At 41.2% G+C, this 115343-nt stretch carries 101 protein-coding genes, 1 pseudogene, 1 riboswitch and 2 other annotated features (1 of these 105 running past the window's edge); of the genes and pseudogenes, 21 read left to right on the plus strand and 81 right to left on the minus strand.

Annotated elements, in window-relative coordinates:
- The 13 genes and pseudogenes from JQM81_RS01290 to JQM81_RS01350 form a co-directional block, all read right to left on the minus strand.
- On the minus strand, window positions 1-615 hold a 615-nt coding region (locus JQM81_RS01290), incomplete at its 3' end, for a PDDEXK nuclease domain-containing protein (RefSeq protein ID WP_268826414.1).
- Window positions 616-823: 208 nt separating this feature from the next.
- On the minus strand, window positions 824-1825 hold the full coding sequence (locus JQM81_RS01295) for a virulence RhuM family protein (protein ID WP_235231682.1): 1002 nt from the start codon (window positions 1823-1825) through the stop codon (window positions 824-826).
- Between the two features lie 364 nt (window positions 1826-2189).
- Window positions 2190-2459, minus strand: a pseudogene (locus JQM81_RS01300) (DEAD/DEAH box helicase family protein); the annotation flags it as partial.
- Between the two features lie 213 nt (window positions 2460-2672).
- Complete coding sequence (locus JQM81_RS01305; RefSeq protein WP_235231684.1) at window positions 2673-3728, minus strand: acyltransferase family protein; 1056 nt, start codon at window positions 3726-3728, stop codon at window positions 2673-2675.
- A 4-nt stretch (window positions 3729-3732) separates the two neighbouring features.
- On the minus strand, window positions 3733-5274 hold the full coding sequence (locus tag JQM81_RS01310) for a nitrite/sulfite reductase (protein WP_235231686.1): 1542 nt from the start codon (window positions 5272-5274) through the stop codon (window positions 3733-3735).
- Between the two features lie 38 nt (window positions 5275-5312).
- A complete protein-coding gene (gene ytvI / locus JQM81_RS01315; RefSeq protein ID WP_235231688.1) occupies window positions 5313-6455 on the minus strand; it encodes a sporulation integral membrane protein YtvI in 1143 nt (380 codons plus the stop codon).
- Complete coding sequence (gene yihA / locus JQM81_RS01320; RefSeq protein ID WP_235231690.1) at window positions 6445-7062, minus strand: ribosome biogenesis GTP-binding protein YihA/YsxC; 618 nt, start codon at window positions 7060-7062, stop codon at window positions 6445-6447. Before yihA ends, ytvI begins: the two co-directional genes overlap by 11 nt.
- Before the next feature lie 11 nt (window positions 7063-7073).
- Window positions 7074-9440, minus strand: coding sequence for an endopeptidase La (lon, locus tag JQM81_RS01325; protein ID WP_235231692.1), 2367 nt, complete (start codon window positions 9438-9440; stop codon window positions 7074-7076).
- 79 nt (window positions 9441-9519) lie between these two features.
- On the minus strand, window positions 9520-10779 hold the full coding sequence (gene clpX / locus JQM81_RS01330; protein WP_235231693.1) for an ATP-dependent Clp protease ATP-binding subunit ClpX: 1260 nt from the start codon (window positions 10777-10779) through the stop codon (window positions 9520-9522).
- Between the two features lie 33 nt (window positions 10780-10812).
- Window positions 10813-11394, minus strand: a complete 582-nt coding sequence (gene clpP / locus JQM81_RS01335; RefSeq protein ID WP_235231695.1) for an ATP-dependent Clp endopeptidase proteolytic subunit ClpP — start codon at window positions 11392-11394, stop codon at window positions 10813-10815.
- A gap of 28 nt (window positions 11395-11422) precedes the next feature.
- Window positions 11423-12709, minus strand: coding sequence for a trigger factor (gene tig / locus JQM81_RS01340; protein WP_235231696.1), 1287 nt, complete (start codon window positions 12707-12709; stop codon window positions 11423-11425).
- 121 nt (window positions 12710-12830) lie between these two features.
- Window positions 12831-13520 carry a hypothetical protein gene (locus JQM81_RS01345; protein WP_235231697.1) on the minus strand — a complete coding sequence of 230 codons (690 nt, stop codon included), beginning with the start codon at window positions 13518-13520 and terminating at the stop codon, window positions 12831-12833.
- An 11-nt stretch (window positions 13521-13531) separates the two neighbouring features.
- The gene (locus JQM81_RS01350; protein ID WP_235231698.1) at window positions 13532-14080 is read right to left on the minus strand and encodes a DJ-1 family glyoxalase III; all 549 of its coding nucleotides are present in this window, start codon (window positions 14078-14080) and stop codon (window positions 13532-13534) included.
- Between the two features lie 109 nt (window positions 14081-14189).
- On the opposite strand from JQM81_RS01350, the gene JQM81_RS01355 reads away from it, so the two are divergent.
- Both JQM81_RS01355 and JQM81_RS01360 read left to right on the plus strand, forming a co-directional pair.
- On the plus strand, window positions 14190-14633 hold the full coding sequence (locus JQM81_RS01355; RefSeq protein WP_235231700.1) for a CYTH domain-containing protein: 444 nt from the start codon (window positions 14190-14192) through the stop codon (window positions 14631-14633).
- Window positions 14634-14743: 110 nt separating this feature from the next.
- Window positions 14744-15148 (plus strand): helix-turn-helix domain-containing protein, encoded by a 405-nt coding sequence (locus JQM81_RS01360; RefSeq protein WP_235231701.1) that lies wholly within the window; start codon window positions 14744-14746, stop codon window positions 15146-15148.
- Here JQM81_RS01360 and JQM81_RS01365 read toward each other — a convergent pair.
- The 11 genes from JQM81_RS01365 to JQM81_RS01415 form a co-directional block, all read right to left on the minus strand.
- Window positions 15145-16353: an aspartate kinase gene (locus tag JQM81_RS01365; RefSeq protein WP_235231703.1), complete on the minus strand. Its 1209-nt coding sequence runs from the start codon at window positions 16351-16353 to the stop codon at window positions 15145-15147. The two genes, JQM81_RS01360 and JQM81_RS01365, sit on opposite strands and share 4 nt — an antisense overlap.
- A complete protein-coding gene (locus JQM81_RS01370; protein ID WP_235231704.1) occupies window positions 16347-17558 on the minus strand; it encodes a cofactor-independent phosphoglycerate mutase in 1212 nt (403 codons plus the stop codon). The genes JQM81_RS01365 and JQM81_RS01370 overlap by 7 nt, the downstream gene beginning before the upstream one ends.
- A 22-nt stretch (window positions 17559-17580) precedes the next feature.
- Window positions 17581-18804 (minus strand): homoserine dehydrogenase, encoded by a 1224-nt coding sequence (locus JQM81_RS01375; protein WP_235231705.1) that lies wholly within the window; start codon window positions 18802-18804, stop codon window positions 17581-17583.
- A 15-nt stretch (window positions 18805-18819) separates the two neighbouring features.
- A protein-coding gene (gene prfB / locus JQM81_RS01380; protein WP_420370566.1) for a peptide chain release factor 2 occupies window positions 18820-19924 on the minus strand; the annotation gives its coding sequence in 2 pieces (ribosomal slippage) (window positions 18820-19860 and window positions 19862-19924; 1104 coding nt in all).
- Window positions 19925-19938: 14 nt separating this feature from the next.
- The gene (gene secA, locus JQM81_RS01385) at window positions 19939-22506 is read right to left on the minus strand and encodes a preprotein translocase subunit SecA (protein ID WP_235231707.1); all 2568 of its coding nucleotides are present in this window, start codon (window positions 22504-22506) and stop codon (window positions 19939-19941) included.
- Between the two features lie 101 nt (window positions 22507-22607).
- On the minus strand, window positions 22608-23420 hold the full coding sequence (gene hisA, locus JQM81_RS01390) for a phosphoribosylformimino-5-aminoimidazole carboxamide ribotide isomerase (protein ID WP_235231709.1): 813 nt from the start codon (window positions 23418-23420) through the stop codon (window positions 22608-22610).
- A 138-nt stretch (window positions 23421-23558) separates the two neighbouring features.
- On the minus strand, window positions 23559-23897 hold the full coding sequence (locus JQM81_RS01395; RefSeq protein WP_235231710.1) for a hypothetical protein: 339 nt from the start codon (window positions 23895-23897) through the stop codon (window positions 23559-23561).
- A 111-nt stretch (window positions 23898-24008) separates the two neighbouring features.
- Window positions 24009-25961 (minus strand): fructose-1,6-bisphosphatase, encoded by a 1953-nt coding sequence (locus JQM81_RS01400; protein ID WP_235231711.1) that lies wholly within the window; start codon window positions 25959-25961, stop codon window positions 24009-24011.
- A gap of 92 nt (window positions 25962-26053) precedes the next feature.
- A complete protein-coding gene (gene dapB / locus JQM81_RS01405; protein ID WP_235231712.1) occupies window positions 26054-26812 on the minus strand; it encodes a 4-hydroxy-tetrahydrodipicolinate reductase in 759 nt (252 codons plus the stop codon).
- 16 nt (window positions 26813-26828) lie between these two features.
- Complete coding sequence (gene dapA / locus JQM81_RS01410; RefSeq protein ID WP_235231713.1) at window positions 26829-27719, minus strand: 4-hydroxy-tetrahydrodipicolinate synthase; 891 nt, start codon at window positions 27717-27719, stop codon at window positions 26829-26831.
- An 84-nt stretch (window positions 27720-27803) separates the two neighbouring features.
- Window positions 27804-28433 carry a single-stranded DNA-binding protein gene (locus JQM81_RS01415; RefSeq protein ID WP_235231715.1) on the minus strand — a complete coding sequence of 210 codons (630 nt, stop codon included), beginning with the start codon at window positions 28431-28433 and terminating at the stop codon, window positions 27804-27806.
- Between the two features lie 197 nt (window positions 28434-28630).
- Between JQM81_RS01415 and typA the strand changes: the two genes are divergently transcribed.
- The 4 genes from typA to hpf all read left to right on the plus strand — a co-directional run bounded on the left by typA (window position 28631) and on the right by hpf (window position 32593).
- Entirely contained in the window at window positions 28631-30454 is a 1824-nt protein-coding gene (gene typA / locus JQM81_RS01420) for a translational GTPase TypA (protein ID WP_235231716.1), read from the plus strand.
- Window positions 30454-31359, plus strand: a complete 906-nt coding sequence (locus JQM81_RS01425; RefSeq protein WP_235231717.1) for a phosphatase PAP2 family protein — start codon at window positions 30454-30456, stop codon at window positions 31357-31359. The genes typA and JQM81_RS01425 overlap by 1 nt, the downstream gene beginning before the upstream one ends.
- Complete coding sequence (locus JQM81_RS01430; RefSeq protein WP_235231719.1) at window positions 31344-31955, plus strand: transporter; 612 nt, start codon at window positions 31344-31346, stop codon at window positions 31953-31955. The genes JQM81_RS01425 and JQM81_RS01430 overlap by 16 nt, the downstream gene beginning before the upstream one ends.
- 101 nt (window positions 31956-32056) lie before the next feature.
- Window positions 32057-32593, plus strand: coding sequence for a ribosome hibernation-promoting factor, HPF/YfiA family (gene hpf, locus JQM81_RS01435; protein ID WP_235231721.1), 537 nt, complete (start codon window positions 32057-32059; stop codon window positions 32591-32593).
- A gap of 210 nt (window positions 32594-32803) precedes the next feature.
- Here the strand turns inward: hpf and JQM81_RS01440 are convergent, their stop codons facing one another.
- Complete coding sequence (locus JQM81_RS01440) at window positions 32804-33469, minus strand: YigZ family protein (protein WP_235231723.1); 666 nt, start codon at window positions 33467-33469, stop codon at window positions 32804-32806.
- Between the two features lie 153 nt (window positions 33470-33622).
- On the opposite strand from JQM81_RS01440, the gene JQM81_RS01445 reads away from it, so the two are divergent.
- The gene (locus tag JQM81_RS01445; protein WP_235231724.1) at window positions 33623-36142 is read left to right on the plus strand and encodes a transglycosylase domain-containing protein; all 2520 of its coding nucleotides are present in this window, start codon (window positions 33623-33625) and stop codon (window positions 36140-36142) included.
- Window positions 36143-36231: 89 nt separating this feature from the next.
- Here JQM81_RS01445 and JQM81_RS01450 read toward each other — a convergent pair whose 3' ends face one another.
- The 4 genes from JQM81_RS01450 to ftsH form a co-directional block, all read right to left on the minus strand.
- A complete protein-coding gene (locus tag JQM81_RS01450) occupies window positions 36232-37164 on the minus strand; it encodes an ROK family glucokinase (protein WP_235231725.1) in 933 nt (310 codons plus the stop codon).
- A gap of 13 nt (window positions 37165-37177) precedes the next feature.
- The gene (gene hprK, locus JQM81_RS01455; protein ID WP_235231726.1) at window positions 37178-38104 is read right to left on the minus strand and encodes an HPr(Ser) kinase/phosphatase; all 927 of its coding nucleotides are present in this window, start codon (window positions 38102-38104) and stop codon (window positions 37178-37180) included.
- A 21-nt stretch (window positions 38105-38125) separates the two neighbouring features.
- On the minus strand, window positions 38126-39985 hold the full coding sequence (gene uvrC, locus JQM81_RS01460; RefSeq protein WP_235231728.1) for an excinuclease ABC subunit UvrC: 1860 nt from the start codon (window positions 39983-39985) through the stop codon (window positions 38126-38128).
- 112 nt (window positions 39986-40097) lie between these two features.
- On the minus strand, window positions 40098-42053 hold the full coding sequence (gene ftsH, locus JQM81_RS01465; RefSeq protein ID WP_235231729.1) for an ATP-dependent zinc metalloprotease FtsH: 1956 nt from the start codon (window positions 42051-42053) through the stop codon (window positions 40098-40100).
- A 200-nt stretch (window positions 42054-42253) separates the two neighbouring features.
- Between ftsH and JQM81_RS01470 the strand changes: the two genes are divergently transcribed.
- Both JQM81_RS01470 and JQM81_RS01475 read left to right on the plus strand, forming a co-directional pair.
- Window positions 42254-43747, plus strand: coding sequence for a DUF1846 domain-containing protein (locus tag JQM81_RS01470; RefSeq protein ID WP_235231731.1), 1494 nt, complete (start codon window positions 42254-42256; stop codon window positions 43745-43747).
- A gap of 65 nt (window positions 43748-43812) precedes the next feature.
- Window positions 43813-45420 carry a CTP synthase gene (locus JQM81_RS01475; protein WP_235231732.1) on the plus strand — a complete coding sequence of 536 codons (1608 nt, stop codon included), beginning with the start codon at window positions 43813-43815 and terminating at the stop codon, window positions 45418-45420.
- A gap of 102 nt (window positions 45421-45522) precedes the next feature.
- Here JQM81_RS01475 and glf read toward each other — a convergent pair whose 3' ends face one another.
- From glf to JQM81_RS01490, 3 genes are read right to left on the minus strand one after another with little or no spacing between them, the layout of a single operon-like run.
- The gene (glf, locus tag JQM81_RS01480; RefSeq protein WP_235231733.1) at window positions 45523-46656 is read right to left on the minus strand and encodes a UDP-galactopyranose mutase; all 1134 of its coding nucleotides are present in this window, start codon (window positions 46654-46656) and stop codon (window positions 45523-45525) included.
- Between the two features lie 55 nt (window positions 46657-46711).
- Window positions 46712-49897 (minus strand): AAA family ATPase, encoded by a 3186-nt coding sequence (locus JQM81_RS01485; RefSeq protein ID WP_235231734.1) that lies wholly within the window; start codon window positions 49895-49897, stop codon window positions 46712-46714.
- Window positions 49894-51054: an exonuclease SbcCD subunit D gene (locus JQM81_RS01490; RefSeq protein WP_235231736.1), complete on the minus strand. Its 1161-nt coding sequence runs from the start codon at window positions 51052-51054 to the stop codon at window positions 49894-49896. Before JQM81_RS01490 ends, JQM81_RS01485 begins: the two co-directional genes overlap by 4 nt.
- A gap of 90 nt (window positions 51055-51144) precedes the next feature.
- On the opposite strand from JQM81_RS01490, the gene JQM81_RS01495 reads away from it, so the two are divergent.
- Window positions 51145-51816 (plus strand): YkgJ family cysteine cluster protein, encoded by a 672-nt coding sequence (locus JQM81_RS01495; RefSeq protein WP_235231737.1) that lies wholly within the window; start codon window positions 51145-51147, stop codon window positions 51814-51816.
- A gap of 48 nt (window positions 51817-51864) precedes the next feature.
- Here JQM81_RS01495 and JQM81_RS01500 read toward each other — a convergent pair whose 3' ends face one another.
- The 7 genes from JQM81_RS01500 to leuS all read right to left on the minus strand — a co-directional run bounded on the left by JQM81_RS01500 (window position 51865) and on the right by leuS (window position 58644).
- Window positions 51865-52755 (minus strand): hypothetical protein, encoded by an 891-nt coding sequence (locus JQM81_RS01500; protein WP_235231739.1) that lies wholly within the window; start codon window positions 52753-52755, stop codon window positions 51865-51867.
- A gap of 268 nt (window positions 52756-53023) precedes the next feature.
- Complete coding sequence (locus tag JQM81_RS01505) at window positions 53024-54004, minus strand: pyridoxal-phosphate dependent enzyme (protein WP_235231740.1); 981 nt, start codon at window positions 54002-54004, stop codon at window positions 53024-53026.
- Window positions 54005-54232: 228 nt separating this feature from the next.
- The gene (locus JQM81_RS01510; protein WP_235231742.1) at window positions 54233-54541 is read right to left on the minus strand and encodes a hypothetical protein; all 309 of its coding nucleotides are present in this window, start codon (window positions 54539-54541) and stop codon (window positions 54233-54235) included.
- 69 nt (window positions 54542-54610) lie between these two features.
- A complete protein-coding gene (locus tag JQM81_RS01515) occupies window positions 54611-55111 on the minus strand; it encodes a hypothetical protein (protein ID WP_235231743.1) in 501 nt (166 codons plus the stop codon).
- 51 nt (window positions 55112-55162) lie between these two features.
- Window positions 55163-55747: a TipAS antibiotic-recognition domain-containing protein gene (locus JQM81_RS01520; protein ID WP_235231745.1), complete on the minus strand. Its 585-nt coding sequence runs from the start codon at window positions 55745-55747 to the stop codon at window positions 55163-55165.
- A gap of 54 nt (window positions 55748-55801) precedes the next feature.
- The gene (locus tag JQM81_RS01525) at window positions 55802-56008 is read right to left on the minus strand and encodes a MerR family transcriptional regulator (protein ID WP_235231746.1); all 207 of its coding nucleotides are present in this window, start codon (window positions 56006-56008) and stop codon (window positions 55802-55804) included.
- Window positions 56009-56214: 206 nt separating this feature from the next.
- Complete coding sequence (gene leuS, locus JQM81_RS01530) at window positions 56215-58644, minus strand: leucine--tRNA ligase (protein ID WP_235231747.1); 2430 nt, start codon at window positions 58642-58644, stop codon at window positions 56215-56217.
- Between the two features lie 266 nt (window positions 58645-58910).
- Window positions 58911-59160 (minus strand) — a binding site (T-box leader).
- A 219-nt stretch (window positions 59161-59379) separates the two neighbouring features.
- On the opposite strand from leuS, the gene JQM81_RS01535 reads away from it, so the two are divergent.
- The 4 genes from JQM81_RS01535 (at window position 59380) to ilvB (ending at window position 63512) form a co-directional block, all read left to right on the plus strand.
- Window positions 59380-59802, plus strand: a complete 423-nt coding sequence (locus tag JQM81_RS01535) for a hypothetical protein (RefSeq protein WP_235231748.1) — start codon at window positions 59380-59382, stop codon at window positions 59800-59802.
- Between the two features lie 59 nt (window positions 59803-59861).
- The gene (locus JQM81_RS01540; RefSeq protein ID WP_235231749.1) at window positions 59862-61016 is read left to right on the plus strand and encodes a CapA family protein; all 1155 of its coding nucleotides are present in this window, start codon (window positions 59862-59864) and stop codon (window positions 61014-61016) included.
- Window positions 61017-61100: 84 nt separating this feature from the next.
- Window positions 61101-61679: a TetR/AcrR family transcriptional regulator gene (locus JQM81_RS01545; protein ID WP_235231750.1), complete on the plus strand. Its 579-nt coding sequence runs from the start codon at window positions 61101-61103 to the stop codon at window positions 61677-61679.
- Window positions 61680-61772: 93 nt separating this feature from the next.
- Window positions 61773-63512 carry a biosynthetic-type acetolactate synthase large subunit gene (ilvB, locus tag JQM81_RS01550; protein ID WP_235231751.1) on the plus strand — a complete coding sequence of 580 codons (1740 nt, stop codon included), beginning with the start codon at window positions 61773-61775 and terminating at the stop codon, window positions 63510-63512.
- A 57-nt stretch (window positions 63513-63569) separates the two neighbouring features.
- Here the strand turns inward: ilvB and JQM81_RS01555 are convergent, their stop codons facing one another.
- The 5 genes from JQM81_RS01555 to JQM81_RS01575 form a co-directional block, all read right to left on the minus strand.
- Window positions 63570-64508 (minus strand): AEC family transporter, encoded by a 939-nt coding sequence (locus JQM81_RS01555; RefSeq protein ID WP_235231752.1) that lies wholly within the window; start codon window positions 64506-64508, stop codon window positions 63570-63572.
- Window positions 64508-66118, minus strand: a complete 1611-nt coding sequence (locus JQM81_RS01560; protein ID WP_235231754.1) for a CvpA family protein — start codon at window positions 66116-66118, stop codon at window positions 64508-64510. The genes JQM81_RS01555 and JQM81_RS01560 overlap by 1 nt, the downstream gene beginning before the upstream one ends.
- Before the next feature lie 20 nt (window positions 66119-66138).
- Entirely contained in the window at window positions 66139-67584 is a 1446-nt protein-coding gene (locus tag JQM81_RS01565) for a TrkH family potassium uptake protein (RefSeq protein WP_235231755.1), read from the minus strand.
- A gap of 17 nt (window positions 67585-67601) precedes the next feature.
- Window positions 67602-68960: a Trk system potassium transporter TrkA gene (trkA, locus tag JQM81_RS01570; protein ID WP_235231756.1), complete on the minus strand. Its 1359-nt coding sequence runs from the start codon at window positions 68958-68960 to the stop codon at window positions 67602-67604.
- Between the two features lie 108 nt (window positions 68961-69068).
- Window positions 69069-71144 (minus strand): elongation factor G, encoded by a 2076-nt coding sequence (locus tag JQM81_RS01575; protein WP_235231757.1) that lies wholly within the window; start codon window positions 71142-71144, stop codon window positions 69069-69071.
- Between the two features lie 235 nt (window positions 71145-71379).
- On the opposite strand from JQM81_RS01575, the gene JQM81_RS01580 reads away from it, so the two are divergent.
- On the plus strand, window positions 71380-72474 hold the full coding sequence (locus tag JQM81_RS01580) for a prephenate dehydrogenase (RefSeq protein ID WP_235231759.1): 1095 nt from the start codon (window positions 71380-71382) through the stop codon (window positions 72472-72474).
- Window positions 72464-73762, plus strand: a complete 1299-nt coding sequence (gene aroA / locus JQM81_RS01585) for a 3-phosphoshikimate 1-carboxyvinyltransferase (protein ID WP_235231760.1) — start codon at window positions 72464-72466, stop codon at window positions 73760-73762. The genes JQM81_RS01580 and aroA overlap by 11 nt, the downstream gene beginning before the upstream one ends.
- Before the next feature lie 779 nt (window positions 73763-74541).
- Here the strand turns inward: aroA and JQM81_RS01590 are convergent.
- The 8 genes from JQM81_RS01590 to JQM81_RS01625 form a co-directional block, all read right to left on the minus strand.
- Window positions 74542-75714: a SpoIIE family protein phosphatase gene (locus tag JQM81_RS01590; RefSeq protein ID WP_235231761.1), complete on the minus strand. Its 1173-nt coding sequence runs from the start codon at window positions 75712-75714 to the stop codon at window positions 74542-74544.
- Between the two features lies 1 nt (window position 75715).
- Complete coding sequence (locus JQM81_RS01595; protein ID WP_235231762.1) at window positions 75716-77428, minus strand: [Fe-Fe] hydrogenase large subunit C-terminal domain-containing protein; 1713 nt, start codon at window positions 77426-77428, stop codon at window positions 75716-75718.
- A complete protein-coding gene (locus tag JQM81_RS01600; RefSeq protein WP_235231763.1) occupies window positions 77419-77670 on the minus strand; it encodes a (2Fe-2S) ferredoxin domain-containing protein in 252 nt (83 codons plus the stop codon). Before JQM81_RS01600 ends, JQM81_RS01595 begins: the two co-directional genes overlap by 10 nt.
- Before the next feature lie 240 nt (window positions 77671-77910).
- On the minus strand, window positions 77911-79653 hold the full coding sequence (locus JQM81_RS01605) for an NADH-dependent [FeFe] hydrogenase, group A6 (protein WP_235231764.1): 1743 nt from the start codon (window positions 79651-79653) through the stop codon (window positions 77911-77913).
- 15 nt (window positions 79654-79668) lie between these two features.
- The gene (nuoF, locus tag JQM81_RS01610) at window positions 79669-81459 is read right to left on the minus strand and encodes an NADH-quinone oxidoreductase subunit NuoF (protein ID WP_235231765.1); all 1791 of its coding nucleotides are present in this window, start codon (window positions 81457-81459) and stop codon (window positions 79669-79671) included.
- A 19-nt stretch (window positions 81460-81478) separates the two neighbouring features.
- A complete protein-coding gene (locus tag JQM81_RS01615) occupies window positions 81479-81853 on the minus strand; it encodes a (2Fe-2S) ferredoxin domain-containing protein (protein ID WP_235231766.1) in 375 nt (124 codons plus the stop codon).
- Window positions 81854-81871: 18 nt separating this feature from the next.
- Window positions 81872-82429, minus strand: coding sequence for an ATP-binding protein (locus tag JQM81_RS01620; protein WP_235231768.1), 558 nt, complete (start codon window positions 82427-82429; stop codon window positions 81872-81874).
- Window positions 82430-82431: 2 nt separating this feature from the next.
- Window positions 82432-82926, minus strand: a complete 495-nt coding sequence (locus JQM81_RS01625) for a complex I 24 kDa subunit family protein (protein WP_235231769.1) — start codon at window positions 82924-82926, stop codon at window positions 82432-82434.
- Window positions 82927-83204: 278 nt separating this feature from the next.
- On the opposite strand from JQM81_RS01625, the gene JQM81_RS01630 reads away from it, so the two are divergent.
- From JQM81_RS01630 to JQM81_RS01650, 5 genes are read left to right on the plus strand one after another with little or no spacing between them, the layout of a single operon-like run.
- Entirely contained in the window at window positions 83205-83549 is a 345-nt protein-coding gene (locus tag JQM81_RS01630; protein WP_235231771.1) for a DRTGG domain-containing protein, read from the plus strand.
- A gap of 4 nt (window positions 83550-83553) precedes the next feature.
- Window positions 83554-83976, plus strand: a complete 423-nt coding sequence (locus JQM81_RS01635) for an ATP-binding protein (RefSeq protein ID WP_235231772.1) — start codon at window positions 83554-83556, stop codon at window positions 83974-83976.
- Window positions 83977-83995: 19 nt separating this feature from the next.
- Complete coding sequence (locus JQM81_RS01640; RefSeq protein WP_235231773.1) at window positions 83996-85369, plus strand: [Fe-Fe] hydrogenase large subunit C-terminal domain-containing protein; 1374 nt, start codon at window positions 83996-83998, stop codon at window positions 85367-85369.
- Window positions 85370-85371: 2 nt separating this feature from the next.
- Window positions 85372-85704, plus strand: coding sequence for a DRTGG domain-containing protein (locus JQM81_RS01645; protein ID WP_235231774.1), 333 nt, complete (start codon window positions 85372-85374; stop codon window positions 85702-85704).
- On the plus strand, window positions 85701-86423 hold the full coding sequence (locus JQM81_RS01650; protein ID WP_235231775.1) for a PHP domain-containing protein: 723 nt from the start codon (window positions 85701-85703) through the stop codon (window positions 86421-86423). Before JQM81_RS01645 ends, JQM81_RS01650 begins: the two co-directional genes overlap by 4 nt.
- On the opposite strand, the gene JQM81_RS01655 is transcribed toward JQM81_RS01650, so the two are convergent.
- The 29 genes from JQM81_RS01655 to JQM81_RS01795 form a co-directional block, all read right to left on the minus strand.
- The gene (locus tag JQM81_RS01655; protein WP_235231776.1) at window positions 86404-87165 is read right to left on the minus strand and encodes a Type 1 glutamine amidotransferase-like domain-containing protein; all 762 of its coding nucleotides are present in this window, start codon (window positions 87163-87165) and stop codon (window positions 86404-86406) included. The genes JQM81_RS01650 and JQM81_RS01655 overlap by 20 nt on opposite strands.
- Before the next feature lie 18 nt (window positions 87166-87183).
- Window positions 87184-87921 carry a peroxide stress protein YaaA gene (gene yaaA / locus JQM81_RS01660; protein ID WP_235231777.1) on the minus strand — a complete coding sequence of 246 codons (738 nt, stop codon included), beginning with the start codon at window positions 87919-87921 and terminating at the stop codon, window positions 87184-87186.
- A gap of 68 nt (window positions 87922-87989) precedes the next feature.
- Entirely contained in the window at window positions 87990-88883 is an 894-nt protein-coding gene (locus JQM81_RS01665) for a DUF6179 domain-containing protein (RefSeq protein ID WP_235231778.1), read from the minus strand.
- 33 nt (window positions 88884-88916) lie between these two features.
- A complete protein-coding gene (locus tag JQM81_RS01670; protein WP_235231780.1) occupies window positions 88917-89447 on the minus strand; it encodes a DUF6323 family protein in 531 nt (176 codons plus the stop codon).
- A 149-nt stretch (window positions 89448-89596) separates the two neighbouring features.
- Window positions 89597-90232, minus strand: a complete 636-nt coding sequence (locus JQM81_RS01675) for a precorrin-8X methylmutase (RefSeq protein WP_235231781.1) — start codon at window positions 90230-90232, stop codon at window positions 89597-89599.
- Window positions 90232-91740, minus strand: coding sequence for a cobyric acid synthase (locus JQM81_RS01680; RefSeq protein ID WP_235231782.1), 1509 nt, complete (start codon window positions 91738-91740; stop codon window positions 90232-90234). The genes JQM81_RS01675 and JQM81_RS01680 overlap by 1 nt, the downstream gene beginning before the upstream one ends.
- Window positions 91722-92759, minus strand: coding sequence for a pyridoxal phosphate-dependent aminotransferase (locus tag JQM81_RS01685; protein ID WP_235231783.1), 1038 nt, complete (start codon window positions 92757-92759; stop codon window positions 91722-91724). The genes JQM81_RS01680 and JQM81_RS01685 overlap by 19 nt, the downstream gene beginning before the upstream one ends.
- 24 nt (window positions 92760-92783) lie before the next feature.
- Window positions 92784-93716 (minus strand): adenosylcobinamide-phosphate synthase CbiB, encoded by a 933-nt coding sequence (gene cbiB / locus JQM81_RS01690; protein WP_235231812.1) that lies wholly within the window; start codon window positions 93714-93716, stop codon window positions 92784-92786.
- Window positions 93604-94278 carry a histidine phosphatase family protein gene (locus JQM81_RS01695; RefSeq protein ID WP_235231784.1) on the minus strand — a complete coding sequence of 225 codons (675 nt, stop codon included), beginning with the start codon at window positions 94276-94278 and terminating at the stop codon, window positions 93604-93606. Before JQM81_RS01695 ends, cbiB begins: the two co-directional genes overlap by 113 nt.
- Complete coding sequence (locus JQM81_RS01700; RefSeq protein WP_235231786.1) at window positions 94275-94652, minus strand: bifunctional adenosylcobinamide kinase/adenosylcobinamide-phosphate guanylyltransferase; 378 nt, start codon at window positions 94650-94652, stop codon at window positions 94275-94277. The genes JQM81_RS01695 and JQM81_RS01700 overlap by 4 nt, the downstream gene beginning before the upstream one ends.
- Window positions 94649-95443, minus strand: a complete 795-nt coding sequence (locus JQM81_RS01705; protein WP_268826415.1) for an adenosylcobinamide-GDP ribazoletransferase — start codon at window positions 95441-95443, stop codon at window positions 94649-94651. Before JQM81_RS01705 ends, JQM81_RS01700 begins: the two co-directional genes overlap by 4 nt.
- The gene (locus JQM81_RS01710) at window positions 95424-95978 is read right to left on the minus strand and encodes a bifunctional adenosylcobinamide kinase/adenosylcobinamide-phosphate guanylyltransferase (protein WP_235231788.1); all 555 of its coding nucleotides are present in this window, start codon (window positions 95976-95978) and stop codon (window positions 95424-95426) included. The genes JQM81_RS01705 and JQM81_RS01710 overlap by 20 nt, the downstream gene beginning before the upstream one ends.
- Window positions 95978-97033 (minus strand): nicotinate-nucleotide--dimethylbenzimidazole phosphoribosyltransferase, encoded by a 1056-nt coding sequence (cobT, locus tag JQM81_RS01715; RefSeq protein WP_235231789.1) that lies wholly within the window; start codon window positions 97031-97033, stop codon window positions 95978-95980. The genes JQM81_RS01710 and cobT overlap by 1 nt, the downstream gene beginning before the upstream one ends.
- Window positions 97030-98394: a cobyrinate a,c-diamide synthase gene (locus JQM81_RS01720; protein WP_235231790.1), complete on the minus strand. Its 1365-nt coding sequence runs from the start codon at window positions 98392-98394 to the stop codon at window positions 97030-97032. The genes cobT and JQM81_RS01720 overlap by 4 nt, the downstream gene beginning before the upstream one ends.
- Window positions 98391-100382, minus strand: coding sequence for a precorrin-6A reductase (gene cobK, locus JQM81_RS01725; RefSeq protein ID WP_235231791.1), 1992 nt, complete (start codon window positions 100380-100382; stop codon window positions 98391-98393). The genes JQM81_RS01720 and cobK overlap by 4 nt, the downstream gene beginning before the upstream one ends.
- Window positions 100369-101106, minus strand: coding sequence for a precorrin-3B C(17)-methyltransferase (gene cobJ / locus JQM81_RS01730; RefSeq protein WP_235231792.1), 738 nt, complete (start codon window positions 101104-101106; stop codon window positions 100369-100371). The genes cobK and cobJ overlap by 14 nt, the downstream gene beginning before the upstream one ends.
- On the minus strand, window positions 101099-102151 hold the full coding sequence (locus tag JQM81_RS01735; RefSeq protein ID WP_235231793.1) for a cobalt-precorrin 5A hydrolase: 1053 nt from the start codon (window positions 102149-102151) through the stop codon (window positions 101099-101101). The genes cobJ and JQM81_RS01735 overlap by 8 nt, the downstream gene beginning before the upstream one ends.
- On the minus strand, window positions 102152-102910 hold the full coding sequence (cobM, locus tag JQM81_RS01740) for a precorrin-4 C(11)-methyltransferase (protein WP_235231794.1): 759 nt from the start codon (window positions 102908-102910) through the stop codon (window positions 102152-102154).
- A complete protein-coding gene (cobI, locus tag JQM81_RS01745; RefSeq protein ID WP_235231795.1) occupies window positions 102907-103599 on the minus strand; it encodes a precorrin-2 C(20)-methyltransferase in 693 nt (230 codons plus the stop codon). Before cobI ends, cobM begins: the two co-directional genes overlap by 4 nt.
- A gap of 40 nt (window positions 103600-103639) precedes the next feature.
- Entirely contained in the window at window positions 103640-104785 is a 1146-nt protein-coding gene (gene cbiD / locus JQM81_RS01750) for a cobalt-precorrin-5B (C(1))-methyltransferase CbiD (RefSeq protein ID WP_235231796.1), read from the minus strand.
- A 142-nt stretch (window positions 104786-104927) separates the two neighbouring features.
- Window positions 104928-105114, minus strand: a riboswitch (cobalamin riboswitch).
- Between the two features lie 58 nt (window positions 105115-105172).
- On the minus strand, window positions 105173-105943 hold the full coding sequence (locus tag JQM81_RS01755; RefSeq protein WP_235231797.1) for a Uma2 family endonuclease: 771 nt from the start codon (window positions 105941-105943) through the stop codon (window positions 105173-105175).
- 89 nt (window positions 105944-106032) lie between these two features.
- Window positions 106033-106512, minus strand: coding sequence for a superoxide dismutase family protein (locus JQM81_RS01760; RefSeq protein ID WP_235231798.1), 480 nt, complete (start codon window positions 106510-106512; stop codon window positions 106033-106035).
- 107 nt (window positions 106513-106619) lie between these two features.
- Entirely contained in the window at window positions 106620-107645 is a 1026-nt protein-coding gene (gene queA, locus JQM81_RS01765; protein WP_235231800.1) for a tRNA preQ1(34) S-adenosylmethionine ribosyltransferase-isomerase QueA, read from the minus strand.
- Between the two features lie 23 nt (window positions 107646-107668).
- Window positions 107669-108328 carry an RDD family protein gene (locus JQM81_RS01770; RefSeq protein ID WP_235231802.1) on the minus strand — a complete coding sequence of 220 codons (660 nt, stop codon included), beginning with the start codon at window positions 108326-108328 and terminating at the stop codon, window positions 107669-107671.
- On the minus strand, window positions 108309-109298 hold the full coding sequence (gene sppA / locus JQM81_RS01775) for a signal peptide peptidase SppA (protein ID WP_235231804.1): 990 nt from the start codon (window positions 109296-109298) through the stop codon (window positions 108309-108311). The genes JQM81_RS01770 and sppA overlap by 20 nt, the downstream gene beginning before the upstream one ends.
- Before the next feature lie 18 nt (window positions 109299-109316).
- Window positions 109317-111737 carry a phenylalanine--tRNA ligase subunit beta gene (gene pheT, locus JQM81_RS01780; RefSeq protein ID WP_235231806.1) on the minus strand — a complete coding sequence of 807 codons (2421 nt, stop codon included), beginning with the start codon at window positions 111735-111737 and terminating at the stop codon, window positions 109317-109319.
- A 95-nt stretch (window positions 111738-111832) separates the two neighbouring features.
- Entirely contained in the window at window positions 111833-112852 is a 1020-nt protein-coding gene (gene pheS / locus JQM81_RS01785) for a phenylalanine--tRNA ligase subunit alpha (protein ID WP_235231808.1), read from the minus strand.
- Window positions 112853-112908: 56 nt separating this feature from the next.
- Window positions 112909-113134, minus strand: a binding site (T-box leader).
- Window positions 113135-113182: 48 nt separating this feature from the next.
- Window positions 113183-114019 carry a YihY/virulence factor BrkB family protein gene (locus tag JQM81_RS01790; protein WP_235231809.1) on the minus strand — a complete coding sequence of 279 codons (837 nt, stop codon included), beginning with the start codon at window positions 114017-114019 and terminating at the stop codon, window positions 113183-113185.
- 89 nt (window positions 114020-114108) lie between these two features.
- Window positions 114109-115343, minus strand: the 3' portion of a protein-coding gene (locus JQM81_RS01795) for a SpoIID/LytB domain-containing protein (protein WP_235231813.1). It continues 28 nt past the right edge of the window; the window shows 1235 of its 1263 coding nt (coding positions 29-1263); the start codon falls outside the window, past its right edge; it ends in the stop codon at window positions 114109-114111.

Below are 115343 nucleotides of genomic sequence, written 5' to 3' on the forward strand. Positions count from 1 at the left end.
CTCTTCTATAGTAGGTAAAACAGTCATGTATTTAGAAGCAAAAATCTGTTGATTCTCATGTAAAACAGAATATTTAACCATCGTTTCATCTTTGTCCGTACAAAAAATAATACCAATAGTGGGATTATCATCTTCCCTACGTTTCAAATCATCAAACATACGCACATACATATCCATTTGCCCAATATCTTGGTGCGTTAACTTTGTTGTTTTTAAGTCAATAAGTACAAAACACTTCAAAATATAATTGTAAAAAACTAAATCAATATAAAAATCTGTTGTTTCCGTGCAAATTCTCATCTGTCTACCTACAAATGAAAATCCTTTTCCCATTTCTAATAAGAATTTTTGAAGATTGCTAATAATAGCCTTTTCAATATCACTTTCTAAATGTCCATCATTTTGCTTTACTCCCATAAATTCTAGCACAAACGGATCCTTAACAAATTCTAATGTTTTATTCTCCGTATCTGGCAACTGTGTAGACAGCATTCTCTTATAATATCCACTTTTAATATTACGTTCCAACACTCTTACAGTCCAATTTTCATTAGCCACTTCATCCAAATAGAAATTGCGTTCTTCTTCGTCTGAAATACGCATAATATTTCTCAAATGAGACCATATTTACTGAGATAATCCACAACTGGAATTTAGTTTTTCACTTAAGTATCTGATATTCCAACAAAAATATATTCACCATATGTATTTGCTAACGCAGAAATCTCTTTTACTTATTTAGCACCGGACACTTCATCATTTTTAAATTCAAAAAAGAACGATTCTTCTATTTCATTCAAAAAATGTAATATTAATTTTCTCTTTAACCTTTAAGATATTTTTCTACTTCCCGATCAAACTCAGAAACATACTCCCTATCCTGTTTTACCCTAAACACTTCATATTCTTTTTCAGCTTTTTCCATCGCAGTATCATGTGATACTTTTCCTTTTCCAGCCAATACCTTACGCCTGTTATTCGTTAAAAACTGATTTGTCTGGTCAACCCAATCCTGCATACTCATTAATATCTCATCTTCAGCCATTAATTCTGCATAATCAATGAACATAGTTACCAGTCTATTTAAGCGGGATAATTCTTTTTCATTTAAATAATTTTTTGCAATTCCAATATCACGTTTTAAAACCTTGCCATCAGGAGCATCTTTCCATGTAGTTAACCCCATCGCAGGTTTTCCCGAATCAGCACGTTCATATATCAGTTCTGCAGCGGTCTTGCCCGTAACCGCAAAATGCAATTTGTTCTGGACAAAAGCATAGAAATTCTTTGTAATTTCACTGTTTTTATCGTAATCATAACTGCATTGCTCAAAAATATCCGTGATTTTTTGATAAGCTCTTCGCTCACTTGCCCTGATTTCACGGATACGCTCCAATAATTCATCAAAATAATCTTTTCCAAAAGGCTTTCCATTTTTAAGCATATCATCATTCAACACAAACCCTTTGGTAATATATTCTTTTAATGTTTTAGTAGCCCACTGTCGAAACCGCGTAGCTTTCTTGGAGTTAACTCGATATCCAACCGCAATGATTGCATCCAGATTATAACATTTTACATTTCTTTTAACATTCCGTTGACCCTCATTTTGAACTACCGAGAAAAACTCGGTAGTTGACACTTCGTCTAATTCTTCTTCCTTGTAAATGTTTTTCAAATGTAAAGAAATATTATCGGTTGTACAGTCAAATAATTCTGCCATTGCTTTTTGTGTCATCCAAAAAGTATCTTCTTTGAAAAACACATTTACATATATATTGGTATCTTCAACCTGATATAGAACTATCTCATGCTCCTGATTCATTCCTATTTTCACCTCATCTCAAAACATTAAAGAATATATCCACTTTATCATTAAATTTTCAAATAAAAGCTAATGACTTTTGCATTTCGTAATCTCCCTTTATCTCTTTATAATATAATGCGACATCCTTAAACTTCTCAACAATTATATCATGGTAAGAATTGGAGAAATAAAGTTTCCCTCATTCCATCTCTTACTGCTTTCCTACCAATATTATCTCGTACATTACACAAATACATGTCACTAATCTCACCTGTTCATCCGCTGTTATTCTGTCCATATATTTCAATTCTTTCCAGAAAATATGAAATATTCAATATTAAACAGCACTATATATCACGGTTATCACCCTGCCTCCAAACTAGGACATAAAATACTCCGCTGCATTGTTTGGGAAGAATTCTTTAAATTCACCATATAATTGTGCCGCGAGAGTCTTGTTGTGGGCTATGATAAGCGTCGGTTTATTTAATTGTTGGATAACATTGGCCATCGTAAAGGTCTTTCCTGAACCAGTGACACCAAGAAGCGTCTGGCACTGGTTACCTTCCTTGAACCCTTTTACTAACTGCTCAATCGCCTGCGGCTGGTCACCGGTCGGGGCGTATTCTGATACTAATTCAAAATGATCCATGAAATCCTCCTATGAATCTATTATCTGCATTTTCTGTTGCCATTATATCAGAATATAAAACAAAAGTACAGGACAATCGAATGTTTGTTCTGTACTTTCTCAGCTTTATATTATATACTACATACTTACAACTGTTTTTCATCTTCTTCCGCACAAGTATAAAGCGGCTATTTTATTGCCGATGTCATGTTAGAACTGGAATAAACCACAGTATTAGTTCGACTTCCGGTGAAGCAGTGCACTCAACAGAATTGTAAATCCAAAATTAAACATAATATAGAACACCGTTCCTCTCATTGTATTTTCCATCTGCACAAAGGATGCATATGTCAACAATATCGGCTGATGAAGTAAGTAGCATTCCATACTAATATTGCCGGCAAATTGAAATGGCTTCATTTTAAATAGATTGGAAAAAACTCCTTTCCCGAGTCCCATAATAATTAATACAAGAATATTGGGAATCAGCCAATATACCTGCATACTGAATGAGTTGACTGGCAACGGGAAGAAGAATAATGCAACCCAAAGTACCAGAGCTCCTCCTTCTAAGAAGGAGAATAATGTAATATTTCCGATTGATTTTCTCTCATCATTTACTCGATACATCATCCTTCCCACACACATTCCCAGCAAGTATTCTGCCAGTCTGGATGGAGGAAATGCATAGATGCAATATCCAAAATCTTCCCGATTTCTGACCAACACCGCTACAAGAAAGATAAAAATGGCCAGACATACGCTAACGCCGGTAAGTATTGCCTTTTCTCTTTTATTTTTATGTAATTTATCAAGCAGATAACGCACAGGAAGGTCAAATAGATATAAAAACATAATAGCCGATATGAACCAGGTAACACCATTATAGTGAAGATATGGATTCCACCATGCCTGGATCATAAGTAAGCATTTCATCAACGTCCAGCTACTCTCCTTTAATGCGTTCATATCTCCATTATTAATTATAGAAGGCAAATCCGTCTGTAACATACAGTAAATAACAGACAAGAACAAAACCGGATATATTTTTTTTATTTTTTTCCATTGATGGAGTAACATAGCTTTTACCGTAGGCTTCTCATATCGGTCTGCAGAAGAATAACCCGAACCAAATCCTGACAATATGAAGAAAAAGCTTACCATTGCATAAGCAGAGTTGGCTGAATAGAAATATGGTTCAAGATTCGTTCCAAGAGCATGAAACAAAAAAATAAAACAAAATCCTATAAATCTTAAAAATTGTAATTGATCTAATCTCTTACCTTTCATCGCGTTAATTTAATAAATACTTCTCTGCAATTGTTTTTAATTTTTTAGGTTCTTCTGCATACCAGGTCTCGAATGTCTTATTTTCTGCCTGAATTGTTTTTCCAAGTTCAACGAAGAATGCCGGCATATCTTTCTGCAGCATCATGCCCCACTGTTCTCCGAAACGTTCCTCTCCCTGCTGATCAGAGCCATTTACATGGAAGGTAAATGCAGGTTCTACAACATCATTTACCCTTTTTGCTCCACCATGGAATCCCAATGTTCCAATCTGATGAGTTCCACAGGAAGAAGTACAGCCTGAAATATGAATTCGTGGCAATATCCCATCTGCAAAATCATATTTTCTTACTTCATGAATGATCTCAGCCAATGCTCCCTGTGAATCGCGCAGCCCAATCTGACAAATAGTCGCTCCAATACAAGAAACGGATGTCTCAAAGAGATTTTGTGCACCATCGTCCGTTACTTTCAGAACTTTCTGTGCTTCATCACCATTCAGATTAACGACATAAATAGTCTCATCTGGTGCAATGCGGATTTCTACTGCTTCCATATCTTTAATTACATCATAAAGCTCTGCAAATTTAGAAACTGCAGGTACTCCGCCAAGTGGATGATAAGCAACCGCATACAGACCCTCCTGTTTCTGGGCGATTACACGTTTTCCTGTTACTTTTGTTCCGTCAGATACTTTCTTAACTGGAGTTGCTTTCACATCAATATCTAAATTTTCATTTGCCTTTACAGATTCTAATTTTTCAAGATATGCTTTCTTGTATCCCTCAACTCCTAATGACTCCTGCATATAACGGGTTCTTGCCTTCGCCCGGTTCTCATAATTTCCATATGCCAGGAATGTCTCTACCATTGCCTTTACATAATACAACACTTGTGACGGCTGCACATCTTCTGCTACTTTTACACCCATACGAGGGTTATTTCCAAGACCGCCGGCACTATATACATCAAATGTTCCGTTGGCAGTTGCCACAAATCCCAGATCTCTGAATGTAGCATGTGTTACATTTGCCGGAGAGTTAGAAAATCCTACTTTCAGTTTTCTAGGCATTTTAACGGTTTTAATAAAACCAAGCAAATAATCCGATACAGCTTCCGCATATGGAAGTACATCAAAGTACTCTCCTTCTTCTACTCCTGACAAAGGGGACACCATAGTATTTCTTGGAAAATCTCCGCCACCGCCTCTGGTGACAATTCCTACATCCAATGCTTTTTCCATGATATCACAAGCCGCTTTTCCATCCAGATTATGGAACTGAATCGTCTGGCAAGTTGTAAAATGCGCTTTTTCCACGCCATATTCTTCAATGGAATCAACTACAAATTTTAATTTTTCCTTTGTCAGTCTTCCACCAGGCAGACGCAATCTTAACATACTTGCCTGTCCACCCTTCTGAGCATAACTTCCAAATCCGCCGGAAAATCCTTTGTACTCTTTCATATTAACTTCTTTTGCATAAAACTTGTCTGTCATCTCTCGAAATTTCGCAAGATCCTCACGAAACTCTTTTAGCAATTTTTCCATAATACTCTCTCCTTTTTTGTGTATTTTGTCAGCGTTCCCTAATTTCTTAAACTTAATATTCCCTCTGCTAATATTTTTATATCATCCAAAATGTAATCAAATGCTCCTGCCTTGTATAGATTTATCGCGATCATTCCAATCGGAACGGCAAAAATCATACCGAACACACCTCCAATCTTGTATCCGGTATATAGCAAGAACAGAGTGAGTAATGGACGTAATCCCATGCTGTCTCCTACTAATTTTGGCTGAATCAACTGTCTCATCAACTGAGTAACAGCATATAAAATAACCAATCCCACTACTAATTTGTAATTTCCCATAAAGAATTGATATATTGCCCATGGAATCAGCGCTGTTCCAGTTCCAAAAAATGGCAGAAAATCTAAAAGTGCAATTAAAAGTCCCAAAAGGAACGAAAAATGAATATTCAATATTATAAATCCGACAACCAAGATTATGTATACAACAACCATGATCTTCAACTGGGCTTTTAAATATCCTCCAACGGCAAATTTCAGATTATCGATTACCATTGTCATACGACTCACCAGTGCATCTGGTGCTACTTTTTTAGACCATCGGATAACATCTTCCCGCTCGGCAATAAAAAAGTATGCGGAGATAAAAGTAACGATTGTTGCTACCAGCACGGACGGAATACTCTTGGCGAATCTTCCGGCAGCTGACACAGTAGGTTCACTGATTCTACTCATCAGTTCTCCCATCATCTCGTCAAAATTAGCAACCATGGTATGCCATCCTTCCTGTACTCCATCCGGAAGCTTTCCAAAGACACCTTCCATACTGTTCCCTATCTGACTCAATCCAGACTCCAGATCTCGGTACATTCCAGGCATATCTTGAATCAAGAAGGATATTTCTTTCCATAATGTACTGATAATGAAATATATTATAAAACAGACTGCCGCCAGAACACCAACAATCATAATCACGGAACCTAATTTTTTTACGATTTTCACTCGTTTTTCCAGCCAATTTACTACCGGACTGGCGATATATGCTATAAACCATCCGATTACAAACGGCATAAAAAATCCAAGCAACTTGTAACCCAGATAGAGAAACAATAATGTTCCGACCAGGCTAAAGGCCAGACTTACGATGACCTTCCAGTAAGGGCGGTCATCTTTCAGCTGCTCTCTAAAATTAGTTTTCATCCGTCTGTTCCACCTCTTCTTCGATCAGGTACTCACTCTCAACCAGATCCCAGATGTCATCTCTGCCCTGCTTAGTAACGGAAGAAAATGGTATGATCTTCGTTCCCGGAACCAGATTCAGACCTGTTTTAATCGCTTTTATCTGCTTATCAATCTGACTTCTCTTAATCTTATCCAGCTTTGTTGCAATAATGATCGGATAGTATCCCTGTGCTACGATCCAGTCATACATCATCTTATCATTAGCAGATGGATCATGGCGAATGTCGATCAAAAGGAACACTGCCTGCAGCTGCTTAGAACCATGAAGATATCGTTCAATCAATTGGCCCCATTTTACTTTTTCCTGCTCCGATACTTTCGCATAACCATATCCTGGGAGGTCTACCAGATACATTTCTTCATTGATATTATAGAAATTAATCGTCTGCGTTTTTCCTGGTGTTGCCGAGATACGTGCATATGACTTACGGTTGATCAAAGCATTAATCAGCGAAGATTTCCCTACGTTAGATTTTCCCGCAAATGCAATTTCCGGCAATGTATTCTCTGGCAACATACTGGTTATTCCGCATACCGTTTCCAAATTAACATTTCTGATTATCATAATTTTTCCCCTTATTTGTTCTTAGGTTTCGCAGCCCTTCTTTGCTTTACAAAAGCAATTTTCAACACTTCCTCCATATGAGATACCGGAATGATCTCCAATCCTTTCGTAATCTCCGATGAAAGTTCTTCTACATCAATTTCATTTTCTTTTGGCACAATGACCGTCTGAATCCCGGCATTTTTAGCCGCCAGAAGTTTCTCTTTTAATCCACCGATTGGAAGGACGCGTCCTCTTAAAGTAATCTCACCCGTCATAGCGAGATCTGCTCTTACCTTTCTTCCCGTAATTGCCGACATCATAGCCGTTGCCATAGTAATTCCGGCAGAAGGACCATCCTTTGGCACAGCGCCTTCCGGAATGTGGATATGTACATCGTGAGATTTGAAGAAATCTTCTGGAATCTTATATTCTTTACTGACTGAACGGATATAGCTGATTCCTGTTCTGGCTGATTCCTTCATAACATCTCCCAGCTGACCCGTCAGTAAGATCTCTCCCTCTCCTGGCATGACATTTACTTCTATCTGAAGGGTATCTCCACCCACACTGGTCCATGCAAGTCCACGGACGATTCCCACTTCATCGGAATCGTTCTTCATCTGATAGATATAAAGCTCCTTGCCAAGATATGTATGAAGATTGCGCTCCGTTACATGAACCGCGTTCTTCTTTGTCTCCAGAATCTCTCTTGCTGCTTTCCGGCAGATATCTCCAATCTTTCTCTCCAGTTGTCTGACTCCAGCCTCTTTCGTATAATTTCGCGCAATCTTCCACAACGCTTTCTTACTGATGGTCAATTGTTCCGATGTAAGGCCATGCTTTTCCATCTGCTTGGGAATCAGGTGCTCCATGGCAATATGCATCTTTTCATTCTCCGTGTAACTGCTGACCTCAATCACTTCCATACGATCCAGAAGCGGTCTTGGAATTGTCTGTAAAGTATTCGCAGTCGTTACAAACAGTACCTCTGACAAATCTACCGGAACCTCCAGATAATGATCACGGAACTTATGGTTCTGCTCACTGTCCAATACTTCTAATAACGCAGAGAAAGTATCTCCTTTATAATCATTGCTGACCTTGTCAATCTCATCCAATAACATCAATGGATTCTTCACGCCTGCTTGTTTTAATCCATTAGCAATTCTTCCTGGCATTGCTCCTACATAAGTCTTACGATGTCCACGAATCTCAGCTTCATCACGTACACCACCAAGAGATATGCGCACATAAGGCTTCTTCAATGCCCTGGCTAATGATTTCGCTATCGATGTTTTTCCAGTTCCCGGAGGTCCCACCAGGCACAGAATTGGCGTCTCACCTTTCTTTGTAAGCGCACGAACTGCCAGAAATTCCAGCACTCGTTCTTTTACTTTCTCTAATCCGTAATGATCTTCTTCCAATACTTGCTTCGCAAAGGCAATATCCTGATGTTCTTCACACATCTTATCCCATGGCATCTCCAGAACCGTCTCAATATAAGTACGTGTAACTCCGATTTCTGCGGGATTACCCATGGAATTTTTAAATCTTTTAATTTCTTTATTAAGCTTTTCCTTCACTTCTTCCGGCGCCCGAAGTTCATCCGTTTTCTGTTGGAATTCTTCTGCATCTGACAATGTATTGTCATCTCCCAATTCTTCTCGAATCAGTTTTAACTCTTCACGAAGAATGTATTCTCTCTGATTTTTATCTACTCTTTCTTTTACCTTCGCCTGAATCTCATCTTTTACATTCAGAATCTGAATCTCATTGACTAACTTGTAAGCAAGCAATTCATATCTTCTCATCAGATTCGTTTCTTCCAACAATTGCTGGGCATCCAGATAAGAGAATGGCACATTTGCTGCAATGACATTTACTAATCTTGACAATTCATTTATATTTTCAATTTGAAGCGCCAACTCTTTCGATAATTTGGGATTCTTCAAAAGATACTCTTTGAAAATATCCTTCATTCCCCGAAGCATGGCTTCCATATTTAGCGGATGTTCTTCCGCTCCTATATCTTCTACAGAAGTATCCTCATCTGGCATTGTAGTAACATTAGCTCTAAGATAAGGTTCTTCAAATTCTATCGTATTTATACATGCTCTGGTATCCCCAGACACCAGGACTCTGTTTATTTTCTTCGGTAATTTTACAATCTGACGGATGGTTGCAACGCATCCAACCCGATATACATCTGCCATTTTCGGGTCTTCTGCCTCAATATCCTTCTGGGCTGACAAGAATATCTTCTGATTCCCTTCCATGGCTTCTTCAATAGCCTTGAGCGATTTTTCACGGCTGACATCAAAATGACGTACCATTTCCGGCAATACAGCAACTCCTCTCAAAGCTACCATTGGCAGACTCATTGTCTCTCTGTTCATAAATATTTCTCCTAATCACAGTTCTTATAGAGTAAAAATAAGCGGGCACAACTGAACTATTTGCACCCGCCTTTTGTTATTATGCACTTTCAAATCTGACGGATGTGTGAACACACTCCGGTTCTCCGATTCCTTTTACGACGTCTTCTGTAATACGGCATGACTTCAACGTCTCATCTGATGGAGCCTGATACATGATATCCATCATGATATTCTCCATGATTGCACGCAAACCTCTGGCGCCAGTTTTTCTCTTAAGCGAAGTTTCAGCAACTGCCTCAAGTGCTTCGTCATCAAAAATCAATTCAACGCCATCTAACTCAAGCATTTTCTGATATTGTTTTACAATTGCATTCTTTGGTTCTGTCAGAATCCGAATTAAAGCTTCTCTGTCTAACATTTCCAAAGATACCGTAACCGGAACACGCCCTACCAATTCTGGAATCAGACCGTATTTTACAAGATCCTGCGGCAACACCTGCTGCAGTAACCGGTCAACATCATTCTCATGCTTTTCTGCAATCTCAACATTAAATCCAATGGATTTCTGATCAATACGTTTTTCAATAATCTTATCAATTCCTTCGAACGCACCGCCACAAATAAACAGGATGTTGGTAGTATCGATCTGAATCAATTCCTGATGAGGATGTTTTCTTCCTCCCTGTGGCGGAACATTCGCAACAGTTCCTTCCACAATCTTAAGCAATGCCTGCTGAACACCTTCTCCAGAAACATCTCTTGTGATAGATGGATTTTCTGATTTACGCGTAATCTTATCAATTTCATCAATGTAAATGATACCATATTCAGCACGCTCAATATCTCCATCGGCAGCCTGGATCAGCTTCAGGAGAATATTCTCCACATCTTCCCCTACATATCCGGCTTCCGTCAGAGCAGTCGCATCCGCAATAGCAAATGGAACACCCAAAATCTTCGCAAGAGATTGTGCGAGCAATGTCTTACCACATCCGGTAGGACCAAGCATAAGAATATTACTCTTGCTCAATTCCACTCCCAGATCTTTTCCTGCCATGATTCTCTTATAATGATTGTACACAGCAACTGATAAGACTTTCTTTGCCTCATCCTGACCAATTACATACTCATCCAGAAATTCCTTGATCTCTTCCGGCTTTAACAGATTAATATCCGCAAATGGATTCCATCTTCTTCCATTGTCATATTCGAATTCTTCTTCTATAATCTCAGAGCAGACGTCCACACACTCATCACAGATATATGCCCCATTAGGACCTGCGATCAATTTTCTTACCTGATTCTGCGTCTTATTACAGAAGGAGCATCTCACCTGATCATCGTTCTTTCCTACCACACTCTCACCTCGTCTAAGGACAGATGCCTTGCACTAGCGTCTCGTGATTACCTCATCGATCAAGCCATATGCTTTTGCTTCTTCCGCAGACATGAAGTTATCACGCTCTGTATCAGCGCTGATCACATCTAACGGCTGTCCTGTATTTTCTGCTAATATCTGATTTAATTTCTGACGAATCTTCAAAATATGTTCTGCCGCAATCTTAATCTCAGTTGCCTGCCCCTGTGCACCGCCTGATGGCTGGTGAATCATAATCTCTGCATTTGGAAGAGCCAGTCTCTTGCCCTTCGTTCCCCCTGCCAGCAAGAAAGATCCCATACTTGCAGCCATACCGATACAGATAGTCTCTATGTCACATTTGATATACTGCATGGTATCATAGATCGCCATACCGGCTGTCACAGAACCTCCCGGGCTGTTAATATACAGATGGATATCCTTCTCAGGATCCTCTGCTTCCAGGAATAACAGCTGAGCTACAATCACACTCGCAGATGCATCTGTCACTTCTTCTCCCAGGAAAATAATTCTATCTTTCAATAATCTTGAATAGATGTCGTAGGAGCGTTCCCCGCGGCTTGTCTGTTCAATGACATAAGGTACTAAACTCATGTATATGCCTCCTCCTGACTACATATTCTTATTTTTCAACAGCATTCTCTACCAAGAAGGTAACAGCCTCCTGAACTGCCATATCTTCTTTCATCTGTTTCTTTTCATTGTCGCTCATGAACTCTTTGAGCTTATCAACTTCCATCTTATAAGCTTCTGCCATCTTAGCCAGCTCTTCATCTAACTTTTCATCACTGATCTCAATGTTCTCAGCTTTTGCAATTGCCTCTAATACAAGACGTGTCTCGATACGTTTGATTGCCTGAGGTCTCATCTCTTCTAACATCTTGTCAGCAGTCATTCCTGTAAACTGGAAGTACTGTTCCATAGTAAGTCCCTGAGACTGGATTCTCTGACCGAAGTCTTCTACCATCTGTAAAGCCTGAGTCTCGATCATAGCCTTTGGAATCTCATACTCTGCATTCTTAACAGCCTGTTCAACAACCTGATCTTCCTGCTTTGTCTTGCCTTCAGAAGCTTTCTGTTCTTTAATCTTTGCCTTAATATCAGCTTTGTATTCTTCTAATGTGTCAAATTCTGAAACTTCTGCTGCGAATTCATCATCAATCTCCGGAAGTTCTTTTGCCTTGATCTCATGGATTGTACATTTGAATACAGCTGCTTTTCCTTTCAGATCTTCTGCATGATAATCTTCTGGGAATGTTACATTGACTTCTACTTCTTTTTCAGCTTCAGCGCCAACCAATTGCTCTTCGAAGCCCGGGATAAATGATCCGGAACCAATTGTCAGCGGATAGTTCTCTCCTTTACCGCCTTCGAAAGCAACGCCATCAACAAATCCTTCAAAATCAAGGATTACTTCATCTCCATCCTGTACCGGACGGTCCTCTACTGTAATTGTTCTTGCGTTCTTCTCAGCTTCTTCCTGAACCTTTGCATCTACTTCCTTCTGTGTGACACGTGTAGAGATCTTATCTACTTCAAGTCCTTTGTACTCACCAAGAGTAACCTCTGGCTTTGTTGCAACTTCTGCTGTAAAGATAAATGGCTTTCCTTTTTCGATCTGAACAACATCGATCTCTGGTCTGGATACGATCTCAAGTTCACATTCATCATATGCATCTGCGTATGCCTTTGGAATCAGAGCATTTGCTGCATCATCGTAAAAGATCTCTGCGCCGTACATTTTTTCAATCATCTGACGTGGTACTTTTCCTTTACGGAATCCTGGAAGAGAGATTTTGTTTTTCTGCTTCATATAGGCACTCTGAAGCGCTTTCTCTAAATCATCGGCAGAAACTTCAATGGTAAGTTTTGCCATGTTTTTTTCTAATTTTTCTACCTGTAAACTCATTTACTATTTCCTCCTGTTTCTATACTCTTTCGGGTTGCCTATCTTTCGGTAGTCGGGAAGATGGGCAGACTATACTACATTACATTCACCAAAGAAGTATAACACAAAGCTTCTGAAATATCTAGCCTTGAATTTCATCTAACCGAAGTATTTTTCGGATTAATTGGTCCATATCATCCTCATCAATGTAATATTCCTTGTCTTTATCCTGTTTTACATGAAGAACTACACTTTTCTTTTCCCCATATTGGCTGTCCATATAAGCGACTTCCAAAAGTTCATAGGCATGATTCACGATATCATTTAATATCTGTTGAGTAGTCTCTTCCTCCGATGCGCCTTCATACTCTCCATTTTTTATCTTCTGAGCGACTTTTAACGAATCTTCCGTCAAAAGCTGCTGAAAATCTACGAATACATCAGACGGATGAATCTCAACCGTTACTTCATATTCTCCTTTACCTGTCTTCTTGGCTTCTTTCACGTTATAACGCATAGTCGTGAATATCTTAGATACCAGTTCTGCAAACTGCGATGTCTTCGTGTCGCTCATCTCAATCTCATTCGTAATGTTACTGGAAACAAACTGATCAATCGAATCACGGTACATCTGCATCAAGGATTCTTCCGTTGCATCTTTTGAATACTTCTTCGCCTGTGTAATGTCTCCCTGAAAGGTCAGATCAAGAACTGCCTGTACATATCCGGCTGCATCAAACTTTTTTCCACATCCTGTCGCTGTTAACATTAACACCGCGATCAACACGCACAGTTTTCCCCACTTTTTTCGCTTATTCATCACCATTTTCATAGCCGCTTTTCTTAATAATATACGATTGCATCCGCAATCTCTGCCGCCTTCTCTGTTCCTGACAGGACTTCAATTAATTTCAGTGCAAAGTCTATCGCCGTTCCAACTCCCCGACTGGTAATGATATTGCCATCCACTGTTACATTCGCTCCAGTCATAACCGCACCCTGAATCTCCTTTTCCACAGATGGATAACAGCTGACACGCTTTCCTTTCAGTAATCCCAGATTGCCAAGTACCGTTGGTGCTGCACAGATTGCTCCAACATATTTTCCCTCGTTATAAAAATCTTTTACAACTCTACGGACACCTTCATGCTCATTCAAATTCGTGGTCCCCGGCATTCCTCCCGGCAGAACAATCATATCAGATTCCACAAAATTAACCTCTTCAAACAGATCCTCTGTCTGGACATTGATTCCATGTGCTCCATGAACCGTATATTCTTCTGTAGTGGAAACAGTATCCACATAAATTTTTGCTCTTCTAAGTAAATCAACCACTGTCAGTGCTTCAACTTCTTCAAATCCATCAGCTAAAATTACACTTACTTTTTTCATCACTATCATCCTCCTTAACATTTGATTCTAACACCGTTTACTTTTGGTGTAAACTATATTATGATACCTATAATACTTTTTTTGATTTATAGACAGGAGGTCCGAAACATTGGAAATAGAACGTAAATATCTCGTACAGCAACTGCCTGAATCTCTGAGCGGCTATCCATGCCGAATTATTGAACAAGGCTATCTCAATACCGATCCCGTTGTACGCATCCGACGTGACAATGAAAAATATGAGCTTACTTATAAATCCAAGGGATTTATGACACGAATGGAATACAATCTTCCATTGACACAGGAAGCTTATGAACATCTTCTCACTAAGATTGATGGGCGTCTGATTCAAAAGAAACGTTATATGATTCCCTTGAACAATGATCTTACTGCAGAACTGGATATTTTTGAAGGCGATCTCGCGCCTCTTATTCTTGTCGAAGTAGAATTTCCCTCGGAAGAAGCCGCACTTGCCTTTGTCCCACCATCCTGGTTCGGGGATGATGTTACTTTTTCTGGTAAATATCACAACAGTACTCTCAGCAAATTGTAAAGCAACATTTTGTTGCTTTATTGTATTTTGAAACGATTCGATGCATAGATATCTATTTATTGGCCAAATTGCTATACTAACAAGAGAAATGCCTTGTAGGAGTTGACATTATGCCTAATATACAGTTAGCCAATAACTTAAAATATCTACGAAAAAAGCACAATCTGACTCAGACTACTCTGAGTCAGATTCTGAATATATCCAGACAGGCGTACTCAAACTATGAGACCAGTAAGCGCACACCTGACTTGGATTCTCTTCTGCAGCTTACGACTTTCTATCAGGTTAACCTGAACGATCTCGTTCTCGGCAACCTTCAAGACACGACGATCTATTCTGACAAAGTATCAGAAACTGTAGTTCCTTATACTTTTGTCAAAGACAAAAAAACCGGCAATACCATCTATCTCACAGATGAAGAACTGGATCTTATCACCCAGTTCCGCACACTTTCTAAAGAGAATAAACAGATCATTACCGGTTTTCTTCACTCTAATTCCAAAAATTCTGTTTAATCAGACAGTGCAAATCCATCATGTACTGCATTCATTGCTTTATCAATATCTTTCTTTGGAACCAGCACTGTAATGCGAATTTCAGAGGTAGATATCATATTAATATTTACTCTGGAATTATAGAGAGATTCGAACATCTTTGCCGCAACTCCTGGATTACTCATCATTCCAGCTCCTACGACTGACAATTTTGCGACATCTTCATTCCATGTGATGTCCTGAATTGTAAGTCTTTCTTTATTCTCTCCTAACACCTTAATTGCTTCTTCCAAGTCGTCGGATGCTACCGTAAAGGAGATATCCTTGGTACCTTCTCTTCCGACAGACTGAAGGATGATATCTACATTAATGTTATTTCCTGCAAGCGTGTCAAAGATAGCAAATGCGATTCCCGGCTTATCCTGTACTCCAATCACAGAGATTCTGGCTGTATTCTTATCGGCTGCCACACCTGTTACTAACAATTTTTCCATACCTTTTCCCTCCTTGACCACGGTTCCTTCCGAGCGATTCAAACTAGATCGTACTACTAACTCAACATTGTATTTTTTCGCCATTTCTACCGAACGGTTGTGAAGTACCTTTGCACCGAGACTTGCCAGTTCCAACATCTCATCATATGTAATCTCGTCAATCTTTCTGGCATTCTTCACCACCCTTGGATCAGCAGTATAGACACCATCCACATCCGTATATATCTCGCATTTATCCGCATGAAGAGCTGCCGCCAACGCCACTGCTGTTGTGTCTGACCCACCTCTTCCCAAGGTTGTAATATCATCATATTTATTCACACCCTGAAAACCAGTGACAATAACAATCTTTCTGGAATCAAGTTCATGAAGAATCCGCTCGGTCTCTACACGTTTAAAACGTGCATTGCCATAACGAGAAGTAGAATGCATTCTTACTTGAAAAGCATTCAATGAAACTGCTGGTACATCCAGTGACTGCATTGCCATAGCCATCAATGATACCGACACCTGCTCACCTGTCGTAAGGAGCATATCCAGTTCTCTTTTCTTCGCCTTTGGATTAATCGTATTTGCCAATTCCAGCAATTCATCTGTTGTATCCCCCATAGCAGAAAGTACAACCACTATATCGTTTCCATCTTTATAATCTTCAATGCAACGTTTTGCAACATTGAAGATACGTTCCTTGTTGGCCACAGAACTGCCGCCAAATTTCTTTACAATTAGCATAATTCCTCCTGTAACAAGTGTCCAATTAACTGGTAGCCGTCTTCCCAGTTTCTCCCCGTTGAAACTGCAGTCTTCTCATTATATGTCGGAAGTCCTGCCTGTGAACTGGTACTATCATACAATAGATATGGGATTGGCTCTCCCGTATGTGTACGAACTTCAATTGGGGTTGGATGATCCGGCAAAAGCAGAATTCTAAAATCTTCCTGTGCCTGTTTTAATCCATCCACCACAATATTCAATACCTTTTTATCGACATTCTCAATTGCTGTTATTTTATCCGGAATACTTCCCTGATGTCCCATCTCATCTGGAGCTTCTACATGAATATAAGCGAAATCATACCCATCTTTTGTCAATGCTTTCACAGCTGCCTGTGCCTTTCCTTCATAATTAGTATGAAGTCCGCCATTGGCACCTTCTACAATGATACGGTCCATGCCGGCTCCTACCGCAATCCCTTTCAGAAGATCGACAGCAGAGATCATAACACCTTTCTTGCCTGTGCGCTCCTCAAATGACGTCAATGCCGGTTTCTTTCCAGCGCCCCAGAACCATGCAGAATTGGCCGGATGCAATCCATTCTTTCTGCGCTCTATGTTCAACGGATGATTTTCCAGAATATCATAGCTTTTCTTCATCATATCCCGAAGGACTTCATCTTCCGGCAGATAGTCTCCAATTCGTTTCGTCAGAATATCATGAGGAGGTGTAAGTTCAACCACTTTACCATTCTTCCAGATCAGAAGATGACGGTAACTGGTTCCTACATAGAATTCATATCCTTCCTTTTTCAGACCTTCTTTCAGTGCTTCAACAAGAATCGCTGCATCTTCTGTACTGATCTCATCCGAACTGTGATCGATAATCGTACGGTCCTCATAAGCGCAATCCTCTTCTGACAGAGTCACTATATTGCAGCGGAATGATACATCTGTATCTTCCATGTCCACGCCAATACTAAGTGCTTCCAACGGAGAACGCCCCGTATAATAAATCTTCGGATCATATCCCATAACTGCCAGATTAGCGGTATCACTTCCCGGTGCCATTCCTTCCGGAACCATAGATGCCATCCCTAGTTCAGAAACTGGTGACAAGGCATCCATTGTCGGTGTATTGGCAGCCTCTAATGTCGTCCTGCCATCCAACTCCTCCAATGGTCTCCCGGCCATCCCATCACTAAGTACTACCACGTATTTCATAATTATCTCTCTCCCATTCCTTCTAGTCTTCAATACGTATCATATGTAATATCTGATCTTTGTAGATATTTGCTCTGGTGTCGTAATCTCCTTCCATCATCACCGGCGTCGTGAAGCCAAATTCGCCTTCCAGCCCTTCTGCTTTAACGATCTCCACATCACCAAACGAATCCTGAAGCTTGGGCAACATCTCATCAGCATTTCCTTTCATACGGATAAAGAAACGACGTTTTGCATCAGCCTTATCTTCCAAATGCAGTTTTTCCTGCTTCCACATCGTCATGATGTTGCGATTCAGATGCTTTGCTGCATCCACAACGTCTGCCACTACCGCACTTGCTGTCGGAAGCTTTCCTGCGCCACTTCCATAGAACATTGCATCACCAAGGACGTTGCCATGCACAAAGATTGAATTAAAGACTCCATTTACATTGTAAAGTGGGTGCTCTGGATATAACATGCAAGGTGCAACAATCGCATGAAGACGGTTTCCAGCATAGCGCTTGCTGGATGCAAGCAGTTTGATGGTTGTTCCCATCGCTTTTGCATATTTCATATCTTCCACAGTAATTTCTGTAATTCCCTCACAATAGATATCTTCAAAATCCACCTGCTGTCCAGAGATCAAAGAAGATAAGATTGCAATCTTACGACACGCATCATATCCTTCCACATCAGCCTCAGGATTGCGTTCTGCATATCCATTTGCCTGTGCTTCTTTTAACACTGTATCGTAATCAGCCCCCTCATAGAACATCTTCGTCAACATATAATTTGTTGTTCCATTCAGAATTCCAGTAATCTCTTCAATCTCATCAGCTGTCAGAGACGAATTCAATGGACGGATGATTGGAATTCCACCTCCGACACTTGCCTCAAACAAGAAATTAATGTTATGTTCTTTCGCAATTGACAACAGCTCCGCACCATGCTTCGCTACCAGTGCTTTATTGGAAGTCGCCACACTCTTTCCTGCCTGCAGACATCTTTTCACAAAAGTATAGGCTGGTTCAATTCCTCCCATAACTTCTACAACAATCTTAATCTCATCATCATTCACGATAGTCTCAAAATCATGAATAATCTTATCCTGAACAGGATCTCCCGGGAAATCTCTCAAGTCAAGTACATATTTAATATTTAATTCATCACCTATTCTCTGGTTGATACGTGCTCCATTGGTATTGACAACCTCTACCACTCCTGAACCAACCGTTCCATAACCCATAACCGCTATATTTACCATATGTTCCTCCCTCAATTATCTTACAGTTTCTTTCAGATATGCATTTATGAATATATCAATATTGCCATCTAATACCGCATTCACATTGCTGCTCTCCACATTCGTTCTGTGATCTTTCACCAATGTGTATGGCTGCATAACATAAGAACGAATCTGATTGCCAAATCCAATTTCTTTTACTTCACCTCGGATATCTGATACTTTTTCTGCCTGTTCCTGCTCTTTCATGAGCTGAAGTTTTACCTTCAGCATCTGCATTGCTTTTTCTTTATTAAAATGCTGAGAACGTTCATTCTGGCATTGTACCACAATCCCTGTGGGAAGATGCGTGATTCGAATCGCAGAAGACGTCTTGTTGACATGCTGCCCACCCGCTCCGCTGGCACGATAGGTATCTATCTTCAGATCATCATCAGCAATTTCAATATCTATCTCATCTTCAATGTCTGGCACTACATCACAGGATGCAAAGGATGTCTGTCTTTTTCCAGCCGCATTGAATGGCGATATTCTCACAAGTCTGTGAACGCCTTTTTCCGACTTTAGATACCCGTAAGCATTTTCACCATTCACCTCGAATGTAACCGTCTTAATTCCTGTAATATCTCCATCCAGATAATCCAACACCTGAATCGTAAATCCTTTTCGTTCTGCCCAGCGGCTGTACATTCGATAGAGCATGCTGGCCCAGTCACAGGATTCCGTTCCTCCGGCACCAGCATGAATCGTAAAAATTGCATTACAGGAATCATACTCACCAGACAACAATGTCTGAATCCGTAACGATTCGAACGCTTCTTCAAACTCCTGAATCTCTTTTTCAATCTCTTTTGGCATCGAAGGATCGTTTTCTTCATATGCCATCTCAATCAACAGATTGATATCATCATAAGAAGCATATAATTCGTGAATAATCTTTACCATATCCTGAAGACTTTTCAGTTCTTTCATAAATCGCTGAGACTCTTCCGGATTATCCCAGAACCCAGGTTCTTCTATCTTTCGTTCCAGTTCTTCTATCCGTCTTTCCTTGCCTTCCAGGTCAAAGTGAATCCCTCATCTCGGCAAGAGGCTCTTCATAGGCATTCATAACAACTTTAAACTGATCTAATTCAACCACTTTTTCACCTCTTTCTATTTTTTACGTCCACAACACTGCTTGTACTTCTTTCCACTTCCGCATGGACATGGATCATTCGGATATACTTTCTTCTCTGCACGCTTCTTAGGAGCACGAACAGCACTTTCATCCTTATTGGTTCCAGTTACCTTCGCTACCTGTTCTCTCTCTACCTTCTGTTCAATTTTCACATGGAACAGCGCGCGAATCGTATCTTCCGTGATACTCTTTGTCATATGATCGAACATGTCGTACCCAATCATCTTATATTCTACTTTTGGATCTCTCTGTCCATAGGCCTGAAGGCCGATTCCTTGACGCAGCTGATCCATATCGTCAATATGATCCATCCATTTTGCATCTATGACTTTAAGCAGAATAACACGTTCGATTTCACGAATATGCTCTGGTTCCGGGAATTCAGATTCCTTGGCTTCATATGCCTTTGTAGCACGCTCTTTCAAAAGATGCTTCAACGCTTTCTGGCTTATGTCTTTGACATCTTCTTCTGTAACAGGCGCCATCGGGATCGTATTATGAATGGTAAGATTTAACTCTGCAAGATTCCACTCATCATAATCCTGATCAGCACTGATGACCATATCTACAATATTCTCCACATAATCATTGATCATATGGAAGATAGAATCACGCATGTTCTCACCATCCAGAACACGTCGTCTCTCTTCATAGATGATCTCTCTCTGCTCATTCATGACCTGATCATATTCTAACAGATTCTTACGAATCCCAAAGTTATTGCTTTCTATCTTCTGCTGTGCTTTTTCAATTGCACTGGACAGCATCTTATGCTCAATCTGTTCTCCTTCTTCTACTCCCAGGGTAGTAAATACACTCATCAATCTTTCAGATCCGAACAGACGCATCAGATCATCTTCCAGCGAAATATAGAAACGGGACTCTCCCGGATCTCCCTGACGTCCGGAACGTCCGCGCAGCTGATTGTCAATTCGTCTGGATTCATGACGTTCCGTACCAATAATCTTCAATCCTCCAGCTTCTCTTGCTTCTTCATCCAGTTTAATATCTGTACCACGACCTGCCATGTTAGTTGCAATCGTTACAGCATCATGGACACCTGCCTGGGCAACGATCTCAGCTTCCATCTCATGGAACTTCGCATTCAACACGTTATGTTTAATGCCACGTCTTTTTAACATGCCACTCAATAATTCAGAATTCTCAATCGTAATGGTACCTACAAGTACAGGCTGATGCCTTGCATGTGCCTCTTCAATGGCATCACATACTGCCTTAAATTTTTCTTTTTGTGTCTTATATACCGCATCTTCAAGGTCCTTTCGAATAACCGGGACATTGGTTGGAATCTCAATAACATCCATGCCATAGATCTGACGGAATTCCTGTTCTTCTGTCAGAGCAGTACCAGTCATACCTGCCTTCTTGGCGAATTTATTAAACAGATTCTGGAAAGTAATGGTCGCCAGAGTCTTGCTTTCTCTTCTTACTTTTACATGTTCTTTTGCTTCAATTGCCTGATGAAGTCCGTCGGAATAACGACGTCCCGGCATTATACGTCCGGTAAACTCATCTACGATCAGAACTTCGTCATCTTTTACTACATAATCCTTATCTCTGAACATCAGGTTATGAGCGCGAAGTGCAAGAATAATATTGTGCTGAATCTCAAGATTTTCCGGATCAGCAAGGTTATCAATATGGAAGAACTGCTCAACCTTCTTCACACCATCTTCTGTCAGGTTGATATTCTTCTCCTTTTCATTAACGATAAAATCGCCTGTTTCTTCAATATCTTCTCCCATGATGGCATTCATCTTGGTGAACTCTCCGCTTGCCTCGCCACGTTCCAGCTGACGTGCCAGAATATCACATGCATCATAGAGCCTAGTAGATTTTCCACTCTGTCCTGATATGATCAACGGAGTCCTGGCTTCATCGATCAACACAGAGTCTACTTCATCGATAATGGCATACTTCAATCCCCTCTGTACCAGTTGTTCCTTGTAAATGACCATATTATCTCTCAGATAATCAAAACCAAGCTCATTGTTCGTGACATATGTGATATCGCAATTATAAGCAGCACGGCGTTCATCATTATCCATGCCATTCAATACAACACCTACGGTAAGGCCAAGAAATTCATGTACTTTTCCCATCCATTCCGCATCACGCTTTGCCAGATAATCGTTGACAGTGACAATATTTACACCTTCGCCGGTCAACGCATTCAGATATGCCGGCAATGTCGATACCAGAGTCTTTCCTTCACCGGTCTTCATCTCCGCGATACGTCCCTGATGAAGAATAATACCTCCGATCAACTGTACACGGTAATGCTTCATACCAAGAGAACGGTAAGCAGCTTCTCTTACGACTGCAAACGCTTCCGGAAGGATATCATCCAATGTCTCTCCGCCTGCAAGCCTTTCCTTAAATTCTCTGGTCTTATCTTTTAATTCGCTGTCCGAAAGCTTCTGCATCTCTGGCTCCAGCGCCTCGATTGCATCCACGATTGGATAGATTCTCTTTAATTCATTTTCACTATGTGTTCCGAAAATTTTCTGTATTAAACCCATATTGACTTAATGCTCCTTGTCATTCATTTGGTCATAATATGACCACTCTATCCCTCATTCTAACACTATCTATATTTCAATTCAACAAATTCATAAAGTATTTACAAACTGTTAATTTTCCTGCAACTCTCTTCGGATTCCTGACAACTAAAGTGCTTCACCGTCTGATAAGGTATCTTCCCTCCAAACAGATCCAACGCACTTCCAATGGTAAAGTCCAGTTTCCCCTTGGAAATCATCTGAAAATGCTTCAGATCCTCCAGGCTTCCGATTCCACCTGCATATGTGATGGGAATCTGATCTTGGCTGCATAAGATCGCAATCAGTTCCTCTTCCACGCCGGAAGCTTTTCCTTCTACATCTACTCCATGTACCAGAAATTCATCACAATATTCTGCGATTCTATATAACACTTCCGGATCCAGTTTTACCTGTGTAAATGTCTGCCATCGGTTTGTCACTATATAATATTCCCCATCCCTTTTCCGGCAACTCAGATCAATGACAACATGCTCTTTTCCGACAGTTCTGCGTAAGCTATCCATTCGGTCCCATCGGATGATTCCATCCTGGAATACATAAGAAGTCACAATGACATGACTTGCACCTGCACCGATATATTCTTCTGCATTCTCAGAAGTAATGCCTCCGCCAATCTGAAGTCCTCCAGGATATGTCTCCAGCGCCTTCAGCGCCTGTACTTTTGTCTGTTCATAGTATTGGGAAGACGGCGGATTCAGAAGAATCACATGTCCACCTTTTAATCCATCCTTTCGGTACAAACGTGCAAAATAATCCGCATCCTGAACAGCGGAAAAATTCTCAACCGCCTGATCGTTTTCATCCGTCAGGCTACCGCCTACGATCTGTTTTACTTTTCCATTGTGTATGTCAATACATGGTCTGAATCTCATACTTATGTATCTCCTCGCAAATATCATTCTTATCGTGATATTTTATCACACTAAAGCAAAAAAAACTATATATGATCATAAAATCTCTGATTTTAGCAAATCAGCAGGGCACATTACATGTCCTGCTGATTGAATACACTATCGTTTTTCTGTTGTATTATTATTGACATTGTCGTTTGTGTTATTGACATTGTCATTCGTATTGTTTCCGTTTTCGTTGGTTCCATTTCCATTCAGCGCATCTCCCACATCATCTACACCGTCACGGATATCATCACCAATCTCATCGGCAACTCCATTATTATTGTTATCATACGTGGTACCATCTGTTGCACCGTTGGTCGTATTGTTCTGATCTGTCGCTGCGTTGTTATTTGCCGCATTATCATCTGCGTTTCCATTGCTGCCACATGCAGTTATTCCCATCATCACTCCAGTACACATAAGAATCAATACTAATTTTTTGAACTGTTTCATGTCTTAATCTCCCTTTCATGTATATTCATCTATAATCAAGTATTACTTGTTGCTAGTAATATTTGCAAATCATAGAATTCTATACTTTTTTCTGACTGGGATATTTTTACATTATAAACGTTCTGCAATTTTACCACTTCGATAAGCTTCCAACAGACACTCCAGATCTTCAATCTGTTCCTTCAGATCTTTTCCGATATCTGTATCCCCTACCAGTTTCCGTTCCAATACTCTTTTTACGACAATACTGTCTGAATGAATATCACTTTCCTTTTCAATTGCCGCCTCGGTTGACTCGAACGGCTCATGGGCCGCAAGAATCAGACCATAAGAATTATAGATCAGTGTATATCCGGCAATTCCGGTTTCTTTTTGGTATGCTCTGGAAAATCCTCCGTCAATGACCAGCACTTTACCGCCACATTTGATCGGACTCTCTCCATTCTTCGTCTTCACCGGCACATGTCCGTTAATAATATGTCTGCATTCATTCTGGAGTCCGAATTCATCCATGATCCTATCCACAACTTTTTCATTCTCTAACAGACAATAATATGGATTCTTCTTCTCTTTATGTGTCTCTTTTTCCGCAAGGAAATATCGTTCAAAGGTTGCCATCTTATCCTTGCCGAATAACGGAGAATTTTCACTCAGCCAGATATACCACATCATATCCTTACCACGTTCCTTTTCTTTGCCATCCAACGCATAGAATCCTTTGCGGACATAGCTTTCCAGAACCTCATACAAGCCTTTTCCTTTATAGGAATGCCCATAGATACGAACATTTTTCAAGCTGCCATCTTCATTCAGAGGAACACATCCATGATACAGAAGATTGTTATTATATACTTTATATAATCCACCTTTATTCAACAGGAACCTCATATGGCGCTGTAACTTTTCACAATTCAGGAAAGCCCGCTCCAGTCTTTCCATAATATCTTCTTCTTCTTTCGTCAGCGCATAAGGTTTCTTCGGATCAATCGTCGGGAAATTCTTGTCCAGAAGTTCATATGTCTTACCATCCAATTCAATCGTTCCAGCTTCATAATCAATATGATGCAAAAGATTTCTCTTTTCCATCTTAAATCCCGGATTCTTCTTGATAATCTGTCCTTCCACTTTGAACTGAATGATTGAAATTGCCTTATGCATCTTGATATTCATCAGTTTCTCGCCTGGTGTATGTCCGGAATCAGCCTTCAGCTGAAAACATTCACACGGATCATCCTTATATACATTCAGTGCAAAGGTTGCAAGCGGAAGCAGATTGATTCCATATGCATCTTCCAAAATGTCCAGATTTCCATATCTCGCACAGATACGGATCACATTGGCAATACAGCCTCTCTGTCCTGCTGCAGCTCCCATCCACAATACATCATGATTTCCCCATTGAATATCAATAGAGTGATACTCCATTAATTTATCCATGATAATATGTGGTCCTGGACCTCTGTCGAAAATATCCCCAACAATATGCAGATGATCCACCGTTAACCGCTGAATCAGTTCGCTCAAAGCAATAATAAATTCTTCTGCTCTTCCTATTCTGATAATCGTACTTACGATTGCATTGTAATAAGATTCCTTATCGCTGATATCCGCCTTTTCCGTAATCAATTCTTCAATTACATAAGCAAAATCTGCCGGCAATGCTTTTCTGACTTTTGACCGTGTATATTTACTTGCCGCACATTTGCAGATCTCAATCAACCGATACAGAGTAATCTTATACCAGTCTTCCATGTTCTCTTCTTCCTTCTTAATCCGATCCATCTTTTCTTTCGGATAATAAATAAGAGTAGCAAGGGTCTGTTTATCCTTACTACTCATAGTATTCCCGAATACATCGTCGATTTTACGGCGGACGGAACCAGAGCCATTCTTCAATACATGAGAAAATGCCTCATATTCCCCATGAATATCCGTAAGAAAATGCTCTGTGCCTTTCGGCAAATTCAGAATCGCCTGTAAGTTAATAATCTCTGTCGACGCTTTAGCGATGGTTGGATAAAGTTGAGAAAGTCTTTCTAAATAACGTACCTCTAACTCTTTCATAAAATCCTCCATTTTGCTCGCTTCGCTCGCTAGGAAATCAAAACCTCTCCATGTGGGTTATCCGTTCCCAGTAAATTTATAATACAGTTCCTCTAGAACTGAATTACATCGGACATATCGTATCTTCCAGCTGGTTTTCCAGCAAGGAATTTGGCTGCTTCAACTGCACCTTTTCCAAACACAGCTTTTGAATAAGCAGTATGCTTGAATTCGATAACTTCATCAGCCCCTGCGTAGATCACTTCATGATCCCCGACAATTGTTCCGCCACGAACAGCCGAGATCCCAATCTCTTTCTGATCACGTTTCTTGCGCACCTGACTTCTGTCATACACATAAGTATATTCATTATTCATTGATTCATTAATAGAATCAGCCAGTGCAAGTGCGGTTCCACTCGGTGCATCCAGTTTCTGGTTATGATGCTTTTCCACCAGTTCAATATCAAATCCTGCCGGTGCCAGTACTTTCGTTGCATCTTTTAAAAGTTTCATAAGCAGATTGATCCCCAACGACATATTTGCCGACTTCAAAACTGCAACCTTTTTAGACGCTTCTTCTACTTTTGCCAGCTGCTCCTCAGACAGTCCGGTTGTACATAAAACCACCGGTATCTGCTTCTTCACACAATAATCAAGAAGTCCATCTGCAGCTGCTGCATTGGAAAAATCAATGATAACATCTGCTTTTACATCACATTTTTCAATGCTGTCAAATACCGGATAATCATTAGCAAGACCGGTATATGTATCAACTCCTGCCACAAATTCTATTGCTTCATCTGCTTTGACAAGGCCTGTGATCACCTGCCCCATTCTGCCATTGCATCCATGCATAATTGCGCGTATCATCTTCTGTCCTCCTGCCTTATGCCAATCGAATTCCAAAATCCTTCATCGCCTGTGCCAAAGCCTTCTCATGCTCTGGAGTCAGTTCTGTCAACGGCATACGAAGCGGTCCGCAATCCTTGCCCATCAATGCCATTGCTTTTTTAACCGGGATCGGATTAACTTCACAGAATAACTGTTCAATCAACGGAATTGCCTTTAACTGAAGTGCTGCGCTTCCTGCCACATCCCCTTCAAAGAACTTTGCACAGATATCATGTGTCTCCTGTGGCGCAACATTAGAGAGAACAGAAATGACACCTTTTGCCCCAAGAGAAAGTAACGGTACAATCTGGTCATCATTTCCAGAATACAGATCAATGTTGCCATCTGTCAGAGACATGATCTTTGCCACCTGTGATATATTACCGGAAGCTTCTTTTACTCCTACGATATTATCAACATTTTTTACGAGTTCTGCCACTGTTGCCGGTTCAATATTACAACCAGTTCTGCTGGCAACACTATACATGATAATCGGAGTTTTTACCTCTTTTGCCACAGCCGTATAGTGAGCAATCAATCCTGCCTGAGTTGCCTTATTGTAATAAGGTGTTACAAGCAAAAGACCATCTGCTCCATGTTCTGCCGCATCCTTAGACAATTCAATTGCTGTTCTTGTGCAGTTAGAACCTGTTCCCGCAATCACCGGAATTCTTCCTTTTGCTCTTTCAATCGTGAATCTGACGCACTCTGCATGTTCCTCTTCTGTCATAGTAGCAGACTCTCCGGTCGTTCCGCAGATAACAATGCTGTCTGTTCCATTTGCACAGTGATAATCAATTAATTCATCCAGTTTATCATAATTAATACTTTCATCTTCATTAAATGGTGTGACGATTGCCACGCCGGCACCTGTAAAAATAGACATAGTAATCCTCCTGACTTTCATAATAATCTATTGAAATTCTATCATCAATCAAATATGATGTCAATGAAAGTCTCTGCCGGATTCTTAATCTTCCAGACATTCCAGCTTGCTGACAGATACTTCATATGCCGTTCTTTTCTCAGTCTCTGTCTCCGTCAGTTTCTTAATATATTCCCTACTCTGAATCCGTCCAATAATCTGAACATGCTCACCAACTTCAAAAGCCGAAGCAAATCTTGCATTTCTTCCCCAACAAATGCATGGTATGTAATCTGATTTGCCATATGGCCGGTTGACAGCCAGCAACAGGTCTGCAATCTCTCTTCCAAGTGGTGTCTTTCGATACACTGGCAATTTACAGATATAGCCATCCAGAAAAATATTATTCGTCTTTGCTCCATCCAGTTCCTCATCAATAAATTCTGCTTCTCTTACAAACACCGACAGAACCAGACGGTTCTTTTGTTCATCATGTCTGTTATAAGAGCGGAACTGTCCACTTACCATAATGAATTCTCCCGTATAATCCTGCGTCACATCAATCAGGCGTTCTGAGATCATAAGCGGAATCCGGTCTTCCGAATTACTGAGACGTTTTACATTAACATCCACCATATAAAAGCCCTCTCCGTACACCTCATGGCTGAATGTAAAAGGTGATGCAATCTCTCCCATAATCGTTACCTGGTTGTTTTCAATAATCTTATCTGACATAATTTTACAATCTCCCTTCCTCTGAATCGTATTTTGAGTTGTCAAGCATCCTGCGAAAATTCCCATAGTTTTGCAGGGTCATTACATAGTCTATGAAGGGAGTTACTATTTTAGAACTAAAATACTTGTAAATTTTTCGAAATGTGATAAACTAATGAAGTTGCATATATTAATAGGTAGAGAAAAGGAAGATTGGTATGAATACAAAACGTGAAGATGTACGTAATATAGCCATTATCGCCCATGTCGACCATGGTAAAACAACATTAGTAGATGAACTTTTAAAACAAAGCGGTGTATTCCGAGAAAACCAGGAAGTAGAAGAGCGCGTCATGGACTCTAACGATATCGAAAGAGAACGTGGAATTACGATTCTTTCCAAGAACACTGCCGTATATTATAAAAATACAAAAATCAACATCATTGACACCCCTGGGCATGCCGACTTCGGCGGCGAAGTAGAACGTGTCTTAAAAATGGTAAATGGTGTCGTTCTGGTAGTTGATGCTTTTGAAGGTGCCATGCCGCAGACCAAATTCGTACTGCGCAAGGCTCTGGAATTAGATCTGCCAGTAATCGTTTGTATCAACAAGATTGACCGTCCAGAAGCAAGACCTGATGAAGTTATTGACGAGGTCTTAGAATTATTCATGGATCTTGATGCTTCTGATGAACAACTTGACTGTCCTTTCGTCTATGCATCTGCTAAAGCAGGCGTTGCTGTATTGGATCTGACCGATGAAGAGCGTGACATGAAGCCTCTCTTCGAGACCATTTTAAGTTACATTCCTGCACCGGAAGGAGATCCTGATGCAGACACACAAGTACTGATCAGCACCATTGATTATAACGAATATGTAGGTCGTATCGGCGTCGGAAAAGTAGATAACGGTACGATCAGAGTTGGTATGGATGCCATTGTTGTAAATGAACATGATCCAGAACGTCAGGAAAAAGTCCGTATCAGCAAACTATATGAATTTGACGGTCTGAATAAAGTAGAGGTAAAGGAAGCTACGATTGGATCTATTGTTGCTATTTCTGGAATCTCCGACATTTCTATCGGAGATACGATCTGTTCTCCTGAAAATCCAAAAGCAATTCCTTTTCAGAAGATTTCAGAACCTACAATCGCAATGCAATTTATTGTAAATGACAGTCCATTTGCAGGTCTGGAAGGAAAATATGTGACTTCCCGCCACTTACGTGACCGTCTGTTCCGAGAATTAAACACAGATGTCAGCCTTCGAGTTGAAGAAATGGACAACACCGACAGTTTTAAAGTATCTGGACGTGGCGAGCTGCATCTGTCTGTATTAATCGAAAATATGCGCCGTGAAGGATACGAATTTGCAGTCAGCAAGGCTGAGGTTCTGTATAAAAAAGATGAGAACGGTAAATTACTAGAACCTATGGAGGCAGCTTACATTGATGTCCCAGATGAATTCACCGGTACTGTTATCGATAAACTCAGTCAAAGAAAAGGTGAATTGCAGAATATGGGAGCCTCCAATGGCGGTTATACCCGTCTGGAATTCCGAATTCCAGCCCGTGGATTGATTGGTTACCGCGGTGAATTTTTAACAGATACCAAAGGAAATGGTATTATGAATACGGCTTTTGATGGATATGCTCCATATAAAGGTGATATTCAGTATCGTAAACAAGGTTCTCTGATTGCTTATGAGACCGGAGAATCTGTCACTTATGGATTATTCAGTGCTCAGGAGCGTGGTGTCCTCTTTATCGGACCTGGAGAAAAAGTATATTCCGGTATGGTTATCGGAGAAAATGCAAAGACCGATGATATCGAAGTCAATGTATGTAAGACCAAACATCTTACCAACACTCGTTCTTCCAGTGCAGACGAAGCACTTCGCCTGACACCACCAAAAATCCTTAGTCTGGAAGAAGCACTTGACTTTATTGATACCGATGAATTACTGGAAGTAACTCCAAAAACCCTTAGAATCCGCAAAAAGATCTTAGATCCTAAGATGAGAAAACGAGGAAATAAATAATGACATTTTTATGGCTGTTGGAAGGAATTCGCACTCCTTTCTTAGATAAATTGATGCAACTAATCACTTATTTTGGCCAGGAACTGATTATCATAGCGGTTATCTGCGTACTTTACTGGTGCGCGGATAAGCGCTTTGCTTATCTCCTGGGATTTACGTACTTTACTGCCGGCTTGTGTGTTCAATCCCTGAAAATCACTTTCCGTATCCCAAGGCCCTGGATTCTGGATCCAGATTTTACAGCTGTAAAGAGCGCCGTCCCAGGCGCGACCGGATATTCTTTTCCAAGCGGTCACACACAAGGAGCCACCTGTCTGTTTTTTCCACTGGCTTTAAAGGCTCAAAATATTTGGTGCAAAATTCTCTGCATCCTTGCCTTTTTGTCTATCGGTTTTTCCAGAATGTATCTGGGATGCCACACTCCAAAAGATGTATTGGTATCTATGCTGATTTCTATTCTGGTATCTCTTGTTATCTGGAAATTTCAGACATTTTTACTGGATGATTCACGTTATCTGAAACAGATTGCCAGCATTCTGGCACTTTTGTCATTTACCGTGGCTGCCTATGCTCTTGTCCTGAAAAGCAATGGAACAATTGAGACAAAATACGCCACAGACTGCTGTAAAGCCGCCGGTGCAGGCCTTGGATTCGCCATTGGCTGGTACATTGAACGGACAAAAATGAATTTCGATACACATACCGGAAATATCGTCACACAGATTCTGAAGCTAATCATTGGACTGATCATTGCACTTTTGATTAAAGAGGGCTTTTCCACGATCTTTGGAAGTTCCATCTTGGCAAAAATGGCAGAATATTTTATACTGGTTTTATGGGTACTTGTTATCTATCCATTTATATTCAGTAAAATATTAAGGAGAAATGTATGCAGCAATATATAGCTAATTTTTTGAAACGAATAACTGAAATCCTGGAATTCTTTATTTCCATTATGCTGGCCATCGGAATCGTTCTTTTATGTATCCGTATGGCTGCTTCCTTAGGTAATATTCCTGATCTCAGTATCTGGCCGAACTATGACGATCTTCTTGAAACCTGCTTCAACCTTATCATCGGTGTTGAGTTGATTCGAATGATGTACTATCATACTCCCAACACTGTATTTGAAGTATTGCTTTTCGCAATTGCCCGCCAGATTATCATTGATCACTCTTCCATCTGGGGAAGCCTGATTGGTGTATGTGCAATTGCAGTATTGTTTGCCACACGAAAGTTCCTTTTCTGTGAATTTGATATATCTGAGGCCACCATTTTTCGGGCAAGCACAAAAGTATCATCTATTAATAAGCTCTTAAATATCCACATCCCTTATAAGGAACATGAGACCTTGCTTGATGTGACCATGCAGAAGCTAGAGGAGACCGAGACAGGATGTCATGTCGGCGCATGTGTCTATTTTGCAAATGTCGGTCTTCGTATTGCCAAAGTACATGATGGAAAAATTTCAAGAATTGAAGTAATACGTGCTATACATTAGTCTTCAAACGTGTTATACTACATATATCAGATAGATTACTTGTCTTGTCGTAAATTGTCAGACTAATCTTCTGAAATTATGTCGAAAAGGAGTTGGACAGCATGAAGTTTATCATTATTGGGAAAAACATCGATGTAACACCTGGTTTAAGAGAATCCGTTGAAAGCAAATTAGGTAAACTAGAGAGGTATTTTACTTCTGACACGGAGATTCACGTAACATTGAGCATCCAGAAAGAGCGTCAGAAAATCGAGGTAACCATCCCTGTAAAGGGTGACATTATCCGTTCTGAGCAGGAAAGCAATGATATGTATGTTTCTATTGATCTGGTAGAGGAGGTCATCGAACGCCAGCTTCGCAAATATAAAAACAAATTGATTGCAAGACATCAGGAAGGCGGCAATTTCAAACAGGAATTTATTGACGCAGAAGACACTGCAGAGGATGAAAACGAGATTAAGATCGTCCGTACGAAAAAGTTTGGATTCAAACCAATGTATCCTGAAGATGCATGTGTACAGATGGAACTTCTCGGACATGACTTCTACGTATTCTGCAACGCAGAGACAGATGAAGTCAACGTAGTTTACAAAAGAAAAAATGGAACCTACGGCTTAATCGAACCAGAATTTTCATAAAGCTACAAGCAATAAACAAAATACAGAAAAAGGTACCAGAGCATTTATGTTCTGGTACCTTTTTTTGTATTTTTTCATGGCGACAGCCATGACTGAGATGCAACGCAGTGGCATCTCGGTTTATTGCGTTCTCCTCACTTTGCTCTCTTTTCATGGCGACAGCCATGACTGAGATGCAACGCAGTGGCATCTCGGTTTATTGCGTTCTCCTCATTTTTCCAGGATTTCCAAAACTTGCACATTCCCATCTATATTGGCAAAATAACAAAACTCTCCCTCTTGCATCATGGCCTGTCCATTAGTTCCTTCTGTAATCTCCGCCTTCACTGCTGCAAGCTCATCTTCTGGAATCAACGCTTCTAATTCCACTTTATCTGTATATACCGAACCCAGAATCTGAAGCCCTCTCTGTCCTAAAATGTACTGAATTTTCCCTAATCCAGTATAATCTGTTGAAATACAAAGTTTAACTCCCAAAATTTTGGTTATAATCACAGATGAGGCTAAGCCTTGTTTAGTTGCAGCTGAATATGCACGGACCAGCCCTCCGGTTCCCAGTAATGTCCCTCCAAAATACCTCGTTACTACCACGGCGACATTATGAATCTCCTCTCCAAGCAGAACCTCCAACATGGGTTTCCCCGCCGTACCGCTGGGCTCTCCGTCATCACTGCACCGCTGAAGTTCATTGCGTTCTCCGATCACATAAGCAAAGCAATGATGTCTGGCATCCCAGTATTTTTTTCTGACTGATTCAATAAATGCCAATACTTCTTCTTCTGACCCGGCCGGAATTACCGTCGCAATAAACCGTGATTTTTTCTCCACGATTTCTCCCTCTCCGCCTTGATATACCGCCTTATATTCTGATAACATATCGTCTTCCTTTCACACCTAATACATAATCCTTATCTATTACTATACCTAATTTCTTAAGATTTTCCTACTGAAATATGAACTTTTCATTTTTTTCTTTATTAACGATTGGTTATTTGGTATAATAACGGGGTATGAAGGAGGCCTAAATGCATGAATTATGGTAAGAAAAAAGCTTCGCAAAAGCAAAAAAAGATAACGTCCAAATCTACCATGCAGGGGAAAAGAATAGGCGTACGGCTTTTTAAAGCATTTCTTCTCTGCCTGGTAGTCGTATCGGTCGTCGGGGTCATTGGAGTTGGCGTATTTGTCAAAAAGATCATTGATGATACCCCCAAAGTCTCCCCCGAAGATGTAAAACCGAAAGGATTCACTACCTTCGTGTATGCGGATGATGGTACAACAGAGATCGAACGTTTCGTATCTTCCGGTTCAAACCGTGTATACAAATCTATTGATGAAATACCTGTCGATCTGCAGCATGCCTTTGTTGCAATCGAAGATGAACGTTTTTATGAGCACAATGGTATTGACCTTCAAGGTATTGCCCGTGCTGCAGTAATTGGAATTACTTCCGGTGATTTTTCCCAGGGTGCAAGTACCATTACACAGCAGCTGATAAAAAATAATGTATTTACTAATTTCATGGACGAGCAGACATTCTATGACAAGCTGCAGCGTAAGATCCAGGAACAGTATCTGGCATTACAGATCGAAAAGCAGATGGACAAGGACACCATTATGGAGAGTTACCTGAATACCATTAACCTTGGTCAGAACTGTCTGGGCGTACAGGCTGCTGCAAAGCGCTATTTTAATAAAGACGTCAATGAATTGACCTTATCGGAATGTGCCGTAATTGCCGGTATCACTCAGAATCCTACTGGCTACAACCCAATTACAAACCCAGAGGATAATTCTAAGCGTAGAGATAAAGTACTGAAGAACATGTTGGAGCAAGGATATATAGATCAGGCTGCTTATGACGAGGCTAAAGCAGATGATGTCTATTCCCGAATCCAGACGGTAAATAGCGCTGCTCAGGACGAAAATCCATATAGCTATTTTGTAGACGCCCTGACAGAACAAGTGATTGACGATTTAAAAACACAGCTTGGATATACAGAAACACAGGCTTACAACGCTGTATACAGCGGAGGTCTCAGCATCTACTCTACTCAGAACAGAGAAATCCAACAGATCTGTGATGAGGAAATGAATAATGATGCAAACTATCCCGGACTAAAAGAATATGGACTGGATTATGCACTTACTGTTACCAGAGCTGATGGAAGTGTGGAAAACTACAGTTCCGGTCATATCAAACAATATGTGAAGAATACGTACGGAAAAGAACAGGGACTTCTCTATTCCAGTGAAGAAGAAGCACGTGCTATGATTGAAGAATGGAAGTCAACCATTGCTCAGGAAGGCGATACTTACGATGAAGTCGTTAATATTTCTCCTCAGCCTCAGGCTTCTGTTACTATTATTGATCAGTCTACCGGACAGATTAAAGCTATGGTCGGAGGCCGCGGTGAGAAATCAACCAGCCTGGGCTTGAATCGTGCTTACAAAGGTTCCAAACGTCAGCCTGGTTCTTGTTTTAAGATACTTGCTGCTTATGCTCCTGCTTTAGATTCTTGCGGCAAGACGTTAGCTACCGTTATCAAAGATGAGCCTTATACTTTAAAAGGCGGCCAGGTGCTTAGAAATGCCAATGGGCGTTACGGTGGAGACACAACGATCCGCAAGGCTATTACATGGTCTATCAACGTATGCGCAGTTAAGCTTAGTGATGAGATCACACAGGAACTTGGATTTGAATATTGTGAAAAATTCGGTATTTCTACTCTGGTAAAGAGCAAGGAAATCAATGGCGATATCTACAGCGACATTACACAGACACTTGCACTTGGCGGTCTTACAGAAGGTGTCTACAATTATGAAATGTGTGCCGCATATGCTACAATTGCCAATGGCGGTGTCTATCATACACCTACTTTATATACTAAGATTCTTGATCACGATGGTAACGTACTGCTGGAAGGAACCGGCGAAACTCGTACAGTAATCAAAGACAGTACCGCCGCACTTTTGACCAGTGCTATGCAGGATGTAGTTAATTCCGGTACCGGTACTGCCTGCCAGTTACCAAACATGCCAGTTGCAGGAAAAACAGGTACTACAACCTCTAACAAGGACTTATGGTTCTGTGGATTTACCCCATATTATACTTGCGCTGTATGGGGTGGTTATGACGATAATAAGGAATGTAGTTATGATACGAATTTCCGTTTCCGAATCTGGAAAAGCATTATGAGCAGAGTTCATGCAAATCTAGAGACTAAAGAATTCACAATGCCTGCTTCCGTTCAACAGAAAACCATATGTTCTATCTCCGGTCTATTAGCAGTATCTGGAAATTGTCCTGGTATCACGGAGTACTTTGCAACGGATACACTGCCAACGGAAAGCTGTCCAGGCCATGTGAAGGAAGAGCCAGAAGAAGAGACCGAAGAAGAGGACGACAATACCGAAACCGATCCTGGAACGACTCCGACAACTCCGACTGATCCAGGCGGTGGCGGCACTGAACCCCCAACAACTCCGACCGATCCAGGTGGTGGCGGCGGAGACGCTGGTGGCGGTGGTGAAGCTCCTATCCAATAGGCAATAATTCTTAAATTATAAAACAGCAGAATCAAAACCTTGATTCTGCTGTTTTAATTCATATCATAATATAATTTTATCTACTGCCCTTACAAAATTAACTTTGCTGCCCCACAGATTCCTGCATCATTTCCGAGTGTCGCAAGAACGAACTCCGTATTCTTATTAGCAAAGAATGCTTTTTCCTGGAAGTTTTTCTCTACATAGTCAAGAAGAATCTCACCAGCCTTAGAAACACCTCCACCGATAACGATTACAGATGGATCTACTACTGCTGCAAGATTAGCCATTGCATGTCCAAGGTATACGCCAAACTCTTCTACGATTTCTTCAGCAACCTTATCTCCATCCTTCAGAGCATTGAACACTGTCTTTGCGCTGATCTCTTTCTTATCTCTAAGAGAAGATGCTGCATCATCAGCTGCCAGACGTTTTTTCGCAAGTCTTGCAATTCCTGTAGCAGATGCATATTGTTCCAGACAACCTGTTTTTCCACATCCACAATGTTCAGTCTCCTCATAATTCACACAAAGATGACCAATCTCTCCGCCTGCACCATGAGCACCTACCAGCGGATGACCATTGACGATGACTCCGCCGCCGACACCGGTTCCCAGTGTAACCATGATCATATTCTTCTGACCTTTTCCAGCTCCCAGCCACATCTCACCAAGAGCAGCTACGTTCGCATCGTTTCCTGCTGCAACCTTAAGACCGGTCAACTCTTCCATCTCACGGTTCACTTCTTTATAGCCCCATCCGAGATTCGCTGTATTCTGCACAACACCATTATCATCCACTGGTGCCGGTACTCCTATTCCGATACCACTCATCTGTGAAGCCTCAATTCCTTTTTCTTCCATCTTTTTCTTGAGAGATTCTGCTATGTCCGGAAGAATTGCTTCTCCTTTATTCTCTGTACGAGTCTTAATCTCCCATTTATCCACGAGTTCTCCATCTGTTTTAAAAAGTCCAATTTTTACAGTTGTACCCCCTATATCAACTCCAAAACAATATTTCATCTCCCATATCCTCCTATTTTTTTATTAAATTCTCTTGTACACGTTTATATAATTCCTGAGCCGCATTATAACCCATCTTCTTCTGTCTGTGATTGATTGCGGCCGTCTCAACAATGATAGCAAGATTACGTCCCGGACGAATTGGAATCTGATGACATAAAACCTTATTGCCAAGGAATTCTGTGTACTCTTCCTCAAGGCCAAGACGATCATATTGTTTCTCTTTATTCCAATCCTCCAGTGTAATAACAAGATCGATATTCTTAGTCTCTCTTACACTCTGTACACCAAATAAAGTCTTAACATCTACAATACCGATACCACGCAATTCAATAAAATGTCTTGTAATATCCGGTGCTGACCCGACCAAAGTCACATCGCTGACTTTGCGAAGCTCTACCACATCATCACTGACCAGACGATGCCCACGCTTAATCAACTCAAGCGCTGCTTCACTCTTGCCAATGCCACTTTCTCCCATAATCAGGACACCAACGCCATATACATCTACCAACACTCCGTGAATGGAAATACATGGAGCCAATTCCACATTCAGCCAACGAATAATCTCTGCAGTAAACTCAGAAGTCTTCTTTTCTGTTACGAATACCGGAACCTGTGATTGATTCGCCATCTCTAAAAACATGGGTTCAGGCTGCAGATTTCTCGAAAAGATGACGCATGGAAGCTGATAAGACAAAAACTGTTCATAAATCTCTTTGCGTTTTTCCTCTTCCATCTTCTCCAAAAAAGTATACTCTACATATCCAATCAATTGAACACGGTCTGAGTCAAAATGTTCAAAATATCCTGTAAGTTGCAGAGCCGGTCGATTAATATCCGGAACCTCGATCGCAATATGTTCAACATCAACGTCTGGCGTAAGATTCTTAAGGTCCATCTTCTCTACGACCTTTTTTAATTCTACTTTACTAGCCATATTATTCTCCTCCACGCATTATTATTTTTTTATTATATCATATTCGTGAAAAAAGTTATAGACATCCTGTGCTGATTTTTCATTCATAGAAGGGAGTTCTTTCAGTTGTTCTATTGTAGCATTTCTTATTGCATCAATACTCTCGAAATGTTTCATCAAGTCCTTTCTACGAGCCGGCCCTACTCCCTTAATGTCATCCAAAATCGAATGTACCTGTCCCTGACTTCTCAATTTACGATGGAAAGTAATGGCGAACCTGTGTGCCTCATCTTGAATTCTGGTAATTAATTTGAAGCTCTCAGAATTCTTATCTATAGCAATTTCTTTATTTTGATAATACAGTCCTCTTGTACGGTGATTGTCATCCTTGACCATTCCACAGACTGGAATATTCAGATGAAGTTTATCCAACACTTTTAACGCCACATTTACCTGCCCTTTTCCGCCATCCATAAGAATCAGATCAGGAAAAGATGTAAATCCACCCATATCTTTTCCTTCTTCTTTTTCTCGCATTCCATGTTCAAATCTTCTGATCAGAACTTCTTCCATACTGGCGTAGTCATCCGCTCCCTGCACGCCTTTGATCTTAAATTTACGGTAGTCATTACGTTTCGGCTTTCCTTTTTCATAGACAACCATAGAGCCAACAGATGCAAAACCACTGGTGTTGGAAATATCATATGCTTCCATCCGTACTACTCCTTTTAACCCAAGAAGATTTTCCAATTCTTTTACAGCGCCGATGGTTCGTCCTTCTTCCCGTTTCAACCGTTCTTTATCTGTGCTCAGAACAAGAGCCGCATTTTTTCTGGCCAGCTCTACCAGTTTTTCTTTCGTTCCTTTTTTCGGAACTCTCAGATGAACTTTATGTCCTCTTTTCTTTGCAAGCCACTCCTCAATAACTTCTGCGTCCTCAATCTCCTCTGGAAGCATCAGTTCCGACGGAATATATGGTGTCCCGGCATAAAACTGCTTCACAAAGCTGGACAGAATCTCTTTTTCAGTCTCTCCTTTCGCTATTTTTAAATAAAAATGATCTCTTCCGATCAAGCGTCCTCCCCGGATGAAAAATACCTGTACAACTGCATCCTCTTCTTCTACTGCCACCGCCAGAATATCTCTGTCATCTCCTGCTGTATCTGTAATCTTCTGTTTTTGAGCAATCTTCTGCACGCTAGAGAGTAATTCACGATATTCAATCGCCTTCTCAAATTCTAACGCTTCTGATGCCGCCTGCATCTTTTCTTCCAGCTCTTTTAAGATTACGTCATAATTTCCATTCAGAAAATGAATCACTTCATGGATAGATTTACGATACTCTTCCTGTGATATATAACCCTGACAGGGTGCCTTACACTGATGGATATGATAATTTAAGCAAGGACGTTCTTTCCCGATATCCTTAGGCAACTTCCGGTTACAACTTCGTATGTGATAAAGCTTACGAATCAGTTCAATTGTATCCTTCACAGCACCGGCACTGGTGTAAGGTCCAAAATATTTTGCCTTATCCTTCACCATGCGTCTTGCCATCATCACCCTGGGATAAGGCTCGTCTACGGTTACTTTAATAAATGGATATGTTTTGTCATCCATCAACATTGTATTATATTTTGGTCGATGCTCCTTAATCAGATTGCATTCCAGTACTAATGCTTCCAGTTCAGAATCCGTCACAATATATTCAAATCGAGTGATATGGGTCACCATCTGCTCAATCTTGGCGCCCTTGTTCCGGCTGCTCTGAAAATACTGCCTCACACGATTCTTGAGACTGATTGCTTTTCCAACGTATATGATGTCATCTTTCTCATCATGCATAATATAAACGCCTGGTTTCCCAGGCAGCTTTTTTAATTCTTCCTGAATATCAAACATAGGCTCTCCCCCTATTTCTTCCACTTCATTATTACATAAGAAAAAGTTCTTTGCAATCAAGTCTGAGAATTGATCACAAAGAACTTTTATCTGTACGCGTCTTTATTTCTACCTATTCTTCTGTGCTGTCTGTAACTTCAACAGCTTCTGTCTGGATATCTTCTCTTTCCACCGGATTCATACCGATTCTCTGTTCTTCTTTCTTAGGAGCATTCGGATCGATTCCTTCTACTTCATGGAATATTTCCATAAACTCTTTTCCGGTAATCGTCTCCTTCTCAATCAGGAATGCTGCAATCTTATCCAGGGAATTCCTATGCTCACTCAACAGTCTCTTAGCCTCTTCGTAAGCTTCCTTTAACATCTTCATGACTTCCTGATCAATCTCTGAAGCTGTCTCCTGTCCGCAATTGCTTACCGGACGGCCGTCCAGATAACGATTCTGAATAGATTCCAGCCCGATCAAGCCGAATTTTTCGCTCATACCATACTGCGTAATCATGGCTCTTGCGATACTGGTCGCTTTCTCAATATCATTGGCAGCACCAGTCGTAACGGTATCGAACACGACCTCTTCCGCCGCACGTCCTGCCAACATTCCGACTAACATTGCCTGTAATTCCTTCTTCGTATTCAGAAACTTCTCTTCCTCCGGTGTCTGCATGACATAACCGAGGGCACCCATTGTACGGGGAACGATCGTGATCTTCTGCACCGGTTCGGAATCTTTCTGGAGTGCACTGACCAGTGCGTGTCCTACTTCATGATAAGATACGATTCTTCTTTCTTCCTGACTCATGATACGGTCTTTCTTCTCTTTTCCGACCAGTACCACTTCCACAGCTTCGAACAGATCTGACTGAGATACTGCATTTCGTCCATTCTTAACGGCGTTAATTGCTGCTTCATTGATCATATTGGCAAGATCTGAGCCAACAGCACCGGATGTTGCCAGCGCAATTGCTTCCAGATCTACCGTTTCATCCATCCGCACATCCTTCGAATGTACCTTCAGAACATCAACTCTTCCTTTTAAATCAGGCTTTTCCACAATGATACGACGGTCAAAACGTCCCGGTCTCAAAAGTGCCGGATCCAGAATCTCCGGGCGGTTTGTTGCTGCAAGAAGCACCAATCCCTTGTTACTCTCAAATCCATCCATCTCTGCCAAAAGCTGATTTAACGTCTGTTCACGCTCATCATTGCTTCCAAGCTGATTGTCACGGCTCTTACCAATGGCATCGATCTCATCGATAAAGATTATACATGGAGCCATCTGCTGTGCCTGCTTGAACAGGTCACGCACACGGGATGCTCCTACACCTACATACATCTCGACAAACGCAGACCCACTCAATGAGAAGAATGGTACTTTCGCTTCTCCTGCAACTGCCTTGGCAAGAAGTGTCTTACCAGTTCCCGGAGGGCCTACAAGGAGTGCTCCTTTTGGAAGCTTGGCACCAACGCTTGTATATTTACCCGGATTATGCAGAAAATCAACGACTTCCTGCAAAGACTCCTTTGCTTCATCCTGACCGGCAACATCTTTGAAAGTAACACCTGTAGACTTCTCCACATACATCTTGGCATTACTCTTGCCAATACCCATCATTCCGCCGCCTTTTGACATCTTTCGAGTCATCCATACGATCAGACCGACAAAAATGATAATTGGTAAGAACGTCGCCAGAGTCTGCGCCACTACCATAGATGTCGTATCGGGTATCTCCTGACTGAACTTTACATCTGCTTCTGTCAGCTTATCTGCAAGCTTATCATCATTAACAATACCGGTATAATATTCTTTTGCAACTTTCTGTCCATCTTCTTTTTTCTCTTTAATCACGATCCGGTCGCTCTGAATCTGTACTTCATCGACTTTCCCGTCATCTACCATCTTGATGAATTCATCATAAGTGATCTCATTTCCTTCTCCTGTTCCCTGAAACTGGAACAGTGCCATAACTAGAATCATTGTTATTAATGTAACTAATATAATAAAAGAAAAACCCTGCTTATTATCTTTATTATTATGGTTATTTTTGTTTTTATTATTCTGGTTGTCCATATTTCTCCTCCTGTGCTTCTCTTTCATTATAAGGACAGCCTCCTTAGAAATCAACAAAAACATTATGAAAAGATTGTAAACTCTCCACATGGTGTAGTATACTTTTATTAATAATGCTTATGCGTAACTGGCAGTTTTTTCCAGATACACGGCAATCGAAAGTATAATTCTATATAGAAAGACTAAGGGGAATGAACACAATGAAAATTGGATTTGACAATGAAAAATATCTTCAAATGCAGTCTGCCCATATCCGGGAGCGAATTAATCAATTTGACAATAAACTTTATCTTGAATTCGGTGGCAAATTATTCGATGATTACCATGCTTCCCGTGTGCTACCTGGTTTTCAGCCGGACAGTAAGCTGCGCATGTTAAAGCAGCTTTCTGACCAGGCAGAGATCGTAATCGTAATCAGTGCAGAGGATATCGAAAAAAATAAGATTCGCGGCGATCTCGGCATCACTTATGATTCTGATGTACTTCGCCTGATGGCTGTCTATCAGGAACATGGCCTCTATGTCGGCAGCGTTGTAATCACCAAGTTCAGCGGTCAGGAAAGTGCTACTTTATTTAAGAACCGTCTGGAAAAACTTGGCATAAAAGTATACCGCCACTATATCATTCCTGGCTATCCGTCCAATGTACCTTATATTGTAAGTGATAACGGATATGGCAAAAATGACTATATCAAGACTTCCCGTCCACTGGTCGTTGTTACAGCACCAGGTCCCGGAAGTGGAAAAATGGCAGTATGCCTTTCTCAGCTATACCATGAACATCAGCGCGGCATCTCTGCCGGTTATGCCAAATATGAGACATTTCCGATCTGGAATATTCCATTAAAACATCCGGTCAATCTGGCCTATGAGGCTGCGACTGCTGATCTGAACGATATTAACATGATTGACCCGTTCCATTTGGAAGCATATGGAAAGACTACTGTAAATTATAACCGGGATGTTGAGATCTTCCCGGTATTAAACGCCATGTTCCAACGCATTTACGGGGAAAGCCCTTATAAATCTCCTACTGATATGGGAGTAAATATGGCTGGAAACTGTATCTGTGATGATGAGGTCTGCCGGGAGGCTTCCCGCCAGGAAATCATCCGCAGATACTATGCATCTCTGCAGCGTCTTCTCATGGGATCCTGTTCAGAAGAAGAAGTCTGCAAGATCGAGATGCTCATGAACCAGGCCGGAATAACGGTTCACGATCGTCTAGTCGTTGATGCTGCCCTGGAGCTTGCTCAGGCAACGGACGCGCCTGCTGCCGCTCTTCAGCTCCATGATGGACGTATGGTCACCGGAAAGACTTCTAATCTACTGGGGGCTTCTGCTGCTCTTCTTCTGAACGCATTAAAAGAGCTGGCAGGAATTGATCATAAACGTCATGTGATTTCTCCTGCAGCAATTGAACCGATTCAAAAATTAAAGACTTTATATCAGGGCAGCAAAAATCCACGACTCCATACCGACGAAGTACTGATTGCCTTGTCTGTTAGCGCAGCCACCGACCCGGTTGCACAGTTGGCACTCGATCAGCTGCCGGAATTAAGAGGATGCCAGGCACATACTTCTGTCATGGTCAGTTCTGTAGATATGAAGCAATTCAAAAAATTATCCATACAGGCCACTTTTGAAGCAAAGTATGAAAAAAGCTCTGTATTTTTCAACGAAAAGGGTGTATAATCTTAAAGTATTTTTTTAATATAATGAATGAGAGACATGACAGATTGAACTTTAAGGAGGAAATTATGGCAGTAAAATACGTATTTGTTACAGGTGGTGTTGTATCAGGACTTGGTAAAGGAATTACAGCCGCATCTCTTGGCCGACTGTTAAAAGCACGTGGTTACACTGTGACCATGCAGAAATTCGATCCTTATATTAATATTGACCCGGGTACTATGAATCCGGTACAGCACGGTGAAGTGTTCGTAACCGACGATGGAGCTGAGACCGATCTTGATCTGGGCCATTATGAAAGATTCATTGACGAAAGTCTGAGCAAGAATTCAAATGTTACAACCGGAAAAATCTACTGGTCCGTTCTTCAAAAAGAACGCCGTGGAGACTTTGGAGGAGGAACCGTCCAGGTAATTCCTCATATAACAAACGAGATTAAAAATCGTTTTTACCGCAATCCTGCAGCAGAAAATACAGAAATTGCCATTATCGAAGTAGGCGGAACCGTCGGTGACATCGAAAGTCAGCCGTTCCTGGAAGCAATCCGCCAGTTCCAGCATGAAAAGGGTCATGAAAATGTTATCTTAATCCATGTTACCCTGATTCCTTACCTGCGTGCTTCCCAGGAAATGAAGACCAAGCCGACTCAGGCAAGTGTAAAGGATCTTCAGGGAATGGGAATTCAGCCGGATATTCTGGTATGCCGTTCCGAGCATCCTCTGGATGTTGGCATCAAAGATAAGATTGCCTTGTTCTGTAATGTACCATCCAATCACGTATTGCAGAATCTGGATGTAGAGTATCTGTATGAGGCTCCTCTGGCTATGGAAGAAGAGAATCTCGCAGGCGTTGTCTGTGAATGTCTGCACCTTGACTGTCCGGAACCAGACTTAAAAGACTGGGCTGAGATGGTAGAATATCTGAAGAATCCAAACACCGAAGTCACTGTAGCTTTAGTCGGTAAATATATTCAGCTTCACGATGCGTACATCAGTGTTGTAGAAGCATTAAAACACGGTGGTATCTTCAGTCGTGCTACCGTAAATATCAAATGGATAGATTCTGAAACTGTTACAGCTGATAACGTAGAAGAACTTCTGGGAGATGTCAGCGGAATTCTTGTTCCTGGCGGTTTTGGACATCGTGGAATCGACGGCAAATTAGAGGCAATCAAATATGCACGTACGCACAATGTTCCATTCCTCGGTCTTTGCCTTGGAATGCAGCTTGCCATTGTAGAATTCGCCCGGGATGTCATCGGCTACAACGATGCACACAGTGCAGAATTAAGTCCAAATACCACACATCCGGTCATCCACATCATGCCGGATCAGATTGGTATTGAAGATATCGGCGGAACATTAAGACTTGGCTCTTATCCATGTGTTCTTGATAAAAGATCTAAGGCTTACAAATTATATGGAACAGAAAATATCAGTGAACGCCACCGTCACCGTTACGAAGTAAACAATGACTACCGCGACGATCTTACATCACATGGTATGATGCTCTCTGGTCTGTCACCAGACGGAAGAATTGTAGAAATGATCGAAATTCCGGAACACCCTTGGTTTATCGCAACTCAGGCACATCCAGAATTAAAATCTCGCCCGAACAGACCACATCCTTTGTTCCGTGGATTTATCGAAGCCGCATTAGAATATCAGAAAAAATAATGATATAAATTCAAAGTCCCTGAGCTACAAGTTAAATGCATCTTGTGTCTCAGGGATTTCTTTTTGCCGGAGGAATTCTCCGTGACTTTCACTTCTCCGTCTTTAATTCAGATGAGCCTTTACGCACTTGAGAGCTTCGGATACAATCTGGTGCATATCGTAGTAGCGGTACATTCCGAGGCGGCCTCCAAAGATGACATGCGGTTCTTTATCCGCAAGTTGTCTGTATTTTTCGTATAAGGTGTTATTTTTCTCGTCGTTCATTGGATAGTATGGCTCCTGACCTTTGGACCAGGATGCCGGGTATTCTCTGGTGATGACAGTCTTTGGATTCGCCGGAATACCTGTATTGCCATAGCCCCCCTGACATCCATACTCAAAGTGTTTGTGTTCGATGATACGAGTATAAGGAATCTCATATTCTGTATAATTGACAACTGCATTGCCCTGATAATTCTCCATATCCAGTACTTCTGTCTCGAATCTCAAGCTTCGGTATTCCAATTCCCCATAACAATATTCATAATATGCATCAATCATTCCCGTAAAGACAATCTCTTCTGCCTCAGCTTCCAGTTCCTTACGATTCTGGAAGAAATCTGTCTCCAGCCGGACTTCGATTCCCTCTAGCATCTTTTCAATCATCTGCGTGTATCCGCCTACAGGAATTCCCTGATATTTATCATTGAAATAATTGTTATCATATACGAATCGAACCGGAAGGCGGCGGATGATGAAGCTTGGAAGTTCGTCGGCACGTTTACCCCACTGCTTCTCTGTATATCCTTTGACTAATTTTTCATAGATGTCCCTTCCCACAAGCGAGATTGCCTGCTCTTCCAGATTCCTGGGCTCTGTGATTCCAGCTTCTGCAATCTGACGGTCAATAATCTCTTTCGCCTCCTGCGGTGTCGTAATGCCCCACATCTTACTAAAGGTATTCATATTAAAAGGCAGATTATATAACTCATCCTTATATCTTGCCACAGGGCTATTGGTATAACGGTTAAATTCAGCAAATTGCTGGACATAATCCCACACTTCTTTATCTGAAGTGTGGAAAATATGTGCTCCATACTGATGTACCTGGATTCCTTCTACTTCTTTGGTGTAGATATTTCCGCCGACATGATTACGGCGGTCAATTACAACCACCTTTTTCCCTGCTTTTTTTGCCTCATGTGCAAAAATGGAACCGAATAGTCCGGCACCAACAATCAAATAATCATACTTCATATCGTTTATCCTGTCCTCCCTTTATCACTTTTCTCTCTGTTACGGTTCTTTCAAACTATATCGGGTCTGTCTCATCAGACCATCGGGCATGACTGCCATGTTCTGTCTTTTTAACCAATAGCTTGCAATCTATTTGTTCCTTTAATTCATTGACATGCGAGATGATACCAACCAGTCTCTTTTCATCTGCCAGATCACACAGGACCTTGATTGCCTGTTCTCTGGCAGCATCATCCAACGAACCAAATCCTTCATCCACGAACATCGTATCCAGATGGATTGCTCCTGCTGTATTCTGCACAATATCTGCAAGGCCAAGCGCCATTGCAAGAGATGCCATAAAGGATTCTCCGCCGGAAAGAGTCTTTACATCACGCACGGAATCACTGGCCATATGGTAGACATCCAAATCCAGCCCTGCCTGTCCCTGACTTCCAAGATTTTTCACTTCCCGGCACTGCAGGATGAATTCATTGGATGTCATCTGAACCAGTCGTTTATTCGCGGCATGTATGATCTGCTTAAAATATTGTCTCTGGACGTAAGTCTCAAAATCCATCTTGACGGCCCCGCTTAACGTTCCGTTAGCTGTCTTACTAAGATTGCTTACTACTTCGTATTGCTTCTGAAGACTTCCTGTTTTTTCAAAATAGCGTTTCAGATGCTCTCTAATCTCTCGATTCTTCTTATTGATACTGTATAACTGAAGATATTCTTCCTGTCTGATCTTCTGTTCCTGACTGACAGACTGAATTTGTACCTGAATCTCTTCCAGATCTTCTACTGTTTTTCCATCTATTTGTTCTTCCAGCGATGTTTTCATCCCGGAAATCTGATGCAGCTTTGTATGATACTGCTGAATCAGATTTTCTGACTCCTGGATCTCTTCCGAAGACATTTTCCCGGCATGATACTCTTCTTCATCTTTAAAACATTGCTGCTGTATCATGGTATGGTATACCTGATTCTGATATTTTTCTTCTTCCCTTTGCTGTTGAACTGCCTGCTTGAGGCTGTCTGTCTGTCCTTCCAGCTGCTGAACACTTTCCTTTGCCTGCTGTTCTCTTCGTTCTGCTAATTCTAACGCTTGTCTCACCTTTTGTAAAGAGTCCTCCAGTTTTTTCAACTGCTCTTTCGCAATCTTCTGCGATGCAGCCGGAAGTCCTTCACTTTTTGAATGAATCTCTGATTCCAGCTGACTAAGCTTTAGCGATACTTCTGCATGCCTTTCTTTTTCCTTCTCCTGGATGAGCTTTTGTTCTTCCACCTTCTTTAGAATCTGTTGTTCTTCTCGCTGGGCCTGTTCCAACTGCTCACTTTCCTTTTGTGCCAAAATCAGCGCATCTTGAAGCTTACAGATCTCTTCTGCGCATTGGAAAGCCTCATCCCGAATCTGCGCACCTGCTCTTGTTCCCTCAGCCAGTTCTTCCAGCGTAAATTCTCTTTCCATCACTCGGAGGAATTCTCTGGAAAATGATTTCTGTTCCGCCTCATATTGGACAGCTGCTGCTTGGAAGGCCTTTGTCGACTGGTCTCTGGACTGCTCCTTCTGATTTCTTATTCGCTTCGCTTCTTCTACTTCCTGCTGGGTTGGTGCTCCTTCTGACAATTGGCAGATCTTGGGATGATCACAGGATCCACACACCGGGCAGGGATCTCCTTCTTCTAATTCCTGCGCCAGTATTCCTGCCTGTTCCGCCAAAAACGCCTGATATTTCTGTTCATAATTCATCAATTCTTTCAAGTACCGGTTGTGATCCTGTTCCGCCTGAATCTTCTTTTTCTGACATTCTCTTTTCATCTTTTCAAGACTTCTGCATAGACCATCAAGGGACTCTAATTCCTTTTGTCTGGTTTTTTGCCGCTCAATTTTCAGGCAAAGTCCTTCCATTTTTTCTTTGCTTCCGGCACATTCTTTTTGAATCTTCACTAAAGTCTCTTTGCGATTCATCAGTGCGTCTAATGTCTGCACAGATTGATGCAATTCCTTTTCCTTCTGATCTTTTTCCTTTTTCTTTTCAACAAAAGATGCCTGCAACTGCTCAATCTTTTCATATAAGGGAAGTGCATCCTGAATTCGGATGATTTCCGGCGTACAGATTACTTCCTGTTCCTTCATCTGCTGCTTTGCGTTATCTTTATCTTTCACGCAGTCTTCTAAGCGAGTTTTCGCACTCTCAAGTCTGTCTACGGTCTCCTCAAGTGTCTTTTTATTCTTCTGAATTGCCTCGGTGATCTGTATCAGCCGACTTTCCTCGATATATACCTTTTCCGCTCTTTTCGCAGTGGATAGCCTTCTTTCTCTGTCCTGATACTCTTCCTTTTGATTCAAAAGTTCTTGTTCCTGATTCTTGATCCGTTCCAGGGACTGGTAAAGCTGGCTTAGTGTCTCCCCTTCCTTCTTTTTGCCATTTAATTCATCTATTTTTCTTTGTAGTCCTTCTGTCTCTTTTTTCTTCGCTTTTTCCAGGACGCTGCCTGCCTGAATCAGATTCTTTAACACTTCCAGAGCTTCTTCTTTCACAACGACAGGCAATGCCTTACATTCTTCCCATTTCCCATTTTCTTCAAAGTCTTCGATGTATTCTACCCGATCCATCTCTTGCCTGATATCCCGAAGATGATCTTCCAGCTGGTAATAAAGCTGATTCGCCTTCCTCTTTAATTCCTCTTGAACCCGATAATACAGACGAGTCTGGAATATCTTAGAAAATATCTTTTTTCGTTCTTTTGACTCTGCATGAAGGAGTTTTAGGAAATCTCCCTGCGCAATCATTGCAATCTGTGTAAACTGATCTGCATCCAGTCCGATAATCTCCACAATCTTCTGGTCTGTCTCGCGTTTCTTTCCCCGATACACATTCCCATCCGGAAGAATCAACTCCACTTTAGGGGACTCCTTTACATAACGCGGCGATCCATCTGCATATCGCCTCTTTCCAAGCCTGGTATACTCTGGATTTCTTCGAATCGTGTAAGTCTTCTCCTGATAGAGGAATGTATATTCTACATAAGTGTCCGTCTCATCGGATGCATATTGACTTCTCATCATATTACCATCGCGCCTGCCGCCGCTGGTCTGATCATAAAGGGCGTAAGTAATTGCATCAAATATGGTCGTCTTTCCTGAGCCAGTATCCCCGGTAATCAGGAAAAGTCCATGCTGGACTTTCGAAAAGTCTATCGTCTCTTTTCCTGCATAGGAACCAAATGCTGACATCACTAACCTGATTGGCTTCACTGCTTTTCCCCCTTTGCCTCTTCCAGAATCTGCATCATAATCTCCTGTTCCTCTTCCCCCATCTCTTTTCCCTGCATTTCCTGATAAAAATCCGCAAAACTTTCCAACGGATCTTTGATGGTCAGCTCTTCATCCAGTTCCTGCAATTTATTCCGTGTTCTGGTATTATCCACACGAACCTCCAGAATATGGCTGAATACCTTTTCCAATTGTTCTTTTGGCTTATATGGTTCAACTTCATCCGTCAAGGTAATACTGATGTAATCATCCTTTTCCTTCTCTTCTGCCTGCTTCAGGATCTCTTCAAGCTGCCCCCGCTTCTTCTGTACATCTCGTAATGGATGAAGCGGCAGAAGCTCAATCTGCGGTGATGTTCCCTTTTCCTTCAGCGTCACCACAGAAAGGGATTTGTGATGACTGCTTTCGCTGACCGAATATTTTAAAAGCGTTCCGCAATAACGAATATGAGACATTCCCACATTCTGTTCTCCGTGGAGATGACCCAGCGCCACATAATCAAACTCCTTCACACATCCGATATCTATATTGTCAATTCCTCCCACGGAAAACGTCTCAGAATCACAAGTCTGCGGATTGTCTTTACCCGTATAGAACTGATGAGAAATCAATACATTTCTTCTATTACAAAAATCAATCTTCTCTCGCTCAATTAAGCATCTTACTGCTTCTGAGTAAGTTTCTGGGATGTCTTCATCGAACACTTTTCTGACATATGCAGGCTTTAAAAATGGAAGCAAATAAAAATCTATTTCCCCATATTCATCCGTAAGGGTCACTTTTTCTATATATTCTTCCTGTGTCTTCGGTGCGATTCCAGCCAGATGGATCTGGTGCTTTTTCAATATGCCGGACGCATACTGTAAACGTTCCGCCGAATCATGATTTCCACTGATGATCAACACTGTAATCGCCGGTTCAATAGCAGAAAGAGCCGTCAAAAACTCGTCAAATATACTGACCGCTTCCGCTGAAGGAACCGATTTGTCATAGATATCTCCGGCAATAATAATCGAATCCGGATGTATCAGCTCTGCATAATCTATGACTTCGCCCAGAATCTTTTCCTGGTCTTCTCTTAAGTTATAATGATGAAGCTGCCTGCCAATATGCAAGTCAGACAAATGAAAAAACTTCATAAAAACGAATCCTTTCTATTTACATCTGAAACCATCTTACACTATAATCTTCTTATCTAGCAAGAAAAGATTATATCAGGAGAAATAACCATGTTAAGAAACATTGATCTAAATGAAATATCTGATGGAAAGCTCTATGGAATCAACGACATGGTCAAGGCTGACTGCGGCGGCTGTCATGGATGTTCCGCCTGCTGTCATGACATGGGAACTTCCATTATCCTTGATCCATTGGATGTCTTCCGCATAACCACAGGTCTTCAAAAATCATTTGAAGAATTACTAGATGGCTTTCTAGAGTTGAATGTTGTAGACGGAATTATCCTTCCCAATCTTAGGATGAGCGGAAATGATAAAGCATGCGCATTTCTTGACCAGAATCAACGATGCAGCATCCACGCCATCCGCCCGGGTATCTGTCGGATCTTTCCTCTGGGACGATTTTACCAGAATCATTCTTTCCAATACATTCTTCAGGTTCACGAATGTCCGAAACCAAACAAAAGCAAGGTAAAAGTCCGTAAATGGATCGACACAGAAGACAGCCGCCGTTACGAGAAGTATATCAACGACTGGCATTATTATCTCAAAGACCTGCAGGAATACATTCAAACTGCCAAAAACGATTCTGAGCAAAAAACAATCAGTATGTATCTGTTAAAACAATTCTTCCTGCTGCCATTTCAAACATCGCAGGATTTTTATGAACAATTTTACTCCAGACTGGAAGAAGCCATGGCATATACAGATCAATTTCTGTAGTCCATGGCTTCACGCCTATCCCTTCTTTAACTTATCATTCATTTTCATCTACAATTCAAACTCTTCCAACAACTTCTTTTGATATTCCTCATTGCCTGCTGCTTTTACAATATCTTCCGTACGATTTTGCTCTGCAAGCAACTGGTTCAGTCGGTTAAGACGCTGTGTTGCTAATACCTTACCTTTTGCCATTCCAGCGGCCTCGCCCTCTTCGTATCCCTCGGCACGTGTCTGACGCATATGTCTCTCTTCATCATATTCGTAGATACTCATTCGTTTCGCCTCCGCTCTGTTCTTCGACAGGAATTCTGACAGAATTCCTTCTTTGATACATTCTGTTATCGCTTGCTCCACAGCATCCTCCAGTGACATTCTATCTGCATATTCCCGTACTCTTGCCGTATACAGGGAATAATCCTTTAATGTTTTGCATGCATTCAACAATTCCGGATTATAATCCGGATTGATATTTAACATAAGCGCCGTTAACTCTAGAGAAATTTCATCTTCCTTAACGCTGTACATGTCTGACAACTTCAGAATCATTCGATCTGGAAATGGGTCTCTTCCGTTATAAAAGATTAAAAATCGAGGCGGTGGTATATTGATAACCTTTCGCCCATACAGATTCTCGTTCTTTGTAATATTCGCATAGATGTCTGATACATACAGTAAATACCGAAGTGGCAGATTCGGACTGTAAGTTGACTGGTGTTCATACAATGACAGTCTGGAATCAATGATAAAAGATACATCGTTCTTCATGGACATATAAATAGCATTTTGCAAAGTGTTGATTTCCAACAATTCAGGGATATCATAATCTGTTTTGTTGACTGCATTATACAAGGCAAGCAATTCTTTTTTGTCACTGAATATCATCTCAAAGATACGGGCTTTGTAGATGCGGTTTGAAGTAACTGTTCCTGTCTGTTCCATAAAAAGGCCTCCTTTTTCTATTCTTGCAGAGGCTTTTCCAATGCATCCTGTTCCATCCTGGAAATCCTCTGCTGTTATGTGGGTGATCAAGCATTGAGATTTCTAAGATTTTCTGATGATTGAGATGAATTTCAGACGCGTTTCGCTTAGACTGATAGAAATAAAATGCTCTGTGTGTATTCTAGCATAATGAATTTTGAAATACAACAACTCATACTATTTTATTTTCGACAGTAAAAATTACATCTATACACTACTCTTTAGTGTATCAATTTTTAAAACCATACGAAGTAGCGATCAGCAAAGCCTTTGAGTTTTCTGTTATTTTTTTCTCCTTTACAAGTTTTTTTACCCCCGCAACAGACAATGCAGAAGATGTTTCTAAATACAATCCGTTTCTCGCCAACTCAGACACCGATATTCCTACATAAGACGCTGGAACAGAGATTGCATATCCATTACTATTTTTTAATGCCAAATATGATTGTACTGTTACCGTATTGCCTCCAATTGATGGTGTATTTTGGCTATTACCTTCGAATTGTTTAATGCATTCATCCAAACTCCTAACTTTTTCTAAACGAGGAAATGGTTCTACCGCAACTAACCGTGGCATTTCTTTTATCTTTTCTGCATCAATCAAATCTTGAAATCCCTCATATATTCCCCACAACAAATCTCCGCGCGATGTAGGTATCAAAATATACTCTGGAATATCATCCTTCATTTCCTCAAATATCTCATAAGATATCGTTTTATATCCTTGCACACCAAAACAGCAACTGCCTACTGGAGGAACATTTACATTAGTTGCACTAAACCAATTTTCAGTCTCCATCTCTTCTCTGATTAATTTCCACCGACTCATTGAATCTTTCGCAATAATTAGTTCCGCACCAGTCGTTTCTATCGCTTTTTTCCAGTGTGAAGCAATGGCATCCGTTACAACAATACTACATGATATTTCATTTGCCGCAGCATAACATGCAAGAGAGATTCCTTCGTTACCACTTGAAGCTGCCACAATTTTAGAATACCCCATTTCTTTTGCTCTCGTTACAATCAAGGGATTCATTCTATCCTTATGAGAACCTGTCGGATTCTGAAACTCACATTTCACATAAAGATTTCTAATTCCTATTTCCTCTGCAAGACGTGGTATCTCCACAACTGGAGTTGCACCTTCCCCCAGAGAGATAAAATCATCAACCGGAAGCATAGAAATGTACCTTTTCATTCCTTTTTTCATCGGAAGTATTTTCAGATTTTCTTTATATTTGAATGTCAAACTAGACGGATGCCCTTTATTCAAACAGTCGGGACATCCTAACGGATACTCTCCAACAGGTAACTCTGCTCCACATTGAATACAGTACATATATTGAATCTTTTCATTTGTCACATCTAATTCCTCCGTAAAATATTATTCTGCTAGCATTGTAAAGAAATTATATTTACAATATGAAATTAATTAACCTTACAGATACAGTTCCGTCCTCCTGACTGAAACATATGGTTTTTCCTGTCGTATCATCGCAGATTCTTTCAAATCAATATCTGCATATAGTATCTTCTCGGTATCATCTGCCTTTACTATCGTCTTGCCTTCTGCAGATACCTGAAAGCCTGTATCAGATGCCGCATAATAATCCTGTTCATAGAACCTTTCTGCCTGAGCAATATGAACCATTTTCTGGATTCCAAGAATGGTACCTTCCTGATCAATCAATATACTTGCATCATAAGACTCACCATTTTCTGTAAGGTAGATATTGGGAACTGCCATGATGTGATAATCTCTGCAGGTATCACAAAAAGCTTTTACAATACATTCTTAAATTATTTTCACTTTTTCTCATATATCTCTCGCATTCTTGAAAGTAATATAAATGTGACTTATTCCAAATATCACACCACTTATGAGTAAAAGGAAATGCCTCAATGCGATGCCGCTTAGCAGAAATATTCCGATGGGAATAATCGCCAGCGCCATACTCTTCCACAATTTCGGCTCGATAAAATACAGCATCCAGGCAACCCAGTATGCAATTAGTAAAAGTACATTTCCTACTCCATACATCAAAAAAGCATTCACAGAACAAAATCCGAATTCCGCAATTCCGATATGAAACACCATAAGAAACATGGATGCATATCTTCCAATCTGTTCCATCAGATTCATTCCCTTATTAACTACTTTATTTTCCTGTCCCCGAAAATAAAATGCATAGATAAGATTCGGAAGTAACATTAATATGATAATGATAAATCCAAAGATATTTATCCAGTTTTCTCCCGTCTGTCCTGCTATAAATACAGATGTCGGTCCATCTGCTCCGCCTATAGAATAACTCATTTTAAATCACCTCTGATCAAGACTCATTATATCATCTAATTCTGTTTTACACTAATCCTTTATGCCATAATACTGATAAATTGCTGAACCGATATACTTTGTAATTCCTTTTCCATATTGCTTGTCTGTGGCTTCTTCCATTTGAGAATTGTTTCGGTAATCGTTTGCAACTTCCAACAATAAGGCTCTCGCATTATCTACTTTAAAAAGACTTTTATAATTTTCTGCCAATCTTTTTACCGCTTCCATTGCCATATCGTTATCTGAATTTTCCATTGCATGGGCAAATTGTCTGTAAGTCATATCTATTTCATTTTGCTTCTCAGTAAATTCCTCTTTATCTCCTGTTGACTGCAGACTCGCCTCTATCGCTTTTTCTTTACTTCCATATATTTTAATCAACTGCTCACAGACCTTTTCGTCTTTGAAGTTTTCTGTTACAGTCTGTACGAACTGATCAATATCTCCATACTTCTCTACTATCGTCTTTTTATCTTCTTCACTCATAACCTCTAATGAATGATGAACTATTTTTTGAATATCGTCATGGTTAAATGCTTCAAAGCTCATCTTCTCCTCTCCTTTCAATACGTCAGAAATTAATTCAATTATTCCGTTCAGACGGTTACGCTTCATTTCTAACATCCATTTTTGCATTTCGAGAATTTTTCGCTTATCAGCATCAGGATTTCACATAATTGCTTTTATCTCTGATAATGGAACTTCTAATTCTCTGAAAAACATAATCTGTCGTAATTCCTTCAGCGATTTCTCGTCATACAAACGATATCCTGCTTCTGTTAATTTTGCAGGCTTAAGTAAATTAATTTCATCATAATACCGTAATGTTCTTATACTGATTCCTGTCAGCTCCGACACCTCTTTTACTGTTTTCATACTTCCTCCTTTCCTATTCATCGTAAACCGTTACGTTACTGGAGAGTCAAGATGTTTTCTGTTTTTATCTTATCATATTCCTAATAATCCTACACCCATTTTCGTGCATAGAAAAATGGCGCAGATAATATCTCTATTACCTACGCCATTTCTTATTACACTTTTCAATTCAAGTACTCTATTTGTCGGAAATATTTTCCTTCAATTTATTTCTGTACAATATTGATGATCTTCTTCGGAACATAGATCTCTTTTACAATGGTTCCTGTCAGCTTATCTGCCACTGCTGCTTTTCCGGCTTCAATTGCATCTTCTTTGGAAACATCTGCTGCCACAGAGATGACTGCTCTGGTCTTACCGTTAATCTGTACCGGAACTTCTATCTCATCATCTTTCATAGCTTCTTCATCGTAAGTTGGCCATCCGGCACTGAATACACTGCCTTCGTGTCCTAACTGCTCCCAGATCTCTTCTGCAATATGAGGTGCAAATGGGGACAGAAGAACTGCCATGATAGACAATGTCTCCTTGTCAATTCCGCCTTCTTTCTTGGCAATCTCAATCAGCTTATTGTTATGCTCCATGAAACCAGAGATTGCTGTATTCAGGCTGAAGCTTTCCAGACGAGTAGTAATATCATATACCAGTCTGTGACGTTCCTTGATCATCTCTTTGGTAGCTTTTACATCTGCTTCTTTACTGTCCATTACCAGATTCCACAGACGTTTTAAGAAACGGTTTACACCGTCAATTCCACGGTCATCCCACTCTGCATCTAACTCCGGTGGTCCTACGAACAGCTCGTACATTCTCAGAGAATCACATCCGTAATCTCTCACAAGATCATCCGGAGATACCACATTTCCTTTTGATTTGCTCATCTTAATACCATTCTTGCCAGTGATCATACCCTGATTGAACAGTTTCTGGAATGGCTCATCAAAATCAATCACACCGATATCGTATAAGAACTTGGTATAGAAACGGGAATACAATAAGTGTAATACCGCATGTTCTACACCGCCGATATACATATCTACCGGAAGCATCTCATCTGCTTTTTCTCTGGATACCAGTTCTTTATCATTATGATTATCAACATAACGTAAGAAATACCAGGAAGATCCAGCCCACTGAGGCATGGTGTTGGTCTCACGTTTTGCAGGCTTGCCACACTGAGGACAGGTGCAATTCACCCACTCATCAATACCTGCAAGTGGTGACTCACCGGTTCCTGTCGGCTCATAGGATTCTACATCTGGCAGACGAAGTGGCAATTCTTCTTCCGGCACTGGTACACAGCCACAATCTGGACAATGTACGATCGGAATTGGCTCACCCCAGTAACGCTGACGAGAGAATACCCAGTCACGGAGCTTGTAATTTACAGTTGCACGTCCAATACCGCGCTCCTCAATGATATGTGGTGCTTCTTTCTTCAGCACTGCAGATTCCATACCATTCCACTCACCGGAATTGATCATTGTTCCGTTCGCTTCGGTATAAGCTTCCGTCATATTTTCAATTTCTTTTCCATCTTTCGCAATAACCTGAATAATCGGAATGCCAAATTTCGTTGCGAATTCAAAGTCACGGTCATCGTGTGCAGGTACACACATGATTGCACCGGTACCATAATCGGCCAGTACATAATCAGACAGCCAGATTGGTGTCTTCTCACCGTTTAACGGATTGATTGCATAACTACCTGTGAATACACCTGTCTTCTCTTTATCCTGCATACGATCTACATTAGACTTCATAGATGCATCGTAGATGTATTTCTCAACAGCCTCTCTGGTCTCATCCGTAGCCAGGCTCTTAGCCAGTTCATGCTCCGGAGCAAGAACCATAAAGGTTGCACCATACAAGGTATCTGGTCTTGTTGTATATACCGTAATCTTTTCTTCTCTTCCTTCAACAGGGAAGTCTACTTCTGCACCGTAAGACTTGCCAATCCAGTCAGCCTGCATCTTCTTAACCTTCTCCGGCCAGTCAAGCTTGTCCAGATCATTTAACAGTCTGTCTGCATATTTAGTAATACGGAGCATCCACTGACGAAGATTCTTCTTCGTAACCTCAGTTCCACAGCGCTCACATTTTCCATTTACTACTTCCTCATTGGCAAGACCGGTCTTACAAGACGGGCACCAGTTGATTGGAAATTCCTTCTCATAAGCAAGCCCTTCTTTGAACATCTTTACAAAGATCCACTGCGTCCACTTATAAAAGTCAGGATCTGTTGTATTCACTTCACGATCCCAGTCATACAGTGCCGCAATCTCATTGATCTGACGCTTGATATTCTTAATATTCTCAGCAGTAGAAATTGCCGGATGTACTCCCATCTTAATGGCATAATTCTCAGCAGGCAGTCCGAACGCGTCCCATCCCATCGGATGAATGATATAGTATCCCTGCTGCAATTTATATCTGCTCCATACATCAGAGATTACATATCCTCTCCAATGTCCGACATGAAGTCCATTTCCTGACGGATATGGGAACATATCCAGACAGTAATACTTCTCACGTTTTGTTCCATCTGCATTTTCTTTGACGTTAACAGGATCTTTTTCCCATCTTTCACGCCACTTCTTCTCAATTGCCTTATGATTATAAGGTACGTTTGACATCTTTCCATTCCTCCTATATTGATTACTTGGTGAGGTTCTACACGAACCTAGTAAGCAATATACAACCTGCTGGCTTAGCGAGGTCCTTTCGAGCTTAGCAGCATGGTTGTCTCCTTACTTACTTGGTGAGGTTCTTCACGAACCTAGTAAGCAATATACAACCTGCTGGCTTAGCGAGGTCCTTTCGAGCTTAGCAGCATGGTTGTCTCCTTACTTACTTGGTGAGATTCTTTACAAACCTGACAATAAAAAAGCCTTCACATCTCTCAAGAGACGAAAAGGCTTAGCTTCCGTGGTACCACTCTTCTTCATATGGATGTAAAACTCCATATGCACTCATTCTTTTCTGTAACGGGAAATCCCGCTCCTGCCTATACTATTATGGCTGCTTCAAACCGCCATATCATTCAGCAGAAGAACTCCGAGGCGAGTTGGGAGATTACGCTTACTGTCTTGCACCACCCGACAGCTCTCTGTAAACGATAGGCTCTTAATACTCCTCATCAACGTTTCTATCATATATAAACTATTTGCCTAATTATTATATGAAGAATGTTAAAATAAGTCAACCCCCTTGTTTTACTTTCCATTACACAACAAACAAAACATTGATCATCTTTCCATGAAAATGTATAATTTTAAGGTTGTTCCCTCTACACCTTTAGTGTATAATAGACATAAGTAAATCGTACTGAGGTGTTCAGTATAATATGATACATAAAGGAGAGATTTCCCATGGTAAATTTATTAACAGGTCCGAAAGGCAGCGGAAAAACACAACAAATGATCGAACAGGCTAACGCAAAAGCAAAAGAATGTAACGGCAATGTAGTATTTATCAAGAAAACTCACAGAGATACAGCAAGTGTTGCATTTGATATCCGTACAATTTGTATGGATGATTTCCCGACAATTACCAATACAGACGAATACATTGGATTCTTATATGGCATGTATAGTTCTAACCACGATATCGAATGTATCTTTATCGATGGTATTCTGAAGCATGCTGATATTTCTTTAGACAGCATGCCCGATTTTATTGAAAGACTGAAAAAGATCTCAAAGGAATGTGGTATTGATTTCTATGTCAGCATTAGTGCCGATAAAGCTGATTTATCAGGTGTTAATGCCGAGGGATGCACATTTTTGAACTAATATAACTATTTCAAAAGGAAAGGGCAGTCCAATCGGGCTGCCCTTTATGGTACAAAAAGATGAGTGGTATCAAAGATGCAAAAAAGAAAAGAGCCAGACGCCAGAAGATGAAAAGACTTCGCATAATGTTGTGCATTCTTCTTTTTCTCTTTCTATGTATTCTACTGTTTTTGACAGTGCGTTCTTTTCATTCTAAAGATAAAGAAAAGAAGGTAGAAACACCTCCGCCTTCTGAAAATATTGGTACATCCAAAGTCGATGTACAGGAACTAGTGATTAACAGTACAGAACCTTCCGACTCTGAAGCACCGGTTTCTATTACCGTAAGTTCTATGGGTGACTGTACACTGGGAACAGATGTCAACTTTGCGCAATCGACCAGTCTTCCGGCATATTACGATATCAACGGTCCCGATTACTTTTTCCAAAATGTTCGATCCATACTGGAAGCAGATGATCTGTCAATTGTAAATATGGAAGGAACCCTTACCACCTCCGACCAGCGCGCAGACAAAACTTATGCGTTTAAAGCCTCCCAGGATTACGTCAAGATTCTTTCCGACAGTTCTATAGAAGCTGCTAACTTGGCTAACAACCACAGCATGGATTATGGGGAGCAAAGTTATACTGATACAATCAATGCTTTAGATGATGCAGGCATCGCAAGTTTTGGCTTTGAACATGTGAAAATTCTGGACATCAAAGGGATCAAGGTAGGTGTTACCGGTATCTACGAACTTGCAGAACATCTGGAAAAGAAGCAGCAGGTAAAAGAGAATATAGCTGCATTAAAAAAAGCAGGCGCACAATTAATCATTATTAATTTTCACTGGGGAATGGAGCGAGAATACCAGCCAAACGATACACAGAAGCAATTGGCACATCTGGCAATCGACGAAGGTGCCGATCTGGTAATCGGTCATCACCCTCATGTATTACAGGGTATCGAAAAGTATAAAGACAAATATATTGCTTACAGCCTGGGAAATTTCTGTTTCGGAGGGAACTCCAATCCAACAGACAAAGATACCATGATCTTTCAGCAGACATTTACCATTACAGAAAATGGGGTTGAAAAAGACGACAACATCAATATCATTCCATGTTCGCTTTCTTCCGCCAGCAGCTACAATGATTATCGTCCTACACCGCTAGACGAAGACGAAAAGCAACGAGTACTGAACAAAATCAAAGAATATAGTTCGAATCTGTGATGAACAAACTGACCAATAATCCATTCTTGAATTTCAACAACAAAAGTGTTAAGATGAAAGTACGCACTTGCATGGAGGTATGCTATGGATGAGACAAGTCAGAAAATCATTGACGCCACGATGTCTTTAATACGGGACAAAGGATATGTAGCTACAACTACCAAGGATATCGCAAAAACTGCAGGTGTCAATGAATGCACTCTGTTCCGTAAATTTAAAAGCAAAAAAGATATCGTTTTACATGGCGTGGCCCAGGAGAAATGGCGCGGAAATATTACTCCAGAGATCTTCCAGAATGTCACATGGGACTTGCAGCATGATCTGGAAATGTTCATGAATGCATATATGGAGAGGATGACACCCGATTTTGTGAATCTTTCCATTGGATTACGGGCACCACAGCTTTATGATGATACAGCCTCATTAATTATGAAAGTTCCACAGGCGTTCTTATCTTCTCTCGTAGATTATTTTAAAAAAATGGAAGAAAAAGGGAAATTACCACATCTGGATTTTGAATGCCTGGCGCTCACTATCTTTTCATCCACTTTTGGATATACTTTTTTACGCGCATCCTTTGATGATAAGTTGACGTCTATAGAGAAAAAAGCCTTTATTAAGCAAAGCGTCGAAGTGTTTTGCCGGGGAATTCCGCAAATATAATGAATCAGGTACTATCGGATATTTATTTATCTGGCAGTACCTTAAATATTAATTTTATGCAAGCAAGTACATGCATACAAAGGAGGTCGAAATATGAAAATATCTGGTGCTGAATTATTTGTAAAAGCTTTAAAGGAAGAAAAGGTTGACGTACTGTTTGCCTATCCCGGAGGGCAGGCCATTAATCTGTTTCATGCCCTTTATGGCGAAACAGATATCAAAGTCATCCTGCCGCGGCATGAACAGGGATTAGTTCATGCTGCTGATGGTTATGCCCGTTCTACCGGAAAAGTTGGTGTCTGTCTTGTAACAAGCGGACCAGGTGCCGCCAATCTGGTAACCGGCATTGCGACTGCCAATTATGACAGTGTTCCAATGGTATGTTTTACAGGACAGGTGCCGACAAAACTAATCGGTAATGACTCTTTTCAGGAAGTAAATATTGTTGATATTACCAAAAGCATCAGCAAATACGCAGTTACTGTTAAAAGGAGAGAAAATCTGGCTGAAATTATAAAAAAAGCATTCTATATCGCCAAGACCGGGAAGCCAGGAGTCGTGGTAGTTGACATTCCAAAAGATATTCAACAGGAATTGGGAAGCGATGATTACCCTTGCACAGTAGATACTCAGGACTGCAAGCCCAAAAACACCACTCCTTCCCTTCAGATTATCAAAGCCTTAGACATACTAGATCACTCCAAAAGGCCTGTTTTCTTAATCGGTGGTGGTGTAAATATAGCTCATGCAGGTAAAGAAATGACAAAACTAATCCAACTGACCGGCATCCCTGCTGTCACGACGATCATGGGAAAAGGTGCCATACCATCCGACCATGAACTATACATTGGAAACATAGGCATTCACGGCAGTTATGCTGCAAATTCTGCAATCAGTCAGTGCGATGTACTATTTTCTATCGGGGCAAGATTTAACGACCGCATTACAGGAAAAACGGACGAATTCGCGCCAAATGCAAAAATCATCCGCGTTGACATAGATCCAATCTGCATTTCCAGAAATATTGAAGCAGATCTTTCTATCGTTGCTGACGCAAAAGATGTAATCTGCTCATTACTTGAGAAAGCCGGCCCTTTAAATATCAGAAGTTGGACAGAACAAATCAACACATGGAAAAAAGCACACCCTATCCATATATCCGGCGACGGTATGACACCTGAGTCGATTATCGGTCAGATCAACCAGATATTCAAAAATGCTATCATCGCAACAGATGTCGGACAACATCAATTATGGACGACTCAGTTTCTTGATCTCAATGAGCACAAACAACTTCTGACTTCTGGCGGTCTCGGAACTATGGGGTATGGTTTCCCGGCAGCACTTGGAGCCAAAATTGGAAACCCTGAAAAAGATGTGATCGTAATATCCGGGGATGGAAGTATACAGATGAATATTCAGGAATTAGCTACTGCTGTTGTAAATGAACTGTCGATTATTATCTGTATCTTCAACAACAGCTATCTGGGAAATGTAAGGCAATGGCAGGAGATGTTCTACCAAAAACACTATTCGCAGACCTGCCTTCGCCGCCGCAAAAGCTGTGCCGCTATCTGTAATACACCAACCCAAAACTGTCCGGAATATACTCCTGATTTTATACGTCTGGCAGAAAGCTATGGTGCAAAAGGAATCCGTGTCACAGAAGAATCGGAAATAGCAGATGCACTCACCGAAGCAAAGCAAAACCAGAAAGCACCAACAATCATTGAATTTATCATTGAACAAGAATTGAATGTACTGCCGATCGTCCCGCCAGGCAGACCGTTACAGCATATGATTTTAGAAGATCTGCAAGTGAATGCTTATTAAAAAAGTGGAGGATCTCATCTTTCCTCCACTTATCGTTCCGCCAATCAGCTCAGTTCATTATATGTAAAACAGGAATTCATACAATAACGTAATCAAAGGCATGGTAATGATACAGAAAATAACAGACATTACATTAATTACGCTGGCATATTGCGCATCTTTATTATATATCTGGGCAAGCTGAGTTACCATAGCTGCCGAAGGTGCCGCTGTAGCAAGTAATACAACCATAAAGATATATTCTGCATCATTATGTAAGCCCAGATGACCCAGGAATGCAAAGGACACTGTTGCAATCAACGGAAATACAATCAACCGCAGCAGACAGATCAGATAAGGACGTTTTTGTCTGAACACCCACAGAAGATTCACATCTCCAATGACCATACCAATGACCAGCATGCTGGCGGTACTCACCATATCGCCAAACCCACTGACACTACTGCCTATTACAACTGGAAGCCTGATTCCAGTGGCAAAAAATACGAATCCAAGGAATATGGCAATCAGATTCGGATTCAACAGAATCTTCTTATAATCTCTCTGCTGTTCCTGATTCACAACGCTTACTCCATGTGTCCAGACCAAAACAGCCTGAACCATGATAAATGCAGATGTATAGAATACCCATTCACTTCCCAGTACCGCCGATACCAGCGGAATGATCAGATAGCCTGAATTCGTATAGATAATAGAAGCCTTTTCAATACTGTTAATATTTAAAGGCTTCTCAATGAGCTTTGTCACAGCAATCATCACAACATGCACAATAACTGAAAGAACCGTTGCCAGAAGCAGCCCATATACTTTGTCCTTTGTTAATTCAATTTGAAAGGAATTAAAGATTGCACATGGTGAACAGATATATACAACGATATTAGATATAATCTTACTGTCTTTCGTTTTAAATAGTCCTATCTTTACAATAATATATCCTACGACCATCGTTAAAAACATGGCCATAATCTGCTCTGCCAAAAGTATACTCAATTCCATTATTTCTCTTCCTTAATCTCCAGAGACATGACTGTGTTTGCTTTGTCCCCCTCTTTGTATTCCATGGTAATCTCCTGCCCGGTTTCACATCTGACAACATCAATATAATCAACAACTGATACGTCAAAGATATCATCAGAACCTTCCACCATGATATAATAGTGCGATGTTCCCTCTAGCACTGCCTGTGCAATCTTTGTAATCTTACCTTGGATGGTTTTTACCTCTCTGGTATCTTCTTCAACCTGTTTCACTCCATTGCTCAGCAATAATTCCAGATAATTTTCTTCACACTGGCTTACACTGTCGCCAATGGCAACAATCTGATATTTCTGAACATTTACCATAGCATACTTTTTCACAAGCCCCGCATCATCTTTTAGAGCAATAAAATATGTCGGTTCATCCGAAATATTCAACAACAGAGGAAATGTCGCAAGATATCCCAGATTCTGTACCTGTCCTTCTGCGGAAGACATGGCAGATGCTTCTGTCGCACCTTCTACTTTATAATATTTTGTCTCCATAGTACGCTGGTTCGAAAGCACAAAACCAACATTAGACTGATCTCCGTTTACAGATGTCACTCCTGTATACATCCACACGTCATCATCCAGAGCCAGGTAATTATATCCGTCTGTCGTTTCCAGACAGTCTTTCTGACTTAAAACGCTGTTCAGAAAACCATGTTTCAATGTTCCGTAATAATCAAACAACTGCACCAGAAGATCTGCAGAATATGCACGGTCTACCCACTGTGGTACATCTTCAATATCATAAGTCTTGGTTTCTCCGGTAATGGCATTACACAATACTACTTTCCCAACCGTTTCACCGCCAAAAAGTCCAATATTAAACTTCTTTACCGGTGCGATCCAATAAGGTACACCTTTGTCATCAATTTCAAAACTTAAGTCTCCATAGATATAGGTCGGATGTGCAAACCGCAGATGCCTGTAAATATTCCGATTCAGATGTTCACTGGTCGTATACTTCATTCCCTCGTCAAGTTTTACAAGTTCCGTAGTCTGTGTTGCCATATTAATACGGATATAAGCCGGAATTCCATTCGAACGATTAGTAAACCATTTGATCAAATTCGCATATTTCAGCGGAGACACACGAACCGGATTATCCTGATAATTAATCTGGCTATAGATATCATCCACCTCAAACTGTGAGACCATATCTACCATACTTCCCATCTTACGGTCTCCCAGAATCTCTGCCGTATCTTTATCCAGAAGCGGAATCTTATCAAACGAAAGTTCTTCTACATCTTCCGTAAACTCTCCTTCTTCAACAGTCAACAATTTCTGATACTTTTTGGCATTTACAATCGGAGACGATAATAGAGAGCCGATCAGATAGATGATTCCGAGTCCAAGTATAATAATTCCAAAACCTTTCATCACTTTACTCTGCCGGAATTCACCTCTTCCGAGTCTTTTACGCATTGCATAACAGACCGCCAGCACAATAAATATCACAATTACAAAAAACCATGTGTCTGAAGAGTGGATATTGATTGCCGGCAATGAAATATAATAATATAAACCTGCCAGCAATACTACAATAATTGCAATTAAAAACTTCTTTTTTCCTTTCATACTACCTCCTGTTCTATACTCTAGAACTTTCTTTTCCATGCTGAAGCTGTAAATAACATTAAAAATGGAAAGATTTCCAAACGCCCTGCAAGCATATCAATGCAAAAAACCAGCTTGGATAATGGTGAAAATGCTGCAAAATTTCCTGCCGGCCCTACCTTTGAAATTCCAGGTCCGATATTATTCATTGTCGCTAACACAGAGCTGAATGTAGTCGCAAAATCCATATTATCAATAGAAATAAGCAGAACAGACCCTATCAAAAGAGCAGCATATGACATCAAATAGACATTGACGCTTCGAAGAACTTCATGATCCACTTTTTTCCCGTTGACTCTGATAATATTTACAGACTTAGGATGTGCCAGTTTCATAATCTCCTGTTTAATATTTTTCAACACCATCAGAAAACGCGATACTTTCATTCCGCCGCCGGTAGATGATGCACACGCTCCAACGATCATCAAAAACAAAAGTATACATTGAGAAAACATCGGCCACTCATTATAATCTGCCGTTGCATATCCTGTCGTTGTAATAATGGATGCCACCTGAAATACTGCGTAGCGGAATGCTTTTAATGGATTGGGATACTGACCGCTGATATTCAGTGTGATCGCCGCTGTCGAAAGAGATATAATCAGCAAATACGCCTTTAATTCTTCATTTTTGAAAACCATTTTGTATTCTCCGATCAACAGCAGAAAATACAAGTTAAAATTAATACCAAATAATATCATAAATGTAGTAATGACACCATCGATATATGCACTGTTAAAATATCCGACACTGGCTCCGTAATTGGCAAATCCTCCGGTACCTGCTGTTCCGAATGAAAAGATCAGGCTGTCAAAAAGTCCCATTCCACCAAAGATCAAAAGTATGATTTCTATAGATGTCAGTCCAAAGTACATTCCATAAAGAATTCTCGCTGTAGAAGTCATCTTGGGAACCAGTTTATCTTTCTCTGGCCCCGGAACCTCTGCACGCATCAGGTGCATGGTATTCTTCTTGTCCAGAGAAGTAAGCACCATAACGAATACCAGCACTCCCATACCGCCTACCCAATGAGTAAAGCTTCTCCAGAAAAGCATACATTTGGGTAACGCTTCTATGTCTTCAAGAATACTGGAACCTGTTGTCGTGAAACCGGATACCGTCTCAAAAAAAGCATCAACAAAATCAGGGATACAACCTGACAGACAGAACGGTAACGCCCCAAATAAAGACCATAAAATCCACGCACTGGCGACAATAACCATTCCTTCTTTTCCATAGATTGTCCGATTCGCCGGGCTCTTTCTTCCAAACAGGAAATAAGCAACGAATAATATTACTGTGGGTATCAGAAAATACACTCCACAGAACTCCTGATAAATAAGGGATACAAAAGCCGGGAGCAGCAAAAGTACGCCTTCGACTCCCATCATCTTTCCCAATATGTATCGTATCATCTTTGTATTCATAATCTTTTCTCGTCTCCCTACGCCAAAATATCTTTCAAATCATTGATGATATGATCTTTCGTAATTACAATTACACTGTCGCCAACTTCCAGATGATCCTCTCCGTTTGGAATAATGATCCTTCTGTTTCGTCCAATACACGCAATCAGATTATTTGGCTTTGTCGGAAGATTTTTAAGCGGAACATTGGTCAGGCTACTTTCCTTTTTTATAATAAATTCCATTGCCTCTAAGCTGCCATTTAATAACCGATATATAGTCTCAACATTGGCACTGCTATAAGAATTATTTCTTGCTCTTACATAACCGACAATTGCATCTGCTGCCGCACTTTTCGCAGAAATAATACTGTCAATTCCAAGACCTTCTACCATCTGCGCTCTGGAATCTTCATTCACTTTGGCAATAATCTTGCTGACTCCCTGCGTTTTAGCGAAAAGTGACATAATGATATTCTCTTCATCCATTCCTGTCAACGCAACAACTGCATCCGCATTTCCGATTCCTTCCTCCAGAAGCAGATCATGGTCTGCCGCATCTCCATGAATCACTGTAACACCTGGCAATGCCTCGCATAGATATTCACAAGTCTTTTCATTACGCTCCACAATCTTTACCTGCATACCTACCTGGAGAAGCTGTCTGGTAAGATAAAAGCAGACATTACCGCCGCCACAGATCAAAACCTTCTTTATCTTTGCATTTCTTCGTCCTAATGCCTTAAAAAAAGCTTTCAAATCCTGATGTGCCGCTGCGATATGGAGTCTGTCACCTTGCTGCAATACAAAATCTCCATCAGGAATATAAATCTCACTCCCACGCTTCACCGCGCACACCAATATTTTGATCTGGAACTTTCGATATATTTCAGCCAGTGACAATCCTGCTAACAGACTTTCTTCTCTCATAACATGCTCGATCAGTTCCACTCTTCCCTTCATAAAGGTCTCTACTTTACATGCCTCAGGGAGTAATAATACACGAGAAATCTCATTTGCTGCCGCGAGTTCCGGATTGACTGCCATACTCAGATGCAAATCTTCTTTTAAAATATCTATCTGGCGATAATACATTGGATTACGGACTCTTGCGATCGTATGTTTTGCCCCTAGCCTTCTTGCAAGCAGACAGCTTAACATATTCATCTCATCCGTAGATGCACATGCAATAACCAGATCGGCATGTGGTACATCTGCTTCTTTCTGTATCTCAACATCAGCGCCATTCCCTGTAATACAGAAAACATCCATTTGATTCAACGATTCCCTTAACTTTCCGGCATTCTGATCAATCAAAACAATATCATAATCTTCTTCTGACAACTGTGCTGCTACTTTATGCCCGACTTTGCCATCACCAATTACTACTATCTTCATTTTCTATGATCCTCTATCTACTATTATTTTTCATATAACAAGGAGATTATAGCACTTTTAATCTAAGAAAAAAAGCCCTTACGGGCTTTTCTTCTATGTGAAAAATCTCTATTCTTCTGCTGCTCTTTTTGCGATCTCAGCTTCCTGAACGTCAGATGGAGCCTGCTCATAACGTGCAAATTCATAAGAATATGTTCCTCTTCCTCCAGTCATAGAACGTAATACTGTACAATAACCAAATAATCCTGTCATAGGAATATCTGCAACGATCTCCTGGTAACCACCTGCAATTGGATTCATGCCAAGCACTCTTCCGCGGCGCTTATTCAGATCTCCCATAACATCTCCTGTATAATCATCCGGAACGATAACTTTAATAGAGGCAATTGGTTCCAACAGAACCGGTCCTGCTTCCATGAAACCTTTCTTGAATGCTTGAATCGTTGCAGTCTTAAATGCCATTTCAGAAGAGTCTACCGGATGATAAGATCCATCATACAATACTGCCTTCACGCCAACTACAGGATAGCCAGCCAAAGGTCCCTTAAGAACAGATTCCTGCAGACCCTTTTCAACAGCCGGGAAGTAATTCTTAGGAACGGCACCACCAACAACTTCTTCTTCGAAGATATATGGTGTTTCAAGATCACCGGATGGCTCGAATCTCATCTTAACATGACCATACTGTCCATGTCCACCTGATTGTTTCTTATATTTGGTATCAACATCCGATTTCTTTTTCAGTGTCTCACGGAAAGCAACCTTTGGAGTCTCCAGAGTAACTTCACATTTGTATCTCTCTGCCAGCTTGCTTACTGCTATTTCAAGATGCTGGTCGCCCATACCATAGAGCAATGTCTGACGGTTCTCACTGTCATTAACTACTTTCAAGGTTACATCTTCTGCCATCATCTTCTGCAATGCCTGAGATACTTTATCTTCATCTCCTTTATTCTTGGTTACATATTTCATATATGTATATGGCTTTGAATAATCTGTCTTACCATACAGAACCGGAGTTGTCTTAGTAGAAAGAGTGTCTCCTGTCTTTGTAGCCGTAAGTTTTGCAATTGCTCCGATATCACCGGCAAATAATTCACTTACTTCTACTGGCTTATTTCCAATCATTGTATATATCTTTCCTAATTTCTCATCCGTCTCTGAATCAGAATTGTAAAGTGTATCATCGCCTTTTAATACACCAGAGCAAACTTTAATGAATGAATATTTTCCAATGAATGGATCTACCATTGTCTTAAATACATATGCAGATTTTGCTTTTGCGAAATCATAATTTGCTTCATATATCTCATTTGTCTTGCGATTGATACCTGCACATTCTCTCCAATCAGGACTTGGGAAGAATCTGACAATATCAGATAAGAGATTTGCAACGCCCTGTGCCTGAATATTTGATCCCATTGCAACAGGAACGATACTGCCTTCCATAACCTCTGTACGCATCGCAGCACGAATCTCTTCTACAGAGAACTCATCTCCTGCAAAATAACGCTCCATATATTCATCACTGATTTCTGCAACTGCCTCTAACAATTTCTCACGATAAATTTCAAGGTTCGGTTTACAATAATCCGGAATCTCACATTCCTCTCGCTGCCCAATACCTGTATAACGTCTTCCTGCATTCTTAATAACATTGACATAACCAACTAATTTCTCATTCTCACGGATTGGCTGGAAATGAGGTGCGATTACTTTTCCGTATCTGTCAGTCAGATCCTGAACAACCTGACGGAAACTAGCATCGTCTACATCCATCTCCGTTACATATATCATACGTGGCAGGTTATACTTATCACACAATTCCCATGCTTTCTCCGTTCCTACTTCCACACCTGCCTTACCGGACACAACAATTACAGCTGCATCTGCCGCACTGACTGCTTCTTCAACTTCTCCCACAAAATCAAAGTATCCCGGTGTATCCAGTACATTAATCTTTGCTTTTTCCCACTCGATTGGTACTAAAGTTGTACTAATTGAAAATTCACGTCTCTGTTCTTCTTTATCAAAATCACTAATCGTATTACCATCTGTAACTTTTCCCATACGATTGGTAGCTCCTGATACATAAGCCATAGCCTCTACAAGGCTTGTCTTTCCGCATCCCCCATGTCCTAACAGGACAACGTTTCTAATCTCATCCGTTCTGTAAACCTTCATAATTAGCTGCCTCCTTATATTGGTAAAATCTCATGTATATATTGTACTAAAAAAAAGCTTCTATTACAACTCTTTTATACACAATTTACAACAAAGTGTGCTTCTATGCTTTAAAGCGTTATAGTATTGACAAGTAATTGGGGACAGGGTAAAATGAATCGGGGACAGGGTAATTTTAATCTGGGACGGAGGAAATCTCATTTTCCCCCGTCCCCTACCCCAAAGGAGGACTAACATGAAACATAAAATTGGTTTTATCGGTCTGGGACTTATCGGTGGTTCTATCGCAAAAGCAATCCGGCAGTACTATCCTGAATACGAAATTGTCGCTTTTGATAAAAATAAGGAAACTTTGGCGCTGGCAACCCAGGAATCTATTATTGATGTGGCTGCAACTACTATTGATGATAACTTCAATCACTGTAATTACATCTTTTTATGTACACCAGTATCGTTTAATACAGCCTATCTGAAGCAGTTAACCAATTATCTGCATGAAGATTGTATTCTTACGGATGTTGGCAGTGTAAAGTCGAGTATCCATAAGGAAGTAGAGGCTCTTGGCATTGAAGAATATTTTATCGGCGGCCACCCTATGGCTGGTTCTGAAAAAAGTGGTTTTATCAATTCTAAAGCTATGCTGATTGAAAATGCATATTATGTGCTGACTCCAACCAGGAAGGTATCGCAGGAAAAGACAGATGCCTATGTCAAGTTTGTTGAAAGTCTGCGTTCTATCCCGATTATACTGGATTATCAGGAACATGATTATGCGACCGGAACAATCAGTCATCTGCCGCATATCATTGCTTCTACACTGGTCAATTTTGTCCGGGATACGGATACAAAAAATGAATTAATGAAGAATCTTGCTGCCGGAGGATTTAAAGATATTACTCGTATTGCTTCTTCTTCACCGACTATGTGGCAGCATATCTGTTTAAAAAACAAAGAGAATATTTCTCATATCCTTGGAGAATATATACATTCGCTTGAAAAAGCAAAAATGCTGATCGACCAGGAAGATGAACATGCACTGTACAATATGTTTGATTCATCCAGAAATTACCGTAACTCTATCCCAGATGTGTCTGCCGGTCCGATCAAGAAAACATTTGCTGTCTATTGTGATATTATTGATGAAGCAGGCGGAATCGCTGCCATTGCTACAATTCTTGCATCCAACAATCTGAACATCAAGAATATTGGAATCGTAAATAACAGAGAATTTGAAGAAGGGGTTCTGCGTATAGAATTCTACGACGAAGGTTCTTCCAAAAAAGCCGCAGAATTATTGCAGAAATTCAGGTATATTGTTTATGAGCGTTAAAAAAATTAATCCAACTACCAATTTAAAAGGGAAAATTCATATACCGGGAGATAAGTCTATCTCTCATCGTTCCGTTATGTTTGGTTCTATCGCCCTTGGCACTACGGAAATCACCCATTTTCTAAATGGCGCAGATTGTCTATCTACCATTGACTGTTTTCGAAAACTTGGCGTCGATATCGAACAACGCCCAGATTGTATTCTGGTTCACGGAAAAGGACTGCATGGTCTGTCAGCCCCCGCTGATATATTAAATGTAGGGAACAGCGGAACAACCACTCGTTTAATGTCCGGTATTCTGGCCGGGCAAGAATTTACTTCTGTGATGTCCGGCGACGATTCTCTGAATTCTCGTCCCATGGGCAGAATCATGAAACCATTGAACAGTATGGGAGCTCACATTACCAGTATTCACGGAAATAATTGTGCTCCTTTAAAAATAGAGCCGGGCAATCTGCATGGTATTGATTATCAATCACCCGTTGCATCTGCACAGGTTAAATCTGCCGTCCTTCTGGCAGGACTTTACGCAGACGGTACCACTTCTGTTACCGAACCTGCTTTGTCTCGTAATCATACAGAACTCATGTTAAAGAGCTTTGGCGCTGACATTTCCTCTGTTCAACATACTGATGGAACTGCCACTGCACATATTGCTCCATGCAAAGAATTATATGCACAAAAAATACAGGTCCCTGGAGACATCTCTTCTGCAGCATATTTTATTGCAGCCGCACTTTTAGTCCCAGGCTCAGAGTTGTTGATTCAAAATGTAGGAATCAACCCGACTCGCGCCGGTATCTTAAAAGTATGTCAGGACATGGGCGCTGACATTACTTATCTGAATCAGAAAAATGCCGGTGGTGAACCAACTGCTGACCTTTTAGTCAAATACAGTCATCTCCACGGAACCACTATTAAAGGTAGCATGATTCCCACACTAATTGATGAAATTCCAATGATTGCCGTAATGGCTGCACATGCCGAAGGTACTACAGTGATTAAGGATGCTGCTGAATTGAAAGTAAAAGAAACCAATCGGATTGATACCGTCACAGAAGGACTAAAAGCCATGGGCGCTGAGATAATTCCAACCGATGACGGCATGATCATTGAAGGCGGAACATCTCTTACCGGTGCCCACATCCAAAGCTATCTCGATCATCGAATCGCCATGGCATTTGCAATTGCAGGCCTTACCGCACAAGGAGAGACAATCATTGAAAACAGCCAGTGTGTAGATGTATCATATCCCGAATTCTTTACAACACTGGAATCTCTCCAATAGGAATTTAGATGAGTTTGTTGGTGATTGGGATGTGTACGGCGCAAGAGAGCTGGATAGGCTGGTCCGTATCCGACATCCTTCGCCAAGAATCCATAACAGAAAAAAGAGTTGCAATTTCGTGACCGGACTGATTCACCGAGAAATTTGAATAATTTCTCGATTCAGCAGTCCTTTCGAATTTGGCTGGATGCCAAATTCTCACACGGAATTGCAACTCTTTTTCTGTAACGGATTCTATCGCTTGGCTAAACGGATACGGACCAGCCTATCCAACTCCCTTGCGCCTGACATTCCCAATTACTGAACGAACTCATCTGCGGGAAATCCCTGGCGAGAAGCGTAATGGGGAGCGGTGTTTTTATACTATTCATCATTATTTCAATGGAAGAATCAGTTAGTTATTCTGCCAGTTTTTTGACAATATCTTTACTATGCCCATCTGCATGACGCGCAGGAATCCACCCTGATGAGGAAGTTGCGGACTTGGGGGATGTCAGGCGAGAAGATGGATGGGATGGTTTCCATTCGTTGGACAAGCGATAGAATCCGTTACAGGAAAAGAAGCAGGTATTTCGCGCGAAGATCTGGCATCAAGCCAGATCTGAGAAGGCTGCTGAGCCTCGAAATCATCAAGATTTTGGGGCGAATCAGCCTGGTCACAAAATATCTGCTTCTTTTCCTGTTATGGATTCTAAGCGAAGGACTCCGCAATGGAAACCATCCCATCCATCCTCTCGCCGTACACTCCTCAATCACAAACTAACTCATCTAAATTCCCATCAATAATATTGCACATGTACATTTTTCCCTAGATGTTCTACGCATTCTTTTAACTGTTCCACCAGGTTCATCCTGACGCTCAGATTGAATGGCAGATTGGAGTTCTGATGTGCCACATTCATGGCTTTTCCTACGAACAGATTCAATTCTGTACATTCTTCGATAATATATTTTGCCAGTTTTGCCGCTCCATTATCTGCATCGAGTTCTTCGAAGAATAATTCGTCAAATGCATCCTGTTCGTATCGTTTTAATAATCCCAGGGCTTTCCCTATTGTAAGCACACCTTCCGTTACAAGGTCAAGACCTTCTATCGTTGCTGTTGGCGGAACTGTTGGATCTGCATAATTTAACGAGGTTATGATCTCTTTTTTCAGTACTCTGGCTATGATATTCGCACTGGTACCTCCGCAGACAATCTTTTTACCTTCCTGTGCCATAAAATCACGTACCACACGCTCATCGTCTTCTTTATGTGTAGGTGGTCCGGTAAAAATATTAATAATCCGACGTTCGATGACCCTTGCAACTGCAACGGTTGTATCGTCCCCTGGTTTCTGCCCATACAGATCATCACATGCCTGACTTAGCATAGCGGCAAGGCGTGAAGCTGACAATGTCTGCTTTGTACATTTCAGCGTATATTCGGCCATATTTTCCCAGGTCCATCCAAAATTCAGTAATTCCCCGACTCCTGCATAGATAACACCATCACTCATGAGTACAAAACAGTCTTTTAGCTGCACTTGAAAACGATACTCTCGAATGGTCTTTCCTTCTATCACTCTTTCTTTATAAGGATAATTTACAATCTTTCCATCTCTTACAAATACACACAGCGGGTTATCATATTCTACCAGATATGCTTCTCCATTGCAGAAAATCTGCAAAATACTAAAGGTTGCATATGCTACTTCTCTGACTTTACAGACTGGTAAGGTCTTAGCAATGGTATCGACACATGCATCAATAGAAGCACCTTCCAAAAACATTGTCCCAAGGATCTTGGAAGTCAAAGTCGCAAGGATGTTCGCTTTTACACCGCTACCCATTCCATCTGCAAGAATCACGATTTCTGAATCTTCTGTCGACAACACTTCCACCTTGTCTCCACATAGTTCTTCGTGGTGTTTATTCAGACTTTTCCAAGATATATCTACACTTACACTCATCTTACTCTTCCTCTTCAAACAGAATTGAATCTCTCAGTTTTGACAAGGTCACTTTCGTCTCAGCTGTGGTTTCTCCCAAAAGTCCGGCAATCTCCTGTGCTACCATCATCTGTTTATCAATTACTTTCTGTGCCATTTCTACAGTTTCCATCTTCAAATTATAATGCTGTAATTTTGCTTTTTCTTCCTTTGTAATATCCTGATAAGTCACAAGCACAGATTCAATACTTTCAATATATACGATCGACTCAATGACGGTTAATTTCACAGATTCAAGATTAATCTTCTTCCGAGCGACCTGCTGCTTGTTTCTTAGAGCCTCTTCAATATCCAGCGCATCTACAAATTCAAAGATATACCGTTCCAGTGCCTCTTCCCGTGATACACCCAGCATCTCCTGCGCTTTTTTATTACACTCCCGTATCCTCAGATCTTTATCAACGATAAGAATCATATTCGGTGTCACATCCATGACAACATTAGACATGGATTCTGCCTGGGCAACCGCATATGGAAGACACATACTGATCTCCGCTTTTTTCTGGTATACTGCCAGGGCTTTTGCACGACAAGTCGGATAACCGCATGCTCCACAGTTCAGCTCATCTGACTTCGTATATTTTCCCATTGCATGAAGAATTGTTTTCATTTCCTGATCTGAAGGCATCGGATCTTCTACACGTCGATCTGTAAATGTTTTATGAAGTTGGATACCATTTCCGTCAATCTCTGTTGCTTCCTCCCTGTGAGCCACCTGATCTTCTACATCCATCTTAGCACGGATCAGCGACTGATTCCATTTATCAGATGCAGGACCCTTAATACATCCGCCTTCGCAGACATTCACTTCAAAAAAGCTATGTTGAATATCACCCTTTTTCAGTTCATCAAATAACTCCATACAGGCTTTCAGCCCATCAATATGTATTTTATAATAATTATCTTCTATAGAGCTTGCCCGGACAGATTGAATGATACCGCCGCTGATCGGATAGAGCTGATTAACTCTAGGACTCGGATTCCCCATCGGTCTGTCCTCACACTGATGGATATCGATACCTTCTGCTTTCCACCATTTTACTATTTCCTCAAATGTAAGGATCGCATCTATCGCTCCGCAAACACGTTCATCCCCAATCGCTTCTTCTTTTTTTGCAATACAAGGTCCCAGGAATACAACCTTGACATCTTCTCCATAAATCTTTTTTATCAAACGGCCATGCGCAATCATCGGAGAAACGACTGGCGCCATCATCGGCACAAGCTCCGGATAATATTTTTCGATCAGATCATTGACACTTGGACAGCAGGTGGTAATGATATTCGTCATCTCTCCTGCTTTCAGAAGCTTCCAGTATTCCTTCGTGACAAGTGCGGCACCTTCTGCCGTCTCACGCACTTCATAAAATCCAAGTTTCTGAAGTGCATCCACAATCTGTCCCGGTCTGTCATATTCCAGGACTCCCAGATAAGAAGGAGCAATCGATATGATCGTCTTCATTCCCTGGCGCAGGTATCCTTTCACACGTTCTATATCACTGGCAAATGTTTTTGCATTCTGCGGACAGACCTCCAGACAATGTCCACAATTTATGCAATGATTCTTCATAATATGTGCCTGCTCATTCTCTACAGAAATTGCCTTCACTTCACAATAACGCACACATTTATAGCAATGTTTACAACTCGCATCCTTGAAATCAATTACTCGCACGTTTCAGCCTCCTTCAATATCACCTCATTAAAGAAATCTTCTGCATCTTCCGGCTTCACATGATAGATTCTGTCTTTGATCTTGATACTGACACCTTTGGAACATGCTCCCATACAAAATGAACCACTCAACTCAATATCAACTTTTGTCTCATACTCCTTGACCAGTCTGGTCAGTGTCTCAATCACACTCTTGGAGCCGCGCACATGGCAGGAACTCCCGATACATATCAGAACCTTCATAGTTACCTCCTTTTCCCGCTAAATCCGTTCTGAACAACACTTCAATCACTTCGTGTTCTCAGTGTCCATTATATCATTTTTTATTTGAAAATGGAATTGTTGACAGACTATTTGCCTGAATAAACTGCCGGCATTCTTCAGATTGATATACCTGCAGAATCTATTTCCGGCAGCATAGACATTCAAAAACAGCAGCCATACAGACTGCTGTTTTTAATCATAATAATTATTAGTATGCGTTTAATTAATGGTTCTCTTTACATAAGATGTATGTAAGGTTTCATGCGCTTTATGGCTTCCTGGCTCTCCAAGATACTCTTCATAAAGCTTCTTAATTGCCGGATTCTCGTGTGACTTACGAATCGGTTTTGCAGCATCGTTCTTATACAATACGCTTGCACGGATACCGCGTACATCAGTAAAGTTGCGCACCTCACCAGATACCTGCGGCTGTCCGCCTCCGTTAACACATCCGCCAGGGCATCCCATGATCTCAATGAACTGGTAATCTGCTTCACCGGATTTTACTTTATTCAGAAGTTCTCTTGCATTGCCAAGGCCAGATGCAACTGCAACTTTCACATCCATGCCTGCCACATTATAAGAAGCTTCTTTGATACCCTGTGTTCCACGAACATCTGTAAATTCAAGATTTGCCAGTTCTTCTCCAGTCAGAACTTCAACCGCTGTACGAAGAGCAGCCTCCATAACACCACCAGTTGCACCAAAGATAACACCTGCACCTGTAGACTCTCCCATCGGATCATCGAAATCCTCATCCGGAAGTGCGGTAAAGTCAATACCACAGCGTTTGATCAGTCTTGCAAGCTCTCTTGTAGTAATCGCGATATCTACATCAGGTACCCCTGCTGCATTCTGATCATCTCTTCCGATCTCAAATTTCTTAGCAGTACATGGCATAACACTGACAGATACAATCTTCTTAGGATCAATTCCTTCTTTTTCAGCGAAATAGGTCTTCAGCATTGCACCAAACATCTGCTGTGGTGATTTACAGCTTGACAGATTCTCTGTCATATCCGGGAAGTAATGCTCACAGTATTTGATCCATCCTGGAGAACAAGAGGTAATCATCGGGAGAACGCCGCCATTCTTGATACGATCAAGAAGTTCCGTTGCCTCTTCCATAATTGTAAGGTCTGCTGCCCAGTCTGTATCGAATACTTTATCGAATCCGATTCTACGCAGCGCTGCTACCATCTTACCTTCTACATCAGTTCCCATTGGATATCCGAATTCTTCACCAAGACCTGCACGAACAGATGGTGCTGTCTGAACAACTACATATTTTTCCGAATCTGCAATCGCATCAATGATCTGCTTCGTGTAATCTTTCTCATATAATGCACCTGTTGGACAGACAGCAATACACTGACCACAGGATACACAACTGGTCTCACCCAGCCCCATGCCAAATGGAGAGCCGATCATAGTAGCAAATCCTCGATTATTAGTACCGATTACGCCAATTCCCTGTACTTTCTCACATGTTGCAACACACCGACGGCATAAGATACATTTATTATTATCACGAACCATATGTGCTGCGGAATCATCCAGTTCATAATGATTCATAGCACCTTTGTAATAATCTTCATCATCTACGCCATATTCACGGCATAACTGCTGCAGTTCACAGTTACCGCTTCTGACACAAGACAGACATTTTTTCTCATGATTAGAAAGCAAGAGCTGTAATGTCTTCTTTCTAGACTCGATCAACTTCGGAGTATTCGTATATACTTCCATTCCTTCATTGATCGGATGTACACAGGCTGCTACCAGGTTTCTGGCACCCTTTACTTCAACTACACACATACGGCATGCGCCGATCTCATTAATTTCTTTTAAATAGCACAAGGTAGGTATTTTAATTCCTGCAAGATGTGCTGCTTCAAGGATAGTAGAACCTGCAGGAGCTGATACATCAAGGCCATTAATTTTAAGATTAATATTTTCCATATTCTCCATCCTCCATTACTCTTTATAAATAGCACCGAAACGACATTTTTCCATACAAGCTCCACATTTTACACACTTATCTGGATTGATGACATGTGGTTCTCTTACTGTACCGGAAATAGCATCATTCGGACAGGTTCTTGCACACAAAGTACATCCCTTACATTTATCTGCGTCAATCTTATATGTAAGAAGTGCTTTACAAACGCCTGCCGGACATTTCTTATCTACAATATGTGCAACATATTCATCTCTAAAGTAACGTAAGGTTGAAAGTACCGGGTTCGGAGCTGTCTGACCGAGAGCACACAGTGAATTTGACTTCAGATGTGCTGCCAGCTCTTCCAGCTTATCCAGATCTTCCATAGTTCCCTGACCATTGGTAATCTTCTCTAGAATCTCTAACATACGTCTGGTTCCGATACGGCATGGAGCACATTTTCCGCAAGATTCATCTACTGTGAATTCCAGGAAGAATTTTGCGATATCAACCATACAGGTATCTTCATCCATTACGATCAATCCACCAGATCCCATCATTGATCCGATTGCAATCAGGTTATCATAATCGATTGGAACATCGAAGTGTTCTGCCGGAATACATCCGCCGGAAGGTCCTCCGGTCTGTGCTGCTTTGAACTTCTTACCGTTTGGAATACCTCCGCCGATTTCTTCTACGATCTCGCGAAGTGTTGTTCCCATTGGAATCTCAACAAGACCTGTATTTTTAACTTTTCCACCAAGAGCAAATACTTTGGTTCCTTTAGATTTCTCTGTTCCCATGGATGCAAACCAATCCGCACCATTTAAAATGATCTGAGGAATGTTTGCCAGAGTCTCAACATTGTTCAGAATTGTCGGTTTCTGGAACAGACCCTTTAATGCAGGGAATGGCGGACGTGGACGAGGTTCTCCTCGATTACCTTCAATAGAAGTCATAAGCGCTGTCTCTTCTCCACACACGAATGCTCCTGCACCAAGACGAAGCTCAATATCAAAATCAAATCCTGTATCAAAAATATTTTTTCCTAACAGGCCATATTCTCTTGCCTGTTTAATTGCGATATTTAGACGCTCAACTGCGATCGGATACTCAGCACGTACATAGATATATCCCTGAGATGCTCCGATTGCATAGCCGGCAATTGCCATTGCCTCTAATACTACATGCGGATCTCCTTCCAGAACGGAACGATCCATGAATGCACCCGGGTCTCCTTCGTCGGCATTACAACAGACATACTTCTGATCTGCAGCATTTGCAGCAGCAAATTTCCATTTCAATCCAGTCGGGAATCCTGCTCCGCCACGTCCGCGAAGTCCGCTGTCCAGAATGATCTGGATAACCTCTTCCGGTTTCATCGTTGTAAGGACTGTACCAAGAGCTTCATATCCACGGGTTCCAATATATTCTTCAATATTTTCCGGATTAATAACACCACAGTTACGAAGTGCAACTCTGTGTTGCTTCTTATAGAACTGTGTTTCCTGCAGTGGAAGAATCTCTTCACTGCTCTTTACTGTCTCATCATAAAGAAGACGTTTTACAACTCTTCCTTTTAAGAGGTGCTCGGATACAATTTCCGGAATATCTTCTTCCTTTACCATTGCATAAAAAGAGCCTTCCGGATATACAATCATAATTGGACCTAATGCACACAAACCGAAACAACCGGTCTTAACAACACCAACTTCATTCTCTAATCCGTTTTTCTTAATCTCTTCTACAAGTCTTTCTCTGATCTTCTGGCTGCCTGAGGAAGTACATCCTGTTCCACCACATACCAAAACGTGCGAACGATACATAGACCTATACCTCCTTTACTTATAATTGCTGCGCCCCTAATGTGTATTTTGTAACGACCTGTCCCTTCTTCAGATGAAGTTCAAATACCTCCATCGCTTTCTCAGGATTCATCTTCACATAAGTTACTTTTTCTTTTCCTGGTTCCAATACTTCAACGATCGGCTCATACTGGCATAATCCAATACATCCTGTCGGAGTCACACTGATCTTATCCGTCAAAAATTCCTTCTGCACTGCATCTGATAAAGCCGTAAGCACCGGTCTTGCTCCACTTGCAATTCCACAGGTCGCCATACCGACAACGACTCTGGTCTGTGTCTCACTCTCAGAACGGACACCGACTTTTCCTTGATTTCTTTCTCTTATTGCTTTTAATTCTTCCAGAGATTTCATACCTTTCCTCCCTTTACGTCATAATGTTTCTCCGTCATCCACTTCTGCCTTATTCGTATCCAGATATTCCCGAATAAACTGAGACACTTCAGCATCTTTGAACGACAAGCCGCCTAATATATTCTTCATTTCCTTTGTATCAAGCACAAATCCTTTACCGTCATATTCATATTTATAATGAAAATCAATTGATTCATTGAATACTATCAATGTATAAATAGTCGAATTAATGTCACCCAACGGCATCCTATCAATATGAGACAATCCAAATACTGCCTTTACACAGGTGCCTTCCTGTTCCTTCGAGCAAATCGAAAAGCTTCCCCCGGTACTCTCAGCTGCCTGCTTAAAAAATGGAATACCAAGGCCAACTCTACGGGTCGTTCTTGTCGTGTAGAAAGGGTCCGTCACCTTTTTCACTTGCTCCTCATTCATTCCACATCCATTATCAGTTACCGATACTTCAAGAATGTCCTTTTCTGTATTTGCTATGACACTAATCTCTATGTAGCTGGCTCCAGCACGCACAGAGTTTTCTGTAACATCCAGAATATTCAATGCAATTTCTGTCATCATATCTATTCATATTTGGCCAGAATATCATCAATATCATCCACTGTAAGCCGGCCGTATACTTCATCATTAACCATCATGACTGGTGCCAGTCCGCAGGCTCCTACACAACGACAGGCATCCAGGGAAAATTTGCCATCTGGAGTACATTCTCCTCCTACGATTCCCAGTTTTTCCATCAGTTTATTGTAAATATCACCAGAACCTTTTACATAACAAGCTGTACCAAGACAGACAGAAATACGATAACGTCCTTTTGGGTTCAAGTTAAACTGAGAATAGAATGTGGCAACCCCATAGATCTTCTCTAATGGAATACCCGTTTCATCAGAAATGATTGTCTGAACCTCAATAGGCAGATATCCATAAATATCCTGAGCCCTTTGCATAATCGGCATCAAGGAACCTTTTTCGTCTTTCAGTTCATGAATCATCTCTAACAGTTCTTTTTTTTGTTCTTCCGTTCCATTGAACTGAACTGTAGATTTTTTAGAAAGCATTCTCTTTTACCTCCCTTAGTTATTGTCAAATTTTGTCGTTTTCACCAGAAAACTCATTTCATTTTTTCATTCTAGCATACAAATTTTCAAAAATCTATAGCTTTTTCTCATGTAATTTAGTTAATTTTCCGACAGCTTCGTTTGTTATTTCACTATCATATTGTTAAAATATTTTCAATTTTAAAAACCATTTTTTGTGTATTTTGTACAATTTCATGGTTGAATTCATCTTTTTGCAATGCTATACTAAAATAAATCTATCCATTCGGGAGGTATTTATGACAATCGAAAGAATAAAAACTTTGTTAGATGCGGATGTTCTTTATGGCAATAATTGTCTGGACAGTGAAGTACATTATGCTTTCTCATCCGATATGATGAGTGATGTCCTTGCCTACGCCGATGAACACTCCGCCTTAATTACTGGTCTGTGTAATCCACAGGTCGTACGGACCGCCGAGATGCTTGACATTGTCTGTATTATATTTGTAAGAAATAAAATCCCAGACTCCAACATTCTGACTCTGGCAGAAGAAAAAGGGATTGTCATACTCTGTACACGCCACGATATGTTCACATCATGTGGCATACTATACAGCAATGGATTACTTGGAGGTGTATAACTTCATGTGTGAAAAACTTGTATTTAATTACGTTATCTCTGGAGATGACTTCACACGCGCCGGGGAAGCCAGCAGTGATGTAAAAAACAAACTAAAAGTGATGGGAATCGACAATAATGTGATACGCAAGGTCGCAATTGCTATGTATGAAGGTGAGATCAACATGGTCATTCATGCCAATGGCGGCACGATCAAGGTCGAGATCGCACCAGATAATATTCGCATGATCCTTGCAGATGTTGGCCCAGGGATTGCGGATATTGATAAAGCAATGGAACAGGGATATTCCACTGCACCGGAAGAGGTTCGCGCTCTTGGCTTCGGTGCTGGAATGGGGCTCCCCAACATGAAGAAATACTCAGATTACATGAACATTGACTCAACGATAGGAGTAGGCACTACAGTCACCATGGATGTGCATTTTTAAACTGTAGGGAGGGAAACTTTTGAACAAATTCATTAATTCTGTACAACTGGATAAAAAAGCCTGCACAGGGTGTATCAACTGCATTAAATACTGTCCTACCCAAGCCATACGCGTACAGAATGGGAAGGCAAAGATCAACCCGAAATTTTGCGTAGATTGCGGCCGTTGCCTCAGGTATTGTCCACATCACGCAAAAGTGGCAATCTATGATTCCGTTGACGAAATCAAAAAATACAAATATACGGTTGCTCTACCAGCACCTTCACTCTACTCACAATTTAATAATCTTAAGAACATTGATATCGTGCTAAATGCCTTGCTTTCCATGGGCTTTGATGATGTTTTTGAGGTCAGCGCTGCCGCCGAACTTGTCTCTGAAGCTTCTCACGCATATATTCAGGAACATATTGATGAAGCACCTTTCATCAGCACCGCATGCCCTACCATTGTAAGAATCATTCGTGTGAAATTCCCAACGCTGATTCCAAGACTTCTCCCATTAAAGCCACCCGTAGAGGTCGCTGCAGAAATTGCACGAAAAAGAGCTATAGAAAATACAGGTCTGAACTCGGAAGATATTGGCATTTTCTTTATCTCTCCATGCCCATCAAAAGTAACTTATGTAAAATCGCCTTTGGGTATTGAGAAAAGCGAAATCGATAAAGTCCTTGCAATAAAAGAAGTATATCCTATTTTACTGGAGCACATGACACACGATGAATCTAGGTTAAAGCCCCTGTCTGAGTCTGGGCGGATCGGAATCGGCTGGAGCAACGCAGGTGGCGAATCCAGTGGATTGCTTACCGACAATTATCTGGCCTGCGATGGTATCATGAGTGCTTTAAGAGTATTAAGTGATCTGGAAGACGAAAAATTCCACGATCTTAAATTTGTAGAATTAAATGCATGTAACGGTGGATGCGTGGGCGGTTCTCTGACCGTTGAAAATCCCTACATCGCTACTGCAAAATCCAAGAAGTTACATAGGAATCTCCCAGTTTCAAGATCCCATATCAAGGATTTTGATGAACTTGATTACCACTGGTCTACCTACGTTGAATATGAACCTGTATTCCGCTTGGGCAAGTCTTTCCGCGAAAGTTTTGAAATGATGGGATTAATCGAAGAATTGACAGAGCAGCTCCCCGGTCTTGACTGTGGCTCCTGCGGTGCACCGACATGCCGCGCACTGGCAGAAGATATCGTACGGGGAAATGCAACGAAAAATGACTGTATCTATTCTTTCCACGAATATATCGGCACTTTATCAAAAGACATCTCTTCTATGATGTCTTCTCTGGAGAAAAGCGCTGATAAAGATGAAGATACCATGCGTATGCTAAAGGATTATATACTAAAACTGACATCCGAAATCGAGAAAAAGGAGCAATGATTATGAAAACTATTCAGTCACTGATCGACTCAGGAATCTTCACACTTAGTACAGTTGGAGATTCTTCCAGAACAATATCCAAAATATTTTGCTGTGATCTTCTGAGCATTGCCATGAGTAAGGCACCTGCTGAAAGTGCATGGGTCACTGTCATGGGAAATAAAAATACAATTGCTGTTGCTTCTCTGACCGACGTTTCCTGTATTATACTGGCAGAAGGAATTACTTTTTCCGAAGAAGACCTTTCCTGTGCTGAAAAAGAGGGAATTACCGTCTTTTCAACTGATCTTCCCATCTTTGATGCCGCACTAAAATTGCAGGAGTTATTACTATGATGTCCCTGTACTACGATCTGCACTTGCATTCTTGTCTGTCTCCCTGTGGTGATGATGACATGACACCCGCCAATCTTGTAGGCATGGCTTCTGTCAAGGGACTCGACGTAATCGCATTGACAGATCATAATTCATGCAAAAATTGTCCTGCTGCAATGAAACATGGGGAAGAATATGGCGTAATCGTGATCCCCGGAATGGAACTTACTACTGCCGAAGAGGTTCATGTTGTCTGCCTGTTTCCGGATCTGGAAAGTGCAATGTCCTTTGACGCATATATCTACGAACATATTCTTCCAATTAAAAACCGAGAAAATATATTCGGGAAACAACAGATCATGAATGAATTCGATCAAGTCATCGGACAAGTTGACCGGCTTCTGATCAGCGCTACTGACATATCTTTTGATCATGTATTCTCATTGGTAGAATCCTATCATGGAATTGCATATCCCGCTCACATTGATAAATCTACAACGAGCTTGCTGTCAAATCTCGGCTTTGTTCCTCCAGACAGCACATTTTCCTGTGCAGAAATTAACAATTTTGACCATCTCCATCGCATACAAAAAGAGCATCCCTACTTTTTAAATTGTAACATGATCAGTAGTTCCGATGCTCATTATCTTATAGATATCAATGAACCTTATTATCAGATTCATTCAGAATCCCGCAAGATTCCTCATATATTGAATAGTCTTATTCACCGGAATAATTAATTCCGGTGAATCTTATCCTTTGACCTTGTTCACAGATCTGCGTAATCTCCCCATCTTGTATCAGGTAAGCTTCCCCGTATATTGTCGTATTGTCGTCCTCACACAACACATAACTTCCATCTACCAGTGCATAAAATCTATTTCCCATACTGTCAGGACAGGTAATATCTTCTATTATCCGCTTTCCATCCAGCATATGTTCTCTAACTTCCTGATAATGAGGCAAAATCATCAGTTCTGTTAACCCCAGTCCTTCCATATATCTCTGATACTCTGGATCTTCTGATTCTCCTTCCAACTCCGGCTGTGCATATACGATTCTGGCACAATTCATACTTCCGGCACTGATTCCCATAACAATTCCCGAAAATCCACAGAGTAATTCTTTTAACCCCAATTCTCTAAAGAATGCATTTTGTGTTGGAACATGACCGCCTCCTAAGATCAATATATCACTCTCCTGGATCAGCCACTGGATATCCTGTGCATTCCTGCTGTCACACACCGCAATATCTGCAAGGGACAGCCCTGCATATTCAAATGCCATTCCAAAAGTATCGCACATCTCATCATTCATCTCATAATTTTCAGGGTCTGCACTGATAATCAGACACTGCGAATTCTCGTTCCATCCATCAGACAGATTCTTTACAAATTCATTTTCCTCATTCCATTGACACGGAATATCTATCCCTTCCTGTTCACACGGACAACAGGGACTGCTTGTCAAAAATACTCTCATAATAATCTTCTCCGCTTATTATCTAATAAATACCATCTTATGTTCATCAGAATATTCTTCTGTAAAATGATAATCAAGCCTGTCAAAAGTACTCATATCTTCTACACATTCTATCTGATGTTCCGCCATAAAACGCACCATCTCACCTCTTGCCATCTTGGCATACGTTCCTTTTTCCTTCACCTTGCCGCCAATCAGTTCCCCAAACACAATTTCAATCATAGAAACATTTTCCGGCAAATAACGACTTATGCATTTGCTGTATTCTTTGGAAGCCAGATTTATAACCACATCCGTTCCTTCACAGACTTTTCTGGCAATCTTATCTCCCCAGAATTCATATAGATTGTACGGTTCTTTCTGAAATCTTGCCTGCATCTCCAGGCGATATGGAACCACTCCATCTAATGGATTTAAGACACCATAAAATCCCGACAAAATTCTCAAATGTTCTTCCAGATAATCCCATGAAGTCTGATCCAGTACGGCAGGTGCCATATATTGATATTGAATTCCCTCGTATGCAAGAATTGCCGGAGTCAGGTATGTATCCAGTTTCATATTCTGAAAACGTTCATAATTCAAAGAAGCAATCTTATCATTGCAATTCCAAAGTTCTTTCGCTTCCTGATAAGATAAACTCTGTATCACATTTCGCAGATACTCTGTCTCTTCCATGAAGCACGGTATTCGGCTTACTGCTATAGAATCATTGTCTATTACCATTTTTTTTGCCGGTGATATTATAATCTTCATAGTATCCTCCTCTGCTTTCCATGATTATTATACATATTTTTCTCTCAAAAGTCATTTTATTTCATCCATTATCCCAATGTCACAGCTTCGTGCATACATTCATACTCCTTCGCAAGAAAAAGTTCCGTCACGAAATCTGCCAGATCTTTCTTAAGATAATCATACATTTCTTTATTATCTTCGTATTTTTCGCACATCAGTTGTTTTAATAGTTTTTTAAGCAATTTTTTTGTTGCTTCCTTTCCCATCTTATCAACTTTTTCCTGAAGTTTATAATAATCCTCTTCTGTTGCCGGTAATCCCATTGGTTTCTGTATCATCATGCATCCAAGTACATGGCGAAGCACTATTCTGCAAATATTATAAAACTGATTCTGATATTCTCCATCGTAATCATTCAGAATCTGAACAATATATTCCATCGGAAGTTTTTCCAAAAATTCCTGCTCCAGGCAGATGCATTCTATATAGCGTTCTATCGCTTCTATTCCTTGATTGGCATGGAATTGGCTAAGTGTCGGATAATCCATAGTAATCAACGTTTCCTGCGGTGCAAATCTCACATCATAATGGCGGAAGAAGCCTGGAATTGCCTTCTTTACCGTCTCGCCATAATTCTTGTTCCCATAATCACAAAATCGAACAATCATCAGATTATATTGTTCCTTGGCATCTTTTACCTTTTGAAGGATTTTCTGAACACCCGTTTCATACGCATCACTGGCCAACATCTTTTTTCGCTTTGAATCCGTGCTTGGATACATCTTTGAAGGATTCGGCTCAGCACCTGCTTCCTGCTCCTGTGCCATCCGAATGCAGAATTGAACTGCTTCCATTAATTTTCCTGCCGTTTCATAGGTGACAGAAGTACTTTCATAAGATGTATATCGTCCTGCAAGCTTTGTTACAATAGAAAGAAGTTCTTCCAGTCCATACCCTTCTTCCTCATATTCTTTTTGCATCTCATATCATCTCCCTTCTTGTTCTTCTGTCGCTTAATAAAGATCCTGAAGAGCCTGAAGATACAACTCTCGATCCCATCTGGGCACAACATCAAACCTTGCATATTCTCCTCTTCCATCCGTCCTGTGATGTTCCCGGTACCCCGACCGTATCGCCCGCGCAAAAACTTCCAGGCAGGTGCTTTCCAGATATTCCAGGTCACCGTAACAGACTGTCTCATACTGTTCTTTCATAAAATGCAACAATTCATCATCCGAAATCTCATCTTGCATCTCATTCTTATACAGCATAAAGATGTCGTGTAGCCTTGCAATTGTATCCACATAATTTTCCTGAGAAATATACTGTGAATCGCAGAATTCATAGATAATCTTCGGAAGAATTCCCTCGCCAAACTCAATTCTTCTCTGCCGCCTTAAATTATCAGTCCGTTCCCGAACCAGAAGTTTTGCTTCTTCCTTCGAAAGAACCAGTCCAAACTTCTGCGCATACTCATTTGTATGAACGATAGCTGTTAATTGGTTTTGATCTGACAACATCTCTAACAGATTATTTTTTTCCACCTGACAAACGCCCCTTTCATGGTAAGTTCCATGATTATACACCCACGGTTGGATACTTACCAGACCTGAAATTTTGGCGATTTTGTGGTAATATAAAAGCACAAAATAAAAAAAGGATGAAGTTTCAAAAATCTTCATCCTTTTTCATTTTACAGCATATACAACAATGCATTACAGATACATGCCGCGATATTGCTTCCGCCTTTTCTTCCTTTTGCTACGATGTATGGTGTATGTTCCAGTGTTAATATCATCTCCTTAGACTGCACCACATTGACAAAACCTACCGGAACACCAATCACAAGTTCCGGTCGGATCTTTCCTTCCCGGATCAGTTCATACAACCGAATCAGAGCAGTCGGTGCATTTCCAATTGCAAAGATCAGCTTTTCATTTAATTCGCAGGCTTTTTCCATACTGGCGACTGCGCGGGTCGTTCCATTTTGTTTCGCTCTTTCTGCCACATCATCGTCGGACATAAAGCAATAGACCTGACCACCATACCTTCCCAGTTCCTTTTTATTGATACCTGAACGCCCCATCTGTGTATCTGTCACAATAGATGCGCCATTTCGAATTGCCTCCAAAGCCTGTTCTGTTACGTCTTCTGAAAAGATAAGATTCCTTGCATAATCAAAATCTGCACTGGTATGAATACATCGCTTGATAATCGGAGCCTCTTTTTCCGGCAAAACGATTCCTTCCTTTTGTAATTCTTCTGTTATAATCTCAAAACTTCGCTTCTCTATCTCAGTAGGAAGCACATTTTCAATCTCCATCTTCATCAATCCGTTATCCCTCTGTCCATAATTTCATAGATTTTCTTCATATCCAGATGCTTTCGAAGGCTATCTGCCAGCAGATCATACTGAGTTTCCTTAAATGCTTTCAGATCTACACCTTCCATTTCATCTGGATCTATGCCCTTGTGTTTTGCGATTGCACGTATCATTGTCGTAGTTACTTCTTCCTTATCAAAAATGCCATGGACATAAGTTCCGTAGACATTTCCCTTAGATAATCCATCCTCACTACTTTTTTCCTGAACATAGTCTTTTATTCTGCTCATCGGCATATCCTTGCCTCTGGTCTCTCCCATATGAATCTCATACCCTTCAAATGCAATGCCAGACAGTTCCTTAAGGATTCCACCGATATGTTGAAATGTACCATTTACTCTCGTTCTGGTCTTCTGACGAACAAATGTTGTCTCCATTGGTAGTAATCCCATTCCATCGATTCTTCCACCGGCTTCCACACTTTCTGGATCACTTAGACTTTCACCAAGCATCTGATAACCGCCACAGATTCCCCATACGATCGTTCCCTTAGCTGCCGCTTTTTTCACTTCCGTCTCCAGCCCATTCTGCCGCATCCAAAGCAGATCTTCCATCGTATTCTTCGTTCCAGGCAAAATGATCATATCGGGATGTTTTAACTCTCTGCAATCTCTTACATATCTCAAAGATACACCTTTGATGTTCTCCAACACAATAAAATCCGTAAAATTAGAGATTCTTGGCGTCCGAATTACTGCAATATCAATGAGTCCCGCTTCTTTTCGCCCATGAAAACGCTCTGTCAGGCTGTCTTCATCTTCAATCTCAACAGAAAGATAAGGAGTAACTCCTACCACTGGAATGCCGCCACGCTCTTCCAACATCTGAATTCCAGGATCCAATATTGTCTTATCTCCACGAAATTTATTAATGATCAAACCTTTGACCATATTCTTTTCTTCTTCCTCCAGGAGCATTAATGTTCCCAAAAGCTGAGCGAATACTCCTCCTCTGTCAATATCTCCAACCAGGAGCACCGGGGACTTCGCCATCTTCGCCATCCCCATATTAACAATATCATCCTGCTTTAGATTAATCTCTGCGGGGCTTCCCGCCCCTTCGATCACAATAATATCGTAAGTCTCTTCCAACTTATGGAAGGCTCTCATAATCTCAGGAACTAATTTCTTTTTATAGGCAAAGTACTCTCGGGCGCTCATATTCTGTAAGACTTCTCCGTTAACGATTACCTGCGATCCCGTATCATTGGTCGGTTTTAACAGAATTGGATTCATCTCTACCTGAGGAGCAATGCCTGCTGCTTCCGCCTGAACCACCTGAGCACGTCCCATCTCCAGGCCATTTTCCGTAATAAAAGAATTCAATGCCATATTCTGGGATTTAAAAGGTGCCACTTTATATCCATCCTGCCGGAAGATCCGACATAGTCCCGCGCAGATCAGACTTTTTCCTGCATTTGACATTGTTCCCTGTATCATAATTGTCTTAGCCATGCAATCATCCTCTCATTCTCATCTTTCGTACGGACGGCAATACGATAGTAACCTTCCGATAATCCCCGGTAATTCTTACAGTCACGAATCAGGAATCCTGCGTTCAACGCTTGAGCGTAAAGCCCCGGTTTTCCCGAGAAAAATATATAGTTTGCTTTGGAACCATATATGGAATACCCCAACATCTTCATTTCTTGAATCATTGCATCTCTTTCCACAGAAATATATTCTCTTGTTTCCTGTATATACTGTGCACAATCATCAAGCGCAGCTACGCCTCCCATCTGTGCCAGAATTGAGACATTCCAAGGCTGAAGCACATCTGTCATCCTTCCAAGCAATTCCTGATTGCAGCTGATTCCATAGCCAAGCCTGAGCCCAGGCATACAAAAAAGCTTCGTAAATGCTTTGACAATCAGAAGCTTAGAATAATTCTGCCTCTTTGGACACATCTCATAGAATTCAGGATGATCCAGAAAGTCGATAAAACATTCATCCAAAACCACCCAGACATCACATTCCTGACATCTGTTCAGAATCTTTTCCAATAATTCCTGCTGAATTGGCTGTCCGGTCGGATTATTGGGATTGCAGACAAAAAACATATCCATCTGTGAAGTTATCTGATCAAGAATCTCTTCTGTAACCTGGAATTCCTGAGACTTTTGAAGCTCATAATATTGAATCTCGGTTCCGACTGCCTTCAATGCCTTTTCATATTCCGCAAAAGTTGGCGCCAACAAAAGAGCCTTCCTTGGCATCACTGCAAGTACCGCTGCATAGAATAATTCTGCCGCTCCATTTCCACAGACAATTTCTTCTTCCTGTACATGCTCGAACTTTGCGATCGCTTTACTCAATGCACTGCATTGAATGTCTGGATAATGCACAATCTGATCTGCCTGCTCACGAATCGTTTTCAATACTTGTATCGGAGGACCTAACGGATTACTGTTCACTGAAAAATCCAGGACATTTTGATTACGATAGATATCGCCTCCATGAATCTGTTCTCTCATTTATTTCTCCTGTCTAATTATTTTCTATATCATCCATAGAATGCCAATTTTAATAACACTGAAAATCACCAGTGCAGATATCGCTGTTGCATACAGCAGCGTATGTGCCTTTCTGATATCCTGAATCAAAATTGCGCGAATTGGATCTCCAATCGTTGGTTTCTCATATAATTTCCCAAAATACCATGCATTTCCTGCCAGCTGTATATCCAAAGCTCCCGCCATGACAGACTCTGTCTGCGCAGCATTCGGACTTTTATGGTTATATCTGTCTCTTCGATAAATATGGACTGCATTTTTCCAATCCATCCGTGTCAACACAGATGATAATATCATACACCATGCTGATAGTCGGGCCGGAATATAATTCACTATATCATCCAATTTTGCTGCTGCCGTTCCAAAATAAAGATATTTTTCATTCTTATATCCCACCATGGAATCCATGGTATTCACTGCCTTATAAGCAAATCCCAGCACTGCGCCACCAATCATCAGATAGAAAAGCGGTGCGATGACTCCGTCAGATGTGTTTTCTGCAACGGTTTCCACTGCCGCTTTTGTCACGCCTTCTTGTGTAAGATTCTCTGTATCTCTTCCAACGATCATGGATACTGCCTTTCTTGCCTCTTCAATCCCTTCCCGTTCCAATGCCTGATAGACCTTATCGCTTTCAGTTTTCAAGGACTTTGTAGCAAGTATCTGATAGCACATGAAACTTTCCACTGCCATTCCAAACTGCCATGCATATCCATAAGCAGCCCACAAGATCAGTGCAGGAACCGCCGCACTGATACCGACTACTATTAGCACCAGAACACCCCCACCAATACGCTCTCCTCGTTTAGACTCTGGGAAACAATTTCTGATAATTCGTTCCGCTGTCGTAATCAGATGCCCGATCAGCCGGACCGGATGATACAGCCACCTGGGATCTCCTAAGATCAGATCCAGCAAAAAACCGATCCATACTGATATTGTCATCTGTAATAAAAAGCTCATAACCTTCTCCATTTCCTACCTGATAATCATAATAACTTCCGGCAGGATATGCATATTTTTCCATAATACTCATAATCGTCCCGCCATGTACTACAAATGCTGCCCTTTCAATCCTATCTCTGCGACATTCCTCTAATGCTGCCTCAAATCCCAAAATACTTCTCCTTGAAAATTCTTGCCGACTCTCTCCGCCGGGGAATGGCAAGGTTCCGTTACTGTCAATCCACTTCTGATAATCCTCGCATTCTGCCAACTCCCGATAATTCTTATTTTCAAAAAGTCCAAAATCGCACTCTGCAAGTTCATGAATTACCGTAACTTTTCGCCCTGGATAGACAATGTCCGCCGTCTGCCTGCATCGCTTCAGCGGACTGGTATATATTCTCTGGACATCCGGATAAGATCTCTGTCTCAGAAGCTCGATTCCTTCCGTACATAAAGGTTCATCCGTTTTACCGATATATCGCTTCATTCGATTGCCCTCTGTCATCGAATGACGCAATAAAAAGATTCTCATCCTTTAATCACCTTCCCAATCCCGCAAGACACACGGTGTACAATTTCTGCCTCTTTAGCAAGTCTGGTACAGATCCTGCCCGTCTGCTCACGATATACCCTCTCAAATGGATCTGCCGGAACAATTCCGTAACCAATCTCATCACTGATCACAATCATTTCTGGATTTCGCTTTAAAATCTGCTCTGCAAAATCCTCCGGCAATATATCGTTACGCATCATCCTCTCGATATAAACATGAAAATGATGGATTCCCTGACATTCATACACATCTTCTTCTCCACAGCTTCGTCCATCTATCCATGATATCCTCGGATATATCTCCTTTGCATAATCGAGCTTACCCTGATAAGCCCCTCCGATAATTAAGATCATACAGCCAATCCTTTCACAATCACGTCCACAATGACAACCGACACTGCCATCAGAAGTTCACACATCTGCAGAAAATATCCCGCCAGATCTCCCGTAATTCCACCAAATTTTGACATAGACATCCGATAATAATACCAAAACACCAGCCCGGCAGTCACAATTGCCACAATTCCTAAGATCTTCCCGGTCAATACCATACTGCTGCAGATAATTGCCACATAGATAAGTAATACTCTCTTAGATGCTTTTTTTACAGCATTCTGAGAGAATGTTGCCGCCATTCCTTCCTTTCTTGCCTGCGGAAATGTAATCACTGACAATCCGCTTAATGATCTGGATAGCAGAAAACTCCATGCAATTACGGTGACACTTCTAATCGTAAGGGAGGAATAAATTCCCAGATAAGCTAACAGATAAACCGCACAAGAGATGATGGCAAACGCTCCTGCATGAGAATCCTTCAGAATCTCAAGTCTCTTCTCCCTTGGCTGATAGGAACTGACAGCATCCTGCGTATCCAGAAATCCGTCCATATGAATTCCTCCAGTAATCGCAATCGGCACCAACAATAATAGAATGGTCCAAAAAAGATCCGAGAATAGGACACCTTGTGAAGCAGCCACTCCTTTCAAGACAAATAGCCCATATGTTATAGCTCCTATCACGCCTCCAACCAACGGAAAAAAGCACATAGCATACGATATATTTTCTTCTGTCCATTCACTCTTTGGCATAGGGATTCTGCTATACATCGAAAATGCAATTTTAAAACTATTCCATATTCTGCTCATCCTTAATTAACACTGGGATACCATACACCACTTCCGTCACTCGATCTGCCAGACTGGCAATTCTCTGATTCACCATTCCCATCATCTGCCGATACTGTTCTGTCTCAGGACTGTAACCATTGATATCCGAATTCACTTCATTGGTCACAATCGTAAGACACAACGTATGCTCTGATAAGTGAATCAATCCGTCCAGAATCTCTTCCAGTGTCTCCTTCCTTCCCTTTATCGTTCCATCCTCACGGTAGAATTCATTTGCCACAAGATTCGATACACATTCCAATAATATTCCTTCATTATCAGGAATTGGCATATTCTTTAGATCCGTGTACCGTTCCAGTGTGGTAAATCCCTTTCCGGCGCGAAGCCTGTGGTGGCGTTCTATCTTTTTCACCGTCTCTTCTCCATAAGGCTTCATTGTTGCAATATAAAGAAGGGACTGGTCCTTTCCTGTCTGCTGTCTATGCCCGATCAACCAATCCTCTGCATAAGCAGACTTACCACTTCCACTTCCGCCTGTAATCATATGTATCATTATCGATCACCAAGTTCTTCATAATCTTCTATATTATTTTCTGAAAATGTACTCATTTTGTGATAAACTTCTAAAGCCATCTCGAGAACCGGCAAAAAAGCAACCGCCCCCGTCCCTTCTCCAAGACACATATGACAATCCAGCGATGCACTTAAATTCAACTCTTCCAGGATCACATGCATTCCAGGTTCTTTTGATACATGAGAGGCAATCATATATTCCCTGGCATCAGGACATATTCTCGCTGCAATTAAGGCTGCCACAGCAGATATGAATCCATCCATCACCACCGGAAGATGGCAATAAGCTCCTCCCAGATATATGCCGGCAAGACCTGCCAGATCAAAACCTCCCACTTTACTTAATACATCCAGAGCATCTTGGGGATCCGGCTGATGGAGCGATATAGCCTTTTCAATTGTCTGAATCTTCCGATTCAGACCCTCACTGGTAAGTCCAGCACCTCTTCCAGTCATAAATTCTACCGGACGATTCAAAAGGACCGATGCTACAGCACTGCTGGTTGTCGTATTTCCAATTCCCATCTCACCAGTAGCCAGAATCTGATAACCTTCTTCTTTTTTCTCTATAGCAATCTGTATTCCAGTCATAACAGACTGAATAGCTTCTTCTCTGGTCATAGCCGGTTCCCGCGCCATATTTTTCGTTCCATACGCCACCTTATAATCGGGTACTCTGGTGTCTACCGCCATCCCAATATCAATAGGAAACAAGTCTACTCCGGCTTTTTTGCACATAATCGCTGCACTAGTGTTGCAATCCAGAAAATTTTCTGCAACAATCGCTGTTACTTCCTGACCGCTCTGTGTCACACCTTCTGCTACAACTCCATTATCTGCACACATGGCAATCAATGCTTTCTTATCAATTTTTACATCCGCAGTTCTGGTAATTCCGGCAATTCGAATGATATTTTCTTCCAGTTTCCCAAGACTGTGCAGTGGTTTCGCAATAGAATTCCACTGTTTTGATGATCGTTCCATTGCCCTTCTGTCAATAGGTTCGATTGCTTTGATGATCTGCTCTAATGTCATTTTCTTTCCTCTTTTCTGCTGCATTGATCCAAAAATGCTTCTACAACCTTTAAGTTGCCGCAATAATGTATGTGCGGATATCCCGCCAATATGGTCTCTGTACTTACCATACACTTCCAGGAGCGTTCCGACAACGGCTTTTTCGCCACAAATTCCTGCCCACACTGTGTGGAATCATAGTAATGAAATTCATGTGCCGGTAATGCATCTATTTTTTTTCCGAAGGCAGTTCCCTGAGACAATGTTACATATCCAAAGCGTTTTAATGATGATGTATAGAAGCTTTTACCTTTTAACGCCCCTACCATTTCATAACTCTTTCCATCTTCAGCGGTAATACTTTCCTGCAGATACATAAAACCTCCACATTCCGCCATGCATGGCAATCCCTCTTCAAGAGCCTGACGAATTTCAAGGCGAATACTTTGATTCTGGCACAAGTCCTTTGCACATAATTCCGGATACCCTCCATAGAAGAGAAGTCCATCCAGTCTGTCAGGAAGATGCCTGTCCCTTACCGGTGAAAAGGGCATCAATTTTACTCCCCGGTCTTCCAGAATATCCAGATTATCCTGATACATAAAGCAGAATGCCTCATCTTTCGCCAGACCGATGCGCAATCCATCATAACGTTTTTTTAAATATGAAGTCGATGTGTCCGGCAAGTCTGGCGCTGTCCGTGCCAATTTCACCAATCCATCCAGATCCAACGTCTGCTCCAATGTCTCTCCCAGATTCTTAAGTTTCAACTGAAGGGATTCTATTTCCTGCGGCATCTTAAGCCCAAGATATCTACTTTCCAACACGCAGTCTTCAATAACAGGAACGTAACCATATACTTTTACACTCGTCTCACGTTCAATCGTTTCTTTCATTCGCCCATACATCATTGGTGACAGACGATTCAAGATCACACCCGCAATCCGGCTGTCCGTCCGATATTGAAGAAACCCCTGAATCAGCGGAACAATAGAAACACTGATACCTTTACAATCCAGAATCAATACTGCCGGTGTCTCTGTCGTATCTGCCACATCATAAGCACTTGATTCCACAGATGTACCCGCAAGGCCATCATAATACCCCATAACACCTTCTATTACGGCTATATCGCATTTTGAGCCATTCTTATATAGAAGATGCCTGACTCCCTCTCTTCCACATAAAAATGTATCCAGATTATAACTATCAAGTCCAATAACTTCCCGATGAAACATCGGATCAATATAATCCGGTCCACATTTAAATGCAGCGACCCGAAATTCTCGGTTCTTTAACGCCTGTAATATTCCGCAGGTAATCATGGTCTTTCCGGTCCCACTTCTTGGTGCAGTTAACAGTATTCTCGGTATCCGACTCATTCTCTTCCATCCTCATTACACGTAAAGCTAATCACAGAGACTGGATTCTGTCCCATCATCATATGATAGCTTCCCACACTTTTTGACTTTGCCACTGATATCTGGACAATCTCTTCCTCTGTAACCTTCACCTCATCACAACACTTAACAGCTTCTGCCAAAGTTTCCAATGCAATAGCGTTAATCACTACTCGAACTTTTGGATTCTTCTGCGCCACAGTCTGTATAATTTCTTTCATATGTCCCTTACTTCCGCCAATAAACACACAATCCGGTGCCGGAAGTTCTTCTAATACATCTGGTGCTTCTCCTGCAATTACTGTAAGATTGTCGACTTTCATCTTTCTCTGATTCTGAAGTATCAAGGCAACTGCTTCTTCATTTCTCTCTATCGCATAGACATGTCCCTGATCTGCCCGAATTGCTGCTTCCACAGAAACAGAACCGGTACCTGCTCCAACATCATACACAATAGAATCTCTCTTTAGATGCAGTTTTGAGAGGCTGACACTACGAACTTCCTCTTTTGTCATAGGTACATCTCCACGCACAAATTCTCGATCCGGCAATCCATGAGTCGTCACCTGCGTTCCTCCCTTTGGATTTTCAATATACACTATTGCAAGATCTCCGCCGTTATAATCTACCAGAGATTCTGCCGTTCCCGACTCAATCTTCTCAGCTTCATACGCCAGATCGCTCCCAATGCAAACATTCAGATTGCCATACCCATATTCCATCATTTCTCGACATATGCTTCGGACTCCATCTGCATTTCCCGAAAGAGCAATCGTCTTCTTATGATTACGGATAACAGAGATTAAATTAGTTTTCCTTCCATGAACGCTGGTCAGTGCTGCATCATCCCAGGAAATGCCCAACCTGGCACAGAAATAGGCTACCGAAGAAATTCCAGGAACCACTTCCGCTTCAATATCCGGCTCCTGTTGTAATAACTGAAGCAGCTTCTTGGCACCACTATAGAACCCTACATCACCGGATAATGCGACTACAACATTCTCATACTCTGGATGTTCTTTAATATAAGCAAGTATCTCTTCCGGCTTGTAAGCCGCATAGGATGGCTGCTCTGCTTTTGCAGAAGACTCCAGCATACGCTTTGCTCCAATCAGTAACTGCGCTTTCTGACAGAGTTTTTTTCCTTGCACCGTAAAGGTATCTTCCGGCCCCATTCCGATTCCTACGATAGAAACTTTCCACTTATCTTGTAAATTTAATTCTTTCTTTAAAAACCCACACATTTCTCTATATGCAAGTCCCGTCTCCTGAAAAGGCCGTCCGATTACAACCAGTCCAACGCCCGCAAGTCTGGCAGCCTGGCATTTTTCTCTGTATCCTCCCACATTGCCAGATTCCTTCGTCACCAGATACGCAATCTCAAATTCCCGCAGCATTGCCAGATTCATCTCAACCGAAAACGGCCCTTGCATGCAGATCAGATGTCTTCCAGTAAACCCAAGATCTTCGCACTTGGCAGCTACATTCTGCAGAGAGAGCACTCGCGCATAGACTCGCTCCTGATAATCTGTTAGTCTGGTATACTCCTCCAACTCTTTACTTCCAGTTGTTACGAGAATATTTCCTTCCGTCTGTTCCAGAAATCGAATGGCTTCCTCCATATTCTCTACACAGACACAATCCTGCATCTGACTGGATTCTCTGACCAGGCGCAGATAATCTGCATTGCACTGTTCGCAGGCAGTTCTCAGATTCTCCGTCACTTCTTTGGCATAGGGATGTGTCGCATCAACCACATAGCGTGGCCGATATTTTCGAATAAATTGTTGCATTTCTTCACAATCCATCCGATTGTGAGATACGGTAATATTCGTATCTTCTGGAAGAAGGCTCTCTCCATATGAAGTTGCAACACAGACATGTACCTGTACCTGCCTTTTCACCAAATATTCCGCCAGTTTCCTGCCTTCTGTAGTTCCTCCGAAGATTAATATCTTAATCTCTTTCATAACGATATCCCCTTGGCGTAACCATTTTTCCGTCTATTACTTTTGTATCACAATTTCCGATAAATACTGTAGAGAACATATCTACTGCTGTTTTCTGTAATTCCTTCAAGGATAGTATCTGCATCGCTTCACCTTCTCTTGCGATATTTTTTACAACACCACATACGGTATCTTCCGATTTATATCGGAGCATCAGATCACATGCCTTATCCAGATAATCTGCCCGCTTCTTACTGGATGGGTTATACAGGCAGATCACAAAATCTGCTTGCGCTGCCGCAAGAAGTCTCTTTTCGATCTTCTCCCATGGAGTCAGAAGATCACTGAGACTGATCAGACAACAATCATGGCTCATAGGCGCTCCTAAGACTGCCGCACCGCCTATAGCCGCTGTCACTCCCGGAATAATCTCTAATTCAATATCCGGATATTTTTCTCCAATCTCATACATCAACCCGGCCATGCCATAGATTCCGGCATCCCCACTGCATACCATTGCTGTCGTCCGCCCTTTTGCAGCTTCTTCAAAAGCCATCTCACAGCGACGAACCTCCTGTCTCATTGGGGTAGTCAAAAACTCTTTTTCACCGAAATATTCTCGAAGAAGATCAACATACACCGTATACCCTACGATTACATCGCATTTCTTTAACGCTTCCGCTGCTTTGATCGTCATCTGTTCATATGATCCCGGTCCGATTCCTATCACATATATCTTATTCAAAACTTATCCTCCATTCTTTTACGGCAAGTGCAACGGTGACCCCATTACCCGCTTGTTTTTTTACAATAAGCTGTCCAGATTCACTGGCACACAAAGCACTGCGTTCACACACATTATCAACACCAGTCACCCGTTCTACGAATCCAGACGACGTGAAATCGCCTTTTACCTCTTGTAATTCTTTCGAACTATATACCTGAAATTGTAATCGGTGTGCCAAACAGTATTCAAGAATTCCTGGTTCATTTGCCTTTATATCAATACTCGCAACCTGCCAGATACTTTCCGGCCAGATATGATTCTGCCGCAGAACATTGGTGACGGCCAGTTCAATCTGTTCTGCTTCTGTATGCTTCCTACATCCGATTCCTGCGACAACAACTTTTGGAATCAGATACAATGTCTGGCTCCATGCAGGATTTCGATAAATTCCTACCGATATATCCGGTTCATTTTTTCCCTGGTCTTCTATCAGATTCCAGAGGACAAGTCCCCGTGGAAGCTTTCCTTCCACATTCTTCTCATTACCCTGAAAATCAATCAAAACCGGCGTCTCCTTCAATATATCTGCTGAGATTCTTTTTGCTCTTTTCATATCCTGTATCTGAAGTCCGTTTTTTACTGCAAAAACATCCACTGCCCATTTTTGGTTAATATCAGTCGCTGTCGTGATCACCGGCAGTGCCTGTACCTTTTCACAGACTAACAGAGCCAGCTCATTAGCCCCACCTATATGCCCAGATAATAGAGGAATACAATGGATTCCCATTTCATCAATGACCAAAACAGCCGGATCCTTCTGCTTTGATCTTACATATGGCGCTATAGCACGTACTGCAATGCCTGTAGCTCCAATGAAGATCAGCGCATCCTGACTTTCAAACTGTTGTCTGGTCCAGTCTGACAGAGTAAGATCTGTCGCTTCTGGTATGCCCATACATTTGACATCTACGGTTACCCGATACTCTTCCGCTCTCAGTCCGGCCGCCACTTTGTCTGCCAGGATTTTGCCTTTTTGTGTAAAACATATGAGTGCTACATTCATTTACTCTGTTCCTTCCCGATATTCCGTAGTAAATGTAGGATCATATAACTTTGATCGCTGATAATGATTATGGCTGACAACATCTCCAACAATAATCAATGCTGTCTTTCTAATTCCATGAGACTTTGCCGTCTCTTCCAATGTCTCTATCGTACAGATATGTGTCTCTTCCTCAGGCCAGGTCGCCTTATATACAATTGCAGCCGGTGTATCCGGTTCATAACCTCCACAGATCAGTTGTTCTGTCAGTTTCGCCAGTAGTCCTGTACTTAAGAACAGTACCATGGTCGCCCTGTGCTTTGCAAATGAAGCAATACTCTCTCTCTCCGGCACAGGTGTCCTTCCTTCTGTTCTTGTAATGACCACACTCTGCGATACATCCGGCAAAGTATATTCCAGATTCAATGCTGCCGCAGCACCACAAAAAGAGCTTACCCCCGGGCAAGAATCATATAGAATGTTCTTCTCATCCAGAATATCCATCTGCTCTCGAATCGCACCATAGAGACATGGATCTCCCGTATGCAGCCGGACAGTCATCTGACTCTTTTTTTCTGCCTGTATCATTACCTCTATCACTTCCTCCAGCGTCATGAATGCGCTATTGTAGATCTTACATCCTTCTTTCGCATATTTTAAAAGTCCCGGATTCACTAAGGACCCTGCATAGATAATTACGTCAGCATCTTCAATCATCTTCTGCCCCCTGACTGTAATCAGATCTTCTGCCCCAGGTCCAGCTCCAACAAAATGTATCATAACGCCTCTCCTTCTTTCACAAATAACAATGTATAATACCCTGCATCTTCAGGAATCTGTTCTGTTCCATAATAGATATGCTCCGTCTTCATTCCACAGTTTTCTACCATGACAACAGATGCATCCATATCTTTTAGCTGTTCTTTTACATGCGGAAGTTTCTTTCCTGCCTTCATAAGAATCTTTGTTCCTTCTAACTGCAGAGCCTCTTCAATCTGATATGAAGCCGGAATAATGTGAATCTGTTCCGCTTTCTCAGCAATTCCTATATTCAGTCTCGCCGCTGCTGCACAGAATGATGGAACTCCGCTGACCATCTCTACCTCATATCCCTTTTTTTGAATCTCTTTATGCAGATAAATATAAGTAGAATACACTGCAGGATCTCCTAATGTTAAAAATGCCACTTTCTTTCCTTTATCCAGGCAACGACTCAAAACTTTCGCACCTTCCTCATGATTCTTTTGTAAAGTCTGCTCATCTTTTGTCATAGGCATATAAATCCCCAACAGCTCTTTTTGTTCAATCTCTGGATACGCTTCCCTGACAATCTGATAAGCAACCGTTTCCATCGGATTCCTGCCCGGAACCGCAATCACATCACATTCTCGAATAACTCGCAATGCTTTTACTGTTAAAAGCTCCGGATCTCCGGGGCCTACGCCAACTCCATATAAGATTCCTGCCATCTTCATTCTCCTTGTGTCTTTATTACTATATGATGCTAGGTCATACGCTTTTGACCCTAACTTTATATTTTTCTATCAGATGTTCTGCCTGGCTGGTCTTTCCAAGAATACCATATATATTGGAAAATGTGATCGCACCAATCTGAAGCTCACCTGCTGCCCGGTAATTCAAATACTGCTCCATTCGCTCCATTATCTGCCCCATAATCCTTTCTCGCTCAGAAACTGTGCATCTGTCCAATGCATCATCTGTTGTCATACAATCCAGGAATTCACAGGTCTTTTCCCTCGAAACTCCTGCTTTTAACGCTGCCGCTGCAAGAATCTCCATCCGACAGTCCGCCCATCTTGAATGGGTATTCATAATCCCTCCGGCAACTTTAATGAGTTTTCCGATATGCCCTACCAGCAGAATACCTTTACTTCCCTGATCAATTGCCATATCTATAGTCTGTCCAATATAATTACTGCATTTAACCACTTCCTGCTCTTCAATCCCATAGGCTTGTCTCAGAAAATCCAGGCCATAATTCCCCGGTGCCGCAATCAGATATTCTTTTCCTGCCGCTATTTTCACTCTTATATCCAGGCAAATAGTATCCAACAATGCCTGCTCACTCATCGGTTCTACCAATCCGCTGGTTCCCAGAATCGACAGACCACCCTCAATTCCCAGTCTCGGATTAAAAGTCTTTGCTGCAAGACGTTTTCCTTCCGGTATGGATATCTCAACATATATGCCCCCAAGATAACCAACCTCCTCACAGGCATCCTCCACTTCTTGCAAGATCATCTTACGCGGAACGCGATTGATCGCCGCATTCCCAACTGGTTGATCCAGACCTGGTTTCGTAACTCTCCCGATTCCCTGACCTCCATCAAGAATGTACTGTCCTGTATTTGTTTTTTCCACTTTACTGTACACCATGATTCCGTTCGTGATATCAGGATCATCTCCACTATCTTTTTGGACTGCACAAGATATGCTCTGTATCTCCTTTTGATTCTCATCCCGGTATTCTATCCTGATATCATGAATCTTCAACTGAAGTTTCTTTCCCTTGGGAAGTTCCACTTCTACCTGATCTATCTGCTCTTTTGCAAATAGCATCTTCAGCGCGGCTTTCGTCGCCGCCTGTGCGCACGTTCCCGTAGTATAACCCCAGGCAAGTTTTTTCTGTGCCATTCTTTCTCTCCTGTCACATCTTTTTCTACATTCATGAATATATCTTTTTCATATGAAAGAAAAAGGAGGTGACGCCTTGCGACAATCCCTCCATACAATCAGAACTTTTCCATTCTTATGTATCATCCTGCCCTCACCGTAAGACTTTACTCTGATTACTGGCAGGTATCCTGACTTAAAACTAAAACCTAATCCCCGCCCTTCCCGTTGTCATTCTCACAACAGTGGTCCGCAGGTTTCGTCATTTCTTACAGTAGAGTGAGCTGCTGCGGATTCGCACCGCATTCCCTTTTCATCCACAAAGTGAAACCAGTCTCAATATCTATATTCTATCGGTTTATGTCAGGCATGTCAAATTCTTTTCTGCTTCCTGTTTCTATTCCCTTTTTATTCATATAAAAAACTTATATATTCATAGATTTCAGCAAAATTTATGATACATTTCCCTTCAAAAATCCTCACTGGAACTTTGTCATCAAATCCATAGATTACTGGAAATTCATCATGTTCAAAGTCATATACTAATACTTTTTTCTGTACCGGATCTACAATCCAGTATTCTCTGACTCCTGCACTGGCATATTTTTCACACTTTATAATCATATCTTTCTTTCTTCCTGATTCAGAGAGAATTTCCACAATGAAATCCGGTGCCCCATAAGTACAATGCTTAATTAATTTCCTCCGATCACACACTACAAACACGTCTGGCTGAACCATCGTCTTATCATCACAGTCGAGCTGAACATCTGCCGGCGCAACAAACGGAATACACTGCCCACCTTCTTTTTTTATATAATCTTTGATTGGCTGCCATATCTCTGTACATAATAATTGATGCAAATTCGACGGTGCCGCCATATCATAGATGACTCCATTCATTAACTCCACACGTCTTTCTTTCGGCAATGCATAATAATCTTGCACAGTGTATTCCCCCGGTCTTTTCACCGAATAATCCCTTACAGATTCAGCCATCTTGTTATCTTCTTTTTTCAGCACTTTCTCTAAAGCCAACAATGTATCATATCGTGGTGAGGCAGTTACACCCGCAAAAATTTTCTGCACTGTGCCAAGAGGAACACCCGATAGTTCTGAAATCATTTCGTTCGTATAACCTAAGAGTTTCTTTCTCTCTTTCATTTCCTGTACTGTCATTTTGGTTCCTCTCTTTCATTTGTTTTCATAATTATATCTTTTATCACTCCATATGTCAATCATATTATTTCCATTTAATTTCCATATTTTTACCGTATCTCGCTCTCTCGTGCCTGAATCTCGCCACAGGCAATCATTTCTCCAGAAGCACCAGATGGCTGTGTATGAAAATCATCCGGCAACGCATGGATAATTACCGTTTTTCCAATGACATCCTCAGGATAAAACCGATCTGTATATACACACATCCACGCAATCCCATTATTACTTAGCAGAGGCGGCAAATCCCCTGCATGCTCAGGATGCTGTGATTTTACTGACTGGTAATGCCCATCAACATTTGCAAAGGGCTCCTGATCTGCTCCAGAACAGCTGCCACCTTCATGAATATGAAATCCATGAAACTGTTGACTGCTTTTTCCATTGATATCTGTAATCCCATAAATAGATGCAACCAGCACCGTTCCTCCAAACGTATCATAAAAATCCACTCTACCTCTGAGATGTGGATACTTTGCACTTCCTGCTATCTTCGCAGAAGCAGTTGGATGATTCTCCATAATCTTCATCTTACCATCACACTCCTTGTGGCATTCTATGCAAATACCTTCAGGAATATGTAAAAAGGATGGGGCGGGGGAAAAAATTCATTTTCCTCGCCCCATCCTTTCATGCGTTAACAGATCAACATAGCATCTCCAAACGAAAAAAAGCGATATTTTTCTCTGACAGCCTCTTCATATGCCGACAGCACATGTTCTCTTCCAGCCAAAGCCGACACCAGCATGATGAGTGTAGACTCTGGAAGATGAAAATTCGTAATCAGACAATCCAAAACCTTAAATTTATATCCTGGATAAATGAAGATTTCTGTCCATCCACTGCATGCTTTCAAATGTCCCGTCTCATCTGCGGCAGACTCAATAGTCCTGCAGCTGGTTGTCCCTACACAGATAACTCTGTTTCCGGAATCCTTTGCCATATTAATCTTGGCCGCTGCATCTTCATCAATCTGAAAAAATTCGGAATGCATATGGTGTTCCGTAATCTCATCTACTTTAACCGGTCGAAATGTTCCAAGGCCTACGTGAAGTGTTACTCTGGCTATATCAATTCCCTTTTCTTCAATGGCTTTCAGAAGTTCCGGTGTGAAATGGAGTCCTGCCGTTGGTGCAGCCGCAGACCCTGTATGAGTAGCGTATACTGTCTGGTAACGGTTTTTATCCTCCAGTTGATGAGTAATGTACGGCGGAAGAGGCATCTGTCCCAACTGATCTAAGATTTCCTCAAAGATTCCATCATAGGTAAATTGTATCAAACGATTCCCTTCTTCTACCACATCAATGACTTCACCAATTAAAAGCCCCTCTCCAAAGCTGATCTTCGTTCCTATTTTTGCCTTTTTCCCCGGCTTTACCAGAGTCTCCCAGACATTATTTTCTTTTCTTTTTAATAATAATATTTCTATCTTGGCATCAGTTCCTACTTTTGAACCAATTAATCTAGCCGGAATTACTTTCGTATCATTAATAACCAGACAATCTCCCTCATGTAGATAATCAATAATTTCTTTAAATACATGGTGGGAAACAGCTCCAGACTCCTTGTCAAGTACAAGAAGTCTGGAGCTGGAACGATCCTCCAATGGATCCTGAGCAATTAATTCTTCCGGCAATTCATAATAAAAATCTTGACGTTTCATAATATGAATCCCTTCTTTATATATTATTGTGCATGTCCCTGATGAATCTGCTCATCCACGGACTTCTGAACCGATGGATCCTGAGGCGGCATTGCCCCTGGACCTTGCGGCGGCATCGGCGCCGGACCTTGTGGTGGCATTGGTGCCGGACCTTGCGGTGGCATTGGTGCCGGACCTTGTGGCGGCACTTGCCACCCCTGCGGGACTTGATATACTGGATATACTTTTACTTTCTTAGCATAGATAACTCTCGTGTCACAAAGCATATCATGCAATCCTCGTTTTTCACGGTCGACGCCTGCCATAATATATCCAATCCCGACAGACAAACCACACAGGAACCTCCCGACCGTCTCCCGGTAAATCACATCGATCAGATTCAGTTTCTGGCTCCCATCTTCGTTGACAACCCTCAGATTCATTGCTTTTTTTCCAAGAGTCGTCCCGGTATAATAGGTAAACAGAACGAAATACGTCACTTGAAGCACATAAAGAATAATATCTTTCCAAGTATAATGGAACAATATATTTCTTCCAGAAAGTGCACCGCCAGCTACTACCGATAATAGGATTCTCACGAGCAAAAGTCCCACAAACACTACCGAACGGTCAATACAATAAGCTGCTGCTCGTACCCAAAAACCGGCGAACTCCATTGAAGGTCTATTGTAATTGTTCTGCATAGTACATCGGCACCCCGCTTTCCATATCTGCTGCGGTCTCTGTCAATATCTGAGCTTCTGATTTTGGAACCAAGTCTTTGACTTCTGCCAACAGTGAAGACAGTGTATTTTTTGAGCTTTCCAATTCATAGAATTCATCAACATTTAATTCTTCACTCATTGCTTCCTTCATATCATCGTAAAGACTGATCTCATCAATCAACCCATTTTCCAGTGCTTGATTTGCCGTATAGGTACGTCCGTCTGCAAGCTGTTTCACTTCCTCCTCGGACATACCACGTCCATCTGCTACTATCCCAACAAATTTTGAATAATATTCATCCACTTGACTCTGATAAATTGCTATCTGCTCATCAGTCATCTTGGAACTATCCTTATTGGCACCGCTGGTAATACTTACATAGCGAATTCCTAATTTTTCATATAACCCACTCATATCATACCCTGCCATGATCACGCCAATAGAGCCTGTTGTTGTATTTGGATTTGCATATATCTTATCTGCTGACATAGACACCATATATCCGCCAGAAGCTGCATAATGTGCCATATAATCCCAGACAGGACATCCGGTGGTCTCCTTGTATTCTTTTAACTTCAGATAGAGCTCTTCTGATTCATATACGGTACCACCAGGTGAATCCACATACAGCAAGATGCCCTGATTATTCGAATCATCCATCAAATTATCAATATACTCCAACGTTGTTGTGTGTTGATAACCTGAAGATGTCTCAAAATAATTGCTCTCTGTCTGTTCTTGAATCGTTCCTTCTACTCTGACGATTGCAATATAGTTTTTCCCAGGCGGTTGGAAATCGTAGCCTCCCGTCATAAGATGCTCAGCACTTTCTTCCAGCATTCTCTGTGAAAATGAATCTGTCAACGCATTTGTCAATACACTGGCCACTCCTATCGCAACAAACAGGATAGCTGCTATAATCAGACCACCAATCTGCTTTTTCTTCATGCTTTTACTCTCCATATTTTATTTACGAAGCTCGATTCCCATGCCTTCCAACGCTTTCAGAATTCTATCCATGGACTCTGAAACTTCTGAATCTTCGAGTGTCTTATCTTTCGCACGGAACACGATAGAATATGCTACTGATTTGTATCCTTCCTTAATCTGTGCTCCTTCATAAAGATCGAACAGTGCATAGCTTTCCAGATATACTCCGCCCTTTTTCTCAATGACTTCTTCAACCTGGCCTACCAGGATGTCTTTCGGCATAACCATACTGATATCACGTGTCACAGCAGGGAATCTCGCAATTCCTGTGTACTTTCTGTCAAATGATGCTCTCTCAACGATTTCAGGCATATCAATCACTGCAACGTATGCTCTTGTACCGATACCATATGCATCTGCAACATCTGGATGCAATTCTCCCAGATAACCAACAACCTTGCCATCATAAATAATATTTGCCTGACGACCCGGATGAAGATATGGTTTTCCTGCATTTGGATCATATGTTTCTTTCTTATGCAGACCAACCTTTTCAAAGAACTCTTCAACTACACCTTTCATACTGAAGAAATCTCCATCTCCATACATTCCAAGTGTAAACTGCATTCTTTCTTCCGGAAGTTCTGTGAGCGGAAGAGCCTTCGGGATGTATACATTACCTAATTCATACAGTCTGACATTCTTATTTCTTCTATTATAATTAGTTGCCAATGATGTCAGCATTCCATTCAAAGAAGTCGTACGCATGATACTATAGTCTTCTCCAAGAGGATTCATAATCTCAACCGTCTGACGAAGCGGTGAGTCTGCAGGTATCATTAATTTATCAAATACCTTTGGACTTTCAAATGAATAAGTCATTCCCTGGCTAAATCCACAGAACTCAGCAATATCACGAGCAACTTCTTCTACACGCAGCTTGAATGACAATTTACCAGTTGTAGCTTCACCTTTCGGAAGTGTAGTTGGAATATTATCATATCCGTAGAATCTTGCCACTTCTTCTGCCAAGTCAGCCATGCGGAATAAGTCATGACGGAAAGTAGGCGCAATTACTTCGTTTGTCTCTTCATCATATTCAAGATCTATCTTTTTGAAGTATCCAATCATCTCTTCCTTTGAAATGTTGGTTCCAAGCAGACTATTGATTTCATCCTGATCAAAAGGAACTCTTACCGGCTCTTTTTTCTTACCATAGACATCAACCATTCCACCTACCACTTCACCAGCTCCTAATTCTTCTACCAGCTGGCATGCACGGTCGATAGCAGCCTGTGCATTATTTGGATCAAGACCTTTTTCAAACTTACCAGAAGCATCGGTACGAAGTCCGATCTTCTTACTAGATTTACGGATATTTGTTCCATCGAAACAAGCAGCTTCAAAAAGCATTGTCTGTACATCATCTGTAATCATGGAATTTTCTCCACCCATGATACCTGCAATACCGATGGATTTCTCTCCATCGCAGATCATCAGTACAGATTCGTCCATCTCTCTTTCCTGCCCATCCAGAGTTGTAAACTTTTCTCCTTTTGCAGCTTTGCGCACAATAATCTCACGGTCAGCGATTGTATCCAAATCATAGGCATGCATCGGCTGTCCATATTCTTCCATGACATAGTTTGTGATATCAACCAGATTATTGATTGGACGAATGCCTACAGAAGCCAGACGTCTCTGCATCCACTTTGGAGACGGTCCGATCTTAATATTCTTCACAACTCTTGCACAATATCTTGGGCAGAGATCACTGTCTTTTACAGTTACTTTGATATAGTCGTTAACATCCTCAGCATTTCCAGTCTTAGTTACTACCGGAGGTTGAAATTTCTTTCCGAAAGTAGCGGCAGCTTCTCTTGCAATACCTACAACACTAAAGCAATCTACACGATTAGAAGTAATCTCATACTCAAATACCACATCATTCAGTCCCAATGCTTCAATTGCGCTGGCTCCTACCTCTGCATCCTCTGGGAAGATATAGATTCCTTCTTCCGGTGCCTCTGGATACATGTCACGATTAGAGCCAAGTTCTTCAATAGAGCACATCATGCCGCAGCTCTCTACTCCACGAAGCTTACCCTTCTTAATCTTTATTCCACCTGCAACACGACTTCCCGGCTCATGTCCTCCAGCAACACGTCCCCCGTCCAGTACGACAGGAACCTTGTCCCCTTCATTCACATTATGTGCACCAGTGACAATCTGAACAGACTCACTTCCTACATTCACCTGACAGATAATCAGCTTATCTGCGTCCGGGTGCTTCTCAATCTTGTCAATCTGTCCAATCACAATCTTGTCCAGATCCGCATCCAGCACCTCATATCCTTCCACCTTCGTTCCAGACAACGTCATTGCGTCTGTATATTCCTGAGCAGTAACATCCAAGTCAGGAACATATGCTTTTATCCATGATAATGATGTATTCATTTTTTCTCCTTTCTGGGGACGTAGTATTCTTTCACTTTACTACGTCCCTTTTTGCATTTTATGGTGTACCCAAATGCATTTTGCCCTGTACCTTTTTAGAATTGTTTTAAAAATCTAATGTCGTTTTCGTATAATAATCTCATGTCATCGATTTCGTATTTAAGCAATGCGATACGTTCCAAGCCTACACCAAATGCAAAGCCGGTGTATTCGTTTGGATCGATTCCGCACATTTCCAATACGTGTGGATGTACCATTCCGCAGCCAAGGATTTCAATCCAGCCAGATCCTTTACAGAAACGGCATCCTTTTCCTCCGCATTTGAAGCATGTCACATCTACTTCAGCACTTGGCTCAGTGAACGGGAAATGATGTGGACGGAATTTGGTCTTTGTCTCTGGTCCAAATAATTCTTTGGCAAATACTTCCAGTGTTCCTTTCAGATCAGAGAAGGAGATGTTTTTGTCGATGACAAGTCCCTCGATCTGATGGAAAGATGGTGAATGTGTCGCATCTACTTCGTCAGAACGGAATACACGTCCTGGCGCGATCATACGAATCGGAAGTTTGCCCTGTTCCATTACACGCGCCTGTACTGGTGATGTCTGGGTACGCAGTACGATATCTTTATTAATATAGAAAGTATCTTGTTCATCTTTTGCCGGATGTCCATCCGGGATATTTAATTTTGCAAAATTATACAGATCGTATTCTACTTCCGGTCCTTCCACTACTTCATATCCCATGCCAACGAAGATTCTTTCAACTTCTTCCAGTGCAATCGTATTCGGATGACGATGTCCGACCATGTTTTTCTTAGATGGGAGTGTAACATCAATAACTTCCTGTTTCATCTTCTCCTCACGGATAGCCCTCTCCATCTTTACTTTGCTCTCTTCCAGAACAGATTCGATAGCCGCTCTTGTCTCATTGACAAGCTGTCCCACCTTCGGTCTGTCCTCTGGCGCAACATCCTTCATTCCCTTTAATACTGCGGTAAGTTCTCCCTTCTTACCCAGGAATCTTACACGCACATCATTCAATTTTTCTGGCATATCGGCAGCTTCAATTGCCTTCAATGCTTCTTCTTTGATGTTCTGTAATTTTTCTTTCATCACTTTTCTTCCTTTCTGATTTACCAACTCTTTCGAGCATAAAAAAAACTCATCCCAAAAGGGACGAGTTATCACCCGTGGTACCACCCTGATTCCCGCATCATCAATATACGGGCACTTCATTACTGCGTAACGTGCATCTACGTCATTTTCTACTATGATTTCAAAAATGCAGCTCACGTGGGAAATTCAAGCATCATCTGAACCCAAAGGGACTTCCAGCCAACGATCCCCTCTCTCTATCGGAAAATGATTCTCTACTGACACGGTCATTGCTTTTACCTATTAATACTTAATTATTGTATCATAAGAAACTATAATGTCAAGAAATTATTTCTCATTTCTCTCAAATATCTTCCCGTTCAATAACACATTCAACTCACCGCCCAGCAGAATGCAATACATACAAAAATACATCCACAACATAATCAGTACAATCGTCGTAAGGCTTCCATACATACTGGAAAATCCCTTGAACACATCCAGATATACAGAAAAAATCCAGGAAATTATCATCCATCCTACCGCAGAGAACATTGCTCCAGGAAGCTGATAACGGAACTTGTCCCTTCTGTTTGGCAGGAATTTATAAATCATCAGTGAAAATGCAACCAAAACAATTGGCGTAATGATGATTCGCGTCTCTAACAGTTTCTCAGCCACTCCAAGCATAATTGGTATATGCTCCGCTATAAATAGATTCAGGGTATTACCAAATACAGATAACACAAGCAAAAATATAATAACGATAATGAACATAACCGTATAAATGGTTGCCCGAATACGCAAAAATACATAATTACGGGTCTCATTACATTTATACACACAATTCAACCCCGATGTCATAGCCAATACACCTTTTCCTGCCGACCACAAAGCAACTACTATAGTAATCGGGATGACTCCAGTAGACTGATTATACACCTGATTCACAATAGAAGTAATCAAAGAATCAACCGATGACGGAAACACCTGAATAACAGCAGTCATAACATCCGCTTTCGTTACCGGCGTATATTGCACCATCGTAAGCAACAGTAATATAATCGGAATCATACACAGCATAAAAAAATAAGATGTCTGTGCTGCATATGCTCCCACATGATCTGCCGAAATTCCAGCAGTAATATTCGTAATATTTTGATAGAGTTGTTTTATTTTCTTCATGGCAATCTCCAATATATTTGTTCTATATTTTACCCGATTTTTACATATTTGTCTATCAAAACATATCTCCTTTGCTACGATCAAAGCATCTATTCAACTGTAATCCCTTGAAAAAAAAGCGTCAGTATATCCATATAATTCTTCCCTTTTTTAGCCATCTCATTCGCACCGTTCTGGCTCATTCCTATTCCGTGTCCGTACCCGCCACCTTTGATGAAAAATATATCCCCCTCTCTTTGAATTGTAAAGAACGCACTCGGGAGCAAGGATGAACTTGCTACATTTGTTCCATCTTGTTTCCGAATCTCATATCCACTACCTCCCAATGCTCTTCTTATCTTATTCTCAGTCTCCACTGTCAGTTGACCTTTCTCTCCAACCGCACAGATTTGAAGTGCGACACCTCCTGGTCCTTCTTTGGTTACCTCTAGACTTTGCAGAACTCCGATATCTTTTCCGGTATTAATCCCAATAAGATTCGACAAAGTCTCTACCGGTATGTCCGCCTCCCAACGATACCACGGAAGCCCTTGCTCATAATCACCTTCTGAGTCTTTTACTTCTACCGACTGAAGATAGGCATTCTGTTCATTACATTCTGTTCCCCAGGCTTCCAGATTTGTTGTCTTCCCACAAGAAGTGGAATAATAATACGTTGTGACTATCTGACCCTGATATCGAACCACCTGCCCTTTTGTCTCCTCTACCGCCTGGTTTGTCGTATTCTGAGGCAAAGAATTCCCATACACCTGATAATCCGTACTATCATTGACATGAGCCTCATATTCTGGATACGCATAATCCTGCATTTGCTGATAAGCATAACTCCGAGCGCACACAGCCTGTGCTTTCAATGCTTCTAATTCATATGAAGCAGGCATCTCACTGGGTACTACTTTACATAAATACGTCTCTACAGGCAGTTCATTAATAACTATCACACCTTCTGCCGTTGTCCGAAGCTCTAATATTCCAGCATAAGACGGCGTTCCACACCCTCTTTCTATACTCTGTAATGTAATCTCTCCTCCATCTCTGGCATAGATTCGGACATTTCCGCTCTGAAACCTCGGATCATCCGGGGCGAATATAACCGACTGCATTCCTTCCGTTTCTTCTGTCTCTTCACCATATGTAATTACCAGTCCGTTAACAGCTGATATCTCCACTGTCGGATGGGCAACTTCGGCATACCCGTCGGTCATAATCAAGACCCGAATATTCGGATTACTTATTTCCATCTGAGCTTCTGGATTCTTCTGCAGTTCTTTTTCTTTCCTATATTCTTTTTTCTCAAAATTTTGAAATGAAGAAAACAATCCTC

The organism is Faecalicatena contorta, assembly GCF_021531895.1.
In the GTDB taxonomy this organism is placed as follows: domain Bacteria; phylum Bacillota; class Clostridia; order Lachnospirales; family Lachnospiraceae; genus JAFBIX01.

Excerpts from the sequence above, each read along its gene's own strand:
- JQM81_RS01790 (WP_235231809.1), bottom strand. The coding sequence starts at position 114,019 with ATGAAGAAAATAAAACAACTCTATCAAAATATTACGAATATTACTGCT.
- JQM81_RS01450 (WP_235231725.1), bottom strand. The coding sequence starts at position 37,164 with ATGAAATATTGTTTTGGAGTTGATATAGGGGGTACAACTGTAAAAATT.
- sppA (WP_235231804.1), bottom strand. The coding sequence starts at position 109,298 with ATGAAGAAAAAGCAGATTGGTGGTCTGATTATAGCAGCTATCCTGTTT.
- JQM81_RS01505 (WP_235231740.1), bottom strand. The coding sequence starts at position 54,004 with ATGAAAAAAGGAATGAAAAGGTACATTTCTATGCTTCCGGTTGATGAT.
- JQM81_RS01650 (WP_235231775.1), top strand. The coding sequence starts at position 85,701 with ATGATGTCCCTGTACTACGATCTGCACTTGCATTCTTGTCTGTCTCCC.
- JQM81_RS01345 (WP_235231697.1), bottom strand. The coding sequence starts at position 13,520 with ATGAAAATGGTGATGAATAAGCGAAAAAAGTGGGGAAAACTGTGCGTG.
- JQM81_RS01475 (WP_235231732.1), top strand. The coding sequence starts at position 43,813 with ATGGCAGTAAAATACGTATTTGTTACAGGTGGTGTTGTATCAGGACTT.
- dapB (WP_235231712.1), bottom strand. The coding sequence starts at position 26,812 with ATGATACGCGCAATTATGCATGGATGCAATGGCAGAATGGGGCAGGTG.
- trkA (WP_235231756.1), bottom strand. The coding sequence starts at position 68,960 with ATGAAGATAGTAGTAATTGGTGATGGCAAAGTCGGGCATAAAGTAGCA.
- JQM81_RS01590 (WP_235231761.1), bottom strand. The coding sequence starts at position 75,714 with ATGAGTGTAAGTGTAGATATATCTTGGAAAAGTCTGAATAAACACCAC.
- ytvI (WP_235231688.1), bottom strand. The coding sequence starts at position 6,455 with ATGAAAACTAATTTTAGAGAGCAGCTGAAAGATGACCGCCCTTACTGG.
- JQM81_RS01770 (WP_235231802.1), bottom strand. The coding sequence starts at position 108,328 with ATGCAGAACAATTACAATAGACCTTCAATGGAGTTCGCCGGTTTTTGG.
- dapA (WP_235231713.1), bottom strand. The coding sequence starts at position 27,719 with ATGTCTATTTTTACAGGTGCCGGCGTGGCAATCGTCACACCATTTAAT.
- JQM81_RS01625 (WP_235231769.1), bottom strand. The coding sequence starts at position 82,926 with ATGCTTTCTAAAAAATCTACAGTTCAGTTCAATGGAACGGAAGAACAA.
- JQM81_RS01425 (WP_235231717.1), top strand. The coding sequence starts at position 30,454 with ATGACATTTTTATGGCTGTTGGAAGGAATTCGCACTCCTTTCTTAGAT.
- uvrC (WP_235231728.1), bottom strand. The coding sequence starts at position 39,985 with ATGTTTGATATTCAGGAAGAATTAAAAAAGCTGCCTGGGAAACCAGGC.
- secA (WP_235231707.1), bottom strand. The coding sequence starts at position 22,506 with ATGGGTTTAATACAGAAAATTTTCGGAACACATAGTGAAAATGAATTA.
- hpf (WP_235231721.1), top strand. The coding sequence starts at position 32,057 with ATGAAGTTTATCATTATTGGGAAAAACATCGATGTAACACCTGGTTTA.
- JQM81_RS01525 (WP_235231746.1), bottom strand. The coding sequence starts at position 56,008 with ATGAAAACAGTAAAAGAGGTGTCGGAGCTGACAGGAATCAGTATAAGA.
- clpP (WP_235231695.1), bottom strand. The coding sequence starts at position 11,394 with ATGAGTTTAGTACCTTATGTCATTGAACAGACAAGCCGCGGGGAACGC.
- JQM81_RS01635 (WP_235231772.1), top strand. The coding sequence starts at position 83,554 with ATGTGTGAAAAACTTGTATTTAATTACGTTATCTCTGGAGATGACTTC.
- pheS (WP_235231808.1), bottom strand. The coding sequence starts at position 112,852 with ATGAAAGAAAAATTACAGAACATCAAAGAAGAAGCATTGAAGGCAATT.
- leuS (WP_235231747.1), bottom strand. The coding sequence starts at position 58,644 with ATGTCAAACGTACCTTATAATCATAAGGCAATTGAGAAGAAGTGGCGT.
- JQM81_RS01470 (WP_235231731.1), top strand. The coding sequence starts at position 42,254 with ATGAAAATTGGATTTGACAATGAAAAATATCTTCAAATGCAGTCTGCC.
- JQM81_RS01655 (WP_235231776.1), bottom strand. The coding sequence starts at position 87,165 with ATGAGAGTATTTTTGACAAGCAGTCCCTGTTGTCCGTGTGAACAGGAA.
- JQM81_RS01685 (WP_235231783.1), bottom strand. The coding sequence starts at position 92,759 with ATGAGAGAACAGATTCATGGAGGCGATATCTATCGTAATCAAAATGTC.
- JQM81_RS01440 (WP_235231723.1), bottom strand. The coding sequence starts at position 33,469 with ATGTTATCAGAATATAAGGCGGTATATCAAGGCGGAGAGGGAGAAATC.
- JQM81_RS01500 (WP_235231739.1), bottom strand. The coding sequence starts at position 52,755 with ATGGAACAGACAGGAACAGTTACTTCAAACCGCATCTACAAAGCCCGT.
- JQM81_RS01445 (WP_235231724.1), top strand. The coding sequence starts at position 33,623 with ATGAATTATGGTAAGAAAAAAGCTTCGCAAAAGCAAAAAAAGATAACG.
- JQM81_RS01400 (WP_235231711.1), bottom strand. The coding sequence starts at position 25,961 with ATGAAAGAGTTAGAGGTACGTTATTTAGAAAGACTTTCTCAACTTTAT.
- JQM81_RS01565 (WP_235231755.1), bottom strand. The coding sequence starts at position 67,584 with ATGAATACAAAGATGATACGATACATATTGGGAAAGATGATGGGAGTC.
- cobT (WP_235231789.1), bottom strand. The coding sequence starts at position 97,033 with ATGACATTAGAGCAGATCATCAAAGCAATCGAACCTATTGACAGAAGG.
- cobM (WP_235231794.1), bottom strand. The coding sequence starts at position 102,910 with ATGATACATTTTGTTGGAGCTGGACCTGGGGCAGAAGATCTGATTACA.
- tig (WP_235231696.1), bottom strand. The coding sequence starts at position 12,709 with ATGAGTTTACAGGTAGAAAAATTAGAAAAAAACATGGCAAAACTTACC.
- JQM81_RS01645 (WP_235231774.1), top strand. The coding sequence starts at position 85,372 with ATGAAAACTATTCAGTCACTGATCGACTCAGGAATCTTCACACTTAGT.
- JQM81_RS01375 (WP_235231705.1), bottom strand. The coding sequence starts at position 18,804 with ATGGTAAATATAGCGGTTATGGGTTATGGAACGGTTGGTTCAGGAGTG.
- JQM81_RS01350 (WP_235231698.1), bottom strand. The coding sequence starts at position 14,080 with ATGAAAAAAGTAAGTGTAATTTTAGCTGATGGATTTGAAGAAGTTGAA.
- ilvB (WP_235231751.1), top strand. The coding sequence starts at position 61,773 with ATGAAAATATCTGGTGCTGAATTATTTGTAAAAGCTTTAAAGGAAGAA.
- JQM81_RS01555 (WP_235231752.1), bottom strand. The coding sequence starts at position 64,508 with ATGGAATTGAGTATACTTTTGGCAGAGCAGATTATGGCCATGTTTTTA.
- JQM81_RS01395 (WP_235231710.1), bottom strand. The coding sequence starts at position 23,897 with ATGAAACAGTTCAAAAAATTAGTATTGATTCTTATGTGTACTGGAGTG.
- JQM81_RS01620 (WP_235231768.1), bottom strand. The coding sequence starts at position 82,429 with ATGATGACAGAAATTGCATTGAATATTCTGGATGTTACAGAAAACTCT.
- JQM81_RS01755 (WP_235231797.1), bottom strand. The coding sequence starts at position 105,943 with ATGACAGTACAGGAAATGAAAGAGAGAAAGAAACTCTTAGGTTATACG.
- JQM81_RS01535 (WP_235231748.1), top strand. The coding sequence starts at position 59,380 with ATGGTAAATTTATTAACAGGTCCGAAAGGCAGCGGAAAAACACAACAA.
- pheT (WP_235231806.1), bottom strand. The coding sequence starts at position 111,737 with ATGAATACATCATTATCATGGATAAAAGCATATGTTCCTGACTTGGAT.
- JQM81_RS01675 (WP_235231781.1), bottom strand. The coding sequence starts at position 90,232 with ATGAAGATGGAGATTGAAAATGTGCTTCCTACTGAGATAGAGAAGCGA.
- JQM81_RS01510 (WP_235231742.1), bottom strand. The coding sequence starts at position 54,541 with ATGGCAGTTCCCAATATCTACCTTACAGAAAATGGTGAGTCTTATGAT.
- JQM81_RS01360 (WP_235231701.1), top strand. The coding sequence starts at position 14,744 with ATGCCTAATATACAGTTAGCCAATAACTTAAAATATCTACGAAAAAAG.
- JQM81_RS01540 (WP_235231749.1), top strand. The coding sequence starts at position 59,862 with ATGAGTGGTATCAAAGATGCAAAAAAGAAAAGAGCCAGACGCCAGAAG.
- JQM81_RS01700 (WP_235231786.1), bottom strand. The coding sequence starts at position 94,652 with ATGATCTTAATTATCGGAGGGGCTTATCAGGGTAAGCTCGATTATGCA.
- JQM81_RS01415 (WP_235231715.1), bottom strand. The coding sequence starts at position 28,433 with ATGTCAGATAAGATTATTGAAAACAACCAGGTAACGATTATGGGAGAG.
- JQM81_RS01490 (WP_235231736.1), bottom strand. The coding sequence starts at position 51,054 with ATGAAGTTTTTTCATTTGTCTGACTTGCATATTGGCAGGCAGCTTCAT.
- JQM81_RS01515 (WP_235231743.1), bottom strand. The coding sequence starts at position 55,111 with ATGAGTTATTCTATAGGCGGAGCAGATGGACCGACATCTGTATTTATA.
- JQM81_RS01615 (WP_235231766.1), bottom strand. The coding sequence starts at position 81,853 with ATGAAATCTCTGGAAGAATTAAAAGCAATAAGAGAAAGAAATCAAGGA.
- JQM81_RS01370 (WP_235231704.1), bottom strand. The coding sequence starts at position 17,558 with ATGAAATACGTGGTAGTACTTAGTGATGGGATGGCCGGGAGACCATTG.
- hprK (WP_235231726.1), bottom strand. The coding sequence starts at position 38,104 with ATGGCTAGTAAAGTAGAATTAAAAAAGGTCGTAGAGAAGATGGACCTT.
- typA (WP_235231716.1), top strand. The coding sequence starts at position 28,631 with ATGAATACAAAACGTGAAGATGTACGTAATATAGCCATTATCGCCCAT.
- JQM81_RS01680 (WP_235231782.1), bottom strand. The coding sequence starts at position 91,740 with ATGGCTAAGACAATTATGATACAGGGAACAATGTCAAATGCAGGAAAA.
- JQM81_RS01695 (WP_235231784.1), bottom strand. The coding sequence starts at position 94,278 with ATGAGAATCTTTTTATTGCGTCATTCGATGACAGAGGGCAATCGAATG.
- hisA (WP_235231709.1), bottom strand. The coding sequence starts at position 23,420 with ATGAGATTCAGACCATGTATTGACATACACAATGGAAAAGTAAAACAG.
- JQM81_RS01580 (WP_235231759.1), top strand. The coding sequence starts at position 71,380 with ATGAAACATAAAATTGGTTTTATCGGTCTGGGACTTATCGGTGGTTCT.
- cobI (WP_235231795.1), bottom strand. The coding sequence starts at position 103,599 with ATGGCAGGAATCTTATATGGAGTTGGCGTAGGCCCCGGAGATCCGGAG.
- lon (WP_235231692.1), bottom strand. The coding sequence starts at position 9,440 with ATGAACAGAGAGACAATGAGTCTGCCAATGGTAGCTTTGAGAGGAGTT.
- JQM81_RS01705 (WP_268826415.1), bottom strand. The coding sequence starts at position 95,443 with ATGAGCAGAATATGGAATAGTTTTAAAATTGCATTTTCGATGTATAGC.
- JQM81_RS01520 (WP_235231745.1), bottom strand. The coding sequence starts at position 55,747 with ATGAAGCGTAACCGTCTGAACGGAATAATTGAATTAATTTCTGACGTA.
- JQM81_RS01365 (WP_235231703.1), bottom strand. The coding sequence starts at position 16,353 with ATGCTAATTGTAAAGAAATTTGGCGGCAGTTCTGTGGCCAACAAGGAA.
- JQM81_RS01735 (WP_235231793.1), bottom strand. The coding sequence starts at position 102,151 with ATGAATGTAGCACTCATATGTTTTACACAAAAAGGCAAAATCCTGGCA.
- JQM81_RS01605 (WP_235231764.1), bottom strand. The coding sequence starts at position 79,653 with ATGGAAAATATTAATCTTAAAATTAATGGCCTTGATGTATCAGCTCCT.
- glf (WP_235231733.1), bottom strand. The coding sequence starts at position 46,656 with ATGAAGTATGATTATTTGATTGTTGGTGCCGGACTATTCGGTTCCATT.
- cbiD (WP_235231796.1), bottom strand. The coding sequence starts at position 104,785 with ATGGCACAGAAAAAACTTGCCTGGGGTTATACTACGGGAACGTGCGCA.
- cobK (WP_235231791.1), bottom strand. The coding sequence starts at position 100,382 with ATGAAAGAGATTAAGATATTAATCTTCGGAGGAACTACAGAAGGCAGG.
- JQM81_RS01710 (WP_235231788.1), bottom strand. The coding sequence starts at position 95,978 with ATGATACATATGATTACAGGCGGAAGTGGAAGTGGTAAGTCTGCTTAT.
- JQM81_RS01600 (WP_235231763.1), bottom strand. The coding sequence starts at position 77,670 with ATGAAGGTTCTGATATGTATCGGGAGTTCCTGCCATGTGCGCGGCTCC.
- yaaA (WP_235231777.1), bottom strand. The coding sequence starts at position 87,921 with ATGAAGATTATAATATCACCGGCAAAAAAAATGGTAATAGACAATGAT.
- nuoF (WP_235231765.1), bottom strand. The coding sequence starts at position 81,459 with ATGTATCGTTCGCACGTTTTGGTATGTGGTGGAACAGGATGTACTTCC.
- JQM81_RS01720 (WP_235231790.1), bottom strand. The coding sequence starts at position 98,394 with ATGAGTCGGATACCGAGAATACTGTTAACTGCACCAAGAAGTGGGACC.
- JQM81_RS01560 (WP_235231754.1), bottom strand. The coding sequence starts at position 66,118 with ATGAAAGGAAAAAAGAAGTTTTTAATTGCAATTATTGTAGTATTGCTG.
- JQM81_RS01630 (WP_235231771.1), top strand. The coding sequence starts at position 83,205 with ATGACAATCGAAAGAATAAAAACTTTGTTAGATGCGGATGTTCTTTAT.
- aroA (WP_235231760.1), top strand. The coding sequence starts at position 72,464 with ATGAGCGTTAAAAAAATTAATCCAACTACCAATTTAAAAGGGAAAATT.
- JQM81_RS01665 (WP_235231778.1), bottom strand. The coding sequence starts at position 88,883 with ATGCAAAAAGAATATGAGGAAGAAGGGTATGGACTGGAAGAACTTCTT.
- queA (WP_235231800.1), bottom strand. The coding sequence starts at position 107,645 with ATGAAACGTCAAGATTTTTATTATGAATTGCCGGAAGAATTAATTGCT.
- JQM81_RS01575 (WP_235231757.1), bottom strand. The coding sequence starts at position 71,144 with ATGAAGGTTTACAGAACGGATGAGATTAGAAACGTTGTCCTGTTAGGA.
- JQM81_RS01430 (WP_235231719.1), top strand. The coding sequence starts at position 31,344 with ATGCAGCAATATATAGCTAATTTTTTGAAACGAATAACTGAAATCCTG.
- yihA (WP_235231690.1), bottom strand. The coding sequence starts at position 7,062 with ATGATAATCAGAAATGTTAATTTGGAAACGGTATGCGGAATAACCAGT.
- JQM81_RS01310 (WP_235231686.1), bottom strand. The coding sequence starts at position 5,274 with ATGGAAAAATTGCTAAAAGAGTTTCGTGAGGATCTTGCGAAATTTCGA.
- JQM81_RS01495 (WP_235231737.1), top strand. The coding sequence starts at position 51,145 with ATGTTAAGAAACATTGATCTAAATGAAATATCTGATGGAAAGCTCTAT.
- JQM81_RS01295 (WP_235231682.1), bottom strand. The coding sequence starts at position 1,825 with ATGAATCAGGAGCATGAGATAGTTCTATATCAGGTTGAAGATACCAAT.
- JQM81_RS01545 (WP_235231750.1), top strand. The coding sequence starts at position 61,101 with ATGGATGAGACAAGTCAGAAAATCATTGACGCCACGATGTCTTTAATA.
- ftsH (WP_235231729.1), bottom strand. The coding sequence starts at position 42,053 with ATGGACAACCAGAATAATAAAAACAAAAATAACCATAATAATAAAGAT.
- JQM81_RS01760 (WP_235231798.1), bottom strand. The coding sequence starts at position 106,512 with ATGAAGATTATGGAGAATCATCCAACTGCTTCTGCGAAGATAGCAGGA.
- JQM81_RS01305 (WP_235231684.1), bottom strand. The coding sequence starts at position 3,728 with ATGAAAGGTAAGAGATTAGATCAATTACAATTTTTAAGATTTATAGGA.